93 protein-coding genes, 2 tRNA genes, 1 other RNA gene and 1 pseudogene (1 of these 97 running past the window's edge) are annotated in these 115,343 nt (G+C 42.3%); 42 read left to right on the top strand and 55 right to left on the bottom strand.

From position 1 onward, the window contains the following. The first annotated feature begins 420 nt into the window (after positions 1-420). The 6 genes from rpsA (at position 421) to QL898_RS02675 (ending at position 6,028) form a co-directional block, all read left to right on the top strand. Positions 421-2,109, top strand: a complete 1,689-nt coding sequence (gene rpsA, locus QL898_RS02650) for a 30S ribosomal protein S1 (RefSeq protein ID WP_057759193.1) — start codon at positions 421-423, stop codon at positions 2,107-2,109. Positions 2,110-2,433: 324 nt separating this feature from the next. Then, positions 2,434-2,739 (top strand): integration host factor subunit beta, encoded by a 306-nt coding sequence (locus QL898_RS02655; RefSeq protein WP_057759195.1) that lies wholly within the window; start codon positions 2,434-2,436, stop codon positions 2,737-2,739. A gap of 62 nt (positions 2,740-2,801) precedes the next feature. Further along, positions 2,802-3,209, top strand: a complete 408-nt coding sequence (locus tag QL898_RS02660) for a LapA family protein (protein ID WP_290175712.1) — start codon at positions 2,802-2,804, stop codon at positions 3,207-3,209. A gap of 104 nt (positions 3,210-3,313) precedes the next feature. Further along, positions 3,314-4,012 (top strand): orotidine-5'-phosphate decarboxylase, encoded by a 699-nt coding sequence (pyrF, locus tag QL898_RS02665; protein ID WP_290175714.1) that lies wholly within the window; start codon positions 3,314-3,316, stop codon positions 4,010-4,012. 225 nt (positions 4,013-4,237) lie between these two features. Then, complete coding sequence (locus tag QL898_RS02670) at positions 4,238-5,035, top strand: metallophosphoesterase (protein WP_290175716.1); 798 nt, start codon at positions 4,238-4,240, stop codon at positions 5,033-5,035. Positions 5,036-5,191: 156 nt separating this feature from the next. Beyond that, positions 5,192-6,028: a histidine phosphatase family protein gene (locus QL898_RS02675; protein ID WP_290175718.1), complete on the top strand. Its 837-nt coding sequence runs from the start codon at positions 5,192-5,194 to the stop codon at positions 6,026-6,028. 154 nt (positions 6,029-6,182) lie between these two features. Here QL898_RS02675 and rpsT read toward each other — a convergent pair whose 3' ends face one another. Then, complete coding sequence (gene rpsT, locus QL898_RS02680) at positions 6,183-6,449, bottom strand: 30S ribosomal protein S20 (RefSeq protein ID WP_010200097.1); 267 nt, start codon at positions 6,447-6,449, stop codon at positions 6,183-6,185. A gap of 464 nt (positions 6,450-6,913) precedes the next feature. Here rpsT and QL898_RS02685 point away from each other — a divergent pair, with 464 nt between their 5' ends. The 5 genes from QL898_RS02685 (at position 6,914) to QL898_RS02705 (ending at position 14,584) form a co-directional block, all read left to right on the top strand. Beyond that, on the top strand, positions 6,914-7,615 hold the full coding sequence (locus QL898_RS02685) for an NAD-dependent epimerase/dehydratase family protein (RefSeq protein WP_191114939.1): 702 nt from the start codon (positions 6,914-6,916) through the stop codon (positions 7,613-7,615). A gap of 190 nt (positions 7,616-7,805) precedes the next feature. After that, positions 7,806-8,342: a ribonuclease E activity regulator RraA gene (gene rraA, locus QL898_RS02690; protein WP_290175720.1), complete on the top strand. Its 537-nt coding sequence runs from the start codon at positions 7,806-7,808 to the stop codon at positions 8,340-8,342. Between the two features lie 217 nt (positions 8,343-8,559). Continuing rightward, complete coding sequence (mfd, locus tag QL898_RS02695; RefSeq protein ID WP_290175721.1) at positions 8,560-12,270, top strand: transcription-repair coupling factor; 3,711 nt, start codon at positions 8,560-8,562, stop codon at positions 12,268-12,270. A 150-nt stretch (positions 12,271-12,420) separates the two neighbouring features. After that, complete coding sequence (locus QL898_RS02700; protein WP_057759208.1) at positions 12,421-12,852, top strand: HIT family protein; 432 nt, start codon at positions 12,421-12,423, stop codon at positions 12,850-12,852. A gap of 310 nt (positions 12,853-13,162) precedes the next feature. Continuing rightward, entirely contained in the window at positions 13,163-14,584 is a 1,422-nt protein-coding gene (locus tag QL898_RS02705) for an adenylate/guanylate cyclase domain-containing protein (RefSeq protein ID WP_290175722.1), read from the top strand. A 96-nt stretch (positions 14,585-14,680) separates the two neighbouring features. Here QL898_RS02705 and fdx read toward each other — a convergent pair whose 3' ends face one another. The 8 genes from fdx to QL898_RS02745 form a co-directional block, all read right to left on the bottom strand. After that, on the bottom strand, positions 14,681-15,019 hold the full coding sequence (fdx, locus tag QL898_RS02710) for an ISC system 2Fe-2S type ferredoxin (RefSeq protein WP_058024187.1): 339 nt from the start codon (positions 15,017-15,019) through the stop codon (positions 14,681-14,683). Between the two features lie 86 nt (positions 15,020-15,105). Then, entirely contained in the window at positions 15,106-16,986 is a 1,881-nt protein-coding gene (gene hscA / locus QL898_RS02715) for a Fe-S protein assembly chaperone HscA (protein WP_290175723.1), read from the bottom strand. A gap of 209 nt (positions 16,987-17,195) precedes the next feature. After that, the gene (gene hscB / locus QL898_RS02720) at positions 17,196-17,777 is read right to left on the bottom strand and encodes a Fe-S protein assembly co-chaperone HscB (protein ID WP_290175724.1); all 582 of its coding nucleotides are present in this window, start codon (positions 17,775-17,777) and stop codon (positions 17,196-17,198) included. Between the two features lie 174 nt (positions 17,778-17,951). Next, on the bottom strand, positions 17,952-18,272 hold the full coding sequence (gene iscA, locus QL898_RS02725) for an iron-sulfur cluster assembly protein IscA (RefSeq protein ID WP_021814983.1): 321 nt from the start codon (positions 18,270-18,272) through the stop codon (positions 17,952-17,954). Positions 18,273-18,504: 232 nt separating this feature from the next. Beyond that, the gene (gene iscU, locus QL898_RS02730) at positions 18,505-18,915 is read right to left on the bottom strand and encodes a Fe-S cluster assembly scaffold IscU (protein ID WP_057759218.1); all 411 of its coding nucleotides are present in this window, start codon (positions 18,913-18,915) and stop codon (positions 18,505-18,507) included. Between the two features lie 152 nt (positions 18,916-19,067). Continuing rightward, positions 19,068-20,294, bottom strand: a complete 1,227-nt coding sequence (locus tag QL898_RS02735) for an IscS subfamily cysteine desulfurase (protein WP_057759220.1) — start codon at positions 20,292-20,294, stop codon at positions 19,068-19,070. Then, the gene (locus QL898_RS02740; protein ID WP_057759222.1) at positions 20,291-20,800 is read right to left on the bottom strand and encodes an Rrf2 family transcriptional regulator; all 510 of its coding nucleotides are present in this window, start codon (positions 20,798-20,800) and stop codon (positions 20,291-20,293) included. Before QL898_RS02740 ends, QL898_RS02735 begins: the two co-directional genes overlap by 4 nt. Positions 20,801-21,194: 394 nt before the next feature. Beyond that, entirely contained in the window at positions 21,195-21,839 is a 645-nt protein-coding gene (locus QL898_RS02745; RefSeq protein WP_290175725.1) for a hypothetical protein, read from the bottom strand. 524 nt (positions 21,840-22,363) lie between these two features. On the opposite strand from QL898_RS02745, the gene QL898_RS02750 reads away from it, so the two are divergent. Beyond that, on the top strand, positions 22,364-22,636 hold the full coding sequence (locus QL898_RS02750; RefSeq protein ID WP_045445077.1) for an HU family DNA-binding protein: 273 nt from the start codon (positions 22,364-22,366) through the stop codon (positions 22,634-22,636). 351 nt (positions 22,637-22,987) lie between these two features. Continuing rightward, positions 22,988-24,862, top strand: coding sequence for a SurA N-terminal domain-containing protein (locus QL898_RS02755; protein ID WP_290175726.1), 1,875 nt, complete (start codon positions 22,988-22,990; stop codon positions 24,860-24,862). 192 nt (positions 24,863-25,054) lie between these two features. Here the strand turns inward: QL898_RS02755 and purH are convergent, their stop codons facing one another. The 6 genes from purH to mrcB all read right to left on the bottom strand — a co-directional run bounded on the left by purH (position 25,055) and on the right by mrcB (position 33,132). Then, on the bottom strand, positions 25,055-26,635 hold the full coding sequence (gene purH / locus QL898_RS02760; protein ID WP_201548024.1) for a bifunctional phosphoribosylaminoimidazolecarboxamide formyltransferase/IMP cyclohydrolase: 1,581 nt from the start codon (positions 26,633-26,635) through the stop codon (positions 25,055-25,057). A 146-nt stretch (positions 26,636-26,781) separates the two neighbouring features. Then, positions 26,782-27,144, bottom strand: a complete 363-nt coding sequence (gene fis / locus QL898_RS02765) for a DNA-binding transcriptional regulator Fis (protein ID WP_201548023.1) — start codon at positions 27,142-27,144, stop codon at positions 26,782-26,784. Positions 27,145-27,322: 178 nt separating this feature from the next. After that, positions 27,323-28,579, bottom strand: coding sequence for a DUF3426 domain-containing protein (locus tag QL898_RS02770; protein ID WP_290175727.1), 1,257 nt, complete (start codon positions 28,577-28,579; stop codon positions 27,323-27,325). Between the two features lie 172 nt (positions 28,580-28,751). Then, positions 28,752-29,678 (bottom strand): 50S ribosomal protein L11 methyltransferase, encoded by a 927-nt coding sequence (gene prmA / locus QL898_RS02775; protein ID WP_290175728.1) that lies wholly within the window; start codon positions 29,676-29,678, stop codon positions 28,752-28,754. Positions 29,679-29,811: 133 nt separating this feature from the next. Continuing rightward, positions 29,812-30,558: a tetratricopeptide repeat protein gene (locus tag QL898_RS02780; RefSeq protein WP_290175729.1), complete on the bottom strand. Its 747-nt coding sequence runs from the start codon at positions 30,556-30,558 to the stop codon at positions 29,812-29,814. Between the two features lie 129 nt (positions 30,559-30,687). Next, positions 30,688-33,132 carry a penicillin-binding protein 1B gene (gene mrcB / locus QL898_RS02785; RefSeq protein WP_114701112.1) on the bottom strand — a complete coding sequence of 815 codons (2,445 nt, stop codon included), beginning with the start codon at positions 33,130-33,132 and terminating at the stop codon, positions 30,688-30,690. Between the two features lie 497 nt (positions 33,133-33,629). Between mrcB and QL898_RS02790 the strand changes: the two genes are divergently transcribed. After that, positions 33,630-36,443 carry a heavy metal translocating P-type ATPase gene (locus QL898_RS02790; RefSeq protein WP_290175730.1) on the top strand — a complete coding sequence of 938 codons (2,814 nt, stop codon included), beginning with the start codon at positions 33,630-33,632 and terminating at the stop codon, positions 36,441-36,443. Positions 36,444-36,562: 119 nt separating this feature from the next. Here the strand turns inward: QL898_RS02790 and QL898_RS02795 are convergent, their stop codons facing one another. Further along, positions 36,563-37,285, bottom strand: a complete 723-nt coding sequence (locus tag QL898_RS02795; RefSeq protein WP_057759239.1) for a Bax inhibitor-1/YccA family protein — start codon at positions 37,283-37,285, stop codon at positions 36,563-36,565. 319 nt (positions 37,286-37,604) lie between these two features. On the opposite strand from QL898_RS02795, the gene QL898_RS02800 reads away from it, so the two are divergent. Next, complete coding sequence (locus tag QL898_RS02800) at positions 37,605-38,609, top strand: NAD(+) kinase (protein ID WP_179798759.1); 1,005 nt, start codon at positions 37,605-37,607, stop codon at positions 38,607-38,609. 55 nt (positions 38,610-38,664) lie between these two features. Continuing rightward, positions 38,665-38,976 (top strand): DUF1315 family protein, encoded by a 312-nt coding sequence (locus tag QL898_RS02805; protein WP_057759241.1) that lies wholly within the window; start codon positions 38,665-38,667, stop codon positions 38,974-38,976. Positions 38,977-39,102: 126 nt separating this feature from the next. Here QL898_RS02805 and QL898_RS02810 read toward each other — a convergent pair whose 3' ends face one another. The 5 genes and pseudogenes from QL898_RS02810 to QL898_RS02830 form a co-directional block, all read right to left on the bottom strand. Then, a complete protein-coding gene (locus tag QL898_RS02810; protein ID WP_057759243.1) occupies positions 39,103-39,477 on the bottom strand; it encodes a HopJ type III effector protein in 375 nt (124 codons plus the stop codon). Positions 39,478-39,656: 179 nt separating this feature from the next. Further along, positions 39,657-39,824 (bottom strand): annotated as a pseudogene (gene csrA / locus QL898_RS02815) (carbon storage regulator CsrA); the annotation flags it as partial. 423 nt (positions 39,825-40,247) lie between these two features. Continuing rightward, a complete protein-coding gene (locus QL898_RS02820) occupies positions 40,248-41,534 on the bottom strand; it encodes an aspartate kinase (RefSeq protein ID WP_057759246.1) in 1,287 nt (428 codons plus the stop codon). Between the two features lie 357 nt (positions 41,535-41,891). Then, a complete protein-coding gene (alaS, locus tag QL898_RS02825; protein ID WP_290175731.1) occupies positions 41,892-44,564 on the bottom strand; it encodes an alanine--tRNA ligase in 2,673 nt (890 codons plus the stop codon). A 154-nt stretch (positions 44,565-44,718) separates the two neighbouring features. Beyond that, positions 44,719-46,470: a DUF389 domain-containing protein gene (locus tag QL898_RS02830; RefSeq protein ID WP_290175732.1), complete on the bottom strand. Its 1,752-nt coding sequence runs from the start codon at positions 46,468-46,470 to the stop codon at positions 44,719-44,721. Positions 46,471-46,746: 276 nt separating this feature from the next. On the opposite strand from QL898_RS02830, the gene QL898_RS02835 reads away from it, so the two are divergent. After that, positions 46,747-46,959, top strand: a complete 213-nt coding sequence (locus tag QL898_RS02835; protein ID WP_290175733.1) for a hypothetical protein — start codon at positions 46,747-46,749, stop codon at positions 46,957-46,959. A 155-nt stretch (positions 46,960-47,114) separates the two neighbouring features. Here the strand turns inward: QL898_RS02835 and QL898_RS02840 are convergent, their stop codons facing one another. Continuing rightward, entirely contained in the window at positions 47,115-48,518 is a 1,404-nt protein-coding gene (locus tag QL898_RS02840; protein ID WP_201548015.1) for a L,D-transpeptidase family protein, read from the bottom strand. Positions 48,519-48,858: 340 nt separating this feature from the next. Here QL898_RS02840 and prmB point away from each other — a divergent pair, with 340 nt between their 5' ends. After that, on the top strand, positions 48,859-50,031 hold the full coding sequence (gene prmB, locus QL898_RS02845) for a 50S ribosomal protein L3 N(5)-glutamine methyltransferase (RefSeq protein ID WP_290175734.1): 1,173 nt from the start codon (positions 48,859-48,861) through the stop codon (positions 50,029-50,031). Positions 50,032-50,176: 145 nt separating this feature from the next. Then, positions 50,177-51,280: a chorismate synthase gene (gene aroC, locus QL898_RS02850; RefSeq protein WP_134292406.1), complete on the top strand. Its 1,104-nt coding sequence runs from the start codon at positions 50,177-50,179 to the stop codon at positions 51,278-51,280. Positions 51,281-51,414: 134 nt separating this feature from the next. Here the strand turns inward: aroC and QL898_RS02855 are convergent, their stop codons facing one another. The 4 genes from QL898_RS02855 to QL898_RS02870 form a co-directional block, all read right to left on the bottom strand. Continuing rightward, a complete protein-coding gene (locus QL898_RS02855) occupies positions 51,415-51,615 on the bottom strand; it encodes a hypothetical protein (RefSeq protein WP_238069135.1) in 201 nt (66 codons plus the stop codon). Between the two features lie 235 nt (positions 51,616-51,850). Further along, the gene (creC, locus tag QL898_RS02860; protein ID WP_290175735.1) at positions 51,851-53,647 is read right to left on the bottom strand and encodes a two-component system sensor histidine kinase CreC; all 1,797 of its coding nucleotides are present in this window, start codon (positions 53,645-53,647) and stop codon (positions 51,851-51,853) included. A gap of 16 nt (positions 53,648-53,663) precedes the next feature. Next, positions 53,664-54,443 (bottom strand): response regulator, encoded by a 780-nt coding sequence (locus QL898_RS02865; protein WP_290175736.1) that lies wholly within the window; start codon positions 54,441-54,443, stop codon positions 53,664-53,666. 231 nt (positions 54,444-54,674) lie between these two features. Then, positions 54,675-56,033, bottom strand: coding sequence for a glycerophosphodiester phosphodiesterase family protein (locus tag QL898_RS02870; RefSeq protein ID WP_290175737.1), 1,359 nt, complete (start codon positions 56,031-56,033; stop codon positions 54,675-54,677). A 444-nt stretch (positions 56,034-56,477) separates the two neighbouring features. Between QL898_RS02870 and QL898_RS02875 the strand changes: the two genes are divergently transcribed. The 3 genes from QL898_RS02875 to QL898_RS02885 all read left to right on the top strand — a co-directional run bounded on the left by QL898_RS02875 (position 56,478) and on the right by QL898_RS02885 (position 59,514). Then, complete coding sequence (locus tag QL898_RS02875; RefSeq protein ID WP_238053169.1) at positions 56,478-57,149, top strand: dienelactone hydrolase family protein; 672 nt, start codon at positions 56,478-56,480, stop codon at positions 57,147-57,149. An 85-nt stretch (positions 57,150-57,234) separates the two neighbouring features. Then, positions 57,235-57,593: a transfer-messenger RNA gene (ssrA, locus tag QL898_RS02880) on the top strand. Positions 57,594-57,885: 292 nt separating this feature from the next. Beyond that, positions 57,886-59,514 carry a long-chain-fatty-acid--CoA ligase gene (locus tag QL898_RS02885; protein ID WP_290175738.1) on the top strand — a complete coding sequence of 543 codons (1,629 nt, stop codon included), beginning with the start codon at positions 57,886-57,888 and terminating at the stop codon, positions 59,512-59,514. Positions 59,515-59,967: 453 nt separating this feature from the next. Here the strand turns inward: QL898_RS02885 and QL898_RS02890 are convergent, their stop codons facing one another. Beyond that, on the bottom strand, positions 59,968-61,545 hold the full coding sequence (locus QL898_RS02890; RefSeq protein ID WP_290175739.1) for a hypothetical protein: 1,578 nt from the start codon (positions 61,543-61,545) through the stop codon (positions 59,968-59,970). A gap of 593 nt (positions 61,546-62,138) precedes the next feature. Between QL898_RS02890 and QL898_RS02895 the strand changes: the two genes are divergently transcribed. The 6 genes from QL898_RS02895 to QL898_RS02920 all read left to right on the top strand — a co-directional run bounded on the left by QL898_RS02895 (position 62,139) and on the right by QL898_RS02920 (position 67,032). Continuing rightward, positions 62,139-62,924 (top strand): inovirus-type Gp2 protein, encoded by a 786-nt coding sequence (locus QL898_RS02895; RefSeq protein ID WP_290175740.1) that lies wholly within the window; start codon positions 62,139-62,141, stop codon positions 62,922-62,924. Positions 62,925-63,057: 133 nt separating this feature from the next. Continuing rightward, the gene (locus QL898_RS02900; protein ID WP_290175741.1) at positions 63,058-63,345 is read left to right on the top strand and encodes a hypothetical protein; all 288 of its coding nucleotides are present in this window, start codon (positions 63,058-63,060) and stop codon (positions 63,343-63,345) included. 47 nt (positions 63,346-63,392) lie between these two features. Further along, complete coding sequence (locus tag QL898_RS02905; protein ID WP_290175742.1) at positions 63,393-64,385, top strand: DUF932 domain-containing protein; 993 nt, start codon at positions 63,393-63,395, stop codon at positions 64,383-64,385. 96 nt (positions 64,386-64,481) lie between these two features. Continuing rightward, positions 64,482-65,594 (top strand): lambda-exonuclease family protein, encoded by a 1,113-nt coding sequence (locus tag QL898_RS02910; RefSeq protein ID WP_290175743.1) that lies wholly within the window; start codon positions 64,482-64,484, stop codon positions 65,592-65,594. A 127-nt stretch (positions 65,595-65,721) separates the two neighbouring features. Next, the gene (locus tag QL898_RS02915) at positions 65,722-66,630 is read left to right on the top strand and encodes a hydrolase or metal-binding protein (protein WP_290175744.1); all 909 of its coding nucleotides are present in this window, start codon (positions 65,722-65,724) and stop codon (positions 66,628-66,630) included. Positions 66,631-66,780: 150 nt separating this feature from the next. Beyond that, entirely contained in the window at positions 66,781-67,032 is a 252-nt protein-coding gene (locus QL898_RS02920) for an AlpA family phage regulatory protein (RefSeq protein WP_227674238.1), read from the top strand. A 101-nt stretch (positions 67,033-67,133) separates the two neighbouring features. Here the strand turns inward: QL898_RS02920 and QL898_RS02925 are convergent, their stop codons facing one another. Then, complete coding sequence (locus QL898_RS02925; RefSeq protein WP_093068959.1) at positions 67,134-67,316, bottom strand: hypothetical protein; 183 nt, start codon at positions 67,314-67,316, stop codon at positions 67,134-67,136. 115 nt (positions 67,317-67,431) lie between these two features. Continuing rightward, positions 67,432-67,857: a hypothetical protein gene (locus QL898_RS02930; protein WP_227674239.1), complete on the bottom strand. Its 426-nt coding sequence runs from the start codon at positions 67,855-67,857 to the stop codon at positions 67,432-67,434. Positions 67,858-67,956: 99 nt separating this feature from the next. Between QL898_RS02930 and QL898_RS02935 the strand changes: the two genes are divergently transcribed. Then, positions 67,957-68,601 carry an SOS response-associated peptidase family protein gene (locus QL898_RS02935; RefSeq protein ID WP_290175745.1) on the top strand — a complete coding sequence of 215 codons (645 nt, stop codon included), beginning with the start codon at positions 67,957-67,959 and terminating at the stop codon, positions 68,599-68,601. 108 nt (positions 68,602-68,709) lie between these two features. Here the strand turns inward: QL898_RS02935 and QL898_RS02940 are convergent, their stop codons facing one another. Both QL898_RS02940 and QL898_RS02945 read right to left on the bottom strand, forming a co-directional pair. Beyond that, positions 68,710-69,618: a hypothetical protein gene (locus QL898_RS02940; protein WP_093068964.1), complete on the bottom strand. Its 909-nt coding sequence runs from the start codon at positions 69,616-69,618 to the stop codon at positions 68,710-68,712. A gap of 8 nt (positions 69,619-69,626) precedes the next feature. Next, a complete protein-coding gene (locus tag QL898_RS02945) occupies positions 69,627-70,358 on the bottom strand; it encodes a DUF3944 domain-containing protein (protein ID WP_093068967.1) in 732 nt (243 codons plus the stop codon). A 264-nt stretch (positions 70,359-70,622) separates the two neighbouring features. On the opposite strand from QL898_RS02945, the gene QL898_RS02950 reads away from it, so the two are divergent. Beyond that, on the top strand, positions 70,623-71,933 hold the full coding sequence (locus QL898_RS02950) for a Y-family DNA polymerase (RefSeq protein WP_290175746.1): 1,311 nt from the start codon (positions 70,623-70,625) through the stop codon (positions 71,931-71,933). Between the two features lie 16 nt (positions 71,934-71,949). Beyond that, the gene (gene umuD / locus QL898_RS02955) at positions 71,950-72,375 is read left to right on the top strand and encodes a translesion error-prone DNA polymerase V autoproteolytic subunit (RefSeq protein WP_093068970.1); all 426 of its coding nucleotides are present in this window, start codon (positions 71,950-71,952) and stop codon (positions 72,373-72,375) included. A 368-nt stretch (positions 72,376-72,743) separates the two neighbouring features. Here the strand turns inward: umuD and QL898_RS02960 are convergent, their stop codons facing one another. Then, on the bottom strand, positions 72,744-73,763 hold the full coding sequence (locus tag QL898_RS02960) for an AraC family transcriptional regulator (RefSeq protein ID WP_093068971.1): 1,020 nt from the start codon (positions 73,761-73,763) through the stop codon (positions 72,744-72,746). A gap of 173 nt (positions 73,764-73,936) precedes the next feature. Between QL898_RS02960 and QL898_RS02965 the strand changes: the two genes are divergently transcribed. From QL898_RS02965 to QL898_RS02975, 3 genes are all read left to right on the top strand, one after another. After that, complete coding sequence (locus QL898_RS02965) at positions 73,937-75,370, top strand: coniferyl aldehyde dehydrogenase (RefSeq protein ID WP_093068974.1); 1,434 nt, start codon at positions 73,937-73,939, stop codon at positions 75,368-75,370. 110 nt (positions 75,371-75,480) lie between these two features. Continuing rightward, on the top strand, positions 75,481-77,241 hold the full coding sequence (locus tag QL898_RS02970) for a GMC oxidoreductase (protein ID WP_093068975.1): 1,761 nt from the start codon (positions 75,481-75,483) through the stop codon (positions 77,239-77,241). After that, a complete protein-coding gene (locus QL898_RS02975) occupies positions 77,241-79,208 on the top strand; it encodes an alkyl sulfatase dimerization domain-containing protein (protein ID WP_093068976.1) in 1,968 nt (655 codons plus the stop codon). Before QL898_RS02970 ends, QL898_RS02975 begins: the two co-directional genes overlap by 1 nt. A gap of 250 nt (positions 79,209-79,458) precedes the next feature. Here QL898_RS02975 and QL898_RS02980 read toward each other — a convergent pair whose 3' ends face one another. The 15 genes from QL898_RS02980 to QL898_RS03050 all read right to left on the bottom strand — a co-directional run bounded on the left by QL898_RS02980 (position 79,459) and on the right by QL898_RS03050 (position 99,465). Further along, positions 79,459-82,560 (bottom strand): type I restriction endonuclease subunit R, encoded by a 3,102-nt coding sequence (locus QL898_RS02980; protein ID WP_093068977.1) that lies wholly within the window; start codon positions 82,558-82,560, stop codon positions 79,459-79,461. Continuing rightward, entirely contained in the window at positions 82,553-83,725 is a 1,173-nt protein-coding gene (locus QL898_RS02985; protein WP_093068978.1) for an AAA family ATPase, read from the bottom strand. The genes QL898_RS02980 and QL898_RS02985 overlap by 8 nt, the downstream gene beginning before the upstream one ends. Position 83,726: 1 nt before the next feature. Next, a complete protein-coding gene (locus tag QL898_RS02990; RefSeq protein ID WP_290175747.1) occupies positions 83,727-84,926 on the bottom strand; it encodes a restriction endonuclease subunit S in 1,200 nt (399 codons plus the stop codon). Continuing rightward, entirely contained in the window at positions 84,923-86,482 is a 1,560-nt protein-coding gene (locus QL898_RS02995; RefSeq protein ID WP_093068985.1) for a type I restriction-modification system subunit M, read from the bottom strand. The genes QL898_RS02990 and QL898_RS02995 overlap by 4 nt, the downstream gene beginning before the upstream one ends. A 251-nt stretch (positions 86,483-86,733) precedes the next feature. Further along, positions 86,734-88,098, bottom strand: coding sequence for an integrase arm-type DNA-binding domain-containing protein (locus tag QL898_RS03000; protein ID WP_093068987.1), 1,365 nt, complete (start codon positions 88,096-88,098; stop codon positions 86,734-86,736). 164 nt (positions 88,099-88,262) lie between these two features. Next, positions 88,263-88,349, bottom strand: a tRNA-Leu gene (locus QL898_RS03005). Between the two features lie 124 nt (positions 88,350-88,473). After that, positions 88,474-88,547, bottom strand: a tRNA-Cys gene (locus QL898_RS03010). 181 nt (positions 88,548-88,728) lie between these two features. Further along, the gene (locus tag QL898_RS03015) at positions 88,729-88,863 is read right to left on the bottom strand and encodes a putative transporter small subunit (protein ID WP_211181310.1); all 135 of its coding nucleotides are present in this window, start codon (positions 88,861-88,863) and stop codon (positions 88,729-88,731) included. Positions 88,864-88,947: 84 nt separating this feature from the next. Then, a complete protein-coding gene (locus tag QL898_RS03020; RefSeq protein ID WP_356638457.1) occupies positions 88,948-90,597 on the bottom strand; it encodes a sodium:solute symporter family protein in 1,650 nt (549 codons plus the stop codon). A gap of 785 nt (positions 90,598-91,382) precedes the next feature. Then, positions 91,383-92,465 carry a formate dehydrogenase accessory sulfurtransferase FdhD gene (locus QL898_RS03025; protein ID WP_290175749.1) on the bottom strand — a complete coding sequence of 361 codons (1,083 nt, stop codon included), beginning with the start codon at positions 92,463-92,465 and terminating at the stop codon, positions 91,383-91,385. A gap of 94 nt (positions 92,466-92,559) precedes the next feature. Beyond that, positions 92,560-94,881, bottom strand: coding sequence for an FdhF/YdeP family oxidoreductase (locus QL898_RS03030; RefSeq protein ID WP_290175750.1), 2,322 nt, complete (start codon positions 94,879-94,881; stop codon positions 92,560-92,562). 215 nt (positions 94,882-95,096) lie between these two features. Beyond that, entirely contained in the window at positions 95,097-95,891 is a 795-nt protein-coding gene (locus tag QL898_RS03035; protein WP_057759272.1) for an ABC transporter ATP-binding protein, read from the bottom strand. Between the two features lie 64 nt (positions 95,892-95,955). Next, positions 95,956-96,855, bottom strand: a complete 900-nt coding sequence (locus QL898_RS03040; protein ID WP_101204314.1) for an ABC transporter permease — start codon at positions 96,853-96,855, stop codon at positions 95,956-95,958. A 442-nt stretch (positions 96,856-97,297) separates the two neighbouring features. Next, complete coding sequence (locus QL898_RS03045; RefSeq protein WP_290175751.1) at positions 97,298-98,338, bottom strand: ABC transporter substrate-binding protein; 1,041 nt, start codon at positions 98,336-98,338, stop codon at positions 97,298-97,300. A gap of 77 nt (positions 98,339-98,415) precedes the next feature. Then, complete coding sequence (locus QL898_RS03050) at positions 98,416-99,465, bottom strand: ABC transporter substrate-binding protein (RefSeq protein ID WP_290175752.1); 1,050 nt, start codon at positions 99,463-99,465, stop codon at positions 98,416-98,418. Positions 99,466-100,068: 603 nt separating this feature from the next. Between QL898_RS03050 and QL898_RS03055 the strand changes: the two genes are divergently transcribed. Continuing rightward, positions 100,069-100,470: a hypothetical protein gene (locus QL898_RS03055; protein ID WP_057759279.1), complete on the top strand. Its 402-nt coding sequence runs from the start codon at positions 100,069-100,071 to the stop codon at positions 100,468-100,470. Positions 100,471-100,564: 94 nt separating this feature from the next. On the opposite strand, the gene metG is transcribed toward QL898_RS03055, so the two are convergent. Both metG and QL898_RS03065 read right to left on the bottom strand, forming a co-directional pair. Further along, on the bottom strand, positions 100,565-102,667 hold the full coding sequence (gene metG / locus QL898_RS03060) for a methionine--tRNA ligase (protein ID WP_290175753.1): 2,103 nt from the start codon (positions 102,665-102,667) through the stop codon (positions 100,565-100,567). 333 nt (positions 102,668-103,000) lie between these two features. Continuing rightward, positions 103,001-104,416, bottom strand: a complete 1,416-nt coding sequence (locus QL898_RS03065) for a GntP family permease (protein ID WP_290175754.1) — start codon at positions 104,414-104,416, stop codon at positions 103,001-103,003. 409 nt (positions 104,417-104,825) lie between these two features. Here QL898_RS03065 and QL898_RS03070 point away from each other — a divergent pair, with 409 nt between their 5' ends. The 7 genes from QL898_RS03070 to dcd all read left to right on the top strand — a co-directional run bounded on the left by QL898_RS03070 (position 104,826) and on the right by dcd (position 110,492). After that, entirely contained in the window at positions 104,826-105,140 is a 315-nt protein-coding gene (locus QL898_RS03070) for a TIGR00366 family protein (RefSeq protein WP_290175755.1), read from the top strand. 26 nt (positions 105,141-105,166) lie between these two features. After that, a complete protein-coding gene (locus QL898_RS03075; RefSeq protein WP_290175756.1) occupies positions 105,167-105,673 on the top strand; it encodes a TIGR00366 family protein in 507 nt (168 codons plus the stop codon). A 255-nt stretch (positions 105,674-105,928) separates the two neighbouring features. Continuing rightward, positions 105,929-106,642 carry a CoA transferase subunit A gene (locus QL898_RS03080; RefSeq protein ID WP_290175757.1) on the top strand — a complete coding sequence of 238 codons (714 nt, stop codon included), beginning with the start codon at positions 105,929-105,931 and terminating at the stop codon, positions 106,640-106,642. Positions 106,643-106,764: 122 nt separating this feature from the next. Further along, the gene (locus QL898_RS03085) at positions 106,765-107,394 is read left to right on the top strand and encodes a 3-oxoacid CoA-transferase subunit B (RefSeq protein ID WP_290175758.1); all 630 of its coding nucleotides are present in this window, start codon (positions 106,765-106,767) and stop codon (positions 107,392-107,394) included. 141 nt (positions 107,395-107,535) lie between these two features. Further along, positions 107,536-108,336, top strand: a complete 801-nt coding sequence (locus tag QL898_RS03090; protein ID WP_290175759.1) for a 3-hydroxybutyrate dehydrogenase — start codon at positions 107,536-107,538, stop codon at positions 108,334-108,336. A 196-nt stretch (positions 108,337-108,532) separates the two neighbouring features. Further along, positions 108,533-109,756, top strand: coding sequence for an iron-sulfur cluster carrier protein ApbC (gene apbC, locus QL898_RS03095; protein ID WP_201547981.1), 1,224 nt, complete (start codon positions 108,533-108,535; stop codon positions 109,754-109,756). Between the two features lie 160 nt (positions 109,757-109,916). Then, positions 109,917-110,492 carry a dCTP deaminase gene (dcd, locus tag QL898_RS03100; RefSeq protein WP_058024138.1) on the top strand — a complete coding sequence of 192 codons (576 nt, stop codon included), beginning with the start codon at positions 109,917-109,919 and terminating at the stop codon, positions 110,490-110,492. Positions 110,493-110,641: 149 nt separating this feature from the next. On the opposite strand, the gene QL898_RS03105 is transcribed toward dcd, so the two are convergent. From QL898_RS03105 to QL898_RS03130, 6 genes are all read right to left on the bottom strand, one after another. Then, positions 110,642-111,079, bottom strand: a complete 438-nt coding sequence (locus QL898_RS03105) for a ClpXP protease specificity-enhancing factor (protein ID WP_102078541.1) — start codon at positions 111,077-111,079, stop codon at positions 110,642-110,644. Positions 111,080-111,211: 132 nt separating this feature from the next. Next, positions 111,212-111,826: a glutathione S-transferase N-terminal domain-containing protein gene (locus tag QL898_RS03110; protein WP_165597051.1), complete on the bottom strand. Its 615-nt coding sequence runs from the start codon at positions 111,824-111,826 to the stop codon at positions 111,212-111,214. Between the two features lie 195 nt (positions 111,827-112,021). Further along, positions 112,022-112,735: a cytochrome c1 gene (locus QL898_RS03115; RefSeq protein WP_101205476.1), complete on the bottom strand. Its 714-nt coding sequence runs from the start codon at positions 112,733-112,735 to the stop codon at positions 112,022-112,024. Further along, the gene (locus QL898_RS03120; RefSeq protein WP_179798892.1) at positions 112,735-113,940 is read right to left on the bottom strand and encodes a cytochrome bc complex cytochrome b subunit; all 1,206 of its coding nucleotides are present in this window, start codon (positions 113,938-113,940) and stop codon (positions 112,735-112,737) included. The genes QL898_RS03115 and QL898_RS03120 overlap by 1 nt, the downstream gene beginning before the upstream one ends. A 22-nt stretch (positions 113,941-113,962) precedes the next feature. Continuing rightward, on the bottom strand, positions 113,963-114,547 hold the full coding sequence (petA, locus tag QL898_RS03125) for a ubiquinol-cytochrome c reductase iron-sulfur subunit (RefSeq protein WP_057759305.1): 585 nt from the start codon (positions 114,545-114,547) through the stop codon (positions 113,963-113,965). A 521-nt stretch (positions 114,548-115,068) separates the two neighbouring features. Continuing rightward, positions 115,069-115,343, bottom strand: partial view of an ATP-binding cassette domain-containing protein gene (locus QL898_RS03130; protein WP_290175760.1) — the end only. The gene runs 1,669 nt beyond the window's last position; only the last 275 of its 1,944 coding nucleotides appear in the window; its start codon lies off the right edge, out of view; its stop codon occupies positions 115,069-115,071.

Consider the following 115,343-nt stretch of genomic DNA (forward strand, 5'->3'; position numbering starts at 1 on the left):
TTAATTCTCGCCCATTGGTCATCTCGTAGGGCATGGCGTCTTGTCATGAGGGTTTTACTCAGATTGCTAAATATAGAGTTACTATAGCTTATTCTAAAATAACTGTGCTAATTGATGACACGCCCTAGTAAAAACAACATATTAAGTACTAAAAAGTTTCCTATTAATCATTGTTTTAGTATAAAATAATACGGTTAAGTGAAATTTTATTGAAGCAGTAAGAAAAATTTAGTTTATTCAAGATGTTGTATTCGATATAAGACAGTTGTTGTTAGTCAGTTTTTATTACGAAGAGCTCGCTATCAACAAACGTTTTTTTATATGATTGTATGGGATATAAAACCAGTATTTCGTTCTATACAATCATAAATTTGATCCGTACTGTGCTGGACAGGATACGGCTATACAAAGGTAGACATAATGGAATCATTTGCTGAACTATTTGAAGCGAGCATTGAAGAGCAGGGCCTAGATATCGAGCGTGGCTCGGTTATTACAGGTGCTGTTGTGGCCATCGATAGCGATTGGATCACAGTAGATACTGGTCTTAAATCTGAAGGTATCGTCGCTCGTGAAGAGTTTTTAAGCGAAGAAGGCGAACTTGAAGTTGAAGTTGGCGATAGCGTTGATGTCGTAGTTGAAGCGGTTGATAACGGCATGGGTCAAACCTTGCTGTCACGTGAGAAAGCTAAACGTGTTGAAACTTGGAACTTTCTTGAAAAAATCGCTGATAACGATGAAATCGTTAAAGGTATCATTTCAAGCAAAGTTAAAGGCGGTTTCACTGTAGATATCGGTTCAGTACGCGCGTTCTTACCAGGTTCATTGGTAGATGTACGTCCTATCCGTGATACAACGCATCTTGAAGGCAAAGAGCTAGAATTCAAAGTCATCAAACTTGACCAGAAACGCAACAACGTTGTTGTTAGCCGTCGTGCAGTTATGGAAGCTGAAAACTCAGCTGAGCGCGAAGAGCTATTGAACAAGCTTGAAGAAGGCATCGAGATCGAAGGTATCGTTAAGAACCTTACTGATTACGGCGCGTTCGTTGATCTAGGTGGTATCGATGGTCTATTGCACATCACTGACATGGCATGGCGCCGTATCAAGCATCCATCTGAAGTTGTTGAAGTTGGCCAAGACCTAAAAGTTAAAGTATTGAAGTTTGACCGTGAACGCAATCGCGTTAGCCTAGGTCTAAAACAACTTGGTACTGATCCTTGGGATAACGTTGGCGGCACTTACCCAGTAGGTAGTGTTGTAAAAGCTCGCGTAACCAACTTGACTGACTATGGTTGTTTCGCTGAGATTTCTGAAGGTATCGAAGGTCTAGTACACGTATCAGAAATGGATCATACCAACAAAAACATCCACCCATCTAAAGTTGTTCAAGTGGGCGATGAAGTTGAAGTAATGATTCTTGATATCGATGAAGAACGTCGTCGTATCAGCCTAGGTATCAAACAAACTCTAGCTAACCCATGGGATGAGTTTGATAAGAAACATGAGCGCGGTGATAAAATCACTGGTACTATCAAATCAATCACTGACTTCGGTATCTTTATCGGTCTAGACGGTGGTATTGATGGTCTTGTTCATCTATCTGATATCTCTTGGAACGAAACTGGCGAAGATGCTATCCGTAATTACAACAAAGGTGACACCGTTGAAGCAATGGTATTGTCTGTAGATGCAGAAGCTAACCGTATCAGTCTAGGCGTTAAGCAGTTAAGCTCTGATCCATTCAACGAATACCTAGTCAACAATGACCGTGGTGCTATCGTTAATGGTAAAGTAAAAGAAGTAGATGCTAAAGGCGCTACTATCGAACTTGCTGACGAAGTTGAAGCTTATCTACGTGCTTCTGAAATCCAACGTGATCGCGTTGAAGATGCAACTAAGCATCTGACTGTTGGTGATGACGTTGAAGCGAAAATCATCAGTGTTGATCGTAAAACACGCAACATCAACTTGTCTATCAAAGCGAAAGACGAAGCTGAAGAGCGTCAAGCGATTAAAGATCTTGGTAGCACGAACACTACTGCTGCTCCAGGTTCTGATGCACAGCCAAAAACTATTGGTGATTTGATTAAAGAGCAAATGCAGTAAGCTGCAAACTATTGATATAAAAGTAATATAAAAAAAGCGACTTCGGTCGCTTTTTTTTGTGATTAGATTTTATTAACACAGTTAGTAATAGAGGTTTTTAGTCAAATGGGCAAACTCTTATTCCCATTTACGCTAATATCCGCTATCATTTGCACCATTGAGTAACGAGATGATAGTTATAAGCTTTTTATAGTCATAATATGATTCTGAATGTTAGTTTTCAAAGATTCAGTATATATAGTTTAATTATATAAACGCATTTACGTACTATAGAGCGTTGACTTATCATCAGCTTATCCATCAATCAATAAGGCAAGCGTAATAATGCAGCAAGCGATTAACAAATCCGAATTTATTAGTAATTTGAGTGCAAACTGTGACAACATGGCAGACACCGTAGTTGATGACGCAGTGCGTGAAATCTTAAACTTGATGACCCATACTTTAGCCAATGATGGCCGAGTCGAAGTTCGCGGATTCGGTAGTTTTTGTCTACATCACCGCCGTGCCCGTATGGGGCGCAATCCTAAGACAGGTGAAAGCGTACCTGTACCGGCTAAAGCGATTCCACATTTTAAGCCAGGTAAGGCTTTACGCGAAGCAGTAAACGATACGGTAGCAAACGGTTAATTAAACCAGCACTGGCTATCTAATCGTCAAAATTTATCATTCCAAACTGAGGTAACTGTCTCATGCGCTTTCTACTATTTGTATTGCTATTCTTGAGCTTTGCCTATTCGCTTGGTTTGGTATTGGCAAATAATACTGAGGTCGGAGTCAACCTACTGTTTTCACAAGCACCTACGATGAATCTAGGGTTGCTACTTATTTTGTGTTTGATGCTAGGTATTGTTATTGGTATTTTACTGGCATTGCTTATCTTTCGTGTGCTACAGAATAAGTGGGAAATCTCACGTCTGCAAAAAGCAAATGCAAACCTGCAAGAGCAATTGGCTCAAGCCAACACAGTTATCGATCGTCAAGCAAGCGCGCCAACAGTAGATGAAGCTGTTTATGGTGCTTCTGCTACTAACGTGCACAATACCGATGCAACTAGCCTAACTGAAGGCTCTACTCTATCTAAGCGTAGACGAGATTAAGTCTTTAGGTAATCTTTTAGGTGCTCTGCTAAGTGACAGTTCAACGATCGCAGTACTGACCTCAAATACAATACTTTGATAACTTCAAAATATATGGTAAAACCATGAATAAAGTAATTAACTCTCCAGTTGTCGTCGCTCTAGACAATATGACGGTAAAGGCTTCTTTAGCGTTAGCTGACCAGTTAGATCCATCCCAATGTCGATTGAAAGTCGGTAAAGAGCTGTTTACGCGTTGTGGCCCTGATATCATCAAGGCATTACATCAACGTGATTTTGAAGTGTTCTTAGACTTGAAATTTCATGATATTCCGAATACCACTGCTCAAGCAGTATTGGCTGCCGCTGAACTTGGTGTATGGATGGTGAATGTCCATGCTAGCGCAGGTCTAGAGGCCATGTCGTTGGCAAAACAGCGCTTGCTAGATAGAGATCTTGATACCTTGCTCATCGCAGTTACCGTATTGACCTCTATGGATAGTCAAGCATTGATGCAGACAGGCATCACGGATAGCTTAGATGCCCAAGTAAGCCGATTAGCACAACTGACTAAGCAAGCTGGTCTCGATGGTGTGGTTTGCTCGGCGCAAGAAGCAAAGGCACTTAAAGCATTATGTGGTCAGGATTTTAAACTGGTGACGCCTGGCATTCGCTTAGCTGAAGATAATGCAGATGACCAAAAACGTATCTGTACACCAAGTCAGGCGCTAATAGACGGTTCTGATTATTTAGTCATTGGCCGTTCGATCACTCAAGCTTCAGACCCTGCTGCTAAACTACAGACAATACTTCAAAGTATTTAAGTCTAAATAGATGTTAAGAAAAAGAGACAGCCTAAATGGCTGTCTTTTTACTTTTTGATGGTCGAGGAAAAGCTGCTACACTACTTAAATTTATTCTTACAACCTTTCTAAAATATAATAACTATATTAAAAACGCTCATTTAGCTAAATATCAGTAGTACTGCTATGAGTGTTTATCGCTAATTAGATTTTTAATAATAACGCCACTAAGTGATGTTGGATAATATGAAATTACAGATATTGAGTGACTTACATATTGATAGTTATGCACGTCAATCGCACCCCGTTGGACATATTCCCAAAACTGATGCAGATTTAGTATTAGTAGCAGGGGATACTGCTAATAGCGACAGAGGTATGCCGTGGTTGCAAGAGCAAGCAGCGCGCTTAGAAGTTCCCCTGATTACTATCGCTGGTAATCATGAATACTTTGATGAAGACGTATTGAGCTTTGACCATAAACTGGCAACTTGGGATAACTATGATACTGCGTATAAAAAAGGGGTTCGCGTATTACAATGCCAGCATATCGATATCGGTGATATACGCCTTTTAGGTTGTACGCTTTGGACAGACTATCAGTATCATGCTAATGAAGACACCATGGCCGCTGCTAGGCATTTTATGCGTGACTATAAGCAAATCTATGCAGGCAATGAACTGTTTTCACCTGAAGTATCTATGCAGATTCATGCCAAGCATCGTCAGTGGCTACAGCAAGCTTTGATTGAATCTCATAAACTGGGTAAAAAAACAGTAGTCATGAGTCATCATAGTGTCAGTGCGTTATCGGTGTCTGAAAAATATGCCAATCTACCGAGTAATGCGGCTTTTGTCAGTGACTTGTCAGGATGGATGCACGAGGATTGGGCACCAATGCTATGGGTACATGGACATACTCATGAAGCATTTGATTATAAAATTGGTAATACGCGAGTGATTGTCAATCCACGAGCCTATCCAAACGAGATTAGCAGTACGGCATTAGAGTTTGCATGGGACAAAGTCATTGATATTGGCTAGGAACGCATGTAAATATCTGGCAAATCTTCATTTATTTTAGGTATAGACTCTTTTAAATAAAGTGTTTTTTGAAAGAGTGAAGGTATTTATAAGATATATTGCAACTAGATTTGTCTGTGGTTCATTCCTGATAAGAAATCTGCTAGGCTTGCTGTCATGAGTAAATATCTAAATAACACCCTGTCCAAAATATCTGCTGACAAGCTTGCGAGTCACACCTCAAGCGCGCCTGCACCTTCGCACCTACCAGATAGCATGATTTCCTCCGTCAGCCTATTGCCTGAAAATAAGCGGCTGATTCTATTTACCAGGCACTCTTTACGCGAGCGCTCTGATGGTAATGGTTTTGCCAGCTATCAGTTACCGTTGACTCCTAAAGGTCGCATACTGGCAAAGTCTTGGGGTCGTTGGTTATCAGGTCATCTACCATATTCTCTCGACGTCGATAGTATCTCTAGCCCCATTGGGCGTTGCATCGATACCGCGCAGCTGATGCAAGAGGGGGCAGGACTACGGCGTGACATTACGCATCAATCATTGTTAGTTGAGCCTGGCAGTCTCGTCACCGAGCCTGAAATAGCCAACCCTGTGTTCAAAGAGATTGGCGTCCTGAACTTTATCAATCGCTTTTTGCAAGGAAATCTCGAAGGGACCAAAAACACCTATCAAGGCGGTCTGGATATTCTGTCGCTTTTTTACCAGAATCAGCCGCAGCACGGCCATCTGATGCTCGCTGTGAGTCATGATACGTTGTTATCTGCATTCTTAGCCGTTATGTTCGATGTGGTAGAGATTGATTGGAATGATTGGCCAAAGATGATGGAAGGCGTGTTCTTATGGTTTGATGATAAGCCATTTGATCAAGCAAGCGCGCATTTTATTTGGCGGGGTCAGGTATATACTCGGCCGATTAGTTCATTATTAGACGGTTATCGTGCAGCTGGCTACCATCCTAGCAAATTGCTATTGCCGCCAGAAGTGCAGTGGAATTGATGTTTTGTTCAAACATTGAATGAGTTGATATAGCAACTATTCGTTGAATACGTTTTGAATAGGCATAAAAAAACCTTGCCACGGTATTAGAACCAGTGACAAGGTTTTAGTCATTACGCTATAAAAGCGAAATGCGGTCTAATCAATACAAATCTTAAGCTTGTAGGCCTTTGATTGTTTTGTTTAGGCGGCTCTTACGACGAGCAGCTTTATTCTTATGAATAATACCTTTGTCAGCCATACGATCAAGAACTGGTACCGCTTTTTTGTAAGCTTCGGTAGCCGCGTCATAATCTTTAGCTGCGATAGCCGCATCAACACGTTTTAAGTAAGTACGAACCATAGAGCGTTGTGACGCAGAGTTCTGACGACGTTTGGTGTTTTGACGGGCGCGTTTACGAGCTTGTGCAGTATTAGCCACGCGTATCTCCTTGATAAAGATAGATAAAAATATGAATGTTGATTGCAATAATGGGTTTAACAATCATCGGTGACGAGCAGCCGTCTCGTCAAATATGATGTCGATGTCTGATATTAAAGTATCTAATATGAATAGATCATCGTAAGCGCCAGAGCTGTTTGGAATAATTAAACAGCGTTGACGTGTAAAGCCGATTATCTTAGCAAATTATTGAACTAAGGACAATATATTTGATGATTAATGCTCAAAGAAGTTACGTAATATCATCGAATTTGGGTCATTCTAGTAACTAAATCAATAGTAAGCGCTGATAGACGTAGAGGGTTGATAAAATCTCTTACAATATATCCTATATAATAGCGTCAGTTATTGAGTAATTTAGGTATGATATTCTAACGATAGGCCTTGATATAGGTATTTTCTCATCAATATAGTTCATCTAATGTTATATAAGTGGATAGGGTATGCAGCGAAAAGCAATTGTGATTGGCGCAACAGGGTTAGTAGGGCAGCATTTGGTAAAGCAACTGAGTGAGCTTTATGACACATTGATTGTGATTGCTCGTCGCCCGCCACGCTACATTAATGCCAGCATGCGTTTTTATCAAATCAATGATTTTGATAATCTCTCTGAAGTGTTTGCAAGTGTTGGTGCCGATCGAACCACGGATGCTTTTAGTTGTTTGGGTACGACAAAGAAACAAGCTGGTAGTGATGAGGCGTTTCGCAAGGTAGATCGAGACTATAACGTAAATTTTGCCAAGTTATGTCGTGACAAAGGGGTAGAGAATTTCTTTTTACTCTCCTCAATGAATGCGGATATTGACAGTCGTTTTTTATACAATCGAGTCAAGGCTGAGACAGAGCAGGCTGTTATGGCATTAGATTTTGGCCAATTGGTTGTCTTTCGTCCGTCATTATTGCTTGGTAAGCATAAAGGTCGTCCGCTTGAGAGCCTTGGTCAAAAAGCCTTTAAACTCATTTCGCCGCTGGTGTCAGAGTCACTATCGTTACATCCTATTTCTGCTAAACGCGTTGCTAGTGCTATGGCCATGAGCGCTCATGATATCTATCATCGTAGTAAGTATCGTACTGAACCTCAAATCAAGCATATCGACATTATCGAAAATAAGCAGATGCTAGCGATGACCCGTGTCAAAAAATAAAAGGACAGTTTTTCTAGTGACAGACTAAGTCTCGAAATTGGAAAGCAACAGGTATCGATTTTTAATTGTGTTAGCACAAGATTGCATTAGAACGAGAATACAAGAGTAAAAAATAAGATAACGATTATTGAAGCATCAATAAGTATTTCAATAACAGTCAGTTGAGTCACTAAAACAAGGAGCAGGAGCAATGTCAGAATCGATACAAATGGATAGAGAAAATTTTGTCACTTGTGATCTATTGGATGCCAATCCTGAGTCGCAAGTATGCTTGCCAAATATCGAAGGCAAGTCATTCCGTCAGTTTGGTGCAAAAGATAGATTCTGCGGTGAAATCGTGACGGTTAAGTGCTTTGAAGACAATAGTCGCGTTAAATCATTATTGAATAGCGATGGCAAAGATAAAGAAGGCAGTGGCAAAGTGTTGGTCGTTGATGGTGGCGGCTCTATGCGCTGTGCATTACTAGGCGATATGATTGCACAATCAGCTATCGATAATGGCTGGGCTGGGGTTATTGTATATGGCTGTGTTCGCGATGTTGATGACATGGCAGAGATGGATCTTGGCGTGATGGCGCTTGGTTGTATCCCGCGTAAATCAACCCGCCGTGATGAAGGACATATGGATATCGAAATCAGCTTTGGTGATTTGACGTTGAACTCGGGTATGTTTGTTTATGCTGATAACAATGGCATCATCGCTAGCGATAAGCCACTTATTAGCTGAAGTTTTAGGCTTGGCTTGACTCGAGAAAATGAAAACCTTAGCTTATACGTTGGGGTTTTTTATTATGTAATGACAGTTAAAGCGCAATAATCGTTGTTAACACTCAATCATTAATGGGTAAACTCCTAAGTGACAAACCGTTACGGCATAAGTTTTGGTAATTGCTCAAATATTCGTATAATAGCTTTCTGACTCCTTAACTTTGATTCTACTCTTTATGCCTATTACTGCTTTGACTGACGCATTTGACCCTATTAACCAGCAGTTGTTTCCTATCCAAAATGCCGAGCGGCGTTGGCTAGCGCCTGTCCATGGTGCGGTCAGCAGCTTATGGTTGGCAAGCTTGGTGCAAACGCCTATGTGGAATGTTGCCGAGCGCCTAAAAGTTGTAGTGGCACGTGACCAAAACCAACTTAATCAGATAGAGACTGAGCTGGCATTTTGCGGAGTCGATGCTTATGTGTTCCCTGACTGGGAGACACTGACTTATGATGAGCTATCTCCGCATCAAGACATCGTCAGTGAGCGTATCAATCTATTGACGGATATGCCGAAGTCAGGCGTGCTACTTATTTCGATACAAGCCCTCATGCATCGCGTCGCACCGCCAAGCTGGTTGATTGGACAGCATTTTGATTTAAGTGTTGGCGATCGATTTGATATCAATACCCAACGTGGGCTGTTGGCAAAAGCAGGTTATCGCGCTGTTGAAAATGTCTTTGAGCCAGGTGAGTTTGCGGTACGTGGCAGTATTATTGATATTTTTGCCATGGGTCAGCCTTTTCCGCTACGTTTAGACTTGTTTGATGATGAAATCGAAACGATTCGCTTTTTTCATCCTCAAACGCAGCGTACATTGACTGCCGATGATTTGAAGGCAATGTTAACGGGCAACGATACCAGTATGGCAAAAGAGTCATTGTCACTACTGTATAAAATGCCAGATATCTCTAAACCTATTGACCAATTTCAAATCTTGCCCGCCAAAGAGTTTCCGCTCGATGAAGGGCGTGAGACGTTTCGCACGAACTTTGCTGCGATGTTCCCTAATACCAGTAGCCGTAAGTCTGAGCTGCACAAAGACGTAATGGCAGGGATTGCTAGTAGCGGATTAGAGTATTATCAGCCGCTATTTTTTGACTTAAAAGACTGGGAGGCGGAGAGTAGTTTATTTTCCTATTTACCAAGCGATGCGTTGTTTATCACCGATGAATTAATCAATGAAAAACAGGCGGACTATTGGTTACAAATCCAGCGCCGCTACGAAGAGCGTCGCCATGATATCGACAAGCCTATCGTAGAGCCAGCAATGCTGTATCTATTATCTAACGCACTTAACGAACAGCTAAACCAGTATCCACGAGTGATATTAAGTGCTCGTGATGAACTGGCTACGATGAATGATGTGGCAGTGCCAGAAAGTATAGATGCCTCACAAATACCATTGCCATCGAATGTCACTAAACAACAAGGACTGGTGACATTAAGTGCTCAAGAGCCGCCACAATTAGCAGTCAATCATCAAAAGTCTGAACCATTATCTGAATTGCTCGACTTCTTGGATACGCAATCAAAGACTACAACACCCGTACTAATCGTTGCAGAGACTGCAGGCCGTCGCGAGATTCTCATTGAACTGTTTAAGGGCAAGATTGATATCAAGGCATACGATAGCTTTGAAGCCTTTCTAGCTGCAGATAAAACCAGCGCTATTAACAACAGTCATCTACCACATGTCGGTCTGACCGTAGCGCCAATTGAGCGCGGTGTCTATGTGCCTGAGCGTTTGGTGTTGATTAGCGAAACACAGCTGTTTGGTCGTCAGGTTTTACAGACGCGCCGTCGTCGCCAAAGCGGGGTATCAGAAGAGTTCTTGGTTAAAAGCGTTACTGAGATAACAGATGGCAGTCCAGTAGTGCATATTGAGCATGGTATCGGTCGTTATAATGGCTTGATTACTTTAGATGTGGGCGATGGCGAGCAAGAGTTTATCCACCTAAAATATTCTGATGACGCTAGTATCTATGTGCCAGTGGCCAATCTGCAAATGATTAGTCGCTATAGTGGCGGTGATCCTGCCTTAGCACCGCTACATAAGATTGGTAGTGGTAAATGGGACCGAGCCAAGCAAAAAGCATTAGAGCAAATTCATGACGTCGCTGCTGAATTGCTCAATATGCAGGCAAGACGTGAGGCCAAAGTTGGTATTCATTTTAAGATAGACCCATCACAGTATGAATTATTTGCCAGCCAGTTTGCCTTTGAAGAAACCGCTGATCAAGCTAATGCCATTCATGCCGTAATGGAAGACATGAGACAAAACCAGCCGATGGATCGTCTCATTTGTGGCGACGTTGGTTTTGGTAAAACAGAAGTCGCGATGCGAGCGGCGTTTATTGCCGTTAGTGCTGGTTATCAGGTTGCCGTACTGGTGCCTACCACATTGCTTGCCGGTCAGCATGAAGACAATTTCCGCGATCGTTTTGCTGATTGGCCCGTTCGTATTGAAAGCTTGTCGCGCTTTGGCGGCAAAAAACATCAAGAAATGGTATTGGCTGATTTGGCTGCTGGTAAAGTGGACATTGTCATTGGTACCCATAAACTGCTACAACCAGATGTGAAGTTTGCCAACCTTGGACTGATGATTGTGGATGAAGAGCATCGCTTTGGAGTACGTCATAAAGAGCGTATCAAGGCTATTCAGACAGATGTCGATAGTATGTCTATGACGGCGACTCCGATCCCTAGAACGCTAAATATGGCGCTCTCAGGTATGCGCGATATGTCGATTATCGCCACACCGCCTGCCCGTCGTCTTGCCATTAAAACTTTTGTGATGCAAAAGACAGAAGCCTTAATGAAAGAAGCCATATTGCGTGAGCTTCTGCGCGGTGGGCAGGTCTATCTACTACATAATGATGTTGCTAGTATCGAGCGTATGGCAGAGACCATTCGTGACCTAGTGCCAGAAGCGCGAGTAGGAGTAGCACATGGGCAAATGCAAGAGCGTCAGCTTGAGCAAATCATGCAACAGTTTTATCATAAAAAGTTCAACGTGTTGGTTTGCTCTACCATTATCGAGACGGGCATTGATGTGCCCAATGCCAATACGATCATCATTGAGCGTGCGGATAAGTTTGGTCTTGCACAATTACATCAGCTGCGTGGCCGAGTAGGACGTAGTCATCATCAAGCGTATTGCTACCTATTAGTGCCTTCTCTGAAAGGCCTTAAAGGTGATGCTAAGCGTCGCCTGCATGCAATTGAACGCGCCAATACTTTGGGTGCAGGCTTTATGCTGGCAAGTGAGGATTTAGAGATTCGCGGTGCAGGGGAAATATTGGGTAAGCAGCAAAGTGGCAATATGCAGGCGATTGGTTTTAGCTTATATATGGATATGCTTGAGCGTGCGACTAAAGCCATTAAATCTGGCAAGGAGCCTGATTTAAATACACCATTGTCGCTAACCAGTGAGATTAATCTACATAGCTCAGCCCTCATTCCAGAAGAGTATCTACATGACGTGCATCAGCGCTTATTGTTCTACAAGCGTATTAGCAATACCGATGATAAAGAAGCATTGACGGATATTCGTACGGAGATGATAGACCGCTTCGGGGCACTGCCAGATCAAACCAAGCAGCTATTCGCTATTCATGGATTACGCTTACAAGCAGAGCCGCTTAAGATTAACAAAATTGATGCCAACAGTAGTAGTATGACGCTGGAATTTGCGCCAGATACTCCAGTTGATGCGTTAGCGATTATCAAGTTGATCCAATCAAATGGCCAGCATTATCGTATGAATGGCGCATCTGGTATCCGTTACCAAAATAGCGATAAATTGGCCACACCGCAACAGCGTGTGACGGTCATACAAGAGCTGCTGCGCTATTTTAGCGAGCACATGGTGACAGAGCCTGCTTAGTACATAGCTGGATATCAAGTAGGCTAGGTAGTCATACTAAGGCAATAAATTATGATGCTATTTTATCAACCCGATAACTGATAAAATAGCCAAACTAACTTTTTAACTTTCTGTATTTTATTTGCATTAAACAACAAGAGAACCGTCATTATGTTCCAACTTCATCATAAACTTGCTGCTGATAGTTTTTTAGTGGGGGATTTTCCATTATCCACTTGTCGTTTAATCAATGACTGCCAATTTCCTTGGCTTATATTAGTGCCGCGTGTATCTGGCATTAAAGAGTTATATGAGCTGTCTGAGGCAGATCAAACGCAGTTCTTACGAGAGTCGAGCTGGTTATCGAGTCAGTTAGCCAAAACCTTCCAAGCCGATAAAATGAATGTAGCCGCTCTTGGCAATCAAGTGCCGCAGCTTCATTTTCATCATATTGTCCGTTATCAAAATGACATGCAGTGGCCAAACCCAGTATGGGGAGTGCCAGCTGTTCCATATACTAAAGAAGTGTTGGCGCAAATGCAGCAAACATTGATGATGGCATTACGTGGTCATCACCAAATGCCGTTTGATTGGCAAATGTAATTATAAATCTATCCTGCGTTTAATAAGAATAGCTTGAACCTAAATTCTATATGTAAAAAGAGAGGCCAGATACTTAAATATATCTGGTCTCTCTTTTTATTTAAATTTGAATAAAAGTGTAACGGAGGGAATAAACTAGACAAAAGGTCGCCCTTTAATCATCAGTAACCTTGTTTTACCTTATTTCAAAAGTATAATATATTATTAGATATATCTTATGATAAATCGTCATAAGGGCAAATGATGCACATGTGCTAGTGTAGTATGCCTTTGTCTCTCAGATAGCTCACCTTATTTAAGTGAAACTCATATGACCTTCTCAGAGACATTCAAACCAATGACGCCGTTAAAGGACACCGGGGCATGTCGTTTTGACTATCCAGAAGTGTTCGTGTTAATACTGACGGTTGTATTGCGTGCTATATACTACGACTTCCGCTCTATCTCAATGGCACTATTGGTTATTATTACATTGCCAAGCCTCATGATCCTGATATATAACTACCGACGCCAGACCAGCTTTTGGACGTCTAATATCGTTATTATTCTATTATCGGTTGTCATCGGCTCACTACAATGCTGTACGGTGATATCAATCAGCTTGGCTGCTTTGATTGGTGTACGTATTATTCTTAGCAGACCTGAGAATCACCTCAAACTGTTATCTGTATCTGTCGTGACAATCATTGCATTTTACTACGTTAGCACAGTCTTAAATGCGGATAGTATGGACTTTGATCAAGGTCTATTACCATTGATAGTAATGGTGGCAAGTTTAGGCGTTATTTTGTATCAGTTCAGGCGTATCTATCAGCAACATATTACTTTTAAAGCACGCGCCCATCAGGCTGGTGGACGATTGAACACCATGGTATCGGTAATCAATAAATTGACTCGATTCGTACCACCACAAATTTGGGAACCCATTGTCAAATCGGATAGCCCTGTTAGAGTTTCTAACAAACGTGCCAAATTGACTATTATGTTTTCAGATATTGTCGGCTTTACCGAACTGTCTGATAGTCTAAGCTCTGATAATTTAGCAGATATTCTTAATACGTATATGCATTGCATGACGTCAATCGCTGATAAACACGGTGCAGTGCTTGATAAGTTTATCGGCGATGGCATGGTATGTTTCTTTGGTGAGCCAAATAGCCGCGGCTCGCGTCAAGATGCATTAGATTGCGTGGCGATGGCAATTGATATGCGCCGAGAAATGCGCACCTTACGCCAAAAATGGCGGCTGATGGGATTTGAAGGCTTATATATACGTGTTGGTATCACCACTGGCTACTGCCACGTTGGTAATTTTGGTAGTAATAGTCGATTAAGCTATACCATCATTGGTAAAGAAGCCAACCTAGCTTCTAGGCTGGAGTCCTGTGCGGGCAAAGATCAGATATTGGTCAGTGAAAGCACTTACGATTATATTTGCCATAACTATGAATGTGAGCACGTTGCCGCGTTTTGTCTGAAGGGTATTGATGAAAAGGTCGATGCATGGCAAGTACTTGACCCTAGTGCCAGTACAGGTCATTTATCTAAATGGGTCGACCACACATTGCCTGGTTTCAATTTGCATTTAAATTTTAAAGATATGAAAGACAACGATTATCAATATATTAAAGCCCGTTTAAATTTTGCGCTGGAACGCATCGAGCAAGAGGAAGAAAAAGTAGCAAAGGACATAGCAGCAGAAAGTAAACGTGAGGATGCCAATCGCAAGTAAGCGTTTCAAGTTTAATGTCTTAAAAGCATGTATAGAAAAGGCCAGCTATGTGATAGCTGGCCTTTTTTAATCTTAACTAGAAAGTAACATCAGTGTTTAATGATTTTCTTTAGCATGATTGAGGGTATATTTAGGAACCTCGATGGTTAGATCTTCATCATCAAGCATGACCTGACAAGACAGACGTGAGTCAGGCTCTAAGCCCCAAGCACGATCAAGTAGATCAGCTTCTACATCATCCATCTCATCTAGACTATTGAACCCTTTGCGTACGACAACGTGACAAGTAGTACAAGCTTTTGACATCTCACAGGCATGCTCGATTTTGATGCCTTTTTCTAACAACGCTTTGCACAAATTCTGACCAGCTTGTAGCTCAACTTCTGCGCCCTCTGGGCAGATTTCGTGATGGGGTAGTACGGTAACTTTTGGCATAAATTATTTGTCCAATGCTAATCAATCTAAAAAATAAGATAAAGTAGCTTAGTATCATAACTAAGCTATCATTTTGAGTATGGATTTTACCAATCTTGTGCGCTGGTACCTGCCATGCTGGTTTTAACGCTTTGATTCATAATGCGAGCAGCAAAGGCATCACTATGCGGCTTAAGCTGTGCTTGCTGTGCTTCGATAAGTGCCAAGTCATTAGTGCTAAGAGCAGAACGCAGGGCTTGTATGTGCTCCGCTAAAGTGTGCTGCTCATCAGAAGAAAGCAGTGCTGAAAACTCATTGAGTGCAGATTCTAGAGCCAACACTTCACGCTCGGCTTCTACTTTTGTTTCGATTAAAGAGCGTGCGTTTTTATCTTCCTCTGCATGTTTAAATCCGGCAACAAGCAACTGCTCTTTTTGCTCATCAGACAAACCATAAGAAGGCACGATCTCGATCTTGCTTTCTGTCTTGGTCGTGGTTTCTTGTGCACTAACAGTCAGCTGACCATTGGCATCGATGCTAAAGGTGACCTCGATACGAGCAAACCCAGCTTTCATTGGCGGAATACCGTACAGCTCAAAGCGGCCGAGTGAGCGACAGTTTTCTACTGTTTCGCGCTCACCTTGTACCACATGAATCACCATGCCTGTTTGACCATCTTGATAGGTGGTAAACACTTGACGTTTTTTGACAGGGATAGGCGTATTGCGTGAGATGAGTACTTCAACCAAACCACCCATGGTCTCAAGACCTAATGATAATGGCGTTACGTCCAATAACAACAAATTGTTGTTACTATCACCATTCACCAGTTGGTGAGCAGTTTGAGCAGCGCCTAAGGCAACAACCTCATCTGGATTCAGACGGCAAAGAGGCTGCTTGGCAAAAAACTCAGTCACGACTTGTTGTATGGCAGGCATACGCGTTGAGCCGCCTACTAAGATCACTTCGTCTAAATCTGTGGCAGTCAGCTTGGCATCACGCAGGACTTGTTCACATACGCTTAACGTGCGACGACTAACAGGCTCTACGATAGTAAGGATGTCTTCACGGCGCAATACACCTTGATAGGTTTGTCCGTTGACAGTGACATTGATATCCACTTGCTCAGCATCAGTCAACGCTTGCTTGTAAGCTTTAGCTTCTTGTGCGAGTATTGATTTGTCATGCAGGCTTACGTCTTTTGGATCTATATTTAACTGTTTAATAATCCAGTTGGTAATCAGACGATCAATATCATCGCCGCCCAGTGCGCTATTACCACCAGTTGCCAACACTTCAAAGACGCCATCGGTAAGCTTTAAGATAGAGACGTCAAAAGTACCACCACCCAAATCATAGATTAAGTAATAGCTTTCTTTCTTACTGTCTTCTGATGATTGGTCAAGACCATAGGCGACTGCGGCCGCTGTTGGTTCATTCAACAAGCGAAGTACGTTGATACCCGCTGCTTGAGCGGCATCTTTAGTTGCTTGGCGCTGTGCTTCATCAAAATAAGCGGGAACCGTAATTACGGCACCTTCAATGCTATCTGCAGGTAAAGCACTCGCTGCACGTTGCTCAAGAGCGGCTAGTATACGCGCCGATACTGCAACAGGGGAAACCTCACCTTGAGCCGTTACAAAGGCGGGCATATCGTCTTTGTTACCAGACAGCTCATAAGGATGAGAGAATTTGATATCAGCTTGACTACGACCCATAAAACGCTTAGCCGAGACGATCGTATTTTTTGGATCATCCGCTAAATGCGCTAGAGCGTCATAGCCAACCAATGGCGTACCAGTAGCTGGATAATAGACAACAGACGGTAATAATGTATCTGTCGCTGCGCCTGCCTCTAAGACTTGTGCCTTACCTGAACGCACCACAGCAACCAACGAGCGTGTAGTACCGAGGTCGATGCCCAAGCCAAATTTATGTTGGTGAGGTTGAGCGCTTTGATTGGGTTCAGCAATTTGCATTAAAGACATAAGGATAACTCAGAGATAAAATGAATAAGTGAAATAGAGCAAATATAGCATATGCAGTACAAGAGCTTAACGTCGGTAATCTCATTCCATGGTATATGGATTCTGACAGTTTGATGCGCTTAGACTCAAAGATTATACGGTATCACGGTCACTATTTTAACCAAATATATAGAATCTAGCTTATTAGTGAGAGCCATAACCACAGATGTTTAAACGTATAAGTCATCGTCATCTGAATGCGATGAATTTGCGACATCATCAAGCCCAGTCGTCACATCAGCATTTAGCTTAACTAAAAATTTTAGCTTCTGTGTCGCATCAATCGCTGTTTGCCAATCTTGATTTTGATAAGCATTATTAAAGCGTTCAGATTGATTTGCTAGACGCTCTGTAATTTGAGGATGTAATTGCTGCAAGGCTACAAGATCTTTGTCTTCGATAGCATCATCTAGATCCATACGCATCTGCATCGCATCTTCCAAAAAGTCCAAATCTGCGATTGACTGCTCTATATTTTGTGCTTGATCTGCCATGTCTAATAAATAACCAGCACGACTATCAGGAGCGCTTAGTGTTTGATATGCTTGATTGATTAAAGCCGACGCTTTTTCAGACTGCAATTGTGCTTGAACCATATCGATCTGATTTTTGGCAACATTATCAGGATGATAGCGTTTTTGCAGCAAGCGCAAACGTTGTTCTAGACTGTTTTGATTGATTTCAAATTGTACAGGCTGCTCAAATAGGGCAAAGAAGTTATCAAACTGTGGTTCTGAAGTAATATCTGTCATAATCTGATGCCTTGCTTTTTTATTTATTTTTAAAGTCATGACCTAGCTAAGAATACTGAATCGCTTGGGTACTTAATTACATTAACCTTTCTTCATAGCGATAGCAGAGATACTGCACTATTCTTATGAAAGTTTGTTGAAGCATAAATATATAGGTTTTCAGCCATTGAATAATTAAACTGTAAACGACTCACCGCAACCACATTCACCCTTTTGGTTAGGGTTGGTGAATTTAAAGCCTTCGTTTAGACCTTCTTTTTCGTAATCCATCAACAAGCCGTCTAAATATACGAGGCTTTTAGGATCAATAAAGATGCTAACACCGCGACTTTCATAACGCGTGTCATTTTCATCAGGGGTATCTACAAACTCTAAAACGTAAGCCAAGCCCGAGCAACCCGCCGTACGGATACCAACTCGAATGCCTTCGCCTTTGCCGCGATTGTCCAAAAAGTCTCGAACATGCTGAGCGGCGCGTTCTGTCATTTCAATCATGCCAACTCCCATTGACTATTAATCATAAATATCAATAAAAAAATATAGATAAACTGACAACCAGAATTACAAGATTGCCAAAAGTGTAGGCTTGCGACTATTAGAAAACAAAAGGTGACAATTACATAAGTGTCATTGTCACCTCTTTAGCGTCAGTAGCGATTACACATTGCTACTTTAGCGTTGCTAGTACAACATAGCGCATACGCTAGCAGGCTTAGCCTAGTTTAACTTAGATCGCAGCTTCTTCTGCTGGAGCTGCTACGCCATGCTTACCTTTATAGTCGCTAATAGCGGCTTTGATGGCATCTTCTGCAAGTACAGAGCAATGCACTTTTACTGGTGGTAATGCTAGCTCTTGAGCGATATCGTTGTTTTTGATTTCGCCAGCTTGATCCAAGCTCTTACCTTTTAGCCACTCAGTAACAAGCGAGCTTGAAGCAATTGCTGAACCGCAGCCATAAGTCTTGAAACGTGCATCTTCGATAATACCATTATCGTCGACTTGGATTTGTAGACGCATTACATCGCCACATGCTGGGGCACCGACCATACCGGTACCAACGTTTTTGGCATTTTTATCAAGATTACCAACGTTGCGTGGGTTTTCGTAATGATCAATAACTTGGTCACTATAGGCCATGGGGTTTTCTCCTAGTTAGATGATGAGTAGTTGTTTATCAACTTTAAATGTCTAACTACTCATCGATAATTGGGGTCAAACGCTTAATTTAATTGTCTGATCAATTGTTTAATAAATATATTGCTAGCTATACTAAAAAGCTATCTTAGAAATTAATGCTCAGCCCACTCGACTGAATTTAGATCAACACCTTCTTGGTACATATCCCAAAGTGGTGATAGGGCACGTAGTTTATCAACAGCTTCATGCATCTGTTTGATAACAGTATCGATGTCTTCATCAGTGGTATAACGGCCGAAGCTGAAACGGATTGAGCTATGGGCCAATTCATCTGGACGACCAATTGCACGTAGTACATACGATGGCTCAAGCGTTGCTGACGTACAGGCTGAACCTGATGATACAGCTAAGTCTTTAAGTGACATCATCAATGACTCGCCTTCAACGAAGTTGAAGCTGATGTTTACAATGTTTGGTACGCTATTCTCAAGATCACCGTTTAAGTAAATCTCTTCGATATCTTGTAGACCATCCCAAAGCTTCTGACGTAGTTTGGCTGCATGTGCATGGTCAGCTTCATAGCTTTCATTAGCTAAAGCAAATGCTGCGCCTAGGCCAACAATCTGATGCGTTGGTAGTGTACCTGAACGCATACCGCGCTCATGGCCACCGCCGTGTTGCTCAGCTTTCAAACGGATACGTGGCTTACGACGAACAAACAATGCGCCGATACCTTTAGGGCCGTATGCTTTATGACCTGAGAAGCTCATCAAATCAATTTTCATTTCTTCAAGATTGATTTTTACTTTACCAACAGACTGTGCGCCATCAACATGGAAAACCACACCAGCTTCGCGAGTGATTTCACCAATCGCTGCAACATCAGTAATAGTACCAAGCTCATTGTTCACCATCATAAGTGATACTAAAATCGTATCATCACGCAGTGCTTCTTTTACTTGCTCTGGCAGGATAAGACCTGTGCTTGGCTGTGGCTCAAGATACGTAATCTCAAAACCTTCTTGCTCAAGCTCACGGCAAGTATCTAATACAGCTTTGTGCTCAATTTTACTGGTAATGATATGTTTGCCACGAGACTGATAAAAATGTGCTGCACCTTTAATGGCTAGGTTGTCAGACTCAGTCGCACCAGAAGTAAAGACGATTTCGCGTGGATCAGCGTTGATAACTTCAGCAACTTGACCGCGAGCAGTTTCTACTGCTTCTTCCGCTTGCCAGCCGTAACCATGTGAGCGTGAAGCTGGGTTACCAAAGACACCATCTACGGTCAAATACTCGCTCATTTTAGCAGCTACTGATTTAGCAACTGGGGTAGTGGCGGCATAATCTAAGTATATAAGGTTGTTATGTTGGCTCATGCTGGGTTTGCCTCGCTGTTCGATAGAGTAATAGTATTAATGTCTTTTATGGAAATATCTTTTGTAGAGGTGTGCTGACGCTCTGAGACTGACTGCACGTTTTCCATATCTAATAATTGCGCTAATGTTATATTTTTCAAGTACTGTTCGATATGATTTGATAGTGCACACCACAGATCGTGAGTTAGGCACATTGTACCACCTTGACAGTCACCGCGTCCTTCACACTGCATCGCATTTACTGACTCATCAACCGCAGATATGATGCTCATCACATCTATCTCATTCAATGGTTTAGCTAGGTGGTAACCACCTGCAGCACCGCGAATACTCGTGACAAGGCCGCGTTTGCGGAGTTTAGAAAATAACTGTTCAAGATACGAGATTGAAATCGATTGCCGTTTGGCGATATCGGATAGTGATACAGCACTGTCTTGTTGGCTAGTCTGCAATGCCAAATCTAATAATGCGGTAACAGCGTATCTGCCCCGAGTAGTCAAACGCATGTGTTATCTCCAAACTTGATGTCATTTATGTTTAACAACGATCTTAGCCAAAGGTTTTAATAAGTACTCATAAGATAAAAAGAGCAACCAATAATACGTCAGCTAAGTTTTGTCTTATCGTTATTGAACAACAGATGATTAACCCGATGTGTGCAACGATTAAGGTAATTATACTTAATCCCGAGTAATTTAGTCAAGATTAAAGTGTGGTTCAATGGTTAATCAAGCTTATTGCTGTAATTGATAAAAACAATGATGTTCAGAAGAGAGATATGAGTGAGATATAAGCAGCTTAATTTGTCTGCTCAGATATATTTGATCAAGTAAAAAATAAGCGTTCAATATCTATAGAAGACATTGAACGCTTATTTATAAGTAATTCAGCGAACCAAAACTAATTCATCAATAGTGCGATGACTGAACCGATCATAATGACAAGCGCAACAACAGTGACAATCATCAACGTCTTTTGCTTGCTTTGAAGCTCTTTTACGGTTGTTTCAAGTTCACGGTTTTTGATGGTCAAGGTATTAATCTGTGTTTGCTGTTCTTTAATACGAAGTTTGTAGTTGTTCTTTTTTTCTTCCAGATCAGCTTCTGTAGGTTTGGTTTTGGCTTTACCACCCTTTATCTTTTTGATCAGCCCCTGAATCAAGCTGCCAAGCCCAAGTTGCATAATAAACTGTTTAACCAGTTGTACTTGAATCGACTCACCGCGCATCTGTAGCTTTTCAGTGGTTTCGCTATCATGAGTGGTGATGGCGTTGATAACTTGAATGCTGTAGGCATTGATAACCACGTCAGGCTCACTACGACCAATCGGCAGCTGAGCATCTAGTAACACGCCTTTGGTACTAAAGGTGGCAAATACTTCTACATGCGGTAAATACAGGCGAAGCGCCACCACGGTGCCTTGCTTAGCAAGCGGATAAGCGGCCTTACGCAGTTCAGGATCCAAACGTAACAATAATGTCAGCGCCGACTCGATAAATACTAAAATGATATTAAGAAAAGAGTGAGACAACGTAGAACGCTTCATGTAAGTAATCCGTTTTTTATTTAGCAAGTTTTAGATATTTAGCAAACAGAAGTCTGTATTTGCCCAATACTTGCAGTGATATTTTGCTTATAGTAACGTCTTTATAATAAAAAGTAACGCTAGTTTCTGTAGTGGCTAAACTATTACATTACAATTTAGCAGTCAATAAAGACACTCTTATTTATGACCAGTAATATACAAACTTAATGCATAGCAATGCACAGACGGCAATTGACAAATCTGACAAAGCGTAGAAAATAGGAAAGCCAATCGTCTCAGTTATACAGAGCCACTTATATATAAATTCCTAACGCTTTGCGTAACATTAGGTGTCAAATACGTAGTGTAGAGCACAAAAATATGTAAAATCGCTTGCGCTCCTTATGCTGCCTTGATATAAAGACGATAACAAAGAAGAACCTGTTAATGCGCCAGTTAGGTAGTTTTTATTGCGTAAGCACCATGAGAGCGTTACAATACTTGGCGTGAGCATTTATTACCCCCTTAAACTTGAAGGAAATTTTATGAATAAGTCAGAATTAATTGATAGCATCGCAGACAAAAGTGGTCTAAATAAAACCCAAGCTGGTGATGCACTAAACGCTGTTATGGAAAGTGTTGGCGAAGCGCTAGAAGCTGGCGATAGCATCTCATTAGTTGGTTTTGGTACTTTCAGTGTAAAAGATCGCAAAGCACGCACTGGTCGTAACCCTAAGACTGGCGAAGAGCTAAGCATTCCAGCAAGCAAAGTACCAAGCTTTAAAGCTGGTAAAAACTTAAAAGAGCGCTTGAACTAAGCCGATTTTTTAAGCGTAGAATGATAGTCGATGGTCTATAGCTGAAGTAATGAGCTAACCATCGAAGAGAGCACCTAATATTTAGGTGCTTTTTTTATCGCTATAGTTTGTATCATGCGTCGTGAATATTTTGAGTCTACATGAAAAATCACGTATCATAGGGCGCGCGATAGGTGTGTCATTTAAGTCAGATTTCTTTAGTAAATTTTGTTTTTTACTATAAAATGCATACGCTCTTACTCTTACCATTGCGAGCTTAGATAGCACTGATATTGGCAGGTTGCACTCAACAGCTCCTAACAGTATTACAATGGTTTTTCATCAATATAGGTTAATAAAGCAGAGATAACTATGGATAAATTGCGCGATTTCTTAAAAAGCTGGCCAGGTCGCATTTTATTGATTTTATGCCTATCGCCGCTCGCTCTCTTGGGTGTCGAAAGCTATTTTGGCGGCAACGTCGATCCCAACCAGATTGCGCAGGTAGGTGAGGCAAGCGTAGGACTGTCCGAGTATCAAACTGCTGTCAATAGCCGTCGTTCTGAAGTGCTAGAGCAAGTCGAAGATGCCAGCTTGTTGAATGAAGATGTGCTTCATGAGCAAGTATTAAAGGGTCTAATCGACCGTACGTTGTTAGAGCAGCAAGCAGGCAAGCTTGGTATGACAGTCTCTGACGACACGATCAATCGTCTGCTGCGTCAAGAAGAAATATTCCAAGATGCAGAAGGTAACTTTTCAAACGATCAGTTCTCAAACTTCTTGCGTCAGCGCGGCATGACGAAAAACCAGCTATTTGCAGAATTTCGCAATCAGCTAAGCTTGGATCAATTGAACGCTAGTATCGTTGGGACGGCTGTCTATCCTATGCAAGCGGTCAGTCAATTGATTGACTTGCAACTTGAGTCGCGCAACGTTTGGGTGCATCGCTTTAATTGGCAAGACTATGCTGACAAAGTTAAGCTTAGCAAAGCAGACATTCAGTCCTACTATGATGCCAACAAAGACACACTGAAAAGTGCAGCGATGGTTGACTTGGCTTATATTCAGCTTAGCCCGCAAACTATCAAGGTTGATGAAGTAACCGCAGAAGAATTGCAGCAGCAGTATGAAGCATATAAGCAGAGCATTGCGGCTACTGATGAGCGTAAAGTCAGTCAGATTCTGTTTACTGGTAAAGATGCCAAGACAAGAGCCGATAAAGTCAAAGCACGTCTGAATAAAGGTGAAGCTTTTGCTGCGCTTGCTAAAGCAGAGTCGGACGATCCATCAGGTGAAACAGGGGGTGATATCGGACGCTTTAATCCGTCAGTGTTTGGCAGTGATGCAGATACTGTGGAAGAGGCACTAGAAGGCTTGAGCGTTGGAGATGTGACAGCCCCTATCAAGACCAGCTTTGGCTATCAGATATTCACAGTCACTGAAGATAATGGCAAAAAGATTCCAAGTCTCGAGAGTATGCGTGCAGAGCTGACGGCTAAGGCAAAAGAGTACAAGCGTCAAGAAGTCTACGCGGATAAAGTAACCTCGATTAATGATTTGGCAGCAGATGGCTTTAGTATCGAAGATATTGCGCAGCAAGAGAATGTCACGCTAAAACGTATCAAAGATTATCGTAAAGAAAATAACAAATCAGTATTATCGCAACCAGCAGTGATCAAACAGGCCTTTGACGAATTTACGATTCAAGATCAGGCCGTGACGGCAGGTATAGAAGTTGGTAACGGTACGGTATGGGTACAACCAAGCAATTATCGTCCTACTAAGACGCTTGCTCTAGCAAATGCAACCCCAAGAATCACTCAAATACTCCGTCAGCAGAAAGCGACAGCATTAGCTTTAAAAGACGCTAAAGCATTGGCTGCTGGTATCAAGACGCCGGCTGATATCAGTAAGCAGTCGGTAAGCTTCCAAGCACTGGGTGAGATTAACCGTCAAACGACGCAGCTAACGGACAAAGAGCGTGGATTGGCCTTTAGCCAGCAAGCCGCTGATAATGGCGTCGTCGCGATTGCTAGCGAGACTGAGATGGGTGCAACGCTACTGGTTGGAGACCGTATTAAAACTGAGCAGCAGTCACCACTGTCTGATATGCAAAGAGCGCAAACAGCCAGTATCATTCGTGACAATTTAGGCCAAGACCAGTTGCAAGACTATTTGGACTATCTACGTATGGTGTATACGGTTGAGATTAATGAAAGCAACATGGCAAACGCACAAGGACGCTAAGTATTTGTTAGATTCTTATTCTTATTCTTATTTTTAGACGTAAAAAAGCCACCGTATCAATTGATACAGTGGCTTTTTTTTGGGTGATGCTTTAACGATGATTATCAAGAATACTATAGAAGCTGAAAATTAGTCGCAGTAATAAATACAATTGCTGCGACTAATCCTAGTCTTAAACTAATAGGTGATTGTTTAATGACGGAAATGGCGCATACCCGTGAATACCATCGAGATACCATGCTCATTAGCAGCAGCAATAGTCTCGTCATCACGCATAGAGCCACCTGGCTGAATGATAGCAGAGATACCTACTTCAGCAGCATTATCGATGCCATCACGGAAAGGGAAGAACGCATCTGATGCCATAACAGCACCTTCAGTTGCTAGTCCAGCATGTTCTGCTTTGATAGCAGCAATACGTGCTGAGTTAACGCGGCTCATTTGGCCCGCGCCAACACCGATAGTACGTTGGCCTTTTGCGTAGACAATGGCATTAGATTTGACGTATTTTGCTACGTTCCAGCTGAACAGTAGATCTGCCACTTGCGCTTCAGTTGGTTGTACATCAGTGACGATTTTTAGGTCGTTAGCAGTGATTAAACCAAGGTCTTGCTCTTGTACCAGTAAGCCACCGTTAACACGCTTATAGTCAAGTTGGATATCACGCTGATCTGGTGCTGGTAGCTCGCCGCATACTAATACACGTACGTTTTTCTTAGTGGCTGTCGCTTCAAGTACACCGTCTTCGATACTAGGTGCAATGATTACTTCTACAAACTGATTGTCGATAATGGCTTTCGCAGCTGCAAGCGTCAACGGACGGTTGAATGCGATGATACCGCCAAAAGATGATTCAGGATCAGTGCTAAAAGCAGTACGATAAGCCGCAACTTGGTCACTATCAACCGCGACACCGCAAGGGTTGGCATGCTTAACGATAACGCAAGCAGGGGTGCTAAAGGCTTTAACACACTCAAGGGCAGCGTCGGTATCAGCAATATTGTTATAAGATAGTGCTTTGCCTTGTAATTGCTTAGCAGTAGCAATAGAAGCCTGTTTGCTTTTTAGAGGCTGGTTTTCAGTATAAAAAGCAGCGTTTTGATGTGGGTTTTCGCCGTAACGCAGGTCTTGTGCTTTTTCAAGCTGTACATTGAATGTACGTGGGAAGTTCTCTGGTTCTTGAGTTTCGTTGACACGGCTACCTAAGAAGTTTGCAATCATACCATCGTACTGTGCCGTATGCTCAAACGCCTTTACTGCTAAGTCATAACGTAACGCAGTCGTCAGTTCAGTGCCGCCATTTAAGGCGCTAAGTACACGGTCATAATCAGCTGGATCAGTGACGATACCTACATGAGCGTGGTTTTTCGCTGCTGAACGTACCATGGTAGGGCCACCAATATCGATGTTTTCGATAGCGTCGTTCATAGTTACGTCAGCACGTGCGATCGTTTCAGCAAACGGATATAAGTTCACGACGACTAAGTCGATACGTTCGATTGCATGATCACTCATAACTGCATCATCTGTACCACGGCGTCCTAGGATGCCACCATGAATCTTAGGATGTAGCGTTTTAACACGACCATCCATCATTTCAGGAAAGCCTGTGTAATCTGATACTTCAGTCACGGCGACATTGTTTTCTGTGAGCAGACGATAAGTACCGCCAGTAGATAATAAACCAAAACCTGCTTTGAGAAGGCCTTGAGCAAACTCGACGATATTAGACTTATCGGAGACCGATAGTAGGGCAAGTGGGGTTGTACTCATAAGAAATTTTCCATAAAAAAAGCCTGACGTAAACGTCTGGCAAGGTGATGATGACAATGGTATGCCGTATCATGATAGATAAAGCGCGGAACATTTAATTGCCATACATAATGATAGTCAATGATGGGTAAGCTCATATAACAATGCTACATTAAATCATAGGTTTTCATTTTTTTGCGCAAAGTGCCTCGATTTAGGCCTAATATCTGAGCACATTTGGTTTGATTGCCTCTGGTTTTTTCTAGGACGACAGACAAGAGAGGCTCTTCGACTTGCTTTAAAATTAGCTCATATAAATCAGTGGGCATCTCATCTCCTAGCATCGCAAAGTACTGACGTACCACACGCTCTACATGAACCCGTAGAGGTTGCTGCGCATTATTTGTATAGTGTTGACTAGCAAAATCAAAGCCGTGCGTAGGTGGTTGGTATTCGTCTTTATTATAATCGGCAGGGTGCTCAGAGCTTTTAGCAAAATGATTGGCATTATGCTGTGCATGAGGTGCCATAAAATAATATCCTTGAGATGAAGAAAAATTCTGATTGTAAGGGGTCAGAACCATAGTATATCAAATTAATATCGCCTAGCGCTGATAGATTCATCGTTATCTTGGCTATCACGGTTTAATTGAAAATGAATTTACAGCGTGTTTTCTACTCAGACTTATTTATATATAACACCCTAATTTAATAAAGAGCGGTCATAGTAATGTCGCGAATTTGCGCATTAGCGACAGGGATAGTAAATAATAGCTGTCTATCTGTATTGGCAGCTAACTGACTTTGCTTTCCTAATAAATAATCGTTTGGATCTGCGATGAACTCTCCAATAAGCCCGTCTTTACCATAAACACTTATTTTTACATTTGGGTATAGTTGTGATTGCGGGCTGCCATTACTTAGAGTAGCGCCTATATCGCTAAATGTACCAGCAGTTTTAATCTGACTGCTTCTATGAAAGGTATTGCTGATGGTAAGCGCTGATAAAACTGCACTGGGTAAGCTGCAGGCAGCGACAGAGCATATCGATTGGAGACGCTGAGCATAAGCTGGGTTTTTGACTAAATTTTCTAAGTTAAAAATAACATACTGTGCCGCGAGTAGCAGTGCTAGGACCAAACAACCTAGTACCCATAACAATGATGCAATTGAACGTGTCGTTTGGGTTGGTGCAAACGGTAACTGGGTTTTTCTTAAACGATCGTCGGCAGCAGGGTCTTCATCTTTAACGGGTACTCCCATATCAGATAGAAGCTGTGATAAGTCTGTGTCATCTGGCGGTGTTTCTTCGTCTTGATTTTGTTCTTCTAATAGTTTTTGTAGCCATGAATTGTTGTCAGTACTCTCAACGTTGGCATGAATATCATTGGCCGCTGCCGAGCTGAGAATGTTCTGTGTTGATGCTGATATTGTACTAGTAGATGGTTTCTTTGTTGATGGATTAGGGGTTTTGATAGTTTCTTTAGAAGAGGGCACTTTTGGTTTTTCTGTGGTAGCTACGCTAGGACTGGTATTACTGGCTTGGGTTAACCATGCATCCATGCTATCTAAAGAGTCATACTCTTGAACATTTTCTTCTGGATCGTCTATATCCATATCATCATAGATTAAGTCGTCATGAATCAAAATATCAGATGATTTTTTCTTACTGATTGAAGATGTAGGGCGATTTGGCACATTTTGAGGCTTATGCTGATTGCTACTAGCAGTCGCTTTTTGCTCGTTTGATATTGGTTGAGTTTGAGCTTTTTGTTGAGCAGGAATATTTTTTTGCGGTGTTGGTTTTTGAATGACCTCAGAATTTACCACAAGATGTTTATTGACCAAAAAACTTTGCTGGCACCGATCACAGCTGATGGTAGCATTGACTTGATTCAGTTGAGTTTGTTTAACACTATAGCAAGCTTGACAATGGGGGCATTGGGTTTTTATTGGCGTGGTCATAGAGGCGAATCCAAAAAAGTATGGTTATCAATACCGCTTAGCCACTCACCAATAGCTGCCCACAATACTCATTTTACTTATTTAATTTCGATGAATTATGGGCAAAGATAGAGTGGCGTCAAATACATAACATTTGACTGCCCTCTATCGTAACAGATGTAATTAAATGTTGCTAGCTGGTAAATGTACCTGATAAACGCTGCCAGTGTTGGTCTTCTTGCGCAGTAAAAGCATGCTTTGGATCCAGTGCAAAATATGGCTGATAAGCTTCAGTAACTTGCTGGGTTTGCGACTCAATCAAACCTGCCAATACGATACGGCCCTTTGGCGCAATCAGTGTTGCAAAGTAAGGTGCTAGACCAATAAGCGGCTTTGCTAAAATATTGGCAACGATCACTTCTACAGGCAACACATCATGTTGCGAGCAATACTCTGTAAATTCTTCTGGTAGAAATGCCTGTAAACGATCGCCTACATTATTGCGTACCGCATTCTGATTGGTAGCAAGTACCGCCTGCGGGTCAATGTCGACTGCATATACTTGACGTGCACCCAATAATAAAGCAGCAATTCCTAAAATACCTGAGCCACAACCATAATCGATAACCACTTTATCTGTTAGGTCTTGCTCTGTTAGCCAGTCTAGGCATAGGCGAGTCGTGGCATGATAGCCAGTACCGAATGCTAAGCCTGGGTCCATAATGATATTGGTGGCTTCAGGGTTGGGCGGCGTTAGCCAGTCAGGCACAATCCATAAGTCATTAGCACATTCGATAGGATGATAGTTGCTCATCCACTCGCGCTCCCAGTCCTTATCATCAACAGCCGTTAGCCAAATACGAGTAGCCTGTACTTGTGCAGCGATTTCATGACTTAATTGCTCAACCGCTTGATGACTACCAGCATCAGTAGTCGCATCAAATAACCCTGTTAGTATTACCTCATCCCAAAGCGGTGATTCACCTGGAAGTGGCTCAAACAGAGGTTGATCGCCAGCATCGTCTAAAGCTATTGATAATGCGCCTGCTTCTAATAAAAGCGCTTCAGCCAAGTCGACGTTTGATTTTTCGCATTGTAAATGCAGTTGTTGCCATGCCATAAAGATAACCTTAAGCGGAAATAAAAATAAATGTAGGTGTTAGGGAATGCCCTAGATGAATCTACATACAATGAAATGCATGCTGTATATAGATGTTTTAACTAATGAATCTAAAATGTGCAGATATCAGCTATTAGCGCAATGCTTGTTTTGCTTCATTGACCACGCGTGAGTTACCCTGAGCTTGTCCTGATTGCAATATAACTTGCCATAGTGCTCGTCTACGACTGCTATCTTGAGAGACGCTAAGACCACGACGTGCCATCGCTTCTGCTTTACGAGGCTGGTTCTTTTTTAATGCTACTTGTGCCAAATAGAAGTATACCGCCGATGACTTAGGCGCTAGACGCTGCGCACGGGTGAAGCTGCTCTCTGCATTGGTTAGATTGCCCGCTTTCAATTGACTGATGCCTACTTGCATCAAGTTGCGAAACGCAGGTAGATTGCTATTGTTGCTGGCAGATTGTTGAGTACGTTGCTGCGAGTTTCTTCTAGCATGCTCAAGTAACTCATTATGCGACGGTACTGATGGTTCAGAGATTATATAGTCGTTACGAGAAGGCGCAATGACAACAGGATCAGGCTGCATCACTTCTGGAACAGGAAGCGTAAATACAGGTGTCTCTTGCGTTAATGGATTTGGTGTTTCAGGATGGTCAACTGCATCGTAAGGCTCGGTTGGATAGTTGCTTTGATCATTTGCTTCCGTGATAGGCGCTTGAGCAGTTGTCGTTGATTGTACTGTCGGTTGTGACGTTGGTAATGTTTGAACAGGCGTTGTTTGCACTGTGGTTGACGTGCTAGGGGCCGTCTGACAAGCACTTAGGCTGAGCATGCCAATGATCGCGCTGCCTGCAAGTAAGGTATTGCTTGACGTCATTTTATTACGCCATAGCACTATGGTTTGTTTTACTGAAGTAGTTGTCCGTAAAGGTGACACCATCATGTTAAAACCTTTTTTAAATATTAAAAGCTAAATACCAAAAACACTATTAAAGCCATTCAATAGCTAGAACCATTCAACAGCGCGGTCATACCAAGTATCAGCACGGTCTTCATCGCCTTCACTTTGCTCGCTGCTACCTTCTGCACCCTCAGATTCAACAGCTTCGCCATTCGGAATCTCTAAACCTTCGCGGCGACGTTGTTGATTGATATCACCTTGCTGATTTTGGAACTGTGTCTGTTCACGAGCACGATCTTGCTGATACAGGCTTAGCGCACAACTGCTGGCTTCTTCTGGTAAATGAGCTGACATTACTGGTAAGTAGCGAGCATTTGCACAGCGTTCATTAGACAGTTTGCCTGAGTTGTTCTCTAGCCATAACCACTCGATACCTTCTGGCTCTGGTAGAGCAACTGGAGTCAGTTTTAGGCGTTTCATATAATCTACCCAAACTGGTAAGGCGCCAGTACCACCACTCAAACCAATCGGTTTATTATCATCACGACCAACCCAAACGACACTCACATAGTTGCCACTATAGCCTGCAAACCAAGCATCGCGGTAGTCGTTTGTTGTACCTGTTTTTCCGGCTAGGTTTAAATTACTGCCGAGCGATTGTGCACGTCTGGCCGTACCATTTGAGACGACTTGCTGTAATGCATAGTTGGTCAAAAAATTGGTTTCAGGTGGAATGCTGCGCTGAGTGTTAAGCCCAGTACGCTGTAAAATACGGCCGCGATCATCAATAACAGTACGGATACTGTGAATAGGCGTGCGGAAACCACCAGTGGCAAATACTTGGTAAATACCAAGCATATCCATTGGACTCAAATTAACTGAGCCTAACAATGCTGATGGGTAAGGTGGGATTTTTTCTTTGATACCCATGCGCTGTAATTGCTTAGCAAAGGTATTAACGCCGAACTCCATACCTAAGCGTACTGCCGCCTGGTTATATGATTGAGACAGTGCCGTGGTAAATGGTACATAGCCATGATCACGGTTGTCGTAGTTTTTAGGGTTCCAGTCAGTACCGTCGTTTAGATTGACCGTAATAGGGGAGTCATCTACTGAACTGGCCAAGTTATAACGACCGCTCTCAAGCGCAGTCATATAAATGATAGGCTTCAGCAATGAGCCGACTTGGCGTTTGGCATCTACCGCGCGGTTAAACCCTGTAAATTCACTACCACTACCTACCACAGATACTAGCTCGCCAGTCTCAGGATTAGCACTCACTAATGCGCCTTGTAAATCCTTAGTTTTGCTACTGTTACGGCGCAGTTCACCAAGTTTTCTATCAACGGCTTTATCTGCGGCCAATTGAGCGATAGGGTCTAAGGTACTGATAATAATCAGACCTTCGTTTTTGAGGTCGTCAGAATAGTAAACGGTATTTAGCTCACGTTTAACAATATCCAAGAAGTCAGGGAACTGGCTTTTGCCCTCAGCAGGCTTATCCACGATACCAAGCGGTTGCTTTAAAGCTTTGTCATAGTCTTCTTGGCTCAGTGTGCCCATTGTCAGCATGTTGTTAAGCACCACATCGCGGCGTGCTTTTGAGTCATTTGGATTACGACGTGGGTTGTAGATACTCGGGCCTTTTGCCATACCAACCAGCATCGCTTGCTGATCTAAGCGCAGCTCATTAAGAGGTTTGTCAAAATAAAACTGTGATGCCAGACCAAAACCATTGATAGAACGATTACCATTTTGACCCAGATAAATCTCATTCAAATAGGTCTGTAAAATCTCATCTTTGCTGTAATGCAGCTCAAGTAACACGGCCATCAATGCTTCATTGGCTTTGCGTTTGATCGTACGATCTGAATTGAGATAAAAGTTTTTGATCAGCTGCTGGGTGATGGTCGAGCCACCTTGTCTGGCACCACCAGTAAAGTTATTGATTACGGCACGGGCGATACCACGTACCGATACCCCTTTATGCTCATAAAACGCGCGATCTTCGGTAGCGATGAGTGCATCAATCAACGGCTGAGGCACTTCGTCCAAAGACACAACCATCCGATCTTCATTACTGTCGGGATAGATACCACCGATATTGACAGGCTCTAGACGAATGATGCCGCTTTTAGCAGGCAGAGTACTCTGGATAGACTCTACTTTATTGCCAGAAATCGTCATTTTGATGACTTGCTCGGCATCTTTATCATTAGCACTATACGTAAAGCCGCGCGTGTGAATAAAGTAAGTATTACCTGTTCGGTGATAGGTACCTGTGCGGTCATAAGCTTTGTTGCTTTGATAATTGAGCAACTCTAGCCATGTCTTCATTGTATCTCTATCGACATTGGCGCCTTGGTACAGCTCAAGCGGCTGTGAATACACTTTGGCTGGAATGTCCCAGCGCTTACCCTCAAACTTATGAGTAATGGTGCGATCAAGTTTGATCAAATATAGCGCCAACAGCACCATGCCTGCGATGATGATAATTAATAGCAGACTACTAAAGACCAAGCCGCGCTGCTGCGAGGGTAGCGTGTGCATAGCAGACTTAGATGACGCTGATAACTTGGTATTTGGTAACTTGTAATTAGGTTTTTGCACGGATGTCGCACCATTTTTGGATAAAAAACTGCCTCATAATGACGCAAATTGACAAATTTTTCAATCTATCATCGTCAACGCAGGCATTTATTGGTCGTAGACCATGAGTGATGGTACTGCTCATAGCGATGGCTTATAGTATAATCCCTATTAAAATACCGATACTTGTAATAAAGCGTCAGTCACTTTCAATCTGGTAGATAAACGCCATATAAGATAACAATTTACGATTGCCCTCACGATGTATTTTGTATGAATTCGCTGTTGCTAATTGTTTGCTATTAGCCGTTTGTTATTAATACTGTGCTATTAGCGGTAGTGATATTCATGTGATTAAAAACGGCTCTATTGCATGACGTACAGTACAGTCAACACGAGCAAGTTTGCTTTAAATGAATGCATTTTAAGCAAGCCTGTCAAAGGAAGTAAGCGCGACTATGTCTAGTATCCCATCATCAGTATCATCTGCTACCAATCACTCTTATGAAGACACTTCTATCATCGAAGGCTTAGTGCTTCCGCTGGCTGACCACTGCTTTCACTGCGGCGATCCCGTACCTCAGCCACCGTTTTATGCTGAGATATTAGGTCAGTCACGAGAGATGTGTTGTATGGGCTGTCAGTTAGCTGCCCAAAGCATAGTAGAGGCTGGTCTTGAGCAGTATTATCTTGACCGATCGGAAATTAACCGTACGGCAAGTTTGCCAACTCAGCTGACGCGTCTTGAGGTCTACGATCATGACGAGATAAAATCACAGTTCGTTTACGCGCAAGATGGCATGTCAGTAGCAGAGCTGTCGGTTAATAACTTACGCTGTGCTGCCTGTACTTGGCTGATTGAGTCGCGTCTCGATGAGCTAGAGGGTATTGGTAAATGTCAGGTAAATCTGACCAACCAACGCATGCGGGTTATTTGGGATGAAGATAAGTTACCCATCAGTCGCATTTTAGCGGTCATCAACGAAATAGGCTACGAAGCCAAGCCTTATCGCCAAGATACTCACGAAGCTATGCTGGCACGTCATAATAATCAAATGCTATTGCGTCTCGGCATCGCTGCACTAGGTTCGATGCAAGCGATGATGTATGCCGTTGCGCTTTATTTTGGTGAGTATAGCGACATGTTAATATTCCAACGTGACTTTTTGCGTTGGGTGTCTTTATTTGTGAGTACGCCTGTATTTTTCTATGCTGGTATTCCTTTCTTTACCTCCGCATGGTCAGCGATTCGTGCCCGCCAAGTCAATATGGACGTGCCCGTCAGTCTTGCGTTGATTATTACTTTCTTTGCCAGTCTCTACGCTACCATCACTGGGCAAGGGGAGACGTATTATGACTCGGTCAGCATGTTTATCTTCTTTCTGTTAGCAGGGCGTTATATCGAGCACAACGCACGTCTAAAAGCCGCGACTATGGCTAATGATTTGGTCGTGGTTGAGCCGGTATTGGTACAAAAAGTCGCTGAAGACAAATCAGCAGCTGAGCATATTTTACAACTGCTGAAAGAAAATACGTCTCAACAAGATGAGCTTATTAAAAGTGAGCTTACTGAAAATGAAACTACTAAAGGTGAGTCGACTACAGTAGAGCCGATGCCTGATTTTATGCAGCGTATGGACGCCAATGTTCATCAGCTCACATCACGTATCGCTCAAGACTGGCAACAGTTACGCAACCAACAGAATGTGCAATCACAAGCAGAAGACGATATAGAGTCAAAGCAAATGGTCACCGCTCATAGTTTACAAGTGGGTGACATCATTTTGGTTGAAGCGGGCTCTGAGATTATTAGTGATGGCATCTTGCTAAGTTCTACTGCAACGGTGTCACAAAGTCTCCTGACTGGCGAAGGTGATTTAATCATCAAATCCCAAGGTGATTATATTGTTGGTGGTGCACAAAACGATAGCCAGCCGTTTGAGATGCTAGTCACCGCCTTGCCAAAAGACAGCCAGATAGGCTTAATTGATCGATTGATGAATCGTGCCATGAGCGAAAAACCCAAGTTGGCGCAGCAAGCAGATAAGCTGGCACGTTGGTTTGTGGCGCGCATTCTGGTGTTGTCAGTCTTGGTATTTGTCGGCTGGTATCTCGTTGATCCAAGCCAAGCGATTTGGGCAACCGTGGCAGTCTTAGTGGCTACTTGTCCATGTGCATTGTCATTGGCGACGCCGATTGCCTTGACCGTCTCAACCAATCGTTTGGCAAGCTATGGTTTTTTGACGACGCGTGGCCATACCTTACAAACGCTAGCTGAAATCACGCATGTTGCTTTTGATAAGACGGGCACGCTGACTTATGGTAAGCCGAATTTATTAAATATTGAGTTAATCACACCAAAAAGCCAGACCGAAATTGACGATTTATCATTAACAGCGCAAAAAGATACGCTGTTGGCCATTGCAGCTGCGCTAGAAGTAGGGAGTCGTCATCCAATTGCCCACGCGTTACTGACGGCAGCCTATCAGTTACACCTGCCATCGACGCAAGCCGTACAGCATTATCCAGCAGGCGGGGTGGAAGCGATGATTGATGGTACTGTATATCGAATCGGTCATAAAGACTTTGCGTTAGACAGAGCAGATAATAGCGCCAATGATATAGATGTAAACGATGATTTAACTATCGATCTGGTAACTCAGCGAGCCAGCTCAGCAGTAGTATTGTCTTGTCAGAATACTGATGATAATGGATGGCAGGCGCTGGCATGCTTTTATTTTAATGACAAAGTACGTGATAGTGCGCAGTCGATGCTCGATACGCTCAAAGGACTAGGTATCGAGTCTGTTATGTTGACAGGTGACCCAAGCCCGCAAGCGCTAGTCATGGCTGAGAACTTGGGAATGCAATCTGCGTATAATGGACTATCACCAACTGATAAGGTCAATCATATTCAGCAGTTGCAAGCTAACGGTGCCGTGGTATTGATGGTGGGTGATGGTATCAATGATGCGCCAGTGCTAGCAGCAGCAGATGTCTCAACCTCGATTGCAGGTGCGGCAGACTTAGCACAAGTATCTAGTGATAGTATTATCTTAAATGGGCAAATCGAGGCCATCACTGCAGCTAAACGTATCTCTGATAAAACGGAACGTATTATCAAGCAAAACTTCCGCTGGGCACTCGCTTACAACAGTATTGTTCTGATACCAGCGGCTTTAGGTTATGTACCACCTTGGCTTGCTGCAATTGGTATGTCGCTCAGTTCGCTATTTGTCGTATTAAATGCATTGCGCTTAAAACGTGCTTAGTCTCTTTAAGAAGTATTTAATGTAAACAAGCCTGTGAAATTTGCTCATAAAAAAACCGCCTTCCATTTGATGGAAGGCGGTTTTTTCTATACAGAGATACTGTTAGATAGCTATTAAAATTAGTCTTGCAGATAGCTTAGCAGACGCATAAATTCGATATACATCCACACTAGGGTCGCAAGAATACCAATACTGAACAACCACTCGTAATCTTCAGAAACACCCATCGCCACACCGCGATCAATATTGTCAAAATCTAATAACAAGGTAAAAGAAGCAATAACGATGACAAATAAGCTAAAGCCAATAGCGATAGCGCCACCTTCAAATAGGAACGGTAGTGATGAACCAAACGCTAAAGAAAGTACCCACTGTGCTACATAAACAAGCATAATAGCAATAACCGCCGAGGTCACGATAGAACGGAACTTTTCAGTAACCTTAACTAGACCTGAACGATATAGACCAAGCATAACCGCAGCTGTGACGAAAGTTGCACACATTGCAGTGACTGGTACCGTTGGATACATTCTCATGAAAAATAATGAGATACCGCCCAAAAAGATACCTTCTAACAAGGCGTAAGGCACTGCCAAAGTCTTGGCTTTTTGCGGCTTGAAGGTAATAAAAAGAGCCAGAACAAACGCAGCAATCATGCTACCAAAGGCTGCCATCGTAATAAAACCTTGCGATAAACCTGCCATAAGCGCATAAAAGAAAAAGCCCACACCAGTAATGGCTGATAAACCAAGTAATAAGCTGGTCTTTTGAATTACGCCCTTGACCGTCATTGGATTACCGCCGATCGCAAGTTCTGCGCGACTGACAATAGGATTGGCCATACATAAGTCCTTAATAATAAAATATAAAAATAGTGATATTAGTTACTTTAGCAAAACCGCCATTATTGTCAACTGTGTTTGCGTGACAACTGCTGCGGTGCAACCTCAGGCTGCTCATTGGCTAGCGCATCGGGCTACTGTATCGCTCAATATGCTAATTTGACAACTGAACAGACAGATATGACTAAGTAAAACATTCGATAGCTTTTATATGGGGTCAGTTACGACAGTTAACAACGATAATTAATAAACATGCTAGTCTAAGCGCGCATTTATCGCTATCATTACCTTGTACTTCACCGTTATACCGAGTCGTTTTATGGAAAACTCAGCGCAGTCAGCAAGATTGCCACACTTACATGAATCAGAGCTATTCCACGCTATTAAAAACCCCGCCTTTAGGCGTATTGGTCTAATGGGCCGTGCTGGTAAACGTAGTGTCACTCAAAGCTTGGTACAGATTGCCCAAACCGTCAATGATATGAATTTGACCTTGATAATGGACGTACAAACGGCCAATTTACCAACGCTTGACCTCACAGACATAGAAAGAGTCAAAATCGTCAAACGTGGTTTGATTGGTGAGATTTGTGATTTGGTTATTGTGGTTGGCGGTGATGGTTCGATATTACATGCTGCTGAAGCGCTAGCACGCTACCGTGTACCTGTATTAGGGGTTAACCGTGGTCGTTTAGGGTTCTTAGCAGATGTAAAACCTGATGAAGCTGCGTTTAAGTTACGCCAAGTATTGATGGGAGACTATCAACTGGATCATCGGTTTTTATTGACGATGGAGATACGAGAAGGTCGCAAAATCATCCATGAAGACATGGCCCTGAACGACATCGTACTGCATGCTGGTAAATCCGTACATATGATTGATTTTCAGATGAAAATTGATGGTCACGACGTATATAGACAGCATAGTGATGGCTTGATAGCGGCAACGCCGACAGGCTCTACTGCTTATGCTTTATCAGGTGGCGGTCCAATCATTCATCCGAGTATGGACGCTATTTGTCTGGTGCCGATGCATCCCCATACATTATCTAGCAGACCGATTGTGGTCAGTGGTAATAGTGAGGTCTGTATTCGTATCCACGAAGACAATCGTACTCAGCCGATGGTGAGTGCAGATGGTAAGCCGAGTGTGCCACTTGAGCAAGAGCAGCGCCTACATATTCGTAAGCATCCTGATAAGCTTACCTTGTTACACCCACCTGGGTTTGACTTTTATGAGGCCTGTCGTACAAAGCTGCACTGGAACGTACATGCCGAAGAATTCAGTCTTGATGTCGATGATGATATTATAGACGATGAATAAGCGTATCTATTAGACTAATATATGATGCAAAAAATGGTAGTGGAGAGTAGGTAAGATGGATAAACAAACAATACTAGCAAGTCTAACGCCCGAAGTGGTCGATAAATTTCGTATGGCGATTGAGCTAGGTAAATGGCCTGACGGTCGTAAGATTACCGCTGAGCAGCGTGAGACTTGTATGCAAGCTGTGATGGTATGGGAGCATGAGCACCTACCGCCAGCCGAGCGTACAGGTTATATTCATAAACCCGTAAAAGATGATGGTTCTGTCGTTGGTGCTGAATGTGACGTCGAGCACGAGCATCACTACCCTAATATGCCAAATCCTAAAGGCGCGGTACAGCCTGTTAAGTTTCGTGATAAATAGATTTATAAATAAGTTGTAATAGTTGTTATAAAAACACTCATCATAAAAAAGCCACGCTATATAGCGTGGCTTTTTTTACTTTATCAATGATCAAATCATCAGAAATAGCTTAATCACTATAAACGATTAAATGGCAGTCGTATCGACACTAGGACGAACCGTTAACGGGTTCTTTTGCATCAAAAATCCTTGCCAGCCCCAATGTAAAAAATTGCGGATATTGGCATGATCGGTACCGTTAGGTGTTGCTTGAACCTTGGCATAATGTTCGCCAAATAGTTTAAGCGTGTCCAATTGGTTCAGGCCATGGTGCTTAGCAAAACCAAAAATCTTTGCGCTACCTTCGTTCTCACCGGCTGCATTATGTACCATCCCATTTACAAAAGGGGCAGGCGCATAGCGATAAAAATCATCGATAAAGCTGATGACATCATTGAATCCAATGGCTTTTTTGTTCAAACCATTAAGTAATGCCGATACATCTGATTGGCGGATACTCATAAATAAATGACCTCAGAGCAGATTAAAAAAACAATATAATATTTATGTGTGCTCAATGATGATAGTAGCCGTTGAGCGTTCAGCATTATAATTTAGCTAGCTTAGCGATTAAAGTAGTCTTCGTCATCAAACGAAGGCGAAAAGTTGCCTTGTTCAAGATGCTGCATTTGCGACTGTACAGAACGCTCATGCTGAATACGTTGATAAATCTCTTCGCGGTGTACTGCAATATCTTTAGGTGCGTTTACACCGATACGTACTTGATTGCCTTTGACGCCTAGAACCGTCACACTTACTTCGTCGCCAATCATTAGCGTTTCGCCCACGCGGCGTGTCAAAATTAACATGCGTCACACTCCTTATGTCGCATCAACAAATTATTACTCATCAGATTACTTCTCAATTGCAGAACATTACCGCAGCACCAAACACGCGATATAACCATTATCACGATGCCAGATATCGTGCCAATAGCGGTAATGATAGGTAGATTCATTTAGCCCAAATGAAAGCCCCATTATAGGCGGCATAACAGATACTGTCACGGTTTTTCACAAAACTATTAGGTAAATGCTCATTTCAACTACGCTAAAAAATAAAAATAGGACCTAAAAAGATCCTATTTTATTTAAGTACTGTATTTATTTGGATACTATTAATTCAAACGCTATTAATTTAAATGCTGTTTATCTACATACTTTATAAAGTAATTAATAGCAGTTAATAGATAACCATCAATGCTAATGCTATATTTTAACAGTTTTTGTGTCTTATAGCCCAGCGATTTTGCTTTCGCCGTCTTCACGATCTAGGCCAAATGCCGTGTGCAATGACTTAACGGCTTTTTCTAGGTGTTGATCTTGAATCAGAACTGACACTTTGATTTCGCTGGTTGAAATCATTTGAATATTGATGTTGTTTTCAGCTAGCGTTTGGAACATAAGGCTAGCGACACCTGCGTGTGAACGCATGCCGACACCAACCAATGACACTTTAACAACTTCACTGTTGCCCAATATTTCTTTGGCACCAATTTCATCTTTCACTTCTTCGTTAAGCACTTTTAGCGTCTTATCTAAATCAGTGCGGTTGACCGTGAAAGTAAAATCAGTAGTACCGTTATCCGAAAGATTTTGTACAATCATATCGATTTCGATATTGGCACGACCAATTGGGCTTAAGATAGCAGAGGCGATACCAGGATGGTCAGGCACGCCGCGTACCAAGATTTTTGCTTCGTCTCTGTTGAACGCGATACCTGAGATGATTGCCTGTTCCATATTGTCTCCTTCGTCTATCGTAATTAGGGTACCCACGTTGTCTTGAAATTCTTGGTCAAAGCTACCGTCTGTGTTTTCATCAAAGCTAGAAAGTACACGCAGCGGCACGCCGTATTTACCAGCGAATTCTACTGAGCGAATCTGTAGAATCTTAGAGCCAAGACTGGCCATTTCGAGCATTTCTTCAAATGTAATTTTTTCAAGCTTTTTGGCTTTTGAGGTTACACGAGGGTCAGTGGTATAAACACCATCGACATCGGTATAAATTTGACACTCGTCAGCGCCCAAGGCCGCGGCAATCGCCACACCTGTGGTATCAGAACCGCCGCGTCCTAATGTGGTCGCGTTACCTTCTTCGTCGATACCTTGGAAACCTGCCACAATAACGATATTGCCAGCATCTAATTGCTCACGTATGTTTTTATCATCGATGCTTTCGATACGGGCTTTGTTATGGGCATTGTCGGTTTTAATCGCGACTTGGCGACCAGTCATTGAACGCGCACCAATACCAAGCTCTTTAATCGCCATAGCGAGTAGCGAGATAGAAACCTGTTCACCTGTTGAGACCATTTGATCGTATTCGCGAGGATCAGGCTGTGTGCTAATTTGGCGAGCTAGATCAATCAAACGGTTGGTTTCGCCGCTCATGGCTGAGACCACGACGACCACTTGATGACCATTGTCATGCCAGCGTTTGACTCGTTTGGCGACGTTTTTGATGCGGTCGATACTGCCCATCGAGGTGCCGCCGTATTTCTGTACTATTAACGCCATAAAAATCTACCTATTTATTCAATAATGACTTTTTATTGTCATTGATGAGAGTCAATGTGATACTCGCCAATGCTTGTATAAATAAAGCCAGATGATAAGAGTTATGCCTTTAGGTTTTTCATTCTTCTAATGGTATATATCAACCTTATGGAATGAACAATATGCCCAAACGTTGACCTTTATACCATATCTACCGCATAACTTTAAGCCTCAGGAGCGCTTAGATGTATGGCGATTGGTTATAGTAGTTATAACCAATCATGTATTTTATGCGTAGTAGAGTAAAGCTATGCGATAAATATAAGGTACATTGTGATGCGTTATACCAATATATTCACTAGCTTAATATTCGCTAGTTTAGCTAAGCTGGGTTTCAATCCAAGCAGGTAGAGCGCTGATAATCGATGTACTGTTGCTAGACTTCGGTGCGCCTCCTTGTGCGTAGTCAGGCTTACCTCCACCTTTACCACCAAGCTCACCTGCCAAATGACGAATAATATCACCAGCTTTCACTTTAGCAGTGATAGATTTTGCGACGCTCGCTGCGAGTGCTAACTGGTCATCTTTATCACCAATCAATACAATCACACTATCAGGCAGTTTTGATTTGATATCGTCCATCAGTGTACGGATAGATTTACCATCGATACCACTTAAGGTGCTGATAAGAACTGGCGTACCTGCGATCGTTTGTACATCATCAAGCAAATTAGCTGCTTGAGCACTGGCTATTTTTTGTTGCAAACGTTCTAGTTGTTTTTCTAGGTCACGCTGCTTATCAGCCATCGTACGGACACGCTGCGCCACTTCAGGACGTTTTACTTTCAGCTGACTTGCCAATTCGCTCAGTTGTTGCTCGCTTTGCTGAATGTTTTTGACCGCATTCATGCCAGTGACAGCTTCAACTCGGCGGATACCAGCCGCAATACCAGACTCACTGGTGATTTTTAGCACACCGATATCGCCCGTACGCTGTACATGTAAGCCACCACATAGCTCGATAGAGAAAGGCTTGCGCTGACCATCAACGATACGATCTGTACCCATGGTTAGGACTCGAACGTCACTGCCATACTTTTCACCAAACAGTGCCATAGCGCCTTGGTTCATCGCTTCGTCAATCGACATGTGCTCGATACGGGCAGGGGTATTGGCTTGAATTTGCTCATTAACGAGACGTTCGACACGCATGATTTCAGCGGCGCTAACAGGCTTATCATAAGCAAAGTCAAAACGTAGTACTTCGCTTGAGACTAATGAGCCTTTTTGTGTGACCGCGTCGCCTAGCACTTCTCTTAATGCTGCATGCAATAGGTGAGTGGCCGAGTGATTTTTGGCGCTGGCTGCACGAATGCTAGACAGTACTTGCGCTCCAGCGGTTTGCTTAGTACTGATATCGCCCATGGTCACGACACCATAATGGATAATCGCCTGACCAGATTTTTTGGTATCTTGTACTTCAAAGACGCCCGATGCTGTACGGATTTCACCAAGCTCACCAACTTGACCACCACCTTCAGCATAAAATGGGGTGCGATCTAATACCACAACGCCTTCCATGCCTTCCGTTAAGCTATCTGCTGGATTGCCGTCTTGATAAAGGGCATCAATCGTCACGCCGTCTTCTTCGAGCTGCTCATAACCGATAAAGGTCGTTGGGGTCTCGACTTGAATGACACTGCTGTAATCGACGTCAAACTTGCCAGCATCACGCGCACGCTCACGTTGTGCCTGCATATGCTCATCAAATTCGGCTTCATCAATAGCAATACCACGCTCACGAGTGATATCGGCGGTCAAATCAAGTGGGAAACCATAGGTATCATAAAGCTTAAATGCCGCTTCACCAGATAGCGTATCGCCATCTTGTAAGCCTTCAAGTTCGCTGGCAAGTAAACGTAAGCCTTGGGCCAATGTTTTAGCAAACTGTGCTTCTTCTTTTTGAATAGCACTTTCGATGACGCTTTGTTTGTCCTTTAGCTCAGGATAGGCACTGCCCATTTCAGCCACAAGCGGCGCTACCATCTTATAGAAAAACTCACTATCAGCGCCCAGTTTGTTGCCATGACGTACCGCGCGACGAATGACACGGCGCAATACATAGCCGCGACCTTCATTACTTGGCGTGACGCCATCAGCAATCAAAAATGCTACCGCACGAATATGGTCAGCGATGACTTTCAATGATGATTGTTGCTCATTATTGATTTTTAGTATCTCAGCTGCTGCGTCCATCAAATGAACAAATAAATCGATCTCGTAGTTGCCATGAACGCCTTGCATAATGGCACTAATACGCTCAAGCCCCATGCCTGTATCGACGCTAGGTGCAGGGAGTGGTAATAGCGTGCCGTCTTTTTGACGATTGAACTGCATGAATACGCAGTTCCAAATCTCAATATAGCGATCGCCGTCTTCTTCTGGCGTACCTGGCAAGCCGCCTTCGATATCGGCGCCGTGGTCATAAAAGACCTCGGTACAAGGGCCACAAGGACCCGTGTCACCCATTGTCCAAAAGTTATCAGAAGCGTAAGGAGCACCTTTGTTATCACCAATACGAATGATGCGCTCACTCGGGATGCCGATGTTTTTATTCCAAATCTCAAAGGCTTCGTCATCAGTTTCATAGATAGTCACATAGAGACGATTTTTATCAATCGCTAGCCACTTATCTGAGGTCAAAAACTCCCAAATGTACTCGATGCCTGCTTGCTTGAAATAATCACCAAACGAGAAATTGCCAAGCATTTCAAAGAAAGTATGATGACGGGCAGTATAGCCGACATTATCCAAATCATTATGTTTGCCGCCAGCACGTACGCACTTTTGAGAGGTTACCGCACGTGTATAGTCACGTGGTTCCATACCCAAAAAGGTCTCTTTAAACTGATTCATACCGGCATTGGTAAATAGCAATGTCGGATCATTGTGTGGAATCAAGCTAGACGATGAAACTTGGGTGTGCTGCTTGCTTATGAAAAAATCGATAAAGGCTTGGCGAATATCGGCTGAGCGAAATGGCTGGCTCACAGCGGCTCCTTACTGACGGATAGAATTGAGTAAATGACATAAAATAATTTTGCAAGCGATTTTAGCACAAACGCCCAAGCTCTTGGTACAAGAGTTATAACTACTAGGTTATTATACGTGTGCTAGTCATTGCCTAATTTGTAGAGTATACATACTAGTTGGTCAAAATTGCCGCATCCGTTTCATCCAATTTGTCTTGCGTCGTTGGATTGGACTCGATTACTTGTACAGGCAGATAACGTAGTTGAAGCTTGATTGGCAAGTACTCTGGGAAATTCTCTGCCATATCATTAGTAATAAGCGTTTCAATCTGGCGAACATCGTATGAACTCGGCAAAGTCTCTCCACGTACGATTGCTCGCACCACTTGGTTCTCTTCTGAGGTATCAAACTGTGTATTGGTTAATACATTGCCTTGATCGATAAAGTAGTTGTTGATAGCTTCTTTGACACTACTCTCAAATACTTGCTGCTTAGCATTAGTCTGTAGATTGATGGTCAAGTAAGCACCTAGGCCACCAAGTAGTAATAAAGTCACCGCGTTACGCTGCAAAAAAGTCAGATAGGTATTTGATTTATAATCGTCATCGACTAAACGACGGAAGCCTAATACCCATAATACAAGCGCATTAGTAAACTGGATAGCAAGAATGTTGGTCGCTGCCAACAACAGCGCACCAAGCCCAAGCTGCATCTCGCCATTAGCGAGTAAGATACCACTAGCTGCCAGTGGTGGTACCAAGGCTGTGGCAACCGCAACGCCAACAACAGCAACCGAGAGATGCGGAGATACCATCGCATAAGCACCAGCAGTACCACCTGCTAAGGCAATCATTAAATCCATGGAAGTAGGCTGGGTACGTGATAGGATTTCTGCCGTTAGCGGTTGGTCCTTATGTAGCCAACCAACGATAAAGCCGACCAATACCACCAATGAGACACCGATAATGACGGTAAAGAGCGACTTACGTAGCAGCGGCATACGGTGATCGATAATTGCTAGCGCTATACCCGTGATAGGGCCTAGCATCATCGCAACTAACATCGCTCCGATGACTACGGCCGCTGAATTGGTCACTAGCCCATAACTGGCAATGATGGCAGACAAAATATTCATGATGAAGTACATCTTGCTAGGCAGCGCGTTCGCCTCAATCCTAACCCGTACTTCTGGGTAATCTACCTTTTGATTGCTGAATTGCTCGGCGACAAACTGCTTATAAGACTCAAGTTTGGCTTCTTTTTCCTCTTGAACCTCATCTTCGTCATTTTCACCTTGAGACTTTTGAGCGTCGCTATCTTCTACATCAGTTTCTTTACTTTGGCTTTTATCTTCTGAGTCACTATTTTGATGATCATTATTGCGACTAGATGCATTTCTGATCTTTTGTTGATTTGCTGTTTTGTTATCTGATGATTGTGCTGCGATGTTTGTGCCATCAGCAGGGTCATCGGCATAGTTGTCTTCTGCTTCTACCGTTACCTCCGCGTCACTATCGTCTCGAGCACCTTTTCCTGTTGTTTCAGCCGTATCCGACTGGAAGAAATCGGACTTTTCTTTCGCTTCTATAGTTTCTGACTCTGCAATCTCAGACGCTTCAGTATTTGATTGTGACTCAGGTTCTGTCGATTCCAATGTTGCTACGACCACATCGTCACTGATGGTTTCCATCGTTATCTCAGCGTCAGGCGGCTGCGCACATTCAGTGTCTACTTCGGAGTCTATTTCGCCATCTGTATCAGTCGATTGCTTGTGTTGATTGTCTTCGCTTTCATCATTGTCTACAGCGGCATCATCAACTACTGGATCAATTGTCGCGTCTTGATTGTGAGAGGCGTCAGTAGTGTTTGGTGAATCGTTTTGATCCACTGAGTTAGACGCAGTATTTTTTTCAGATGAGGACATAGCAGATAGCGTTCTTAGTAGATAAAGAAAGTCATTATTGTAATGATAAATAGATAAAGATATAGGGGATTCTTGAAAATTATAAAAAAAAGTTGAGCAACGATGGGAGTAAGAACGGATGTTTCTTATGATTCAGCCTAAAACCTTAATAATAGCATGGTTTTTATTCAAAAGTCATTCGATATAGATGCTACAAGGGTTCACGGTAAATACTTACTTTTTTTGTGGAATTAAGGTTAAATGTATTATATCCACAATAAAGATAAGGAATAACTTATGAACTGGCCATTATTTTCTGTCATCTACTCAATGACAGCCACTGTGACTATCGGACTTTTTATGATTGGTGCTCTCATTACAGGGTTCGATGAGATACTTCATATTCAAATAGCGGTTGGATTGGGTGTTTTGGCTTCGATACCTGCAGGGTTATTCTTTACCAAAAAAATTGGCAGTATTACTGGGAATGAGGAAAGCTATAAGACATAAAGTCAAACAGTCAAACATAAAGACAAGCAGTGTTATCGATGTGAGGTGGAACCGCCTATCAGCAAACAAAAAAAGACCTCAAGATTGAGGTCTTTTTTGTCATCGTTAGAATTATTTGCTAACTAGCATCGAAGCTACATTTAATAAGGTTCTATTTATTGAAGTTCGACAACTGCGCCATTTTCGATATTGGCATAAACTTCTAACACATCCCAGTTGGTCAAACGAACACAACCTGCTGAGCCTTGACGACTGATACCTTCAGGTACTGGTGAGCCATGTAAACCGTAAGAAGGCTTAGATAATCCCATCCAAACGACACCGACTGGGTTGTTTGGTCCTGGTGCTATCATATGAACTTTCTTTTGAGCGCCTTCACCGACGGTTGATTTATACCAAGGCATTTTTACTTTATTGATAATTTTGAACGTGCCTTTTGGAGACGGTGTGGCATCGCTACCAACGGTCGTCGGATAAGTAGCAACCAATTTGTCACCATTATAGGCATACAACGTTTTGTCGGCTTTGTTGGCGACAACGCGATTGATACGTTGGTTCAGCTTGTCACGAGTATTTAGCACTGTGATAGTCTCGCCAACAGCGTACTTTTTATTTTTATTGAGTTTGTCTAAGTAACGTACATCCATATGGAAACGTTCACCTAGCATCTCTTTAATATCTTGATAATAAAGACCTTTCATTTTTGACTTCGCTTCTGAACCAGAAGGGGTAGTCGCAAAATTGGTATTGATATCGTCTGCGGTCAACGTATAAGTGACCAATACAGGTTTGTTCGCAGGGATATTTTTAACCAAAGCATCCCAAGTTTTTTGGTCCATTTTACCAGTCGCTGGCAAGCCTTTCATGGTTTGGAAGTTAACAAGGGCTTTTTTGCTATTCATACCCCAACCGCCATCAATAGGACCAGGAGAAGCATGATTCCAATCGAGCAGCGCTTGTATTTTGATCGTCATCGCTGAATTGACTTTCATATTAGGTGACCAGACAGCACCGTTCACTTGCTTAGCATAGTTCGATAAGTTCAGCGTTGTATGCTTCTTACCATCTTTATCTTCGATATTTTTGATGGTTGGATCATCACTGAAATCTTGACGCTTCTCACTCTCTGGTAACTCAAAAGCGAGTGGATCAGACGAGTCGATAGATGATAGGTCGCTAGGCGCCGCAACGGCTTGACCTTCACTAATGTCATCGTTACGGTCAGCTTGCTCATCTTTACGCGTCAGTTCTGCTGCACTCATATTGTCAGCAGCTGGGGCTGGCACGTTTTGGTTGGCTTCTTGCTTATTATTGATAAGCTGGTTCATGCTGTCGACTGGTTTCGCTTTCTCTGTATTTAACTGTACAGTAGCAGCGCCATCTGAGCGACTACGATTCTCTTGCACATTAAGGCTAACCTTTTTGGCAAGACCTGGCATAGCGTCAGCCGTGCGTACTGGCAATGTGCGAGTACTATCAGCAGGTGCAGCAAGTGCGGCTACACTAGCACTTACAGCTGCGATAGATATGGCAGTAATAATTGGCTTTATTTTCATCATATTGAGTCACTTGTGGTTGCTACTAATGCGGCTATTATGCGCATAATTTGATTGCATCGCAAACTTTTGACACATCTTTTTGCATTTAAGACTTGCCAAACGTCAACTGCTGACGTATTCGCTACAGTTGGGTAATAATTTAACCAAGGTGTGTATGGCGTCGTGCTCGATTCTTACGCAAACTGTTCATTATTCGCACTATTTTTTGTGCAAGTAAAAATGACAGTTATTGGCGCTACTAGAGGTTTACGTCTATAATGTATGACTGAATTTTATTTAATATAACGATTTTTAGCAAAAAGCAATTTAACCCGCTAGCAGTTAATCCACAAGGTGCGATATGTCAGAAGACCAAACAATGAGTGCAGAAGAGTTTCAAAACCAATACTTCAACGATGAGTCTGAAGGCTTAGACGGTGAGATGGAGTATGATTTAGAGACTGGACTTCTTGGTGAGCACGATGAATTTGCTAACTTACATGCAGAGCTGAATGAAGCACGCGAGCAGCTGGTGAGTATTCGCGACTTTATTCGTTTTTCCGTCACTCAATTGCGTAACTATGATGTGGTTGTCGCACAAGGCACGACCGATGAGTTTGCAGAAGCCTCAGCCATCGTATTGCATTCGTTGTCTTTAGATTGGTCAGCCAATGAGCAAATTTTAGACTGCCGTTTGACCACGTCAGAGAAGCAGGCAGTACTCGGATTATTAGAAGAGCGTATTGCTGAACGTAAGCCGCTGAGCTATCTGATTAACTTGTCTTACTTCTGTGATTTGCCTTTTTATGTTGATGAGCGTGTTCTTATCCCTCGTTCACCGATTGCAGAGTTGATTCGTCAGCAGTTCCATCCGTACTTTGAAGTTACTGAATTGGCCAAACCGCTGGGTGTCAGTCCGAACGAAAAGTCAGCGGTATTTTATGATCATGGCTTAGATGTGAAGCAATTGTCGCAGCCTGAGCGTATCTTGGACTTGTGTACTGGCTCTGGCTGTATCGCAATCGCGCTTGCTACTCGTTTCGTTGATGCGTTGGTCGATGCTGTTGATATCGATAAAGGCGCATTAGAAGTAGCAATGGTCAATGTCGATCATCATGACCTTGGTCATCAAGTAAACGTAATCGAGTCTGATTTGTTTGCCAAGATACCTGCTGAGAACCAGTATGAGCTTATCGTCACCAATCCGCCGTACGTGGACGCCGCTATCATGGCGGATTTGCCGCCTGAGTTCTTATATGAGCCTGAGCATGCACTAGCAGCGGGTCAAGATGGCTTAGATTTGGTACATCGTATCTTATTTGAAGCGCCAGATTACCTTAGCCCAGATGGTTTACTGATCTGTGAGGTAGGTGACAGCGAATGGGCACTAAAACAAGCCTATCCTGAAATCCAGTTTGATTGGTTGAAGTTTGCACATGGCGGGCATGGTGTCTTTGCGATTACCTATGATGAGCTAGTCTCAAACCGTCAATTGTTTGCCTCTTATGTTCAGCTATTAGATAGCCTTCAGTAGATAAATATTAGCTTGAATGGGCCTCGGCTACACTAGCCGAAACTATAAGCAACAACTACAATCACTCATTATAAGCAACACAAGCAATAACCATGAGTGATTGGTCAAATAGTCATCAGTAGCGTTTACTTGTTTAAGGACAGTTATGGCAGGCAATAGTATTGGGCAGGTTTTTACGGTCACCACTTGCGGTGAGTCACATGGCGCAGGCCTTATGGCCATCGTTGATGGCGTACCACCAGGTTTAGCATTATCTGCAGACGACCTACAAGTTGATTTGGATCGTCGCAAACCAGGTACGTCTAAGTATTCAACCCAGCGCCGTGAGTCTGATGAAGTTGAGATTATCTCTGGCGTATTTGAAGGCAGAACCACAGGTACGTCTATCGGTTTATTGATTCGCAATACCAATCAAAAATCTAAAGACTATAGCGATATCAAAGATACTTTCCGTCCTGGACACGCTGACTATACTTATAGTATGAAATATGGCTTCCGTGACTATCGCGGTGGCGGTCGCTCGTCAGCGCGTGAGACGGCTATGCGAGTGGCTGCTGGTGCTATCGCCAAGAAATACTTGCAAGAACGTCTGGGCGTACAAATCCGTGGTCACGTTACCCAAATCGGCAATGAGCATAGTAATGTCCTAGATCCGAGCCAAATTGATTGGGAGTTTGTAAATAGCAATCCGTTCTTTTGTGCAGACAAAGAAGCGATTGGCCGTTTTGAAACCTTGATCGATAATTTGCGCCGTGAAGGCACTAGCTGTGGCGCGCGCCTTGATATCATTGCGAGCGGTGTGCCAGTAGGCTTAGGTGAGCCAGTATTTGATCGTTTAGATGCCGATATCGCTCATGCGATGATGAGTATCAATGCGGTCAAAGGCGTCGAGATTGGCGATGGGATGGCGGTGGCAGGTCAATTCGGACATAGCGCTCGTGATGAGCTGACGCCAGATGGGTTTGCAGCCAACCATGCTGGTGGTGTTTTGGGCGGTATCTCATCAGGCCAAGATATCCGTGTGAGTATTGCTTTAAAACCAACGTCTAGCATTACCACTGCTGGCAAGAGTATTAACACTCAAGGTGAAGCAGTCGATATGCTGACTAAGGGTCGTCATGATCCTTGCGTTGGTGTGCGTGCTACGCCTATTGCCGAAGCGATGCTAGCGATTGTAGTGCTTGATCATTATCTGCGTCACCGTGGTCAAAACGCGGATGTGAAGCCGCCAGTACAATCGATTACTTAGTATTTTTGTCGTAGAGTAATCAGCCCTTTGTTGTTTCCAGTAGTTTAATACTAGAAATGATAAAGGGCTTTTTTACATTCTAATAAAATACAGGTATTACCTAAATACAATTAATGTGTTGAGCGAGCAAAGTATCAGGCTGCCAGTTGATACTCATCAATAGCCACGCACTGCTGATGTCTAAATACCAATAATAACCGCTGACTAGGAATCGCTAGCCAATGACCAAACTCAATACTATCGACGCCTTGGCTCGTTAATGTTTGTGTACAATGATGACGGCTAAGGCCGATTAGGTTATTGATAATAGGGTTATCCGTTAATTGATGTGACATAGATTTTCTACTCCTCATTTACTTTACGAGTTTGAAGGTTCAACAGAACCTAGTGCTATCGTAAAACAAAGAAGTAGAAATCCTGTGTAGTCATGATGGAAAGTTGATGAACTATTATATAGTCATTCCACTATAAAAGTATTACAGCGTTAACCTCGCTTGAAGTAACACATATACATCTGCACTCGGTTGCCTTGTACTACTCTTAAATTGAATCGACTATAAGTTATTATTCTCAAGCTAAGGGCAGAGTGATACTAACCATCACACCAGAACGCTGGTTTTTACCAGTATCAGTTTTATCAGCTCTAGCTTCATCAGTGCCAGCTTTATTATCGTTGGCATGAACATTATTAATGGCTACCTGACCACCATGATGTTCAATCACTTGCTTTACTAAGGTGAGTCCAAGGCCCGTGCCTTTCTTGAGCATATTACTACTATGGTCATTTTGCCTCGGCTCAGTCGTAGAATCTGCCGACTCTGTATATAGATTATTGCTGTCTGTGCGATTCGTTGTTTGAGCTGAGGGTTGGCTTTGATGAGACAAGCTAAAGTAACGCTCAAATGCTTTGGCTATAGCATATTCAGGTAGCAGCTTTCCATCATTGAATATATCGATAGTGACGGTGCGAGCAGTGCTGTGCAGTGAAATATCAACAGTACGCTTGGCGAAGTGTATCGCATTATCAAGCACATTTTGCAGTACCTGTATTAACCAAAACTGGTCAGCATATACACTGGTCGATGCCAATATTTCTGCTGGCAAGTTTGCAGTATTGGTCACATTCTTATTATCAATATGTATATCGATAGGGTATAGATTCTGCTGTTGCTGCTTGGCTGTATTATCTTTGATCAAACTTTGCAAAAGCGGTAATAGGGGAGTCAATTGTCGGTTGAGTTTAAAGGTAGGCTGTTCTACTTTAGCCAGCAACAGTAGGCGGTCGATGAGTTGTTGCATTTTTACGCTTTGCTCACCAACCGTCTCAATGAGCATCTGCCGATCTTCATTATCTAGTTTATTGCCATCTAATCCATCATCCTCTAACAGCTCGCTACTGGCACGTATGGCGGTCAAAGGGCTTTTTAGCTCGTGGGTCAAAGTATGGACATAATCAGTCACATAAGCACGATTTTCGAGTCGATGCTTCATGGTCTCGATAGTATCTGTCAGGCTATTTAATTCATGACCCAGATAAAAATAGGGCTTTTTGGTGTCTTCTGCCAATGCACTGGTATATTGAGTCACCAAGGTAATACTTTGCTTGAGCCACCATGCGATGAGACCCGCTAAAATGAGGGCAGCAATGCTGATGAATAGCACTGTGATCAGCATGCGGTTACGTGTATCGTCCAAATAAGGTAGCACGCTGGCGACAGGTTTGCCGACGCTGACCACGCCGATAATATCGCCAGACATATTCTTTATTGGCTGTGCGACATACATGACCGAACCATCACGCTGCTGGCCATCCCGCAGCGTACTTCTTGCACCGTATTGACCTCTTAATGTGAGATAGACATCATTCCAGCGCCCATAATTTTGCCCTTCATTATTGTCAGGTTTGGGTAGCGAGTCATAAATGACCCTGCCGCTGCTGTCTGTTACATATACCCGAAAGCTACTATAGCTTTTGGTTTGATAGACGGGACCTAAATTATCGTTAATCGCTGGTATGCCCACAAAGGCTGCATCAAGTTGCGCTTGATAAGCCTCATCGTATAGTTGTCCTGTAGATAATGGTATCTGGAGACTGGCTGCGAGTAACTTACTGGTGTCTAGAAGCGTGTCTTCGATGACTTGCTGCGCGGTTGGCTTGACGTAGCCAAACAACTGAGTAAATACAACCACGCCGCAAATGATGAGTACCAAAGAGACTGCAAGCCAAATCCTAAAAAAGATACTTAAATTGAGTAGTCGTTTACGTTTAGGTGCTTGCTGCACAGTGCCAATGGGGTGCAATTTGGCATACCAATTGTTTTGGTCGTTATGAATGTCATTTTCAGCATTATTGGCATTATGATTCATCAGTTAGCAGCCATTGTTAAGCTGGACATAAGGCGTAACCCAGTCCTCGATGCGTATGAATGACTTCAATACTCGTATCAACGGTCGCAAGTTGCTTACGAATTGACTTGATATGGCTGTCTATCGTGCGTGCTAGGCGATGATCAGGATAGTCGCTTATTGCGTTAAGCAGCTGCTCACGGCTAAAGACTTGATGCGGTGCTTGTAATAAGGTGAGTAAAATTTTGCGCTCAGTATTACTAAGCTCCAGCTTTTGCTCTTGCCACGTTAATGAATAGTTGAGCGGTTGATAATGCCAAACGCCGGATTGGTTCTCAAACGTTAATGCTTGTCCTGATAGATTGTTTGACGAAGTATTATCAGTACTGTCATCTGAATTTGTAGTATGAGAGCTTGACTGTTGAATTAGCTGTTCACGTCGCCAAATGGCTTTTAAACGAGCGACCAACTCACGTGGACTAAAGGGTTTGGCGCAGTAATCATCGCCGCCCATCTCTAATCCCAAAATCCGATCGACCTCATCGCTACGCGCGGTCAAAAACACGATAGGTAAGTCTTTTAAGGCGTCGATATCAGGCGTATGACGTATTTGCTGACATAGGCTCAAGCCGTCACCGTCTGGCAGACCGACATCCATAATAATCGCCGATAGATCTTGTGCTTCATGACTATGCAGCATCGGCAGCACGCTACTGGCGTTATCCAACCAAGTTATCTGCCAGCCCTCACGTTTACAAGTCACTTTGAGTGACATGGCAATCGCAGGATCATCTTCTACCAGTAAAATATGGGTCATAGTCTCTACATCGTCTTATAATCTTAGTAAATTATCGTAGCACAAAACAGCAGACTGCTCTTGTTGCCACGGGTTAAATGGTGTGAAAAGTTAATGGAAAAGTAGGGTGCTCAGTAGATAGTATGCGATGTAATTATTTTAATGCATTTAAAAAAAGGCCAGCTCAATAAATAAGCTGGCCTTGGTAACGAAGATTAAGCATGGTTGTTTATTAATAGACTAAGCGAAAACTTACTTAAGACCTTTGCAATTGGCATAGTAGCTCACTGTAGCGGGCCAATCTGAAAAAATGCCTTGGACACCGACATCTTGCGCTAGTACGTCAATATAATTCATCATATCACCGTCATTGTTGATAGCATCACCAAGACCGCTATAGTACCAATCGCCACCATCCGTTAATGGCCCTGAACGCTCTATCGACCAAGTAATGATTTTTAGACCATTGGCTTTGGCTTGTTTTGCGTATTCTGATGGTTGCATATTTCCCTTACCATCAGTAGTGACTAGCAACCAAAGTGCTGGAGCGATGGTGTTTATGCCACGTGCTTTGATATCAGCCAATGAGTGCTTCCATGTGGCTGCGTCATTTTTATCAAATGTTTTATTCTTAGCGGTCTCATTGCTGTCATCAATAAGATAGACGGCATTAGCACCATAAGCTGGCTCGTTTTTGATCCAGTAATCCAGATCTTCTATATTAAATGACTGGGCAAATACATCGCTTGCAGGTACATTCGCTGCCTTATAAGTATCTATCAGCTGTTGGCGGTAATTGTTCAAACGATAGCCGTTAAACGGCATGGTCACTGCAGGTGCCTTTAGCTCAGGCGTGTGCTTCATACCTAGTTGACGTGCCAACGCGATATGCTCCTTTAGAGTTAACACTTTGCCGTTTTGCGAGTATAAGTCCGTTCGCCAAGGCGCAGTTGCATTCATATATTCACTAATACTGGTTGCTTTTTTATTGGCAGCATCCATCTTACCCGTCAAGGTTTTAAACTGAGCCGCACTGATATCTGAGGTGCGGCATTCGATACTGTCGGCATTGGTAAGTTTGCCTGTAGGGTCCAATATGGGCGGTACAGTGCATTGGTTTGCTAGCGGCGTGGTTAGAATATTAGTAGTGGTGTGTAAATCATTTTGGGCATGACGACAGACAAGCTCACCGTCATTGGTAAAAGCGACATCACATTCCAAGATGCCAGCACCCATTTGTGCTGACGCCACGTAGCTATCATAAGTATGTTCAGGGAGCTGTAATGGCGCACCTCGATGTGCAATAGAGAAGTCTGTCTTACTTGGCAGTTGCCCCCTGCATGCCTGTAGCTCTTCTTTTAGTGGTCCTTCGTCCATATCGTTTATCAGATAAAACGGACGCACTCCATAGGTATATGCGACAGGTGAGGACAATTGTGGTTGCGCTGTCGATAAAGGGGCTTTTGATGTGAGCATTGAGCGGCTATCGGTAGTGCAGCCTACTATCAATAATGAGCTGATCAGCGTTAAAGGTAAGGCGATATTAATCTTATTAACCTTAGCCAGCGTCTGCTTACTCAGCTCAAGCGCTGATTTATTAGAAATTGTCATGTAAAATGTTCCTGCAAAATTATAAAAAATCCCATCGGCCAGATTGATAGGAATTGAAAAATTAACGTTTGACTATTGGTTGCTACTTGCCAAAAGAAGCTAAGGGTCGTGCATTCTTGTAAGAGCTTAGTTTGGTAAGAGCTTAGTCTTGTAAGAACTTAGTATTAATGCGGATACAATTGTAGGCACATGTACTAAAGAATAGACAGCTGACAGTATTTAAGCTTGATAGTTTTAAGCTTGATAGTACTGAGCTTATCGGTCGTAAAGTCATACGTGTCTTCTTATACTGTTCACATTTTCGCTACTGTCCGTTTGGTACCTCACTATTGACCATACTCTCAAACTAACAGATGATATTGACCATATAATGACACACACATTATCTTGGCAAAAAATATAGAAATGCTTAAGGCATCTCTCACTACATTATTAAGGATAACTATGAGTAACTATTTAGACGCCGTCGTCGTTGAGCACAATCCCTCTCAAAAAAAGATAGATCGCGCGGTGATTTGGCTACACGGCTTAGGTGCTAGCGGTCATGATTTTGAGCCAGTTGTACCGCAGCTTGGGTTGGCTGATGATATGGCAGTACGTTTTATCTTCCCACATGCACCTAAACGCCCAGTCACAGTAAATGGCGGCATGGTGATGCCAGCATGGTACGACATCATAGAGATGAGTCTAGAGCGTAAAGTAGATGTGGCTCAGATTCAAGAGTCTGCTCAGCAGATACAAGATTTGATTAGTCGTGAGATAGAACGCGGCGTGTTACCAGAGCATATCGTTATCGCAGGGTTTTCGCAGGGCGGGGCAGTTGCGTACCATGTGGCACTTGGCTATCCAAAACGTTTGGCTGGCTTGATGACGCTCTCTACCTACTTAGCAACCAATGACAATATTGAGTATAGTGCTGCCAATAAAGATATGCCGATTTTGATTGAGCATGGTTCTCATGATCCAGTTGTGCCTGTCATCCTAGGTGAGCAAGCCCAGCAGTTATTGTCGGCAAAGGACTATAATGTGTCTTACAATACGTATCCGATGGCACATCAAGTCTGTATGCCGCAGATTCAAAATATCGGCAAATGGTTAAACACTGTTTTAGCATAGCCCATTAAGCTGTAACGTAATGTAATGCAGGCTACTTATAGGTTGAAACCTAACCGATATCTCCTATATAATAGCCAGTCTTATTGGGGATGTTCTGGCTTCGACGCTGGTGATGAAACTCAATGATGCATGTCGAGAGTGTATGTCCTCTCGTTAATCAAACATATATTGTTATAGTCGCAAACGACGAAACTTACGCTCTAGCAGCTTAAACCCTGCTTACTTAGTTGCTGATCACCTACAGTTGGTTAACTAAGTTGAAGCGTCCGCATGTAGGCTCGCCACAAGTGATTGTCTCAATTGCTTGGGTTCAAAAGTAGAGAATCGTCCAATCCATCCTGACTGTCGGATCGGTGCGGATTAAAACTAAAGACAGAAACTAAACATGTAGATTCATGAGCGTAATGCTGGCGGACGCGGGTTCAACTCCCGCCATCTCCACCAAACATTAAAAATCCGATCACTTAGGTGGTCGGATTTTTTTTGTCTAAATTTTACGGTTAATTAAAAAAACAGTGTTACCCATGAACTTTTAATGAGAAAATAAAAACTATTTATATAGAGTAATCATCAAGTCTTTGGAGTTGAATCACAATTTTTTGTTGTCTATGGAGAACATAATATTAACTTGTCTTAAAGAATAATTCTGATTATTCTTAGTTGAAGCATATTCTTCGCATCAGGCGATGCAGTAGCAAGAATGAGCGGACTTTCAAATAACTACAGGGAATGTATTATGTTAGGAAAAATGATGTATCAGCCATTGCTGATCAGTGGTTTAATCGAACACGCTGCCCGTTATCATGGCGATACGGCGGTTTTGTCCAAAGAAGTCGATGGACAGATGACTCATACCAATTGGCGTACTGTCTCAGATAACTCAAAACGATTGGCCAATGCGTTAGCTACACTGGGACTTAAATCATCAGAACGCATAGCAACTTTGGCTTGGAACAATCGTCGTCATTTAGAAGCTTGGTATGCGATTTCAGGCAGTGGCATGGTTTGCCATACTATCAATCCACGTTTGTTCCCCGAGCAGCTGAGCTACATTATCAATGACGCTGATGATCGTGTGCTATTTTTTGATACTACTTTCCTACCGCTAATTATGGCAATCAAAGAGCATATCAAAGGTGTTGAATACTTCATTTGTCTAAGTGATCGAGATGATAGTATCGTAGAAAAACTGCCTAATGTACTGTTCTTTGATGAGCTATTAGTAGAAAACTCTACTGACTTTGACTGGCCTCAATTCGATGAAGCAACAGCCAGCTCTTTATGCTACACCTCAGGAACTACCGGTAATCCTAAAGGTATTTTATATACGCATCGCTCTTCTGTGCTGCATGCGATGGCATTGTGCATGCCTGATGTCTCCGCGCTCTCTGCACAAGACGTTTTGTTACCCGTAGTACCGATGTTCCATGTCAATGCGTGGGGCACACCTTATGCAGCTGCCCTGACTGGTTGCTCTCTCATACTTCCTGGTCCAAATCTCGATGGTGACAGCCTAGTATCTCTCATTGATGATTATCATGTCACAGTTGCTCTAGGGGTTCCAACAATCTGGCAAAGCCTATTAACCGCTGCCAAAGCCAGAGGTAGTAAGCTTGATAGCATGACGCGTACTATCGTCGGAGGAGCCGCATGCCCACCATCAGTAATCAAAACGTTTAGAGAGGATTTTAATTGCGATGCGGTGCATGGTTGGGGCATGACAGAAACCAGCCCACTTGGAACGATGAATCAAATAAAAGCCAAGCATAAATCGCTGAGTAAAGATGAGATTAATGAGTTGCGTAACTCTCAAGGTCGTCCACCCTACGGCGTTCAGCTACGTCTCATAGATACTGACGAGCCGCTACAGCGAGTTGAAGAAGATGGTATGTCTCAAGGTCGTTTACAGATCAAAGGGCATTGGATCATCAATGACTATTACACAGAAAATCCTGATGCGATAACTGAAGATGGTTGGTTCGACACAGGCGATATTGCAACCATTGATGCCGATGGATATATGAATATTCGGGATCGCTCAAAAGATTTGATCAAATCTGGTGGAGAGTGGATATCGTCAGTAGAGCTTGAAAACATCGCAGTCGCCCATCCGCAGATAAGAATGGCGGCCGCTATTGCTGCAAAGCATAAAAAATGGAGCGAGCGCCCAGTATTGATTGTGGTGAAAGAACCAGATTCAGAAATCGATGAGTCGCAAGTGCTGAGCTTTTACGAAGGTAAAATCGCCAGCTGGCAAATACCCGATAAAGTCATATTTGTAGATAATATCGTCCTAAATGGCGCTGGGAAAATGGTCAAAAAAGATCTGCGTGATGACTATGGCAATGTGTTATTAGGTAGCTGATTTGGCTGTTAAGAGCATAAATTGATAATGCTACTTGCCAAACCAAGTGTATAATCTAGATAGGTTTTTTAAGAATAGTGGTATAGGTGAGTAGGGCGTTTGAGATGCTCATCATCTATATCGCTTGTCATGATCATTATTTCAAATGAGCACTGACAGGTTAAGGTACATCAGATGCATGGATTGGGATAGATAGAGCAGGACAGTATAGAACGCTAGATACAACAAAGCCCCTGATATCAGGGGCTTTAGCTGTTCTATAAGATAGTATAGGACTATGTAATGGTACCCGGAGCCGGAACGATATTTAATAGATAAGTATTTGATTTATAATGACTAATTAATTTTTTATAGATATAGTATACTCACCAGTATACTTATAACTCTACTTTCAGTTCTATATGACCATCGACCATAACTTATTTATACATATTGAAATGAGTAGCAAGTGGCTTAACGTCTTCTACCGCCTTCTTTAATCTCATTTATAATTCTACTATTTTTAGCAAAAGGGTCTTCTTCAGTGCTACTGACGTAAGCTGTTGAAGTACTAGTGAGGTCTGTATTCTGAAACGACTCAACCTCTTGAACAGAAGTGACAGTCGGTAGTCTATCATGACTGTCTGCAGTGGTATTAGTACGTAATGTTTTACTAAGGGCTATATCAAGGATCGGTCGATCTAATGGACGATATAATTGACTACTGCCGACATCGTCTGACTCTTTAGTATGTGTTTGAGACTGCGTCTGCTGGCTATCAATCAAAGTTTCATTTTCAGTACAATCTTGATCAGCATCCTTTTTAGAGTATGGCAACGACCCTAAGTCTTCAGCCTCTTCAATTTGATCGTTGATACCTTCGCAAGTATTAGGACTGATATTGTTTTCCAATATAGCCTCAGTGCTGTTGATCTTAGCTTCTAAGCTTTGCTGAGTTTCATAAGAATCAAAAAACGTTTTCCCATAATCACCTCGTAAAAAAGCATTAGTATGTGGTTTAGTTTTAGGAACGTTGGAATGGAATATCTTACTATAACTCTCAATTATATCGTTAAGCATTTGACTTAGTGTCTTATTTTGATTTTTTGCAATAAGCTTTAACAACTTCTTGTTTTCAGTAGTAAGTCGCAAACCTTTTGCTTCAGCTTTCTTATCGCGATCTCGCTTAGCCTTCGAAAACCAAACATCACGCATTTTTTTAATAAACGCGTTTCTACTAGCAATGATCTGTTCATTTAGTATTATATTTCTACTTTTAAGCCAATGGTAGTCGAAAGCCCAGTAGTCAAGTGACGCAAGCATATGGTTAAGCCTACTCTCAATATCTGATTCTGGAAACTTGATGGTATCAGTACTAACTAAAGCTTGTATTTTTTGAGTCGACAGCTTGCTATTCTTTAAATGATTTTTTGCCATGTATTTATATAAGTGATTGACTAAAAGTTTATCACGCTTATTTATCCATTTTAAGGATTGGTTTTCAACTCCAGACAGTAAATATGCTTTTTTCAAAAAAATGAATGATGATTTTTTAAAGTATATATTTTTTCTAATATCACCCTCGTTCCTTTCTTTAATACTATCTTCCAAAATTTGAAAATGAATATTAAAAATAATATCATGAATAAATATATCAATATCAGAGTCTAATGCTAATTGATTGGAATTAACTGCTAGATACTTATCTAATAAACCTTGATATTTTAAAACCATATATAGCCATAGCGCTGCTCTTTTATTGTTGTAAAACCATTTGGTATATTTATATGGAATATTGTTGTCAGCAGATTTTTTCAAAATAGAGTCTACCGCGTACTTGCTTGAGTTTTTTTCTTCAAAGTAATTTAATAATTGGAGTTTTACATTTTTATCGTTTTTCAAAATATATTCGTATTTGTATTTATGTATAGAACGTAAATAAAATAAACACCAGTAAGTATCGTAAACACTAAGAGCGTTTACCTTTCTTGTAATATATTCTAAATCTCGAATATAATTTGATTGTGCTTTTTGGTTCTTACTATTACTCACTGACTATCTCCAAGTAAACTATACAGAGGTAAATTTAGTAGTCCTAGTACAATAAGGGTAAGACAGATTGTAGTCAAGTAATCATCATGTGAACGTCTAAATACTTTCATATATACATAAATAAAAAGTCATAAAAACGTCATTATTTATCATCAATATAACAGATAATACAAGGCTTATAGGCAATAAAACCTATCTATCCTTCAAGAGTACAGTATCATCTAACTCCATCCAAATAATCTACCTACAGTACAAAGCGATTTCTAGCTGCTAAACTAGTCATCCTTCAATGCCAGCTTAAGAATAGCTGCACTACGGCAGCTCATCCTTAGTAGGTTATTTATATTATTACTTAAACACAGCAGCTACTTGTTCTACTGCTGAGGGTATAACTCTCAGCGATCATCATTATAAAAATACGGACTGTTCCCACCCTATGAATTCAAATCCATAGGAGTACCGTTTTGTCTTACGCACACCTTAACCAACCATTAGTCGTTGCAAAAGTACACAGTTTAGTTATAAGCGTATTAGCGAACGCTATTACATTTAATGAGACTATGAGCAAATTGAACGAGATTTATCTCTCTTTCATGACTCACCTTAATTCTGAGCTACTTTATTCACAACCGATTGTCGCATTTATTTATAGCACCAATGCTATTGTTGGCGATGATTATCCAGAAAACGTTATTTGGAATCATGATAAAACCCAACGATTTATCACTACGTTGTCGTGCTATAAGAATGATATTGACAATGAGCGTCTAGCATTCGTTTATCAGGAGAAACAAAACCAAGAAAAGTTAGGTCACTATGCCAATAATCTTATTACCCATTATTCAAGGCTTTTATTTGTACGTATAGATTTAAAGTACGCGCAAGCGACTAGCCATCTTGTGAATATTGAGGACTTCAATTGTCACATGAGGAATCTTCGGGATCTTATCGGCAATAAGAAAACGTGCTTTAAGCACTTGCAAGGCAATGCTTGGGCTATTGAACAAGGAGAGAGCAATGGTGGACTACACTGTCATCTACTGCTTATGTACGATGGAGCGAAACGACAGAACGACTGGTATCTTGCTAAAGAGGTCGGTAAGAAGTGGAAGATGATTACTGGAGGACTAGGAGAGTACTATAGCTATCACGATACAGAGCGTAAGCAGAATTATGCACGAAACGGCAAATTAGGTATTGGCATGATTCATCAAAATAATGCTCAGGAGGTTGAAAACGCAGTACGATCAGCTCTTTATTTAACGGAGCCAAATAAATATGAGCAGCGATTGAAATTATGGCTACCAAATATGCGTACTTTCGGTCATGGTGTTTATCGTACGAAAAAACGTAGAGGCTTACCGCCCATATCAAAATAATTTCAAATATATAGTATTCCAATGAAATAAGGCAAGGAGCCACTTCTAATTTGTCTATTAACCTTAATCCATCTTAATTAAAGGTCTGCTTAATCGCAGGCCTTTTTTTATGCGCAAAATAATAGGAGTCATCATGCAAACAATTTGTCCTCACTGCCATTCATCGCGAGTAACGAAAAACATTAATGTTGATAGCCCCTTTAGTATTATCGAGCAGCTATGCTCGTCAACGACTTTATCGGGACTTGGCGCTAGCGTCTGTAAGTACTACAAGGTAAATCCTGCTATCGGAATAATCGCAGGTAGTGCTATTGCTTCAGCGATTAGCTTAGCTAGAGATAAGCTACAGCCACCTCTTCTTGTTGTGGCTACTCAACCTAGCTATTTATGCAATACCTGTTCAAAAACATTCACTATCTAACTCTCTTATTGAACTACCAACTCAATTAATTTAAAAGGAATACTCTTATGGCACATTTAATCGAAAACATGGCATACGTTGGCGATACCCCTTGGCATGGCCTTGGTAACCAGCTTCCTAAGAATCAGCCTATCGAGGTCTGGGCACGTGAGGCCGGTATGGACTGGCGTATTGAATCATCCAATGTCAGCTACATGGCAAACAACGATAAAGGGCAAAGCCTGATCATGCCCTTTGATACCAATAAGGTCTTATATCGCTCAGATACGCTTGAGCCACTTAGCGTAGTCAGTCAACGCTACCAAGAAGTACAGCCGCGTGAGATCTTAGAGTTCTACCGCGACTTAACCGAGCACTCACATTTTGAGCTTGAAACTGCAGGCATCTTAAAGGGTGGCCGTAAGATGTGGGCATTAGCTCGTACCGGGCAGTCTATGACTTTAAAAGGCGGCGACGTGAGTAATGGCTACCTGCTCTTAGCAACGGCTTGTGACGGAACGCTAGCAACCACAGCGCAGTTTACTAATATCCGTGTGGTGTGTAATAACACCTTAGCGGTAAGCTTAGCCGACGGTAGTGGCGGTGTGGTCAAAGTACCGCATAGTACCTCCTTTGATGCTGATCGCGTCAAGCAGCAACTTGGCGTATCGGTCAAGCAGTGGAACGAGCACATGTACGAGATGAAGCAATTAACCCAGCGCCGCGTCACTCAAGCAGAAGCGGCGAACTATCTAAACCGTGTGTTCAATGATCAGGATAACGACATCATTCTGTTTAACAGCGCTAAGAAAGAAAAGGACGCCGTTCCTAACGCTCGCGCTATGAATCAGGTGATGAGTATGTTCAACGGTCAAGGTCGCGGGGCCGATCTCGACTCAGCGCGTGATACCGCTTATGGCCTCTTGTCTGCTATGACAGAGTATGTGGATCATGAACGTAGAGCGATATCTACCGATCACAGACTAGACTCTGCTTGGTTTGGCGCAGGCGCTAAGCTTAAAGACAAGAGCCTAGAGGAAGCCTTTAGTCTTATTGCCTAAAGTCTATTGGTACACTTAATAATTAGACCACGCCTAAGCGCGTGGTTTTTTTATGCCTGTTATTTCATTTCAATCAATTTATCGAAGGAGTTCACTATGAACATGATCGCATTAAACACCAGCACATCAGTAAGACGTACTAAGCGTTTAAGCGCTAAAGTCAAAGCGCCTGTAACTGACAAGGCTAAAGATAAGAGTAAGCGGATCGATCCCTTTGCTACTGAGTCTACTACGCCGCTAACTCCTAAGCGCCTAGTTAGTACTAAAGACTTAAGTCATGACGAGTGGCTTGCGGTACGCCGTCAAGGAGTAGGCAGTAGTGATGCTGCCGCTGCTTGCGGTATTCATCCTTACTTGTCGATGCTAGAGCTATGGCTGATTAAGACGGGACGCGCAAGCTCAGACTTAGATGAGAGCTTAGACGGCTATGCACCCCTGTATTGGGGTAATACGCTTGAGCCAATGGTCGCTAAGTACTACCAAGAAAAGAAAGGCAATAAGGTACGGCGCGTAAACGCTATCTTGCAACACCCTGAGCCTGATAAAGCCTTTATGCTCGCGAATTTAGACTATGCAGTAACAGGTAGCGAGGAAGTACAAATACTTGAATGCAAAACCGCTGGGGAGCATGGCGCGAAACTATGGCGTGATGGCGTACCGCTATACGTCACGTGCCAAGTACAGCATCAACTGGCAGTCACTGGCAAACAAGCTGCGCATATCTGTGTGCTGCTATGCGGACACGAAGCGAAGATCTACAAGGTTGAGCGTGATGAGCGCTTAATTAAATCGATCATCGAGCAAGAGCGTCTGTTCTGGCAATACGTGGAGACAGACACACCGCCAAGTCCTGATCATAGCGAGTCAGCTGCTAAAGCGCTTAAGCTACTTTATCCAACGCCTAAGCCCTCAAGCAAGGTCGATCTACGAGAGGATAAAGGCGCTAACAAGCTGTTCGATAAATTGCTTAGCTATCGCGCGTCAATGGAAGATCTAGAGCAGCGTCACGATCAAGTCAAGCATCAGCTACAAACGCTGATCAAAGACAATGAAGTGGCCCTCTTTAATCAAGGCGCGATCTCGTGGAAGCGCTCTAAGGACAGCATTGGCCTTGACAGCAAAGCGGTTATCAAAGCGCATCCTGAGCTACTCAAACGATTTAGTAAAACTAAGCAAGGCAGTCGTCGCTTCGTCGTGCTAAGTGATTAAGTATGTATCCCATCAACCGATACATTAACAACCCAAAAACGAATCAAATAAAGCGCATAAACGCCCACCCTTACAGGTGGGCTTTTTATTTGCTTTACCCGTTCTATTAAGCACAAGGAATACCACTATGATTAAAGGTCTAACCATCACCCCGCCCGTACTCGGTCGTATTAGCATTGGACGTGTCATCAACAAAGATGGCAAGCGTCTGCCTGCGAAAGACGATCAATTCACCATTACCAGCCAAGTGCAAAACAAAGACGGCTGGATCAATCATCCCTTAGACGAAAAGCTTCGTAAAAGTAAAACCGATAAGCTTCGTCAAATACCCGTACGTATGTTGTTCAATGATCCTGAGCTTAATTTGCGAGCAGAATATACCCTGTTCGATAGGCAAACTGGCAGGCCGCTATGCGTCGGTGATGGTGAGAGCTGCCAGCGTCGAACCAATAACGGTGTGGAGCAGTTGCCGTGTCCGTCCCCTGATCGCTGTCCACTCGCACAAGGCGGAGCTTGTAAACCATACGGTCGTCTCTACGTCAATCTAAGTGAAGACGATGAGCTTGGCACCTTTGTCTTTCGCACCACTGGCTTTAATAGCATTCGTACTTTAGCAGCAAGATTGCGCTATTTTGCTGCGGTATCCGGTAATAAGCTGTCGTGTTTACCACTGCAACTCACCCTACGTGGTAAAAGCACGACACAAAGCTATCGTACGCCGATCTACTTTGTGGATCTGACACTGCGCGATGGGATAACGCTTAAGGAGGCGGTATCAGATGCGCAAGCGATTGATCATGAGCTGATTGAACACGGCTTTGATCAAGCGGCTCTAGAGACTACAGCAAAGCAAGGCTACGTCGATTCATGCTTTGAGATCGATAGCGATGGCTTACTAGATGTTGCTGAAGAGTTTTATCCAATGAATACCGACCAAAGTGATAGTCAAATACAGAGTACTAATGATCACCTATCTACTCATGATGTGACCAGCATTGAGAGAGGGCTACGACAAAGTGTGACAGTGGTGAGCTAGCTGAAAGCCACGGCATAAAGAAGGAGCTGATCCGTCAGCTCTTTTTAATGTGTCAGCCAGATACTGGACAGCATAGGACGCCGTAAAAAAATATAGGACTCGCTAAGTATATGAGAGGAGATGCTCTCACTCACTTATAAGGAGAAAATCATGGACAATTTAAATTCAACACTACCAGTAATCGAGCCATGCAATCATATTCCCCAGCTTTTAAGCATTAAAGATGTCAGTAACTACACTGGCCTTAGTCGTTCTACGATTTATGAGCTGGTCAACGAAGAATCCAATCGCTATGATCCAAGTTTTCCTAAAAAGGTAAAGCTTACTGAGGTGAGGGTAGTGTGGGTAGCAAGTGAGATTGCAGAGTGGATTAATGAAAAAATTAGTGAAAGAGTTTCTTGATATTTTAGTTTAAGTAGGTGAGTCAAGATCACCTACTTTTTTTATAGATTGTAAGAATATTTATACCAGACCTTGGTGACGAGCTATAACTGAAGAATTTTTTACCATTTTGGATATTTTTGATTACTATCAACAAATGCACTATCTGGTATATCTTCTTCTGAATCGCTATCAAAACGTCCCTGTTTAGCTTTTTCTTGAGCTATATCGTTTCTCTTTTGTTGTTCATGATCATCAAGCTCTTCATTATCGATGTCATCAATAGAATTCTTAAAATTACTCATACCGTTCTACTTTTAAATGTTAATGAAAGTATAGTATCGATTGATCTCATTATTATTTCAAGAATTTTATTTCTAGATGTAATTGAATAGCTTTTGTAGAGTAGGTTAGGTACTGTTAGTGATAGTCTGCTCTATTTAAAAGCTCTTTTTGCTCATCACACACCCTAAGACCTATCTGTATCGCTTCGCTCAGATCAGCGCCTTCTTTAATTGAGTAAGGTACATTGGGCTCAAGTCCGGCTTGCTTTAACGAATCTGATGCTGCCTTATTAAGCGGCGTACCTATATAAGACTCATCCGTGAGATTTTCAGGCAAAAAGAATACCTGACGCCCAATACCTGCGTGAGGTTGACCACAAACAATTTCACCGTACTCAACGGTAAATGGATAAGGCTTATCGTTATCTACTGGCCAAGAAGAGTCTCTCACCGAAATGAATCCTGCACCATAGAGCTCGCCATTTGGTTCTGGTGCAGGAGTACAACCAACTTGCCCCATTAAAGACAAAGCAAACGCAAAAAGTGTTATCTTATAATGCATGCTATACCATCTTTATTTTATTGAATGAGCTGTTACTATACCTAAATTCAACCAAATAATATCGGCTTTTAAGTTAAAGCTTTAAAAGGTATCACTAAAATGTGCGCCAACTTCCAACCTATAAGCCTCAATCAAGCCAAGCTATTCACCAGCTATCAGCTCGATTTCGACTTTAAAGAAGAAGTATATCCAAACTATGACGCGCCACTGCTGTTTGCAAACGCTAACGATCAACAGATGCAATGGCGACAAGCACGCTTTGGTATGGTGCCAAAATGGGCAGATAGTCTTAACATCACGCGCTACACCTATAACGCGAGAAGTGAGACGGTACATACCAAGCCAAGCTTCCGTGATGCTTGGCTTGGTAGTCAGTTTGCTCTTATACCGGTTCAGACGATCTTTGAGCCGAAATACGTGGATGGCAAAGCTCAGCGCTGGGGTATTCAGCGTACTGATCAAGCGCCTTTTACGATAGCTGCTATCTATCAAGCAGCTAGAATAGGAGGTGAGATTATCCGCTCAATGTCACTACTGACTATTAATGCAGATAATCATCCGTTCATGTCACAATTTCATAAGCCTGATGATGAGAAGCGATCTATTGTCGTTATTGCGCCTGACAAGCACATGGACTGGCTACGCTGTCATCATAGTCAAGCTCACAAGTTCTTGCAGCCCATGAGTGACCAGTTCAACGCAAAGTTTATGCCGAGTAAACCTGCTCAACCTAAGACACTGTAAAATACAGTTTTATGAATGAGTTACTGAGGTTACTTAAATATTACGGAGAGAAAATACTTACCCGGCCTGAAAGTTAAATTTATATAACGTGCAAACTTCAGATAATTTTTATTTAACGTTTTGGGGTATTGATAGTTGCTCATTTGCAGGTTTTTCTAGTAGCTCAACATGTATTTGATTGGTTATGAGATCTAATGCTGGCTGTTTAATTTTAGTAAAATACGATACTTCGCTAGCTTTTAACTCAAAGGATTTAATTCGGTTATTCATAAGATTTAGATAGCCTCTATAATTATTCAATAATATAGAATATTTTTGATGACTGTCCTCAACAAGCGTTTGAGAAAGTTGGTACTGATTAAGCCTATGCGAAAGAATATGCTCTAAATGCATACCTAATGGTAAAATCTCTAACATCTGTTGCACAAAATTTAGTATTAAGCCAATATGCTCTTTGTCTTTAATCTGCTCAGACTCTATTAGGTTGATTAAGTTCAACATAAAAAAATTCATATGGTTCTTAAGATGCATAGAATCCGCAAGCGTTGTATTGGCTAAGGACTCAATAGTTTTCGTATCTTCATCAGATTGTAAAATCAATTTGAGGTTCTGAACCACTGATAAGTACTGACTAACTTTATCAGTATAAAATAATATATTTTGCTCATTTATTGTTTGTGAAACTTCTAAAACTGCGCTTCTTACGACTTCTATTTTTTTACTAAGTATTTGTGTTTGTATTACAGTAGCAACCATAAGTGAGGCAGTAGAAATAGCTTGAGCAGCAACGATCGTGCCTTGGATGCTTGACTGCATTGAACCAAGGTTTTTGACAAAAGTTTCAGTAGTAAGTGCCTGAACTTTTTTGAGAGGAACATGCTGAATAATCCCTTTTGACTCTAGTCCTTTTTTCCAATAGGCAACGCCATCCCTGAAAATAACTTGGTTATTTTTTATGGCCTTGATCAAATCTGCACTAAAACGTTCTTGATCAAATGTAAATATATCAGTTTCCATAATTATTCCTAAAATTCGTCGTAGTCTGAGCTATTTTTAGTATACTTTGTACGCATCATTGCGACGATACAAACGGCAGGTATGGTCACTCGATAAGCAGTTGACGAAAAGTCTTTGATAGTAAGTGGTAATGTAGCTGCAGTTACGATAGGGTTTACTTTGGCCAGCTTAGGAATCATTTTAATACCAGCAAAAATAGCACCTGCACCTGCTACTGCTCCTGCATTACCATTTAACCCAACAGCGTTTTTAACGGTATTCCAAGGTTTAGATTTTAGAGACGTCAGACCGAGTAAACCTTTATCTTCTAAAGTTCGATACATATAACCAATATCGTCCATAGTTAAAACACGTTGGAATAATAACCTAAGTATTTTTTCTTCAACATCGGATATATTGGCTGTATCTTTATGAACATCTACACCTACTTTTTTAGCAACATCGAATACAATTTCTTGATATGTTACACCTTTCCCTCGAGTAAGATTCGCGAATGTATCACCACCGTATAATTGAAGCTCTGCTGCAATAGATTTCCAACTATTCTTATATGCTTGCTCTTTGCTCTCTGGGTACATGGCAATACTCTTATCCAGTGACTTTTTAAGTCCACCTGTCCATTGCTCTTTCCCACTATGGTCTTTTATCAAGGAGTTGGCTAATACCTTTAAATCCTGCCAATCGGCATATTGTAAAAAAGCTAGATCTTTATCTTCACGAAATTTTGATTCTACCGCCATGATTGAGTCGCCATTATTAATTAGTAGAAAAGAGTAGGGTATTGTTGGATATTGATTCTATTCAATGTTAAGTATAATTACTAGTAAGAAGTCTATTATTTTGCAATTTTTATTCAAAACCTTCACGACAACCATCGTCGTCTACCCTTTATTCGCTCTTGAATTTTTAAGCTCGCTATCTCTACAATCAAAGACATCTCTGATCACGTAAATACTCGTGATTGGTTATGCCTTTTTTTATACCATCCACCTACTGAGACAGTCATGTATGCGCTTGTTGATTGCAATAGCTTTTATGCCAACTGTGAGAAGCTCTTTCGCCCTGACCTAAGAGGTAAGGCGGTAGTAGTGCTCTCCAATAACGATGGCTGCGTGGTGGCGCGATCACCTGAGGCAAAGCAGCTCGGTATCAAGATGGGTGTGCCGTACTTTCAGGTTAAAGAGTTCTGCGAGAAGAACGACGTTACCGTCTTTAGTTCTAACTACACCCTGTATGCTGATATGTCTCATAGAGTCATGAGTACCCTTGAGAAACTATGCCCTACCGTTGAAGTGTATTCTATCGATGAAGCCTTTTTATACTTAGCCGATTATCCTACTGCAATGACTGATCTTAATGCGTATGGCACTAAGCTGAAAGCTATCGTCGAGCAGTACACCGGCATTCCAGTATGTGTGGGTATGGGCAGTACTAAGACCATGGCAAAGCTTGCCAATTACGCTGCTAAGAAGCACCCCGCCACTAAAGGCGTCTGCGTGCTAGATAATCTTCGATGGATCAGACGTATCATGCAGATCACCGATGTTGGTGAAGTATGGGGCGTCGGTCGTCGCTATAAAGTCAGACTCAATCAGATGGGTATTCATACGGTTTATCAGCTCGCCATCTGCGAACCTGCCAAAATAAGACAGCACTTCGGGGTGGTACTCGAGCGCACCTGCTTAGAGCTTAATGGTCAAAGCTGTCTTGGTATTGAGGCGGTAGAGGCTAAGAAGCAGATTATCTCTTCTCGCTCTTTCTCCACTCGCATTAGCTGCCCCGATGAGCTGAGTCAAGCAGTCTGTAGTCATGCGGCAAAAGCAGCAAGCAAACTACGTAAACAAGACAGCGTCTGTCATTACTTAAGCGTCTTTGCTAAGAATAGTCCGTTTAGTCAAACAGAGAGTTATACCTCCATATCCGGTCAATGTCAGTTTATAACCCCAACCGCTGATACTAGAGTGATGGTAGCCGCTGCTCGGCAGATACTGACTCAGATCTTTAAAAAAGATGTTCGCTACGCCAAAGCTGGCGTCATGCTGTTTGATATCTGCCAGCACCATGAAGTACAGCCTGACTTGTTTGCAGACGATAGTAGCGACAATCAAACCAACCAACAAAGTACCTCAAAGAGCGCAGAGGTTATTGCCGTTATGGATCAGCTTAATAAAAGATATGGTCAAAACAGTAATCAGCAGTCTGCTGTGTTTATCGCAAGCGAAGGCATTAAAGATAAGCAGTCATGGCAAATGAGCCGGGACATGCTATCGCCTTGCTATACCACAAATATTAACCAATTACCCAAAGTAGATTAAACCAGAGGTGGACTCAATGACGGTTAAGATAATAGGAAGGCTCACCGATGAAGGTGAGACGGTATTGCTCTCGCTTTATAGTGATAGAGTCAAAGCAGGCTTTCCAAGCCCAGCAACAGACTACGTGCAAAACCGCATTGATCTAAACACGCTGCTTATTCACAGTCCAACGACAACCTACTTGGTAGAGGTGGAAGGCGATAGCATGATCGATATTGGTATCTACCCCAATGATATCTTGATTGTGGATCGCTCATTAAGCGCTAGAAATAAAGACATTGTTATTGCACTAGTCGATGACGGCTTTACCGCCAAGCAGCTGATACTCGGTGAGCATATTATCTTACGAGCTCATAATGAGAACTATGCAGATATCGTGGTGAAAGGGTCACTGGAATTGTTTGGGGTGGTGGTGAGTAGTGTTAGGCGGTTTAAGAGGTGAGGTCTATGCAAACAATAATACGACTAATGAAGTCCCTTTAATATCTTGTAATAGGAAACTTTAATAGATCTGAGATCTGATCTTTATGTTTTTTAATAGAGCACAATTTAAACAAATGATAGTGTGGATAGCTAGCGAAATAGCATCATGGATTAATGAAAAAATTGAAGCAAGATCTGCTCAGTCAGTGGATAGCCGTATTACCTAAAAGTGAGACGGATAGTAATTTAATGTATTTATTCATTATATCAATAGCGCTAACTTACTTTTTGTCAGTGATATTTGTAACAATTTTTTAAAGTTGATAGATAAGACTTAAGACACTCAGTTAGCTTAGCAGTCTAACTAAAGGATTAAGCTACAATGGACTACGTTACTAACTCCTTAGAACTATTCATCCATTCTGTTGGCGTCATACCGAACCAAGTTTTAAATTGTCGGCTAAATATAGAGAGCTCAGCGTAACCCAACTGATAAGCGACATCCGTTAAGCTAATACTGTCAGTACTCATGATTCTTAAGGCTTCTTTTTTTCTTACCTCTTCTAACAACTCTCTATAAGTTGTCCCTTCGCTTTTCAGCTGGCGTTGGACTTTTTTTGGGTGCTGTCCTACGCATAATGCAACATTTGCCATACTACAATCAGCAGTAGCCAGTAGCATCTTCATAGAGCTTTCTATTAAAAACATGCCGCCGCGCGCAGTGGTATTACTTTCATTCTCTAACTGCTGCACAATAAGCTGATTTACCAAATCGTCTTCAGAGTAGTAGGGTTTATAGCTTAAATAAACAGTAGAAAAATATATCGCATTCTTTTCGCTATTGAATTCGACCGGGCACCGTAATATGTCGATCAATAACTGTTTTGATTGAGGCGATGGATTTTGTTTTAATTTTATTTTTTCTGGACGCCATGTTGGGCTAATTAAATCTGTTAGAACATTGCAAATCAAACATATAGACAGCTGTGATTTCTGCGCTCTATCTATATTCTGTGTGTTTTGACGTACGACATCAAGCTCGCACAATTTATCAGAGACCTCATTTACTTGAAAGATAAAACTTTCAGCATGAATATAAATATATTTTTGTGCCACAAGTAAAGCTTGCGCTATGTCTCGTTGTTTGGACATATAGACACCAATTAATCCTATCGTCTGGATACTCTGCTTAGCCCCAAGCTTTAAACCGAAGCACTCCTCATTACAGACAATACCTGCTAGCTCTAATAAATTAGTATATCTATCATGATCAATCAGAGAGTTTGGTTCGCGTATCATAGACGGTTTTAAGCCTACTTTATCTAAAATATTTATAGGATCCTGTCCATAGCTACGGACCAATTCTTCAAAACCATTTAGACTTGCCACTCTGATGTAACTACCCATACTATTCTCAATTTTGTCTCAAATTATTAAATCAATGTCCTACATAATCAATTTTTTGTCCTAAAATGTCAAGAAGTTATGAGAAAACCTTGTTAAAGTAAAATGTATAAAGATTCAATTTAGCTATTAAAGCCTTGTGAATCATCATGATAGCAGTGGAAAAGGGATTTTTTATGAAAACCAACTTTGATTTTATAGACTTAGAGGATCAACTACACGGCTGCCTACAACAGCAGAAAAACTATGCAGAAGCACAAGGTATCGAAAGTATTGCGGTTAGAAAAGAATATTTGTTGAGTTTAAAAGCTATCATTAACGATCACCGTGAAGCTTTGATTGAGGCTATCAATCAAGACTATGGTAATCGTTCAAGACATGAGACCTTGTTAGCCGAAATTATTACCGCAACAGATGATATAAATAGCAGTATCAAAAATCTAAAAAAATGGACGAAGGTACAAAAGCGTAAAGTAGATATGAGTATGTACTTTGGCGCAAAAAACCGTCTGATTCCGCAGCCTTTAGGGGTGGTAGGTTTAATCGTGCCATGGAACTTTCCTATCAATTTACTATTTTCTCAGCTGTCAGCCGTTTTTGCCGCAGGTAATAAAGCAATGGTGAAACTGTCTGAGAACTCACGTCACCTAGCCGCTTTATTGATTCAATTGATTCCACAGTATTTTGAACCTGAAAAATTACAGATCTTTGATGAAACGGGCGGGGTAGGTGTTGCTTTTTCTAAGCTGCCTTTCGATCATCTGATGTTTACAGGCTCTGGCGCGACTGGTAAAAAAGTCATGGCAGCAGCGGCAGAGAATTTAACAGCAGTTACTTTAGAGCTAGGTGGCAAATCACCTGCAGTTATTGATCCCAATTATTCTTTGGCAAAAGCAGTCGAGCGCATCATGTTCGTCAAGCAGTTCAATGCGGGACAAATCTGTACCAATATTGATTATTTATTTGTACATGAGTCACAAAAAAATCGCTTTATCCAAGCGACTAGCGAATGGGTGGCACAGCATGTCCCTGATATTCATCATAAAGACTATACCTCAATCATTGATGATTGCGCGTTTCAGCGTTTGGTTCATTGCGTAGAGGAAGCGCAAAATAAGGGCGCCACAGTAATCAATTTAAATAATCAACAAGCGGATGCCGCAGCCCGTAAATTTCCGCTGACTTTGATTTTTGATAGTACTGATGCGATGGAAATAGACACTCGAGAAACCTTTGGACCGATTTTGATGATTAAGACTTATGACCAACCTGAAGAAGTCGTTCGTTACATCGCTCAGCGCGATCGTCCATTGGCGTTCTATCCATTTAGTAAAGATAAAGCTTTAGTGAATTACTATATCAATCATGTGATGTCTGGCGGCGTGTCGGTAAATGATGCTTTATTTCATGTAGGACAGCACGATTTGCCGTTTGGCGGGGTTGGCGCTAGCGGTATGGGGCATTATCACGGTTATGAAGGGTTTTTGAACTTCTCAAAGATGCGGCCTGTGTTTTATCAAGCTAATTTCTCAAGCTTAAAATTTTTGGCGCCGCCCTACGGCAATTTCGCTGATCGAGTACTGAACTTTTTGGCTCGTGTTAAATCCTAATTTTTAACCGCAGCGCTCGACTATAGTCCTATATTTTAAACTTCAAATCGTTAAAAAAGTATCTGTATGAGCTGAATGATAAAACGCAAACTATTAAAGGAGTTAATAGCATGTTAAATAAGGATATTCAATCACAGTCAGAACCACATTTTGACTTTGATCAAATTATTATTGGTTCAGGTTTTGGTGGTTCGGTTAGTGCACTGCGCCTAAGTGAGAAAGGTAATAGTGTACTAATCCTTGAAAAAGGAATACGTCGTGAAGATAAGGACTTTCCAAAAACCAATCTCGATACCAAAAACTATCTGTGGGTACCTGAATTAGGTATGCAAGGGACGCTGCAGATGAGTTTTACTAACAAAGTCACTGTCGTACATGGCGTCGGCGTTGGCGGCGGATCACAGATTTATGCCAATGTACATTTTATTCCTGATGATGAAGTTTTTAACTCGAAAGCTTGGACGCGGCTGCGTAGCGATTGGAAAGAGACACTATTGCCGTATTATGGATTGGCACAGCGGATGCTTGGCACGGCCAAAAACACGTATACCAACATTGCTGATGACACCTTACAAGAAGTCGCCCAAGAGATGGGCTACGGTGATAGCTACAAGACAGTCAATACTGGGGTGTTTTTTCCGCTACCAGACGGTGAGAGAGGCAAGATTGTAAAAGACCCTTACTTCAACGGCGATGGTCCAGATCGCCGGACCTGTCAATATTGTGGCAACTGTATCATTGGCTGTCGATATAATTCTAAAAATACTTTGATGAAGAACTATTTGTATTTTGCTGAGCGTAACGGGGTTGAGATACGCCCTAGCTCTGAAGTTGTCAAAATCACCCCGTTAAGCTCTGATGGTAGTGATGGCTATGAGCTTATCGTAAAAGAAACACTGGGTAAAAAAGTACGCCAGTATAAATTACGCAGCCGAGGTGTCGTGGTATCTGGCGGAGTCATGGGGACGGTGCCGCTATTACTCAAAATGCGCGATAAGTATAAAACGCTGCCCAATATTTCATCTGAATTAGGGCAGGAGATTCGTACCAATTCTGAGACCTTAACCACTGCCAATGATACCCGTGAAAAAGTGGACGATGGGGTCGCTATTAGCTCATTTATATCCGTCGATGACAACACCAATATGGAGGTCAATCGTTTTCGAGAAGGCTCAGATGGTACTTGGTTATATGCGCCTTATGTGCCGATGGTCACAGGACCCAGATTCATAAGAATTTTGAAGTTCTTTATAAATACTTTAATCCATCCATTAAAGACGGGCAGAATGCTGCGCCCCAAAGGTAAAGCTCGTAGTTCTATTTTGTTTTTAGTGATGCAAAAGTCTGAGGCTTTTATTCATTTAGAATGGCGGCGCAAATGGTATCGCTTTTTTAAAAATGGCATTACGGCAGTGCAAAAAGCCGATGACGAGCCGTTGACTGTCTCTTTTCCATCAGCTGAAAAAGCCACCCGACTATACGCCAAAAAGCTAGGCGGGGAGCCGGGCTCTGCACTAAGCGAGGTGTTACTAGGGACGCCTATGACAGCGCACGTCATGAGTGGCGTCGCTATGGGTACCGATGCATCTAATGGCGTGGTAGATTTCTCCGGGGAAGTGTTCGGATATAAGAACTTGCGAGTGCTCGATGGATCGATCATTCCAGGGAATTTAGGGGTTAACCCCTCTTTGACCATTACTGCCTTGACGGAGTTTGCTATGAGTCAGATTCCTGTATTTTCGGCAGAAAAAGCCTCTAAAATTAAGCCTATCGATTTCAATGAACCGCTTGCAGGACAAGTCTCTCATATCAAAGGAATAGGAGATTTAGCAAGTGATTTAAATCAGATAAAAGAAAAGGAGTTCGTATAATGATTAAGAAAATTTTGGTAGCCGCAGTTTCGGGTACATTACTAGTAGGTGCAGCGCAAGCAGATGATCGTTTAAGCAGTAAGCCTGCGAGTAAATTTACCACGCAGCAGAACTATGCCGTATTGTCACAACTGCCTTTTAATGATAAACAGGATTTTGAGTTTGCTGCTAAAGGCTTGATTGCAAAGCCTAAGTCGAAACAAATAAAAAATGCTAAAGGCGAGGTTGTCTGGGATTTAGCAAAGTTTGATTTTTTGAATCAAGATAAGTTTATAGCTTCAATTAATCCAAGCTTACAACGCCAAGCTCAGCTCAATATGAATTATGGCCTATTCAAAGTTACAGATCGGATTTATCAAGTTCGTGGTTTCGATCTGACCAATATTACCTATATTAAAGGTGATACAGGCTGGATTATCTTCGATCCACTAACCGTACCAGAGTCTGCAAAAGCCGCTCATGCTTTGGTGACTAAGCATTTGGGAGAGCGTCCTGTCAAAGCCGTGGTATATAGCCATGCTCATGTTGATCATTTTGGCGGCGTAAAAGGCGTCATCAGTCAAGAGCAAGTCGATAATGGTGAAGTACAAGTCATTGCCCCGCGTGATTTTATGGAGCACGTGGTAAAAGAGACGGTACTTGCAGGTAATGCGATGGCGCGGCGTAGCTCGTATCAATATGGCATTATGATGCCTAAGAATAAGTATGGCGTGGTAGATGGTGCATTAGGTAAAGGAGTACCTACGGGTTTAGTTGGTTTGATTACGCCAACTTATATCGTAGAAAAAGATCAGGAGACTTTAAACATTGATGGGGTGGAAATGGTATTTGAAAACGCCCCAAATACCGAGTCACCATCAGAGATGATCACTTGGTTTCCGCAGCTCAAAACCTTATGGATGGCTGAGAACACGGTCGCTGGTATGCACAACTTATATACCATTCGCGGAGCGCAGTCTCGTGATGCTGCGACGTGGAGTAAGAGCATCAATCAAGCGCTACAAACCTATGGGGTCAAAGCAGATGTACTGATGGCTTCTCATCATTGGCCGCGGTGGGGCAAAAACAATATTGTAAAGTATCTAGAAAAGCAGCGTGATATGTATGGCTACCTACATGATCAAAGCCTACATCTGGCTAATAAGGGCGTAACGATTAATGAGATTCATGATCAGTTTAAAATGCCTGAAGCCTTAGATCAAGAATGGTATAACCGTGGTTATCATGGCTCAGTCAGTCACAATGTACGCGGAGTAGTGAACAAGTATATTGGTTACTACGATGGCAATCCAGCTACCCTGAATAAACTTAGCCCAGATGAAGCAGGTAAAAATTATGTTGCGTTAGCAGGCGGTAGTGAAGCTTTATTAAAACAAGCAAAAGCCGCTTTTGATCGTGGTGAGTACCGGTGGGTGGCAGAGCTGATGAATCATTTAGTATTTGCAGAGCCTGACAACATAAAAGCTAAGGCACTGCAGGCAGATACTTTGGAACAACTCGGCTATCAAGCTGAAAACGCAGGCTGGAGAAATGCCTACTTAGCTGCTGCTTATGAATTACGTAATGGCGTTCCTACAAACGTAAAAACCACTACTGCTGGTCCCGATCTAATCACCGCTATGGATACTGAGCTAGTATTTGATTACATGGGTGTGCGCCTAAATGCGGAGCGCGCGCTCGGCAAAGATTTTAAGATTAATGTGGTACTGCCAGATCGCAATGAAAAGATTGCTCTTGAATTAAAAAACTCGCACTTAAATGTGATGGCCGATACGCAAGCTTCCGATGCTGGTTTGACACTCACCTTAAACCGTGAAGATTTGAATACCTTACTGACCAAAACTGGCACGTTCGAATCGTTAATGAAGCGAGGAAAAGTGCAGCATCAAGGCGATTTGAGGTTGATTCAGCAGTTCTTTGGGATGGTAGATGATTTTGAGTATGGGTTTAATCTTGCTACACCTTGATATTAAGGAAATATGCATCAGAGTATCAAAAGCTTTATTAATTAGATGATAAAAAGCCATCAGATGGTAAGGTGTTTTTTAACACAAATTATCTGATGGTTTTATGTATTGTTAATAAAGTATTGCTGTAGAGAAGTGCCTCATACTCGTGTATATAGCTTCGATCGAATGAGGATGAAGGGTTGCTTTTTGGGAGTGCCAGATTATTTAAAAGATAATGAATTGGATAATTGAGACAGTTATACCCTCACTAAACCTGACCGCCCACGCCCTTAAACTTCTCAACTAAGTCTACAATCCTCTGAAACACGCTTTGTTTCTTGGTTAAATACTGTGGATTCAGTGGGCTAAGTTTTGGCAAAATAGCATTCAGCTCTGTCCCGTTTTCGCTAGGATACTCCCGCTTTAGGGAAACACTGATATAACGTTTAGCGGCAGCTAGATTGAGATTTTCATCAACGATTAGCTCTTCAACTTCGCGTTGCTGCTCAGTTTGCGCAAAGGTAAAGAAAGACTCAATGATGCTAGATTTGTCTGGAATCTTATCTAAATTAGTTTGATTAATAAAGTCAACTACTAAGCTTTCTTTAGCACGGTTGCCAATACTAGCTCGAATAAGACGCCGTACTTCCTCCACAAGGGCAGCTTTGTCCTTAGTTTTTTTGTTATGCTCAAAGATTAGCTCTAAAATATAATCAAGATTAATTTCTTGCGACTTGAGCAAATCGACTTCGAAAACTACCTCATCCCAATCAATGTTAGACTCTTGCTGCTCATTACCAGATTTCTCACGGCGTATCCAATCGCGAATATCATTGTAGGTTGAGCGATAGTCCTGCACCGTGCGCTCAGTTGGCACTGTAATGGCTTGCATAGCGGCTAAGTCATCATCCTCAAGATAGTGATCCGCTTTGAATGCGTCTACAGCACTAACGTCGCTCATGTCTAGATCCTGTAATGCCTTTAGACTCTCGAACTCGTCATAGTTTTGTAGTATATTCTCAACACGCAGATATTCACCAAATAACTTCGCAAATTCCTTTTTATCTTTTTCTTTGACGATTTCATCAGGGTTAGGAAAGCGCTGCTCTAGCTCTTTGACCACTTCTAGATAGCCACGTCTTGCCTTACCAGTGACTAAGTCGGTAAAGCCTGCCATGTATTCTTTATAGCTTTTCTCTAATACTACGTTTTTGGTATCGTTATTACCGAATAGAGTAATAGCGTCAATAGTGGCTTTCTCTAAATCGCGAAAGGTGACGATATTGCCAAAGGTTTTCGTGGCATCATAAATTCGATTAGTGCGCGAAAAGGCTTGCATCAAGCCATGATAGCGCAAGTTTTTATCGACGAATAAGGTGTTTAGCGTTGGCGCATCAAAGCCTGTCAAAAACATACCGACGACAATAAGTAAGTCTACTTCTCCGCTTTTGACTCGCTGCGCCAGATCGCGGTAGTAGTTCTGAAAGGACTTACTGTCGACGCCATAGTTAGTCTTAAACAGCGCGTTATAGTCGTTAATGGCAGCACTCAAAAACTCTTTAGCGCTACTATCCATAGCCGATAGCTCAAAGCTTTCATCGACTATCTCACCGATAGCTTGCTGCTCTTCATTAGCGGCAAAAGAGAAGATCGTAGCGATCTTAAGCGGTTTGGCGCTGTCCTGTTGCAATTTACTTAGCATCTCATAATAGGACTTTGCAGCATCGACACTACTGACAGCAAACATGGCATTGAAGCCTTTGCCATTGCCTTGTAGACGATGAGTCTTTTGCCTAAATTTCTTTAGTAGATACTCAGAAACCTCTCTGATACGTTCAGGATGTAGCAGTAGCTGTTTGTTCTCAGCGGCGGTTAGCTTTTGTTCATCGGTCTCGCTCTCGATAGCTGTGAACTGTGGGCGCACGTCGTTATAGTCGACTTTGAATTTGAGCACCTTTTCATCACGGATAGCATCGGTTATCACATAAGAATGTAATTCACGTCCGAAGACGCTAGCAGTAGTCTCGGAGCCCAAAGCGTTCTGCGTAAAAATAGGCGTGCCCGTAAAGCCAAATTGATAGAATTTTTTGAACTTTTTCTTAAGGTTCTTTTGTGCTTCACCAAACTGGCTACGGTGCGCTTCATCAAAGATAAACACCACTTGCTTATTATAGATAGGCAAGTCACTTTCACTCTTAATAAGATTATTAAGCTTTTGGATGGTGGTGACGATGATTTTATTATCGTCCTTGTCCAGATTGCGCTTGAGCCCTGCGGTGCTATCCGATCCGTTGACGCTATCAGGGGAGAAGCGCTGATACTCCTTCATGGTCTGATAATCAAGGTCTTTACGATCTACCACAAAGAAGACTTTTTCGATAAAATCAAGCTCAGTCGCTAGCCGCGCCGCTTTGAAGCTGGTCAAGGTCTTGCCGGAGCCTGTGGTATGCCAGATATAGCCGCCGCTCTCAAGCGTGCTCCATTTTTTGGCTTGATAGCTGCTATTAATCTTCCAGAGGATGCGCTCGGTGGCGGCGATCTGATAAGGGCGCATCACCAATAAGGTGTTACTGATATCGAATACCGAATACTTAAGCAGCACGTTTAGTAGCGTGGTCTTTTGAAAAAAGGTCGCGGTAAAGTCCTTGATGTCTTTGATCAAGGCGTTATCAGACTTCGCCCAATTCATGGTGAAATCAAAGCTGTTTTTATCGCGTTTGGTGGTATTGGCAAAGTAGCGCGTGTCGGTGCCGTTTGAGATCACAAACAGTTGCAAGTATTTAAATAAGGAGTTATCGCTATTGAAGCTCTCTTTGCTATAGCGGTGTACTTGGTTAAATGCTTCACGAATGGCAACACCGCGTTTTTTTAGCTCGACTTGTACCAGTGGCAAACCGTTGACTAAAATGGTGACGTCATAGCGATTAGCATGTGTGCCCGTCTGTGCGAACTGCTTAATCACTTGTACCTTATTATTAGAAATGTGCTTTTTATCAAACAAGTAGATATTCTGAATATGACCATCATCAAAAACAAAATCATGAATATAATCATCATGAATCTTACGAGTTTTGTCCGTGCTATTATCGCTAGGGTTATCTAGGTACTCTCTGACAAAGCGCTGCCACTCCTCATCGGTGAACTGCATGCTATTTAAGCTTTGCAGTTGCACACGGACATTGATGAGCATCTGAGCTTGTGAGGTTAGCTCTGGCAGATACTCATAGCCTTGGCGCTGCAAGTCTTTAATGAGCTCGCGCTCTAGTTCATTTTCGCTTTGATAGGCTTCGCTGACTTGCTGGGCTTTGCTGTACTTATCGAGGACAATGTAATTATTCGATTCGGCGATAGTATTATTATAATTAACCATTTTGCTCTTCCTGTTGCCAGTAGCCGTATTGATTTAAATTGTCAAGCAGCAATTTCACCATAGCTTTTTCTGGTGTGGTTGGCTCTGCCATTTCTTCATTTGATAATGTATTATGTGGATAGAAATTCATAATTCTATTAGCATAAGCTTTTTTATCACCGGGCAATAGATCAGACCATCTATTATAGCCAAGAAAATTAGCCGTTTTTTCGTACAAGTTACGCAGCAGTGCGAAATGATAGCGTTGTACACTATTATCTTTCGTTGCCTGATCTATTAAATTCTTAATATGAAGATGGTATGAAAAACTTTGATTAGAATCACCATATTTTGTTTCGAGTTCGAATTTTCCATCATCTAATCGACTAAGGATGTAGCCAGATTTTGCTTTAATTTCGTTATACAAAACGTTATAGAAAAGAGGGTTGTGAGTGGAGATTATAAATTTAATATTAGACTCGCTGGATTTAATCAGGCATCCTAAATTGACAGCCAGTTGTATCAAATGATTTTCATCTAACGAACTAACTGGGTCATCTATAAATATATATTCTAATTGATTAAACTCATCTGTCACACGATCAGTTAATTCTGCTACGTTTAATACGCTGATTACTTGATCTAGTAAGGTATAAAAAACACTCCAAATGAAATTGCTTTCTTCCCCTTTGGATATTTTGAGATTACCTAAATGATCATTGTTACCACGCTCAAGAGAGAAAGTCACCTCTGAAAATGCTTTAACAGTGATGTCTCGACCATCTTTTTTAGTAATGTACTCCTCATTAAAACGTGGCGTTAATTTATCATTTGTATAGCGTTGAAAGTGCTTGATTATATTACCGTCTTCGCCTAAGTCACTAAGCAACGCTATTAACCAATGAGTATAAGTGTTAGGCTGAATTTTTAGCTTGGGTTCGGTGTCACCTTCCAAATCGTTATCCCAATAAAAAAGGTCTTCAGTAAAAGCATTGTAATAAAGAATTTTTTTACGAGCCAATTCTACTTGTTCTTCATTATTTACCTCAATAATTTTAGGTACGATCAGCTCTTTAAACTCTTTTGAAAGGCGTGTTTTACCAGTGCCATTAAACGCATAAATCAGCTGTACTTTTTTATCAGAGTCTTTAAGTATCTGGGCGATTTCTGTTAATGATTGACTCATATTAGACGTCCTCAGGCTTTGGGAAGCTTAATAAAAGCTCGCGATAATATTCATACTGCTGCTGACGCAGCTCAATCTCACGCGGCAAGCCTTCGGTCAATGAAGTGGTTAAAGCGTCAAATTTGTCTAGAATGTCGACGATGCGTTGTTGTTCGAGTAGGGCAGGAACGGGTATTTTAAAGTTTTTTATAATACTAGAATTAAGGTCACCTCTTGCTCCTTGACCAAGCGCCTTGATGTTCTCATAGTTAAAGCTAATCCAATGAAATACATAACGATATAGAGCTTTTGTGTCATCTATTTCTAAACAACCACAGTGCTGATTTGTCGTTAAGGGTATTTTGTTAATTGCCGACCGACCCGCTGTTGCTCCAGAAATCGCGATTATCACGCAATTTTCTGGAATCCACTTAGCTGATGAGTTTTCTAGTGCAGAAGGTGTTACTTTTATATTTGTCTCTTCAATGTCATTAAATTTGACTTCTTGAGTTCTAAGCCAAGGAATTTCGCCGCCTTCATAGTATTCGGGATTACCAGCTCTTGGAGTTCCACCTGAATACCATTTTTTAGTAACCTCTCCTAAAGTTTTCCATTCGACTTTAATGTTCTTAAACGTGAATAATTGTTCACGATAATAGACATATTGCTGTTGGCGTGCTAATAATTCTGCGGTAAGCTCTGCGGTAAGCTCTGCGGTAAGTGTGGTAAATGTATCTAAAATTTGCACTACTTTATTTTGGACGGCGAGCGGGGGGATAGGAATTAGAAACTTATCTGTATCAGGTGTTGATATTTGAGGCATCTGCATCCTACTACCGAGTTTTTGAAAATATAACTCTTTAGTTTTTAGGTAGTAATAAACATATTTGATGTTTATATTTTCGTTTTTAGAATGATATGACCACATCTCATTCTTATGCGAGAATGGATTAGTATAATATTCAAACCCAATAACGCCACGTGATTTAACAATAATAGACGGTTCTCGATTTACGTTTTTTTCAGGAATATCAGTAAAATTAACCAATGCAAAAGTTTTACCACCAGCGAAAATTTTAAGTGGCGCATTTTCTTTATGCAATTCTTTCATTCTACCAGCTGTAATATTTGTTCCTTTGGTACGAACTAAAGCTTTTCCCAAAGCTTTCCACTCAAACTCAACGCCATCAAGCAATTTTTCTAAATAATTTAAATCACTCATGCTTGAGACTCCGTGCCTTCGATGTCTGCGACGATCACCTCTATATCTTTGCGTAATTGATCAATTCTCGCCACCGTAGTTGCCAGCTCAGCATTGAGGGTATCGATGTCGATAACTTCGCGGGTATCCTCGGCTTCGACATAAACGCTGACGGACAGATTGTAATCTTTAGCAGCGATAGCGCTATTGTCCACGCTGGCGGCGAGATAGTCGGCGTCCTCTTTACTATCAAATAATTCCATAATTTGCGCGATATGCGCGTCAGTTAAGACGTTGGTATTGGTCTCAGATTTAAAGAGCGAGCTAGCATCGATGAACTGGGTCTTGCTCTCAGTTTTATGCTTGGACAGTACCAAGATATTGACTGCGATGGAGGTGCCAAAAAACAGATTGGACGCTAATGATATCACTGTCTCGACATAGTTATTATCGACTAAATACTCCCTAATCTTCTTCTCTGCGCCGCCACGATAAAATATACCGGGAAAGCAGACAATCGCCGCGCGACCTTTGCTCGATAGATAGCTGAGCGCATGTAGCACAAAAGCAAAGTCGGCCTTGGACTTGGGCGCAAGTACCCCCGCTGGCGCAAAACGTTCGTCATTGATCAGCGTCGGATCATCACTACCGATCCACTTGACCGAGTAAGGTGGGTTAGAGACGATAGCATCAAAAGGCTTATCATCCATAAACTGGGGGTTTAATAGCGTATTGCCCAGTTGAATATTGAACTTGTCATAATTGATGTTATGCAAAAACATATTCATCCGCGCGAGGTTATAGGTAGTGTGGTTAATCTCTTGCCCAAAAAAGCCATCTTCGATGATATGCGCGTCAAAGTGTTTTTTGGCTTGAAGCAATAACGAGCCTGAGCCAGCTGCAGGATCATAGATCTTATTGACGGTTTCTTGCTTATGCATCGCTAATTGTGCGATAAGCTTAGAGACGTTTTGTGGCGTAAAAAACTCACCGCCAGACTTGCCTGCGTTGGCTGCATAATTAGAGATCAAAAACTCATAGGCATCACCGAATAGATCGATTTGATTATCTGCGAATTTATTGAAGCTGAGCTTTTCTACCCCTTGTAGCACCTTTGCAAGTCGCGTATTCTTATCCGCTACTGTATTGCCTAGTCTATTGCTAGTGGTATCAAAGTCAGCAAACAAACCCTTGATATCAGACTCAGAAGGATAACCATTGGCTGAGTTTTCAATATCAGCGAAGATAGCTGCTAGATCGGTATTGAGGTTATCATTTTTATGGGCATTGGCAGCGATAGTTGTAAACAGTTGGCTTGGGTAAATAAAATAGCCTTTGGTCTTAATCGCATCATCTTTGATCAGCTCAATGCGTTCATCATCATCAGCGAATGACGCGTAATCAATACTGTCATCATCGCCTTCGATATAGTTGATAAAGTTTTCACTAATAAAACGATAGAACAGTGTGCCCAACACGTACTGCTTAAAATCCCAGCCATCGACTGAGCCACGTACGTCATTAGCGATTTGCCATATCTGGCGTTGAAGTTCGGCACGTTGTTGAGTACTGGTCATCGAAAGTCCTATAATTAACAAATTAATAAGGCAGATAGCATACTATCCGGCTACTCGTTTTGACACCACTTTTTGCTTTTGACAATTAATCTATAAGTAATGACATTATGCAACTGCATTTACATAGAAGATTTAGGTTCTAAAACTTCGTTCGTATTACTGTTAAGTTTATTAGATTTAAATAATCAATTAATAGTACAGGTCAAAAAAGGTTTTTAGTAAATAGTATATTATTGAATAAATTTAAATACCTAGTCTGGTTTACTAGCTTTAAGCAAGTCCAAAACCTTGTCCTCTCCAAGCTGATCAATCAATGCTTGCAACTGGGAGCTAGAATCAGCGTCGTCTTTTGCATCGGCTCTAAACTTAGCGGTATCTCTGCCTTCTCGCAATGCATCTAGATAGTTCGCCCAGTTTTGCATCATCTCACTACGATCATCGATATACTCAAATCGACCATATGCCGTGCCATTAGGATCTTTAGTCGTATGACCCAATGCCATCTCTACAAGCACAAGCGGGTACTTTAGCTGCTCTTGTAAGATGGTTTTCGCTGTCGCTCTAAAGCCATGAGCACAGTGTATGTCTTGATAGCCCAAATCTTTTAGTCGCTTATTAGCCGTCGCATCAGAAATAATCTGATGCTTTTTTGCCGTCTGGCTAAAAAACACATATGGAGTATGACCATTGATCTTTTGCTGTTCACGCAAGATTGCTACTGCCTGACGAGGTAGGGGAACCACCATGTCTTTGACCATATTTACCTTACCTTGGCCTTTCAAGGGCTTTAATGTCCACCTGCCAACATCCAAATCCAAATCAGCCCAACGCATACGCCTGAGATCCCCATTACGTACGAACAGTAATGCTAATAGCCTAAGGGAATTTATGGTGTTTGGATCACCTTCTATAGTCTCTATGTCACGCATTAGCTTAGCAAGCTGTTTAGGCTTAGTGATCGCAGGACGATGACCGTAGTTTGACTTAGCAAGTTGACTTTTAATAAGAGCCGCAGGATTGCTCGTACAGAAGCCGCGAGCGCCAGCATAGATAAACACATCACTTGCGATACCTGCGCAGCGTTCAGCCTTATCTGTAGGCTTACCATCCTTGTTCAAGGAGTTGGCTTGAATGTCTAACAGCACTTCAAGCATTCTAGGCGAGGTGATCTCGCTGATAGGCTCATCACCAATGTAGGAGCATATTAGCTCTAATCGTCCTTTCTTACGAATGAGGGTATTGCTCTTTTGAGTCTGGTCTAAGCTATCGAAGTACTCCCAAGCAAAATGATTAAAAGAGTTTTTAGTTTTACTAATGATACTTTTCTTTTTATCTTCACGATATATTTTAGGATCGATGCCCTTACTTAAAAGGTCTTCATACTCACGCCATACTTCACACGCACGTGCATACGAGATACTTGGATATATACCGATGGATATAATACTTTGCTTAGGATTTGAAGGAGGGTAGTAACGGTACATCCATGACTTAGTTTCAGTAGGACGCACCATTAAGAATAGCTTAGGATGGTTTTTGACAGCAACGAAGTACTTCTTGTCTTCAGGCTTATGACTGCTGATACTCCGATCTGAACTGATCGCTTTTCTTTCCATAACCTAATCCTCCATAAGTACACTGAAAACTCAGTATACTTGACAGTATACTCAAAGTGCATGGATTAGGAAAGATTCATAAGACAGTATGGGACGTCAGATACAGCAAAGCCCCTGATATCAGGGGCTTTGGCTACTCTATAAGATAGTATAGAACTATGTAATGGTACCCGGAGCCGGACTTGAACCGGCACGCTATTGCTAGCGAGGGATTTTAAATCCCTTGTGTCTACCAATTTCACCACCCGGGCAAAACTTGTTTTATCTAAGATGTAAACTAGCTGATAGACCATCTAGTTACTAGATAAGTGGTCGCTATTATAATCGGTTGTGATAATAATGCAAGCCAAAATTAACGTAAAGTTAATAAATAATTGGAGGCTGGAGTCGGAATCGAACCGGCGTTAACGGAGTTGCAGTCCGCTGCATGACCACTCTGCCATCCAGCCAATCAAGGTCGCCTATATTAGCAAAAATATAGTAAATTACAAGTCCTTTTTTCATTAAAAACAGCTTATTTATTATCTTATCTATATTTAGCCCCAATTTAGAAGCGTTTATACTGTTAATAGGCTTTTTCAAACTATTAGTAAACCAGCGTGTAATGATGATGGTTTAAAATGTAATACGTTAAACAATATCTCTATTGTCACGTTTAGCACTTTTCACATCACGATAAGTGGCCGTGCAAATTAATACGAGTACGCCAAGAGTAATGGCAGGCCAAATTAAGATATATAAGCCGTAGATAAAAACGTTGTCCATGATATCTCCTTATAGTATTACTAAATAAGTAGTGATTAGCCAAATACTGCTTACTAATCACTACTCGGATAAAGCGACTTTGGTTTAAGATTTAAGTGACGATGGAATTTCCGACTTTTTATCGTAATTGCCCACACGTTGCTTGATTAGGTCAAAGTCGAAGTGTTCGTCTCCCATCAGGCTGATAATCACACAGACGACGGTACTAGCGCCGTAAGCCGTTAGAGAGGCTAGCAGAACCATATATTGACGTAAGAAGCCAGTAGCGAAGATAAGCATCAGCACAAGCGTGATAGCTGCGGCGACCATGCCAATCTTACGACCTAAGAACCCAAAGACCATTAGCCCAATAACGACTGCTGCACCAACACTTGCTAATATTTCAAAGAATAGGGCAGTAATACCAGTGATTGGGAGTAATTCGAAACGGGCAACGCAAAATAAGAGTAGTCCGACGATCACTGCTGAGGTAAAGGCAGTATTGGTGACGCGATTCCAAAACACACTGGCGATAACAGGGAAGACAATAGCCCCCCATAAGGCACCAACAAATACTAGCATGACGAGAATATCGAGCTTAAAGCTCGCAAAAGTTAGTCCAGCTGCTGTCGCAACAATCATCGTGCCGCGACCAATTAGCATCATTGTTTTAGGTTTAACATGGCCTTTTTTGGCGATGTTTTTACCGTAGACATCTGCCATCATAATGGTTGATAGCGCTGATAAATCTGAGTCAGCGGTTGAGGACAATGACCCAATCACTAAAATGAAGAATAAGGCGATAAAGACGGGATGCAGATAAGTACTGACCATTTGAGGGATAAGGTTGTTCATATTGCCATCGAGTGGCTCGACGCCAATCGTCACAGCCATTAGTCCAATCATCCCAAGACCAATAACGATACCAGCATAGCCGACTGTAGCAGTGATAAACGTCGCTTTAATCTTGGTTTTATCAATCGCAAATAGGCGCTGAGTGATGGTTTGATTACCGATAGCATATGCTAATACAGCGACGAAGTAAGGCGCACCTTGTTGAAAAAATGCCTCAGAGGAGAAGAAGTTCTGCTGCTCTAATGTCAGGTTTGATAGTCCGCTAACCATGACCTCAGGGCCACCCATGGCAAATAACACGGCGGGAATAATGACAATACCAATGGCCATTAGAGCGACCAACTGGGCAAAATCCGTAAAGACAGATGCTCGAAACCCTGATGTCAATGTGTAACTCAGTACACCGATACCTGCGATCATTACCCCTGTTTGGAACGATAATGGCGACAGGACTGACACCAATGCTCCAGCAGCGGTAAAGTTGACCATCAAGCTAATTAAACTGCCCATAATATTGGATATGGCTAAGATTAATTGGCTTGATGAACCGTGGCGGGCATGAATCAGTTCACCTAGTGTATGGCCATCTGGTGCCAATTCACGAAAGCGCATACCAAAAGGGTAGATGAATAAAATCATCAATGCACCCCAAAAGCCATAATGTATCGGCCCTGATACGCCGTACTTATAGCCAGAGGTGGCCGCAGCGTAAAATGAGGCTGCCCAAATCCAAGTGGCGGTCATGCTGGCTGCACCCATACCAAAGCCAACACCGTGACCTGCGACCATAAATCCAGAAGTGGTCTCTTTATCTTTTTTGATTAATAAGGACAGCAAATAGGTGCCGCCATAAAATGCTAATAATAATAAAATAATCGTTAATGATGAAAATTGGAACAATGACTCAGTTTTCAAACTCAGACCTCGCAATTGTTAGTTGATGAATAAAGTTCAGCAAAAATGAAAGATACCAAACCATTAGGAATACAGCATAGCCTACACAGTCCTCATACCGAACGTATGTGGCTAATATAAATAGCGAAAATACCAACTGCAGTGGTAAGCAAATGCTAAGTGTTACGCCCAAATCTTAATGAGACAGATACTGTCAAATCAAAAAGACAGGGACTACTTTCAATAGGCGTCAGTTAATGGGTAAACCATCACGCTATTAATAGGCATACACAAAGGTAGCTACATGCTAAAGAAAACTCATGTGATGAGTGTCTATAGCGGAATTACGAATAAGCACTAAGCCATGATAAAATGACCCGAACTCGATTTAGACAGCCTTATCAGCTGTAATAAACAATAGCTGAGAAATCTCTACTCATCTATTGCGATTGATGTGTTACTAAGCGGCATTAATAAATAAAACTACATATTTGTTAAGTGCCTGTAACATATTTGCGGGATAAGAGTAACCTATTATGTCATTAACCTCAAACATTATCCGATATTTACCAAACAATGACCGAAGATGATATATAAGTATTTATTTAAAGAGATTTAATAAGATTTTTAATAAAGCATTGAAAGATAAGGTTTTATTATTAGTAGCATCGAGTGATATATCGCTATGAGCTAAGTTATAACCATGAATGGTTAGCTGAAGCTTTCATTAGAAAAATAGATAATGAGCGATAGATGATGGTTGCTCTTAATGAACAAGCAGAAGTGAGTTTTTATATATTATTTTGTTTGGTGTAGTAAGTGACTCGGTTATCACGTAAAAATCCAGCCAATCCAAGACCATAACGCTCAGCCACGCGCACGGCTGTACTGGTGGGTGCTGACATGCCAACTAGCCACGGGATTTGACTTCGAATAGACTTTTGAACCAGTTCAATAGAGAGACGCGAAGTCATAAGCACACAGCTAACGTCTGCTTTTTGGCGTAATTGCCAGCCGATGAGTTTATCAAGTGCATTATGGCGGCCTACATCCTCAAATAAATACAGCTGCTGATTATGTATCGTTGCTGCGGCATGTACCGCACCTGTCAGCTGATGTGTATGCTGCGCGGCATCCACTTGTTGACGCAGTGCCAGTAGGTAGTCAAGACTTGGAACAGTCGTCTTAGCACTATCGTTGCTTATCGGTTGATTATGATCGAACTGTAGACTTCTTTGAGAGTAAGCACTTAAATCAGGCAAAGCTTGTGTTAGTCCAGTAATACCGCACATACCGCAGCCTGTACGCCCTGCGAGCTGCCGCTTTTGTGCCTGTATACGTTGATGGCAGCGTTGGCTCAATACCAACTCCACGACATAGATATCGTAATCTTGAAATCGTTCTAAGCTTTGCTCAATTGATACTGAGTCAAGATCTTCGTCACTCGAATCTTGAACGAACTTCTGGTAGCTAGCGATATCTGCAAGGTGAGTCACTTCCCAGTCGAGTAACTCGTGACTGTATTGAATTAATCCTTCGCTAAATAAGAACCCAACAGCCAAATACTCTAACTGATGAGGACTAGCCATCAGCACAGCATAATGAATCCCATTAATGATGATAGAGACCGCAGCTTCGACTGCTAAGCTGGTGGTCTGAGATTCGATTTGAAGATGAGAGTCATTATTAGGGTCGCTAATAACTGACGGGTAATGATGCTTTTGTGCGAAATGACCACAAGCAAGTGGTGTCTCTGACAACCTATCATCGTTAGACAGCTTAGGTGTAACTATCTTAGTGCTAGTTGAATTATCTATCATAGCGGGTTCAATAGAAATCTCACTTTGCTGAGCGTTATCTTCAATGGTTATCACGATTTATCATGGCCTAGAAATATGAGTGTGCTTATGGTCATTTGAAGCGAGAGCTAATGAAAATGTCATTTGCATTGGCTCTTCGCAGGATGATTTACGCAGGCGTAGCTATCGATGTATTTTCCTCTACGCGCTCTAAAACGACGGTCGTCGATTTGTACGCTGGGATATGAGAATCTGGCGCATATGTCTCCAAATCAAAGAGATCATTGCACTCGGGATAGTAAGCGGCAACAGCGTTAGAGGCAATATCCATCTCGCTCAATACCAGTGGGCCTAATACGCGTGGTTGCTCTAGGCTGTTTTTGGCACGCTGGCGAGTGACCATAACACGGTCACCTTTTTGCCAACCTAAACGACTTATTTCATCTGGATGCATGAATAGCACATCACGGCGATCCGTTTGACGATAGCGGTCTTTAAACCCGAAAATCATAGTGTTGAATTGGTCATGGCTGCGGACACTGGTCAATTGCCAAACCTTTTGCGCTGTATTTTCAATATCATCGATATCGTTTGCAGCTGCCATTTGTGCAGCGACAAAAGTAATCGGATATTGTGGTACTTCAAACTGGGCTTTGCCGCTTTCGGTATTCCATACACGATGACGTGCCGCATGATACAAATGAAAGCCACGCTCAGAGATACGTATACGCTGATTAAAGTCTTCAAATCCATTAATGGCTTGAGCGATATAGTCTCGAATAATATCGAAATCCTCACTCATCGCCAGCCAAGGAATAGACGAGTCAGCGCCGAGTACATGGGTCGCGATATCCGCTACGATTTGCGCTTCAGATTTTAAAGTATCACTAACAGGTTTGAGCTTACCTTGAGTGGGTACGATCTGACACATAGAGTCTTCGATAGTGGCAAATTGCTCACCCTTTGTCGTGACAATACGTTCGGTACGGCCTAAGCAAGGTAGGATCAAATTGTTAGCACCGGGGTATAGCATAGTCTCATTGAGCTTAGTACCTACAAATATATTAAGCTGAGTAGTGGTTAAGGCTTGCTCAATGGCGCTGGTATCAGGGGCAGCCACTGCGTAGTTACCACCCATACCCATAAAGACTTTTAATTTACCAGCTATAAGAGCCTTAGCACCAGTGACAACATCATAGCCGTGCTCTTGCGGCATAGGATGCTCAAATACATGCTCTAAACCGTCTAGTAAGCTTTTGCTAGGGCGTTCATGGATACCCATAGTGCGATCGCCCTGTACGTTGGAGTGTCCACGTACTGGAGATGCACCGGCGCCATCGATACCAATCATGCCCATCAGCAGGAGCAAGTTGGTAATCATCGCGACATTGTCATCACCCTGTACGTGCTGAGTAATGCCCATGCCCCAAGTGCAAATCGTTGCTGGACTATCAGCCACGAGCGTAGCGAGATTAATAATATCTGTCTGAGAAATACCGCAGCCAAGTGTGATATCTGTCCATGATTGCTCTGTTAGCCACTGTTTTAGAGGTTCAAATCCTGAAGTATGAGTGGTAATAAAGTCATGATTGATTTTATCGTTTTCGATCAGCCATTTGGCAATGCCTGTCAATAATGCGGCATCCCCACCGATTTGAATCTGAATGACCTCATCGATCATGTCATCACTTTGACCGGCTGCCATATGAGTTGGTTTTTGTGGATTTCTAAATTTGCTTAGGCCTTGTTCACGCATGGGGTTGATTGAAATAATTCGACAGCCTTGCTCATGCGCATGGGCGAGCATCTCTAACATACGTGGATGGTTAGTCGCTGGGTTTTGCCCAAACATTAATATCAGCTTGGCTTGCTCGAAATCTTCTAACATCACGGTCGCTTTACCAATACCTAGCTGTCTGCTTAGCATTACTGAGGTTGGCTCGTGACACATATTTGAGCAATCAGGCAAATTATTGGTACCAAAGCAGCGTACGAACAATTGAAATAAGAAGGCGGGCTCGTTAGTCACACGGCCTGATGTATAAAATAATGCCTCATCCGGTGAATCTAGCTGTCCTAACTGCTCAGCGATTAAGCTATAAGCGGCTTCCCAAGGGATAGGGACATAGCGATCTTGCGCGGCATCATAATACATCGGCTCTGATAAACGGCCACTATGTTCAAGCTCGTAACCAGTCCATCCCTGTAGCTCAGTAACGGTATGTCTTGCAAAAAACTCGGCATCTGCTTTATGGGTCATAGTCTCACTGGCAATGACTTTAATACCGTTCTCGCAGACATCGATGGCTTTGTGTGACTTATGGTCAGGCCAAGCACAGCCTGGGCAATCAAATCCACCTTGAGGTTGATTGCTTTTAAATACACTTATACCGCCACGCAAAAATGTCTTATAGTCCATTAGCTTTTGAGTAGATGAGATCAGCGCAGGCCAACCAGCAGCAGGATGGGAGTAAATAGGAATTTTGCGCATGAAAGACCTCATAGATAGATGACAACAGCGAAGCTTTGATAGACGACAACTATATAATGGTCAGTGAAAAGTTCATATGATCATTAACTATAGATAACAAAAAACCTCCAAGAAAAATCAATTCTCTTGAAGGTTTTTGAGGTTGTCGGAAATGGTTATATCCGACAGGTACAAATTTATAAGTCGTAACTCATGGACAGCATTAGCTCAAAAACTTAGCTTAAAATCAGGCTGTCATCTTCAACTTTTTCGCCACGTGTTTGCTCGAACATATCGAGTAGATCATGTACGGTCATACCTTTACGAATGTCACCAGCCACATCCAACACGACTTGACCCTGATGCAGCATAACGGTGCGTGTACCATGTGCCAACGCTTGTTGCATTGAGTGGGTAACCATCATCGTGGTTAGCTTATTGTCCGTGACAATCTTATCAGTCAATTCTAAGACAAATGCCGCAGTCTTAGGATCGAGAGCTGCAGTATGCTCATCAAGCAGCAAAATCTTAGAAGGCTGCAATGATGCCATTAGAAGACTTACTGCCTGACGTTGACCACCAGAGAGTAGACCCATACGATCGGTTAGACGATTTTCTAGACCTAATTTTAAAACGGATAGTTTTTCTCGAAACAAATCACGGTTGTTCTGGTTCAATGCAAATTTCAGACCGCGATTACCGCCGCGTTTGTAGGCCAAAGCCATATTTTCTTCAATCGTTAGCGCTTCACAAGTACCGGCCATCGGATCTTGAAAGACGCGAGCAACCCAATGCGCACGTTGATGAGCGGATTTCTTAGTCACATCAATGCCATTTAGCAAGATTGAGCCACTATCGACGCGCGTCGTACCGCTTACCGCGTTCAAAAAAGTAGATTTACCTGCGCCATTGGTACCAATGACAGTGACAAATTCACCGTCAGCAATGTTTAAGCTGATACCACGTAGGGCAGGGTTTTCGATGGGCGTGCCTGGGTTAAAGGTCAACCGTAAATCGGTGGCTTGCATCATAATCGTTATTCCTTATTGTCTCTTCAAGCGAAGCAAGTGTTATAAATACCTGCTTTGACTGTCATTAGGCGCGAACCTTGCGTGATAAAAACTTGGTTTTCGCTTTTGGCAATACCAAGGCTAGTACCACGAGCAGTGCAGTAATCAAGTTCAAATCCTGTGGACCAAAGCCGATACTACGTAGCGTATCGCTTGATAGTGCGACCTGAATAAACAGTTTGTACAATACCGCGCCGACAACAACGGCAAAGGTGATCAGCCAAATACGCTTGGCAGGAATGATGGTCTCACCGATGATGACCGCTGCTAGACCAATGACGATTGTACCGATACCAATTGAGATGTCTGCGCCACCCTGAGTCTGGACAAATAGTGCTCCCGCTAAGGCAATCAAACCGTTAGAAATCGCCATACCGATGATAGTCATCCACGAGGTATTGATACCTTGCGCCTGTGCCATTCTTAGGTTTGAGCCAGTAGCGCGCATCGACAGACCTGTCTCGGTGCTATAGAACCAGTTCAAAAATAACATAGCAGCTGCGACGACGACACCGATAATCAGGCAGCGCATCCAATAACCATTACCATCGGTCACCAGGGTGCTAAACACTGTGGTTTCGCCAAGCAAGGGTAGGTTTGGCGCGCCCATGATGCGTAGGTTGACAGAATATAAGGCAACCATGACCAAAATACTGGCAAGCAGCTGCAAGATGCCAAGTTTGACATGCAACCACGCAGTGACGATACCAGCGACTGAACCTGCTAACATCCCAAAAGCACAGGCCAACCATGGGTTGATACCAGCGATGATAGAAATACCAGCGACTGCACCGCCCAACGGAAAACTACCGTCAGCGGTTAAATCTGGAAAGTCGAGCGTACGAAATGAGATAAGCACACCGAGTGCTACTAGGCCATAAATCAGACCACTTTCAAGCGCACCAAAAAAAGCAATTAAAGACATAAGAGATCAGTAAGTCATAACCAAGTGTCTAGCGTATGGTACCAAGATAAGTAAATGGCAATTGCCAAAATCATCTACCTGCTAAACAGCTAAGCGGTGAATTTAACAGATTAAGCAATCTGCGGTTAGGGTAAACCAAAACATATCACGATTAACAACGATCATAAGCTACCTTGGTTTGAAGCGATGGTTCAATGCACTGCAATGTAAGCCATAAACCTATCCTCTACTTAACAAGTATCAGATAAATGGCCAGACAAATACAGCACTATTAAACACGCTTGCAAAAAAGACTCTGTTTAGACAAGAAGCCCAGCCTAATGACTCATAGCTGGGTTTCTTGTTTAATTATTAGCCGTATATTTTAAGGTAGACAACACAGTATTGATTCGTGTCGCTTTCCTATTTATACCTGCTATTGTGAGACAAATACAAAGGTGCGTTATTCTACCACTTCTTTAGCTTTATCGATAACCGCTTGTGGCAACGTGATGCCTTCTTCTTTAGCGTGTTTTGGACTGACGTATAGATCAAGCGCTTGTGGAGTGTAAACAGGGATAGCACCTGCTTTTTCACCGTTTAAGATACGTACGACAATTTTACCACTTTCACGGCCAAGCTCATAGTAGTTCACGCCTAGAGCAGCAACAGCACCGCGCTCAACTGAGCTAGTGTCTGAGGCAATGAGAGGAATCTTACTTTGTTTGGCGATTTGATAAAGTGATTCGTACGCTGATACTACGTTGTTGTCAGTTGAAGTATAGATCATATCGACCTTACCTTCGAGACTACGCGCTGCCATCGCAATGTCGTTACTACGCTGTGCAGGCGCTTCTAATACATTGATACCTAGTGGTGTTAGCTTCTCTTTTAGATTTTTTAAGATAATCGTTGAGTTGACTTCACCTGGGCTATAGACATAACCAACGTTCTTTAATGATGGAATGATTTGACGCATCAAATCAATTTGTGGCTCATATGGTAGGGCGTCTGATGCGCCTGTAACGTTGGTGCCAGAACCATCTAGCTTAGGTACCAGTTTTGCTGCTACTGGATCAGTAACTGCTGAGAATACCAATGGAATGCTGCTAGTAGAAGCGGCAACAGACTGCGCAGACGGTGTTGCAATAGCGACGATAACATCTGGCGCATCAGCGACAAATTGCTTTGCAATCTGACCAGCAGTAGCAGTGTTTCCTTGCGCGCTTTGGAAGTTAACGGTTAAGTTTTCACCGTCTTTAAATCCCGCTTCGTTTAACTCGTCAATGACACCTTTGCGTACATCATCAAGCGCTGGATGTTCGACGATAGCAGTAATAGCAACGGTCTTCATAGCCGTCGCTGTATCACCACTAGCGGCAGCATCCGTGGAGCCATCATCTTGCGCTGATTGGTTACAACCAGTCAAGATAGCCGTACATACACCGCCTAATAATAGAGCCTTACCGAAATTAAAACGACCAAAACGATTTTGAGACAACATGGGTCTTACTCCTAAAATAATAGTGTGTCCGTACACTATATAAATAATTGACGAGCTAATAGATAGCTTACTACTTTTTATTTGGTTTCGGCATCAATATCAACATTGATGGCGTTTTTTAGTAACTCTGCTGGCAAGCTGACACCTTGTGTTTTGGCGTGCTTAGGACTGACATATAAGGTCAGATCATTCATGACTTCAGGTTTGATGGTGTTGACCGCTTCGCCATTTAACACACGATATACCATCTTGCCAGTGGTACGACCAAAATCATAATCATTAACACCAAGCGCAGCAGTCGCGCCGCGTTTTACACTGAATTCATCAGACGCGATAATCGGTAACTTTAGCTCATTTGCTGCTTGGGTCATGGCCTCAAAGGCAGAAGCAACATTGTTGTCAAATGAGGTATAGATGATATCTGCGCGTCCTTGCAAACTGCGTGTCGCCATGCCGATATCCGTTGGACGATTGGCAGGAATGTCTAATAGTGACAGACCTCGCGCTGGCAGAGCTTGTTTTAGGTTCTCACGCAATGATACTGAGTTTGCCTCACCTGGGCTATAGACATAACCGATGGTCTTTAAGTCAGGTTTTATCTGCTGTAACAAATCCAACTGCGGCTCTAGCGGTAGTTGGCTTGATAGTCCAGTCAAATTGCTTTGAAAAGGCTTGCCATCTGCTGTGATGAGTTTGGCACCTAGCGGATCTGACACAGCAGTGTAGATAATAGGGATAGTGGTGGTCGCGGCTACCACTGACTGCGCAGAAGGTGTTGAGATTGCTACGATCGCATCAGGATTGTCTCCTGCAAATTGCTTGGCAATCTGTCCTGCGGTCGCTGTGTTTCCTTGCGCACTTTGAAAGTTAACAGTTAGGTTTTGACCTTCGACATAACCGTTATCAGCCAACTCATCAATAATACCGCGGCGCATATCATCTAATGATGGATGCTCAACGATTTGAGTAATGGCAATAGATTTGGCAGGTTTGTCTGTAGCCGTGCTATTTTCAGCAGTCGCTGCGGTCTCGGTAGAGGAGTTTGAGCAGCCGATTATTCCAAGTGTGCTAATGGCACTAAGAGCAACGCCATATAGGCTTAAGCGTAGAGTAGAAGCAATAGTCATTATTAGGTTAACTCATAGGTTATATCAATCGCAAAAACCAAATAGATACCGCCAGACTGACTGAGACTACTAATTTATATAGTAGTCATTTTGCTCATCTGTTTGGTGTACTTTGGTTTTTTGCCATGATATTGAAGAATGCAGATTAGCCAAGTCAATGCTATGTTGATGCTGAGATAGCAGGCTAACAATTAAATAAAGTAATCGTTCCATCGATTATTATGTTCATATTATGACAGTAATGTAAGTTATCGCAATAAGAAATTAATGTGTAGCGGTCATGGTGATGGATAATAAAAAAATCATCACTTCTTTTTATCTTATTAAGACGCGTGATGTATTGGAGCTCTTATGTAGATCTGAATATAACGGATGCCGCTAGGGTACTTTTGTTTGCTCAAACCATATGCAAAACGCTTACATCCTAGCAACGCATCTATTACGTACTCACTTCATAATTAACGTAAGCTAATTTTTATACGAGAAACATGATAATTCTAAAGATAATCCAGTCATTTTGATGACATTGTGCTGCCATAGTGGATATGAAATAGTGCTATAACTTATCTAACTTTTTCGAATGACTATTTTAAGGATAATATTATGAACACAGCTAATCTTAAATTATTAACCATCGCCGGTATCACCGCCACTTCTTTGATTGGATTGCCTGCTATGGCAAAAGATGGTCATGGAAACGGGCACGGTAATGGACATGGTAATAGCAAAGGCAACTCTGCCCATATCAGTAAAAACTATAAGCATAGCGGCAACGCCCACCCAAGTATCAACGCTTATCGCAATGCTAGCCCGAATGCTTCGTTCAAGCGTGATCTTGATAGATACGGTTATAGAGTAGTCGGCAAGATTGATAGAAGGGATTATGACCGTTCTGTCGTTTTAGACCGTTATGATGACCGTTATGTTCGTATTCGTACGCCAGAGAATAATATTGTGACGGTGATCAATGATACATTGCAGATTATCGATATTTTGAGCAGATAAGTTACGGCTTGGTTTTTAGTTATTTGCTAAATCAACCATAAAAAAAGATGCCACTTAGGGCATCTTTTTCATTTTTTAATCCTAAAAATAACCGTTATGCCAGTACGTCACCAACAACACAAGCATCCGGTAAGGTAACGACAGTTAAGCCTGTCTTTGGTTCGCCAGTTGACAATACCATGCCTTCTGATACGCCAAATTTCATCTTGCGCGGGGCAAGGTTGGTCACGCAAATAACCTTCTTATTAATCAATTGCTCAGGCTCATAGAACTTACGAATACCGCTAAATACGTTACGTGGCTTGTCTTCACCAACATCTAGCGTGAACTGTAGTAACTTATCAGCACCTTCTACATGGTTACACTCTAAGACGTGTGCGACTTTCATCTCGACTTTGGCAAAGTCTTCGATACCAATATAGTCAGTTTGCTCAGCATCTGCATTTATTGCAGGTGCTTTTTCGTTTGCGGCAGGCTTGCTATTGTCAGGCACAGCAGGAGCATCTGCTTGAGTTAAGGATGCTTTAGAATCTTCTACCATTGCTTCAATATCTTTTTCTTCGATACGTTGCATCAGTGGTTTGAACTTATTGATTTTATGACCTAGTAACCACTCATTACGACTGGCAAAACTTAAATCATCAAGGTTCAAAAATTCTTTAGCATTATTAGTCAGCTCAGGTAATACTGGCGCAAGATACACCATCAATTGACGGAAAATATTGATAGCGACCGAGCAGACGTCTTGAACCTCTTGCTCAGTACCTTCCAATTTTGCTAATGACCATGGTTTTTTGGCATCGATATATTCATTGGCCTTGTCCGCACATTGCATGATTAAACGCATAGCACGTGAGAATTCACGATTCTCATAAGCAGCTGCAATCTCATCGCCCGTTTTGGTGATGTCTTCTAATAGCTCTGACTCGACGCAAACTTCTGACAGCATACCGTCGTACTTCTTAACCAAGAACCCTGCACTACGACTGGCGATATTGACGACTTTACCAACCAAGTCAGAGTTTACCTTCTGCATAAAGTCTTCTAAATCTAAGTTGATGTCTTCAACTTTATCAGACAGTTTGCTGGCGAAGTAATAACGCAGGTATTCAGGATGTAAATGCTCTGCGTAAGTCTCGGCCTTGATAAAAGTACCGCGTGACTTACTCATTTTTTCGCCATTGACCATCAAGAAGCCATGGGCAAAGACACCAGTTGGCGTGCGTAACTCACTACCAGCTAGCATGGCTGGCCAAAACAAGGCATGGAAGTAAACGATGTCTTTGCCAATGAAGTGATAGACTTCGGTTTTATGCTCGTTTTCTTGTGCCCAATAACGGTCAAAATCAAGTGCTTGGTCTGTGCCTGCACGCTTATCACATAGGTTCTTAAAGCTTGCCATGTAGCCAACTGGCGCATCTAACCATACGTAAAAGTATTTGTCTGGCTCATCGCTTGGAGTATCTGGAATTTGGAAGCCAAAGTAGGGTGCATCACGTGAGATATCCCAGCTGGCAAGTCCTGCCTCAAACCATTCTTGTAATTTGTTGGCGACTGACGTTTGCAAACGGTTGTCACTGCGCGTCCAGTCTTTTAGGAACTGTTCAAACTCTGGCAAATCAAAGAAATAATGCTTAGAGGTTTTGAGCACAGGCGTTGCATTAGACAGTGTCGAATGCGGATCTTTTAGATCTGTTGCATCGTAAGTGGTGCCACATACTTCACAGTTATCGCCGTACTGGTCTGGTGAATCACACTCTGGGCAAGTGCCTTTGACAAAGCGATCCGCTAGAAATAATTGCTTTTCAGGATCAAACAGCTGCTCGACATCTTTTGTGCTGATATGACCAGCATCATTTAGACGACGATAAATCAGCTCAGAGAACTGTTTGTTTTCTTCTGAATGGGTGCTGTGATAATTATCAAAATTGATTAGGAATTTTGAAAAATCTGCTTCGTGTGACGCTTTCACTGAAGCAATTTGCTCCTCTGGCGTGACGCCATTGGCTTCTGCTTTGAGCATGATTGCCGTACCGTGTGCATCATCCGCGCAGACATAGGTGACCTGGTGACCTTGCGCTTTCATCGCACGTACCCAAATGTCAGTTTGAATATACTCTACAAGATGCCCCAAATGGATATAGCCATTGGCGTAGGGCAGCGCACTAGTTACTAAAATCTCACGCACTTTTATCACCTATATTTTTATATAAACGGGTTGGTTATCAAACGTCTTCAGCTAGTTATGGCTATTGGACGCGATATTATCAATGCTAAAAACTTCCAAAAATGAGGGAAATTTAAAAAGTGCGCCTATGATACCGTAATTCAGTCAAATTTGTGATATTCCTTAGTAATTACTTCCTCTTTGTCAGGTATCCACTGACTATAAAAAAATAGATTTAAGCTGCATTTTTCAATAATTGAATAATTATAAAAAACCCACCAAGCATGATGCTAAGTGGGTTTTTGTCTATTAAATATTCGCTTAGATACCAATCGTTAGCAATAACAAATGACTTAAGCTTCCTTAAAATGAACCGAACATCGTACCTAAGATAATAACAGCAACCACAGCGACCAATGGAATAACCATCGTCACCATCGCCAAGTTCAAATAAGACTGCTTATGGGTCAAACCACAAATCGCTAGCAAGGTGATGACAGCGCCACTGTGCGGAAGCGTATCAAGACCACCTGCCGCCATAACGGCTACGCGGTGCATCAGCTCAGGGTCGATACCCGCATTGACTGCCATTCTTAGATAATCTTCACCCAATGTAGATAGTGCAATACTCAAACCACCAGACGATGAACCTGTGATACCAGCAAGCGTGGTCATAGCGACGGCTTCTGAGATTAGAGGATTGTCAGGAGTAAGGTTTAAAATGCTATCACGAATGATAAGGAAGCCTGCAAGCGAGGCGATAACCGCGCCGTAACCCACTTCTGAGGCGGTATTAAAAATAGGCAACATTGAGTCATAAGTACCGCGGTTGATAGTTCTTTGTAGGTTATTCCAATGTCCAATACGTAGCAATATTAGCACCACACAAGCAACGACCAATGAGATAATAATTGACCATAACCCAAGCGAACCTGCAATATTCAACTCTGGGAATTGAGTTTGTAGGCTACTGAAATCTATCGATGGGAATACTACATAGGTCAATATAGCGTTCAAGCCAATGACCAATACCAGCGGAATCATGGCAACGGTGAATGAAGTATGGTGAGTATTTAATACCTCAGCTTCTTTTGCCGTTGCGCCAACGCCGCCTACATCTTCTTCGTCATGCTGACCATAACCTTCGCCTGCTGCATTAGCTTTTCTGGCGCGTGACTGAAGCCACATCCAACCACAGACAAACATGATCGTACCACCGATGATACCCAAAATAGGCGCGGCAAATACGTTGGTGTTGTAGTAAGGAATTGGAATAGCGTTTTGGATAGCTGGCGTGCCTGGCAGTGCAGTCATCGTAAACGTAAATGACCCTAGGGCAATCGCTGCTGGAATCAAACGCTTTGGAATATCTGCCGCTCTAAACAAGTCTTTGGCAATTGGATAGATGGCAAAAGCCACAACGAACAACGATACGCCGCCATAGGTCAAAATAGCACAGACCAAAATCACCGCAAGGATGGCTTTGCTAGCACCGAGTTTTTCGACGACCGTATTGGCAATGGCAGTTGCTGCGCCAGAGTCTGCCATTAGGCGTCCAAATAGTGCGCCTAGCAAGAATATCGGGAAGAATTTAAGTAAGAATCCACTTAACGCGCCCATAAAGACATCGGTATAAGCGGGAATGGTGCTTAAGAAGTCACCTGACAGTAAGACTGCTAGTGTCGCCATAATCGGTGCTAGGATCAGCACAGAATAACCGCGATAAGCAAAGAACATGAGTAATAATAGGGTAATGACAATAGCAAGTGTACTAAACATGACGGCCCTCCTTGGCAAAAAAATAAGGCAGCGAGTATGCCGTGCTTGTCGATGTAGGTCAATAAAATTAATCAAAATAAGCCTATTCCGTCTGTTTTATCAAACATAAATCTAGATTTATAGACTGCTAAGCATTAATATCTCGACAATTTAACTCCTGCACAGCCTTGACTTACATGCGCTGATGGTTATTTTCTAGTCGCTACGAAAATAATATGTTAAGTTAGCACAAGTGTTTCACGCATGATATAGCGAGATAGAATGTATTGTTATGAATACCAATATAAAATATAATGCTTGCCCTATATCAGATGTGGTGGCAATAACCGCACTCAAATCTGATAAGCGTTCAACAAGGCGCTAATAACAATTCTTAAAACCAAACATTAAATTTACAAGGAATGTGAATATGTTTAGTGCCATCACTAATATGAGCGTGCAGTTAGTCAATCGCTATCTACCATCCCCATTCGTATTTTCGATCGTTTTGACCCTTATCGCGTTTGCTGTAGGACTGGCTACTACTGGCCAAAACATGATTGCTATGGCAGGGCACTGGGGCAACGGACTATGGTCACTGCATAGCTTTGCCATGCAAATGGCGTTGGTCTTAGTGACAGGTTATGCATTTGCTAGCGCTCCATTTATTCAGCGCTTATTGGACAATCTTGCTAGTAGAGTCCACTCTCCATTAGCGAGTTTGGCAGTAACGGTTTTAACTTAGGGCTAAACATCGTCATTGGGCTATTCTTGTTCATAGGTTTGCTATCGCATGGCACGCTAGAGCGTTATTATCGTGCCGTACACTCAGGGATAGGTGGCATCACGGGTATTGTGCTATTGTTCCCGTTCTATGGCGGCATCATGGGTATCATGACGGGTGCAAATGCGGATGGTATCTCTATCAGTACGCAAGTGACCGAGTTTTTTGTCAATTCAGCTTCTGCCGACAGCTTTCCGATTTTTGCATTTTTAAGTGCTGGTTTGGTCAACGTCTTTGTACCATCGGGCGGTGGACAGTTTGCGGTACAGGGCCCTGTTATGATTCCTGCTGGTATCGAACTGGGTGTTAGTCCAGCCATTACTGCAATGGCGATTGCATGGGGTGACGCATGGACCAACATGATTCAGCCGTTTTGGGCTTTGCCATTATTGGGTATCGCAGGTTTGGATGCACGCGCTATCATGGGCTACTGCCTAATAGTATTGGCAGTATCGGGTGCTATTATCATGAGCGTGTTTTGGCTATTGGTATAGTCATTTCACTATAAAAGTATTACTGCGTTCACCTTGCTTGAAGTATTAGATATACATCTACACTCGGTTGCCTTGTACTATTCTTAAATTGAATTGACTATACAAGGTTATAACGCGCAAAAGAAAAATAAGCATGATGAGTTTTCGTTGTTAGGTTTTATTAAAAGCAACAATCAAACGGATAATTGAGACACTTAATTCAGCATTAGTTTATGCACGGATTAAAAATACAAATAATAGTCATAGGAGATAAGCATGAGTCAATCAAAAGTATATAACAGTGCTGAAGAGGCACTAAGCGGTATTGTTAAAGATGGGCAAACACTCGCTATCGGTGGTTTTGGTCTATGCGGCATTCCTGAAGCATTGATCGAAGCACTACGTGATAGTGGCGTTAAAGAGCTGACCTGTATCAGCAACAACGCTGGCGTCGATGATTTCGGACTTGGTCTGCTACTACAGACCCGCCAAATCAAGAAAATGATTTCATCGTACGTGGGCGAAAACAAAGAGTTTGAGCGCCAGTACTTGGCAGGCGAGTTAGAAGTTGAGTTGACGCCGCAAGGTACATTGGCTGAAAAACTGCGCTCAGCCGGCGCTGGTATTCCTGCATTTTATACTGCAACAGGCGTAGGTACATTAGTTGCTGAAGGTAAAGAAACGCGTGATTTTGATGGTCGTACTTATGTGTTGGAGCATTCCTTACGCGCGGACGTTGCTTTAATCAAAGCGCAAAAGGCAGACAAAGCGGGCAACCTAATCTTTAATAAAACCGCTCGTAACTTTAACCCAGATTGTGCGATGGCGGGTAAAATCACAATTGTTGAAGTAGAAGAAATCGTTGAGACAGGTACGTTTGATCCAGATGAAGTGCATTTACCGGGTATTTTTGTTCAACGTATTGTATTGAATGCTAGCCCTGAAAAACGTATCGAAAAGACCACAACTAAAGCTGTAGAAAATGCCTAAATAAGAGTGCCTAGATAGATATACAACTGAAAGATAACAGTCAGTTTTTAAATGGCTCATATTTTATATAAATAATCATTCAAACGAATAGCAAAAGAATATTAAAAAATAAGGACATCAACATGGCATGGACAAGAGAGCAAATGGCGCAGCGCGCCGCACAAGAACTACAAGACGGCTATTACGTCAACTTGGGCATTGGTCTACCAACGCTAGTCGCTAACTATATTCCTGAAGGCGTGGACGTATGGTTACAGTCAGAGAATGGCTTGCTAGGTATTGGTGAGTTCCCTACAACAGAAAACGTTGATGCCGACTTGATTAATGCGGGCAAGCAAACGGTGACCGCAGAAGCAGGGGCCAGTTATTTTAGTAGCTCAGAGTCTTTTTCTATGATTCGTGGTGGTCATGTCAATTTGGCAATATTGGGCGCAATGGAAGTCTCAGAAAAAGGCGATCTTGCCAACTGGATGATTCCCAAAAAGATGGTCAAAGGCATGGGCGGGGCGATGGATTTAGTCGCAGGCGTGCAGCGTGTGATTGTATTGATGGAGCAGGTAAATAAGCACGGCGATCCAAAAATTTTGGCAAACTGTGAGCTACCATTGACGGGTAAAGGCGTGGTTGATCGTATCATTACTGAGCTTGCTGTATTAGACGTTACTGATGAAGGCCTAAAACTGGTTGAATTAGCAGATGGTGTAAGCTTTGACGAGCTACAAGAAAAAACACCAGTAAGTATTATTCAGTAAACTTTGTACAGTAAAGTGACTGTCCTAAGATTAATATGTTTTATCCCGCACATAAATACGCCACTATGACTATAGTGGCGTATTTGTTCAGTTCAATTTTATAAAAACTAATAATATATTAGACCATGATAAGGAATATGTATGGCGACCCAATTAGAACAAGATTTGACAGGCAAAGTAGCATTGGTCACTGGCTCTGCAAGTGGTATCGGACGTGACATCGCTGAAACTTATGCAAAAGCAGGCGCAGCGGTTGGTATTGCCGATATCAACCTTGAAGCGGCACAAAAAACCGTTGATGCTATTGAAGCTGCTGGTGGACGTGCTCTGGCGATTGCTATGGATGTTACCTCAGAAGAGGCGGTAAACGATGGTGTACAACAACTAGTTGATACTTTTGGTAGTATTGATATTTTAGTTTCTAATGCTGGTATTCAGATCATCGACCCTATTGATAAAATGGCATTTAGCGATTGGAAAAAAATGCTGAACATCCACTTAGATGGCGCTTTTTTGACCACTAAAGCCGCGATTAAGCACATGTATAAAGGTGATAAGGGCGGCACAATTATTTATATGGGTTCTGCGCACTCGCATGAGGCCTCATTATATAAAGCCCCTTATGTGACCGCGAAGCACGGACTACTAGGACTGTGCCGTGTACTGGCCAAAGAAGGTGCAGCGCATAAGGTACGCTCGCATGTAATTTGTCCAGGCTTTGTTAAAACACCTTTGGTAGAAAAACAAATCCCCGAGCAAGCAGCTGAAAAGGGCATCAGTGAAGAGTCAGTGATCAACGATATTATGCTGGTGAACACAGTAGATAAAGAATTTACCACGGTGGAAGACATTGCCCAATTGGCACTATTTTTGGCGGCTTTCCCAACCAATGTATTCACTGGACAATCTATCGTGGCCAGTCATGGTTGGTTTATGAATTAATATATATACAATTTGAATATACCACAACGTCAGACCTACTGGCGTTGTGGTTTTTTTATACGTCCAATTCAGCTACACTGTCACGATAGAAGGTTTGGCTAATATACTCATCAACGCTATCGGTTGTGAGATACGCAATGAGATGACTTGAGCGATTTGCCAGATCTACCCACTTGTATAGGCCATAATAGTAGCTATGTTTAACTTTATGAAGAAAAAAACCACAAAAACCGAAACGCCTCAGCAGCAGGCAGAGCGTGATAGTGCCGTCGACAAAGTCCTACTTGGATATGAGATAGGTGCCGTCAGTATTGCCACGATGGTTACAGGACTTGAGCGTGATGGCGAAGCACTTACCTTAGACCTGCGTTTGCCGAAAGACAGCAATCCTGAAGTTATCCAACAGGAGCTTGGCCAGTTGCTACATCCACATGGTATTACTACGATTCATATGAATGTGCGTCTGCCTGCGCCAGAAAAGGGTTCAGGTTCAAGCTTACCAAAGCAGATGCCAAAGACAACCAATGCGATGGAATCCCAGCCTTCATCTGGCGCTAATAACAATACTAGTAACACTAACGCTGAGCCACCGATTACAAAAGCTGCACCTACCCAAGCTTCATTGGCAGCGCATCCTCGTATCCGTCATATTATTGTCGTAGCATCAGGTAAGGGCGGTGTTGGCAAATCAACGACGACTGTAAACATCGCACTAGCATTACAGAAGCTGGGCAATCGTGTTGGTGTACTGGATGCCGATATCTATGGCCCTAGTATGCCAACCATGCTAGGCGTTGCCGATGTGAAGCCGCAACTGGAAAACGAGCAGTTCGTGCCAGTTGATGCGCATGGTATGGCAATGCTCTCTATCGGTAGTTTGCTCGATGGAGATAATACGCCGGTTGCATGGCGTGGACCAAAAGCCACGGGTGCATTGATGCAGCTATATAATCAAACCAACTGGCCGCAGCTGGACTATCTAATGATTGATATGCCGCCAGGTACAGGTGATATACAGCTGACATTGGCGCAGCGTATTCCAGTCACGGGTGCTGTTATTGTCACGACACCGCAGCATGTTGCACTGCTTGATGCGCAAAAAGGCGTTGAAATGTTTAACAAAACCAACATTCCTGTGCTTGGCGTGGTTGAAAACATGGCGCTACACACTTGTAGCAACTGTAATCACACCGAAGCGATCTTTGGTACGGGTGGCGGTGAGTTTATCGCTGAGCAATATCAGGTACCGCTATTGGGTCAGCTACCACTTGCCAGTGGCATTCGTGCACAAGTTGATAAGGGTGTGCCAAGTGTATTGGCTGATGATGAGTTTGCACGATATTACCTAGATATTGCCAAAAACATCGAAACCAATATCAATAAATTCGCAAAGCCTGTCGATGATAAGCGGATTTTCTAGTGTCTAATGATTAAATAGGGTGCTGGTTGCTTAGCTAGTCTAAAACCAATGTATGATAAAACAGCCATCACGCTATAAATTCAGCCATCAATTCCGTATAATCGTCGCTATCAAAATACTGTTATCATAACCGCTATTAAATATTTGCTAAGGAACAACAATGTCTATCAAGTCTGACCGCTGGATTCGTAAAATGGCCGAAGAGCACGGCATGATTGAGCCATACGAGCCGGGTCAAGTACGCTTTAATGATGCAGGCGAGCGTTTGGTTAGCTACGGCACCTCAAGCTACGGTTATGATGTGCGCTGTGCTCCTGAATTTAAAGTTTTTACCAACGTACATTCAGTGGTCGTTGATCCTAAAAACTTCGATGATAAAAGCTTTATCGATATCGTTGGTGATGAGTGCATCATTCCACCTAATTCGTTTGCTTTAGCCCGTACTATGGAGTATTTCCGTATTCCGCGTGATGTATTGACTATCTGCCTAGGTAAGTCAACTTACGCGCGCTGCGGTATTATTGTCAACGTAACGCCGCTTGAGCCTGAGTGGGAAGGGCACGTCACTTTAGAGTTTAGTAATACGACCAACCTGCCAGCCCGTATCTATGCTGGTGAAGGCGTAGCGCAAATGCTGTTTTTCCAAAGCGATGCTGATGATGTCTGTGAGACGAGTTATAAAGATCGTGGTGGTAAATACCAAGGTCAGCGCGGCGTGACACTGCCAAGAACCTAATCAGTAAGCGTACGTTTAAAAGCTTATCAGTTATAGAAAGTTAATAAGCCTTTAAATAGTTAATAAAAAAGCTAGTCATATTAAATATGGCTAGCTTTTTTATTGTGTTAAATAGAACTGGTCTAAGGTTCTATTTATTTCAAGACTTTCTACTTTAAGACCTTTAAACCTGCTTTATTATCACGCTTTGGTTTAGGTGCTTTGGCAGGACTGTTGTTAGACATTGGTGCTGAGTCGTCTTCTGGCTGATAGTTGTCATACTCTTTTGGATCAAAGAACATCCCTTGCGAGTTCTCTTTAGCATAAATCCCCATCACCGCAGTAAGTGGCACCCAGATTTCTTGTGATACACCACCGAAGCGCGCACTAAAATGAATATAGTCATTTTCCATACTCATGTTACCCGTAGCACGGCTGGCGATATTTAATACGATACGACCGTCTTGCACATGCTCGGTTGGTATTTGCACATTGTCAGCGGTAGCATCGACCATCAAGTATGGTGTCAGAGCGTTATCTTCTATCCATTGATATAGTGCGCGTACCATATAAGGGCGGGTAGGTGTAATAGAGGTGGTTTCGCTCATTTAATGATTTCCTATACTAATAATTATTAATAATGAAAAATATCTCGTTCAACGATTTATCAAATGACAAATGCTAATTAACGTCTATCTTATTTATACTTTATTTTAGGACAGCTTTTGATACTTGTCTAATCAACGCACGCTTTTTTGGAAGCTACTGCGCTCAAACACTCTCGTTTGGTACTCAAACAATGGACGGCTGATTGCACGTGGCAGCTCAATACCCATCTCATCTAATCGCCATAATAGTGGTGCTAATAACACGTCACACCAGCCAAACTCATCAGCCATAAAATAAGGCTTATGAGCGAACAGCGGTGACAGAGTAATCAACGAATCACTGAGCTGTTTTTTGGCAATGGTAGCTTGTGCTTTATTAAAACTATCTGGATGCGTCAACAAGCGTTTACCAAGTACTAACCAATCACGCTGAATGCGCCAAGCCAGTTGGCGAAACTGTGCACGCTCTTGCGGTGTCTCAGGGAGCAGTTTGTTCGTATGATAGCGTTCCTCAAGATATTCAAAAATAACGTTAATCTCATAAAGCGCAATCTCACGCTGCTGTAATACAGGCAAGGTATGATAGGGGTTTAGCTCAGTCAAATCTTCAGGGCGCTCAGAATGTAAGCGAGACAAATAGTAAGCGAGCTTTTTTTCTTCAAGTAATAGGCGTACCACATGACTGTCGTAGCCGTCATCAGCATACAAAATTAGCTGACTACTTGGAATGTCATTCGCATCAATCATGAAAGCCTAATGTTAATAGTGAAGGTTGTCATCGTAAACAAACTCGCAACGTTTATCAAGGTAGAGTACGTAAACATTAGCGCTGAGCGACTTATTTTCCGGATTATCTAGTATTTACACTCTATATCAAGGCACAAAAAGGCACTACCGAAGTAGTGCCTTTTTTATTTCTAAAAACTAACTGCTGACTATGACTTATTTGACATCTTTCCAGAATTCTTTATTCAATAAGTAAACTGGGATGAGCAGTACTAATAAGAATAGAATTACGAAGAAACCAATGACTTGACGGTCGTGACGAGCAGGTTCACCCATCCACGCCATAAAGTTAACCAAGTCACCAACTTCAGATTCAAACTCTTCTTGGCTCAACTCTTCTTGCATGTTATGCAATACGTGAGGCATCGCTGCATTGGCCAGTACTAAGTTATTCGCGCCCCAAGGACGGCTTGGATCTTCATAGAACGACAGTAGGTAAGTATATACCCAGTCGTCGCCACGCAGACGTGTCTCAAGTGATAGATCAGGAGGCGCTGCGCCAAACCAAGACGCTTGAATCTCAGGATCTATCTCAGCAGTAATGTGGTCACCGATTTGATCGGTAGTAACCATCAAATACTTTTCAACCAACTCAGGCGGTATCTCTAAATCTTTGGCAATGCGCGAATGACGAACGTACTTGGCTGAGTGACACCCAGCACAGTAGTTCATAAAGATCTTCGCGCCGTTTTGTAGTGAGCCCTTATTGGTAAAATCAATAGGAGCTGTACTACAAGCCAGGTGTTCATCAACGCCATCTGCATTGGTGAATGTACCGCAGCCACTGCCTGAAGCCATTGCCGTACCAGCAGTCAAGGTTAATGCCGCGCCTAAGCCTAGACCAGCTAGGGATTTAATTAGCGTGTTCATTAGTGACCTCCGGTAACGCGTTCTGGTGGCTGTTTACACTTCTCAATCGCAGTGTAGAAAGGCATCAGTAAGAAGAACAAGAAATATAGAATCGTGAATACACGAGCCATGATGGTTGCCGTTGGTGTAGCAGGCGTCGCACCCAAGTAGCCTAGTACCACAAAGCTAATAGCAAAGACGGTCAGCGCAATCTTAGATAATATACCTTTGTAACGTATAGAGCGCACAGGAGACCTATCAAGCCATGGGATCAAGAACAGTACGGCAATCGCACCACCCATCGCAATCACGCCACCAAGCTTGTCAGGAACCGCACGTAAAATAGCGTAGAACGGCGTGTAGTACCATACTGGTGCAATATGTGCTGGTGTTTTCAGTGAGTTCGCTGTCTCAAAGTTTGGTGGTTCAAGGAAGAAACCGCCGCCTTCTGGGAAGAAGAATACCACTGCAAAGAAACAGATAAAGAACACTACGATACCAACCATGTCATGCACAGTGTAGTACGGATGGAATTCGATACCGTCTAATGGCACACCATTTTTATCTTTTAGCTTCTTAATATCGATGCCATCAGGGTTGTTCGAGCCCACATGATGCAATGCTACAATATGCATGAATACTAGACCTACTAGCACTAATGGAATAGCAACAACGTGTAGCGCAAAGAAACGGTTTAGAGTAATACCAGAGATGATATAGTCACCACGTACCCATTCAGCAAGGCCATCACCAATAACAGGTAGAGCTGCAGGTAAGTTCAAGATAACCTGAGCACCCCAGAATGACATGTTGCCCCAAGGTAGTAGGTAACCGAAGAAACCTTCTGCCATAAGTGCTAGGTAGATACCCATACCGATGAGCCAGATAAGCTCACGAGGTTTTTGGTATGAACCGTATAGTAAGGCTCGGAACATATGCAGATAGACAACAACGAAGAAGGCAGAGGCCCCAGTCGAGTGCATATAGCGAATGAGCCAACCACCTTTTACGTCACGCATGATGTATTCAACAGACGCAAATGCCCCTTCGGCACTTGGGTTGTACATCATCGTAAGCCATATACCAGTCACCAATTGGTTGACCAGTACGATCATTGATAGCACGCCAAAGAAGTACCAAAAGTTAAAGTTCTTTGGTGCGTAGTACTTTGACATATGGTATTCATAGGTTTCGGTCGCTGGAAAACGCGCGTCCACCCAATGCATTAACTTTTTACCCATACTCATATCAAGCCTCCCCAACCGTCAAGATGGTACCATCCATACCATATTCTGGAACGGGTAAATTAAGTGGTGCAGGAACGCCGCTATATACGCGACCTGCTAAGTCATATTTTGACCCGTGACACGGACAGAAAAATCCGCCGTACCAATCATTACCACCTAAATCCACCGCGCCCACATCAGGACGGTAGTTTGGTGCACAGCCCAAATGTGTGCAAACGCCTTCGACCACCAATACGGTTGGATCTAAAGAGCGAGTAGGATTTTTGCAATATTCAGGTTGTAGAGACGCATCAGACTCAGGATCAGATAATAGAGGTTTGACTGACTCTAGTCCTGCAACCATGTCTTCGGTGCGCTTAACCACATAAATAGGTTTACCACGGTATTTGACGACGATCATTTGTCCATCTTCGATAGAACCAATATCTTGGGTCACTGCAGCCCCTGCAGCCTCAGCTTTAGCGCTTGGGTACCAAGAACGGACAAAAGGTGTCGCCACGGCAGCTACCCCAGCTGCACCAATCGCGGCAGTTGAGGCAATAAGAACTCTACGGCGTTGTACATTAACGCCTTCGGCTTGGCTCATTAATACTTCCTCCAGGTGAATGAAATGGGATTATCCCACACTGGGTTTGTGGCTTAGAAAATATACAATATCAAGCCACTTTAGCTGTGCCTAATTTTGCTAATTGTTGCTATTCTAAGCTATTTCGGTGATAAAATAAATTATTGCGTTAAAAATAAAGCAACCTCAATAGGACATATTAGAAGGTTGAATATGATAATCAAACCAAAACAGTTGGATTATCAACGCTTAACGCTAACTTTGCTTTAACAAGGATTATGATGTGATGACCTTATAAATAATAAGGATTTTCAGCAATAGCGAATGATACTTGAAATTAAGGTAATGTTCACTAACTTTCACCATCTAACTACTTTGTAAGTTGCTGTAAAACAAATATCACCACTCTATATAATAAAGTGGTGATGTCTTCATAATGATTAATAATGTTTTGTCAAACTATCAGGAACTTATTTATCGAAATACGCAATGCAAAGTACATATGCGATATTCCAATAAACTCAGCTAGAGAGTTGCCAATACTAGCCTTCAAGCTCGCTCCAGCGTTCAAGCTTGTGCATCATCTCATCTTCAATGGTTAAGAGACGCTCACTAGCAGCTGTCGCCGCATCAAAGTCAGTATTAAACCAAGAGCCATCGGCCAGCTTTTCTTGCAATTGAGCTTGTTCGGCTTCGAGTGCAGCGATTTCTTTTGGCAAGTTATCCAGTTCGCGTTGATCATTATAATTTAGCTTTTTGGCTGCCTTATTTGGTTTCGCTGCTGTGCCAGACTTGTTTGTCGCTTTATTGCTTGCTG

Source organism: Psychrobacter sp. APC 3279, assembly GCF_030407795.1.
In the GTDB taxonomy this organism is placed as follows: Bacteria; Pseudomonadota; Gammaproteobacteria; order Pseudomonadales; family Moraxellaceae; genus Psychrobacter.

Excerpts from the sequence above, each read along its gene's own strand:
- QL898_RS03080 (WP_290175757.1), top strand. The coding sequence starts at position 105,929 with ATGAGTCAATCAAAAGTATATAACAGTGCTGAAGAGGCACTAAGCGGT.
- QL898_RS03030 (WP_290175750.1), bottom strand. The coding sequence starts at position 94,881 with ATGCGCAAAATTCCTATTTACTCCCATCCTGCTGCTGGTTGGCCTGCG.
- prmA (WP_290175728.1), bottom strand. The coding sequence starts at position 29,678 with ATGGCATGGCAACAACTGCATTTACAATGCGAAAAATCAAACGTCGAC.
- QL898_RS02855 (WP_238069135.1), bottom strand. The coding sequence starts at position 51,615 with ATGTCACATCAATTAACGGATAACCCTATTATCAATAACCTAATCGGC.
- QL898_RS03045 (WP_290175751.1), bottom strand. The coding sequence starts at position 98,338 with ATGTTGTCTCAAAATCGTTTTGGTCGTTTTAATTTCGGTAAGGCTCTA.
- QL898_RS02770 (WP_290175727.1), bottom strand. The coding sequence starts at position 28,579 with ATGACCACGCCAATAAAAACCCAATGCCCCCATTGTCAAGCTTGCTAT.
- apbC (WP_201547981.1), top strand. The coding sequence starts at position 108,533 with ATGTTTAACTTTATGAAGAAAAAAACCACAAAAACCGAAACGCCTCAG.
- QL898_RS03050 (WP_290175752.1), bottom strand. The coding sequence starts at position 99,465 with ATGACTATTGCTTCTACTCTACGCTTAAGCCTATATGGCGTTGCTCTT.
- QL898_RS03085 (WP_290175758.1), top strand. The coding sequence starts at position 106,765 with ATGGCATGGACAAGAGAGCAAATGGCGCAGCGCGCCGCACAAGAACTA.
- QL898_RS03110 (WP_165597051.1), bottom strand. The coding sequence starts at position 111,826 with ATGATTGATGCGAATGACATTCCAAGTAGTCAGCTAATTTTGTATGCT.
- QL898_RS02705 (WP_290175722.1), top strand. The coding sequence starts at position 13,163 with ATGACCTTCTCAGAGACATTCAAACCAATGACGCCGTTAAAGGACACC.
- QL898_RS03120 (WP_179798892.1), bottom strand. The coding sequence starts at position 113,940 with ATGCATTGGGTGGACGCGCGTTTTCCAGCGACCGAAACCTATGAATAC.
- QL898_RS02945 (WP_093068967.1), bottom strand. The coding sequence starts at position 70,358 with ATGGCGGTAGAATCAAAATTTCGTGAAGATAAAGATCTAGCTTTTTTA.
- QL898_RS03090 (WP_290175759.1), top strand. The coding sequence starts at position 107,536 with ATGGCGACCCAATTAGAACAAGATTTGACAGGCAAAGTAGCATTGGTC.
- QL898_RS03040 (WP_101204314.1), bottom strand. The coding sequence starts at position 96,855 with ATGTCTTTAATTGCTTTTTTTGGTGCGCTTGAAAGTGGTCTGATTTAT.
- QL898_RS02755 (WP_290175726.1), top strand. The coding sequence starts at position 22,988 with ATGGATAAATTGCGCGATTTCTTAAAAAGCTGGCCAGGTCGCATTTTA.
- QL898_RS02835 (WP_290175733.1), top strand. The coding sequence starts at position 46,747 with ATGAACTGGCCATTATTTTCTGTCATCTACTCAATGACAGCCACTGTG.
- QL898_RS03015 (WP_211181310.1), bottom strand. The coding sequence starts at position 88,863 with ATGGACAACGTTTTTATCTACGGCTTATATATCTTAATTTGGCCTGCC.
- QL898_RS02700 (WP_057759208.1), top strand. The coding sequence starts at position 12,421 with ATGTTCCAACTTCATCATAAACTTGCTGCTGATAGTTTTTTAGTGGGG.
- QL898_RS02800 (WP_179798759.1), top strand. The coding sequence starts at position 37,605 with ATGGAAAACTCAGCGCAGTCAGCAAGATTGCCACACTTACATGAATCA.
- mrcB (WP_114701112.1), bottom strand. The coding sequence starts at position 33,132 with ATGCACACGCTACCCTCGCAGCAGCGCGGCTTGGTCTTTAGTAGTCTG.
- QL898_RS02740 (WP_057759222.1), bottom strand. The coding sequence starts at position 20,800 with ATGCGTTTGACTACTCGGGGCAGATACGCTGTTACCGCATTATTAGAT.
- QL898_RS02780 (WP_290175729.1), bottom strand. The coding sequence starts at position 30,558 with ATGACGTCAAGCAATACCTTACTTGCAGGCAGCGCGATCATTGGCATG.
- iscU (WP_057759218.1), bottom strand. The coding sequence starts at position 18,915 with ATGGCCTATAGTGACCAAGTTATTGATCATTACGAAAACCCACGCAAC.
- QL898_RS02930 (WP_227674239.1), bottom strand. The coding sequence starts at position 67,857 with ATGCATTATAAGATAACACTTTTTGCGTTTGCTTTGTCTTTAATGGGG.
- QL898_RS03035 (WP_057759272.1), bottom strand. The coding sequence starts at position 95,891 with ATGATGCAAGCCACCGATTTACGGTTGACCTTTAACCCAGGCACGCCC.
- QL898_RS02895 (WP_290175740.1), top strand. The coding sequence starts at position 62,139 with ATGACTCACCTTAATTCTGAGCTACTTTATTCACAACCGATTGTCGCA.
- QL898_RS02980 (WP_093068977.1), bottom strand. The coding sequence starts at position 82,560 with ATGGTTAATTATAATAATACTATCGCCGAATCGAATAATTACATTGTC.
- QL898_RS02985 (WP_093068978.1), bottom strand. The coding sequence starts at position 83,725 with ATGAGTCAATCATTAACAGAAATCGCCCAGATACTTAAAGACTCTGAT.
- QL898_RS02745 (WP_290175725.1), bottom strand. The coding sequence starts at position 21,839 with ATGAAGCGTTCTACGTTGTCTCACTCTTTTCTTAATATCATTTTAGTA.
- QL898_RS02750 (WP_045445077.1), top strand. The coding sequence starts at position 22,364 with ATGAATAAGTCAGAATTAATTGATAGCATCGCAGACAAAAGTGGTCTA.
- QL898_RS02875 (WP_238053169.1), top strand. The coding sequence starts at position 56,478 with ATGAGTAACTATTTAGACGCCGTCGTCGTTGAGCACAATCCCTCTCAA.
- fis (WP_201548023.1), bottom strand. The coding sequence starts at position 27,144 with ATGGCACCTCATGCACAGCATAATGCCAATCATTTTGCTAAAAGCTCT.
- umuD (WP_093068970.1), top strand. The coding sequence starts at position 71,950 with ATGACGGTTAAGATAATAGGAAGGCTCACCGATGAAGGTGAGACGGTA.
- QL898_RS02865 (WP_290175736.1), bottom strand. The coding sequence starts at position 54,443 with ATGACCCATATTTTACTGGTAGAAGATGATCCTGCGATTGCCATGTCA.
- QL898_RS02805 (WP_057759241.1), top strand. The coding sequence starts at position 38,665 with ATGGATAAACAAACAATACTAGCAAGTCTAACGCCCGAAGTGGTCGAT.
- QL898_RS03070 (WP_290175755.1), top strand. The coding sequence starts at position 104,826 with ATGTTTAGTGCCATCACTAATATGAGCGTGCAGTTAGTCAATCGCTAT.
- QL898_RS02975 (WP_093068976.1), top strand. The coding sequence starts at position 77,241 with ATGATTAAGAAAATTTTGGTAGCCGCAGTTTCGGGTACATTACTAGTA.
- prmB (WP_290175734.1), top strand. The coding sequence starts at position 48,859 with ATGTCAGAAGACCAAACAATGAGTGCAGAAGAGTTTCAAAACCAATAC.
- QL898_RS02960 (WP_093068971.1), bottom strand. The coding sequence starts at position 73,763 with ATGGGTAGTTACATCAGAGTGGCAAGTCTAAATGGTTTTGAAGAATTG.
- pyrF (WP_290175714.1), top strand. The coding sequence starts at position 3,314 with ATGAATAAAGTAATTAACTCTCCAGTTGTCGTCGCTCTAGACAATATG.
- QL898_RS02965 (WP_093068974.1), top strand. The coding sequence starts at position 73,937 with ATGAAAACCAACTTTGATTTTATAGACTTAGAGGATCAACTACACGGC.
- aroC (WP_134292406.1), top strand. The coding sequence starts at position 50,177 with ATGGCAGGCAATAGTATTGGGCAGGTTTTTACGGTCACCACTTGCGGT.
- QL898_RS02870 (WP_290175737.1), bottom strand. The coding sequence starts at position 56,033 with ATGACAATTTCTAATAAATCAGCGCTTGAGCTGAGTAAGCAGACGCTG.
- QL898_RS02795 (WP_057759239.1), bottom strand. The coding sequence starts at position 37,285 with ATGGCCAATCCTATTGTCAGTCGCGCAGAACTTGCGATCGGCGGTAAT.
- dcd (WP_058024138.1), top strand. The coding sequence starts at position 109,917 with ATGTCTATCAAGTCTGACCGCTGGATTCGTAAAATGGCCGAAGAGCAC.
- QL898_RS02905 (WP_290175742.1), top strand. The coding sequence starts at position 63,393 with ATGGCACATTTAATCGAAAACATGGCATACGTTGGCGATACCCCTTGG.
- rraA (WP_290175720.1), top strand. The coding sequence starts at position 7,806 with ATGTCAGAATCGATACAAATGGATAGAGAAAATTTTGTCACTTGTGAT.
- QL898_RS02790 (WP_290175730.1), top strand. The coding sequence starts at position 33,630 with ATGTCTAGTATCCCATCATCAGTATCATCTGCTACCAATCACTCTTAT.
- hscA (WP_290175723.1), bottom strand. The coding sequence starts at position 16,986 with ATGTCTTTAATGCAAATTGCTGAACCCAATCAAAGCGCTCAACCTCAC.
- QL898_RS03065 (WP_290175754.1), bottom strand. The coding sequence starts at position 104,416 with ATGTTTAGTACACTTGCTATTGTCATTACCCTATTATTACTCATGTTC.
- QL898_RS02655 (WP_057759195.1), top strand. The coding sequence starts at position 2,434 with ATGCAGCAAGCGATTAACAAATCCGAATTTATTAGTAATTTGAGTGCA.
- QL898_RS02990 (WP_290175747.1), bottom strand. The coding sequence starts at position 84,926 with ATGAGTGATTTAAATTATTTAGAAAAATTGCTTGATGGCGTTGAGTTT.
- QL898_RS02840 (WP_201548015.1), bottom strand. The coding sequence starts at position 48,518 with ATGATGAAAATAAAGCCAATTATTACTGCCATATCTATCGCAGCTGTA.
- iscA (WP_021814983.1), bottom strand. The coding sequence starts at position 18,272 with ATGATTGAAATGACAGAACGCGCCGCTCAGCATGTTCGAGACTTTTTG.
- QL898_RS02940 (WP_093068964.1), bottom strand. The coding sequence starts at position 69,618 with ATGGAAACTGATATATTTACATTTGATCAAGAACGTTTTAGTGCAGAT.
- creC (WP_290175735.1), bottom strand. The coding sequence starts at position 53,647 with ATGAATCATAATGCCAATAATGCTGAAAATGACATTCATAACGACCAA.
- QL898_RS02660 (WP_290175712.1), top strand. The coding sequence starts at position 2,802 with ATGCGCTTTCTACTATTTGTATTGCTATTCTTGAGCTTTGCCTATTCG.
- QL898_RS02935 (WP_290175745.1), top strand. The coding sequence starts at position 67,957 with ATGTGCGCCAACTTCCAACCTATAAGCCTCAATCAAGCCAAGCTATTC.
- rpsA (WP_057759193.1), top strand. The coding sequence starts at position 421 with ATGGAATCATTTGCTGAACTATTTGAAGCGAGCATTGAAGAGCAGGGC.
- mfd (WP_290175721.1), top strand. The coding sequence starts at position 8,560 with ATGCCTATTACTGCTTTGACTGACGCATTTGACCCTATTAACCAGCAG.
- QL898_RS02950 (WP_290175746.1), top strand. The coding sequence starts at position 70,623 with ATGTATGCGCTTGTTGATTGCAATAGCTTTTATGCCAACTGTGAGAAG.
- QL898_RS03115 (WP_101205476.1), bottom strand. The coding sequence starts at position 112,735 with ATGAACACGCTAATTAAATCCCTAGCTGGTCTAGGCTTAGGCGCGGCA.
- QL898_RS02915 (WP_290175744.1), top strand. The coding sequence starts at position 65,722 with ATGATTAAAGGTCTAACCATCACCCCGCCCGTACTCGGTCGTATTAGC.
- QL898_RS02675 (WP_290175718.1), top strand. The coding sequence starts at position 5,192 with ATGAGTAAATATCTAAATAACACCCTGTCCAAAATATCTGCTGACAAG.
- QL898_RS02925 (WP_093068959.1), bottom strand. The coding sequence starts at position 67,316 with ATGAGTAATTTTAAGAATTCTATTGATGACATCGATAATGAAGAGCTT.
- purH (WP_201548024.1), bottom strand. The coding sequence starts at position 26,635 with ATGAGTACAACCCCACTTGCCCTACTATCGGTCTCCGATAAGTCTAAT.
- QL898_RS03105 (WP_102078541.1), bottom strand. The coding sequence starts at position 111,079 with ATGAGCGAAACCACCTCTATTACACCTACCCGCCCTTATATGGTACGC.
- QL898_RS02820 (WP_057759246.1), bottom strand. The coding sequence starts at position 41,534 with ATGGCGTTAATAGTACAGAAATACGGCGGCACCTCGATGGGCAGTATC.
- QL898_RS02995 (WP_093068985.1), bottom strand. The coding sequence starts at position 86,482 with ATGACCAGTACTCAACAACGTGCCGAACTTCAACGCCAGATATGGCAA.
- hscB (WP_290175724.1), bottom strand. The coding sequence starts at position 17,777 with ATGACAGATATTACTTCAGAACCACAGTTTGATAACTTCTTTGCCCTA.
- QL898_RS02900 (WP_290175741.1), top strand. The coding sequence starts at position 63,058 with ATGCAAACAATTTGTCCTCACTGCCATTCATCGCGAGTAACGAAAAAC.
- QL898_RS02830 (WP_290175732.1), bottom strand. The coding sequence starts at position 46,470 with ATGTCCTCATCTGAAAAAAATACTGCGTCTAACTCAGTGGATCAAAAC.
- QL898_RS02885 (WP_290175738.1), top strand. The coding sequence starts at position 57,886 with ATGTTAGGAAAAATGATGTATCAGCCATTGCTGATCAGTGGTTTAATC.
- QL898_RS02810 (WP_057759243.1), bottom strand. The coding sequence starts at position 39,477 with ATGAGTATCCGCCAATCAGATGTATCGGCATTACTTAATGGTTTGAAC.
- QL898_RS03000 (WP_093068987.1), bottom strand. The coding sequence starts at position 88,098 with ATGGAAAGAAAAGCGATCAGTTCAGATCGGAGTATCAGCAGTCATAAG.
- QL898_RS02685 (WP_191114939.1), top strand. The coding sequence starts at position 6,914 with ATGCAGCGAAAAGCAATTGTGATTGGCGCAACAGGGTTAGTAGGGCAG.
- QL898_RS02910 (WP_290175743.1), top strand. The coding sequence starts at position 64,482 with ATGAACATGATCGCATTAAACACCAGCACATCAGTAAGACGTACTAAG.
- QL898_RS03055 (WP_057759279.1), top strand. The coding sequence starts at position 100,069 with ATGAACACAGCTAATCTTAAATTATTAACCATCGCCGGTATCACCGCC.
- fdx (WP_058024187.1), bottom strand. The coding sequence starts at position 15,019 with ATGCCAAAAGTTACCGTACTACCCCATCACGAAATCTGCCCAGAGGGC.
- QL898_RS02970 (WP_093068975.1), top strand. The coding sequence starts at position 75,481 with ATGTTAAATAAGGATATTCAATCACAGTCAGAACCACATTTTGACTTT.
- QL898_RS02670 (WP_290175716.1), top strand. The coding sequence starts at position 4,238 with ATGAAATTACAGATATTGAGTGACTTACATATTGATAGTTATGCACGT.
- petA (WP_057759305.1), bottom strand. The coding sequence starts at position 114,547 with ATGAGCCAAGCCGAAGGCGTTAATGTACAACGCCGTAGAGTTCTTATT.
- QL898_RS02735 (WP_057759220.1), bottom strand. The coding sequence starts at position 20,294 with ATGAGCCAACATAACAACCTTATATACTTAGATTATGCCGCCACTACC.
- QL898_RS02920 (WP_227674238.1), top strand. The coding sequence starts at position 66,781 with ATGGACAATTTAAATTCAACACTACCAGTAATCGAGCCATGCAATCAT.